117 protein-coding genes, 3 tRNA genes and 3 pseudogenes (1 of these 123 running past the window's edge) are annotated in these 112067 nt (G+C 74.5%); 91 read left to right on the top strand and 32 right to left on the bottom strand.

What is annotated here, in order from left to right; translation table 11 throughout:
- The 7 genes from ACI8AG_RS10410 to ACI8AG_RS10380 form a co-directional block, all read left to right on the top strand.
- Nucleotides 1-550: the 3' portion of a putative bifunctional diguanylate cyclase/phosphodiesterase gene (locus tag ACI8AG_RS10410; protein ID WP_456596972.1), read on the top strand. It extends 1769 nt beyond the left edge of the window; 550 of the gene's 2319 nt are visible here — the last part of the coding sequence; its start codon lies off the left edge, out of view; the stop codon is at nt 548-550.
- 98 nt (nt 551-648) lie between these two features.
- On the top strand, nt 649-1038 hold the full coding sequence (locus tag ACI8AG_RS10405) for an S-adenosylmethionine decarboxylase (protein WP_456588331.1): 390 nt from the start codon (nt 649-651) through the stop codon (nt 1036-1038).
- Between the two features lies 1 nt (nt 1039).
- Entirely contained in the window at nt 1040-1828 is a 789-nt protein-coding gene (locus ACI8AG_RS10400) for a hypothetical protein (RefSeq protein WP_456596971.1), read from the top strand.
- 305 nt (nt 1829-2133) lie between these two features.
- Complete coding sequence (locus tag ACI8AG_RS10395) at nt 2134-3030, top strand: CPBP family intramembrane glutamic endopeptidase (RefSeq protein ID WP_456596970.1); 897 nt, start codon at nt 2134-2136, stop codon at nt 3028-3030.
- A gap of 79 nt (nt 3031-3109) precedes the next feature.
- A tRNA-Gln gene (locus ACI8AG_RS10390) sits at nt 3110-3181 on the top strand.
- 44 nt (nt 3182-3225) lie between these two features.
- Nucleotides 3226-3298 (top strand) — tRNA-Glu (locus ACI8AG_RS10385).
- Between the two features lie 98 nt (nt 3299-3396).
- A tRNA-Glu gene (locus ACI8AG_RS10380) sits at nt 3397-3469 on the top strand.
- A 67-nt stretch (nt 3470-3536) separates the two neighbouring features.
- On the opposite strand, the gene ACI8AG_RS10375 is transcribed toward ACI8AG_RS10380, so the two are convergent.
- The 4 genes from ACI8AG_RS10375 to ACI8AG_RS10360 form a co-directional block, all read right to left on the bottom strand.
- Nucleotides 3537-4328: a M23 family metallopeptidase gene (locus tag ACI8AG_RS10375; protein ID WP_456596969.1), complete on the bottom strand. Its 792-nt coding sequence runs from the start codon at nt 4326-4328 to the stop codon at nt 3537-3539.
- Nucleotides 4325-4849 (bottom strand): ArsR/SmtB family transcription factor, encoded by a 525-nt coding sequence (locus tag ACI8AG_RS10370; protein WP_456596968.1) that lies wholly within the window; start codon nt 4847-4849, stop codon nt 4325-4327. The genes ACI8AG_RS10375 and ACI8AG_RS10370 overlap by 4 nt, the downstream gene beginning before the upstream one ends.
- Entirely contained in the window at nt 4846-5055 is a 210-nt protein-coding gene (locus ACI8AG_RS10365; RefSeq protein WP_456596967.1) for a hypothetical protein, read from the bottom strand. Before ACI8AG_RS10365 ends, ACI8AG_RS10370 begins: the two co-directional genes overlap by 4 nt.
- 88 nt (nt 5056-5143) lie before the next feature.
- On the bottom strand, nt 5144-5806 hold the full coding sequence (locus ACI8AG_RS10360; protein WP_456588841.1) for an IclR family transcriptional regulator: 663 nt from the start codon (nt 5804-5806) through the stop codon (nt 5144-5146).
- A gap of 112 nt (nt 5807-5918) precedes the next feature.
- Here ACI8AG_RS10360 and leuC point away from each other — a divergent pair, with 112 nt between their 5' ends.
- Nucleotides 5919-7325, top strand: coding sequence for a 3-isopropylmalate dehydratase large subunit (gene leuC, locus ACI8AG_RS10355; protein WP_456596966.1), 1407 nt, complete (start codon nt 5919-5921; stop codon nt 7323-7325).
- A gap of 3 nt (nt 7326-7328) precedes the next feature.
- Complete coding sequence (leuD, locus tag ACI8AG_RS10350) at nt 7329-7928, top strand: 3-isopropylmalate dehydratase small subunit (RefSeq protein ID WP_456596965.1); 600 nt, start codon at nt 7329-7331, stop codon at nt 7926-7928.
- Here the strand turns inward: leuD and ACI8AG_RS10345 are convergent.
- The 3 genes from ACI8AG_RS10345 to cofC are packed head-to-tail and all read right to left on the bottom strand — an operon-like array spanning nt 7877 to nt 11556.
- Nucleotides 7877-8848 carry an NUDIX hydrolase gene (locus tag ACI8AG_RS10345; protein ID WP_456596964.1) on the bottom strand — a complete coding sequence of 324 codons (972 nt, stop codon included), beginning with the start codon at nt 8846-8848 and terminating at the stop codon, nt 7877-7879. The genes leuD and ACI8AG_RS10345 overlap by 52 nt on opposite strands.
- Nucleotides 8832-10904: an RNA degradosome polyphosphate kinase gene (locus tag ACI8AG_RS10340; protein ID WP_456596963.1), complete on the bottom strand. Its 2073-nt coding sequence runs from the start codon at nt 10902-10904 to the stop codon at nt 8832-8834. The genes ACI8AG_RS10345 and ACI8AG_RS10340 overlap by 17 nt, the downstream gene beginning before the upstream one ends.
- A 4-nt stretch (nt 10905-10908) precedes the next feature.
- Nucleotides 10909-11556 carry a 2-phospho-L-lactate guanylyltransferase gene (gene cofC, locus ACI8AG_RS10335; RefSeq protein ID WP_456596962.1) on the bottom strand — a complete coding sequence of 216 codons (648 nt, stop codon included), beginning with the start codon at nt 11554-11556 and terminating at the stop codon, nt 10909-10911.
- A gap of 113 nt (nt 11557-11669) precedes the next feature.
- Between cofC and ACI8AG_RS10330 the strand changes: the two genes are divergently transcribed.
- Genes ACI8AG_RS10330 through ACI8AG_RS10320 form a run of 3 tightly spaced genes read left to right on the top strand, consistent with a single transcriptional unit; the run spans nt 11670 to nt 14640 of the window.
- Nucleotides 11670-12500 carry a lysophospholipid acyltransferase family protein gene (locus ACI8AG_RS10330; protein WP_456596961.1) on the top strand — a complete coding sequence of 277 codons (831 nt, stop codon included), beginning with the start codon at nt 11670-11672 and terminating at the stop codon, nt 12498-12500.
- On the top strand, nt 12497-13492 hold the full coding sequence (locus tag ACI8AG_RS10325) for an NAD(P)H-dependent glycerol-3-phosphate dehydrogenase (protein ID WP_456596960.1): 996 nt from the start codon (nt 12497-12499) through the stop codon (nt 13490-13492). Before ACI8AG_RS10330 ends, ACI8AG_RS10325 begins: the two co-directional genes overlap by 4 nt.
- 14 nt (nt 13493-13506) lie before the next feature.
- Complete coding sequence (locus tag ACI8AG_RS10320) at nt 13507-14640, top strand: cystathionine gamma-lyase (RefSeq protein ID WP_456596959.1); 1134 nt, start codon at nt 13507-13509, stop codon at nt 14638-14640.
- On the opposite strand, the gene ACI8AG_RS10315 is transcribed toward ACI8AG_RS10320, so the two are convergent.
- Nucleotides 14611-15411: a CDP-alcohol phosphatidyltransferase family protein gene (locus ACI8AG_RS10315; protein ID WP_456596958.1), complete on the bottom strand. Its 801-nt coding sequence runs from the start codon at nt 15409-15411 to the stop codon at nt 14611-14613. The two genes, ACI8AG_RS10320 and ACI8AG_RS10315, sit on opposite strands and share 30 nt — an antisense overlap.
- 98 nt (nt 15412-15509) lie before the next feature.
- On the opposite strand from ACI8AG_RS10315, the gene ACI8AG_RS10310 reads away from it, so the two are divergent.
- Together ACI8AG_RS10310 and ACI8AG_RS10305 are read left to right on the top strand one after the other, a co-directional pair.
- Nucleotides 15510-16646, top strand: coding sequence for a D-alanine--D-alanine ligase family protein (locus ACI8AG_RS10310; RefSeq protein ID WP_456596957.1), 1137 nt, complete (start codon nt 15510-15512; stop codon nt 16644-16646).
- A 56-nt stretch (nt 16647-16702) separates the two neighbouring features.
- Nucleotides 16703-17320, top strand: a complete 618-nt coding sequence (locus tag ACI8AG_RS10305) for a hypothetical protein (protein WP_456596956.1) — start codon at nt 16703-16705, stop codon at nt 17318-17320.
- Between the two features lie 14 nt (nt 17321-17334).
- On the opposite strand, the gene ACI8AG_RS10300 is transcribed toward ACI8AG_RS10305, so the two are convergent.
- Both ACI8AG_RS10300 and ACI8AG_RS10295 read right to left on the bottom strand, forming a co-directional pair.
- The gene (locus tag ACI8AG_RS10300; protein ID WP_456596955.1) at nt 17335-17895 is read right to left on the bottom strand and encodes a DUF3515 domain-containing protein; all 561 of its coding nucleotides are present in this window, start codon (nt 17893-17895) and stop codon (nt 17335-17337) included.
- 11 nt (nt 17896-17906) lie between these two features.
- Nucleotides 17907-18140, bottom strand: coding sequence for an Lrp/AsnC ligand binding domain-containing protein (locus ACI8AG_RS10295; RefSeq protein WP_456596954.1), 234 nt, complete (start codon nt 18138-18140; stop codon nt 17907-17909).
- A 92-nt stretch (nt 18141-18232) separates the two neighbouring features.
- Between ACI8AG_RS10295 and ACI8AG_RS10290 the strand changes: the two genes are divergently transcribed.
- From ACI8AG_RS10290 to ACI8AG_RS10280, 3 genes are read left to right on the top strand one after another with little or no spacing between them, the layout of a single operon-like run.
- On the top strand, nt 18233-19273 hold the full coding sequence (locus ACI8AG_RS10290; protein ID WP_456588828.1) for a thiamine-phosphate kinase: 1041 nt from the start codon (nt 18233-18235) through the stop codon (nt 19271-19273).
- Nucleotides 19257-19787 (top strand): GNAT family N-acetyltransferase, encoded by a 531-nt coding sequence (locus ACI8AG_RS10285; RefSeq protein ID WP_456596953.1) that lies wholly within the window; start codon nt 19257-19259, stop codon nt 19785-19787. Before ACI8AG_RS10290 ends, ACI8AG_RS10285 begins: the two co-directional genes overlap by 17 nt.
- Nucleotides 19775-20401, top strand: coding sequence for a cytidylate kinase-like family protein (locus ACI8AG_RS10280; protein WP_456596952.1), 627 nt, complete (start codon nt 19775-19777; stop codon nt 20399-20401). Before ACI8AG_RS10285 ends, ACI8AG_RS10280 begins: the two co-directional genes overlap by 13 nt.
- A gap of 81 nt (nt 20402-20482) precedes the next feature.
- On the opposite strand, the gene rpmB is transcribed toward ACI8AG_RS10280, so the two are convergent.
- On the bottom strand, nt 20483-20665 hold the full coding sequence (gene rpmB / locus ACI8AG_RS10275; protein ID WP_454970731.1) for a 50S ribosomal protein L28: 183 nt from the start codon (nt 20663-20665) through the stop codon (nt 20483-20485).
- Nucleotides 20666-20860: 195 nt separating this feature from the next.
- Here rpmB and ACI8AG_RS10270 point away from each other — a divergent pair, with 195 nt between their 5' ends.
- The 11 genes from ACI8AG_RS10270 to ACI8AG_RS10220 all read left to right on the top strand — a co-directional run bounded on the left by ACI8AG_RS10270 (nt 20861) and on the right by ACI8AG_RS10220 (nt 29665).
- The gene (locus ACI8AG_RS10270) at nt 20861-22468 is read left to right on the top strand and encodes a DAK2 domain-containing protein (protein ID WP_456596951.1); all 1608 of its coding nucleotides are present in this window, start codon (nt 20861-20863) and stop codon (nt 22466-22468) included.
- Nucleotide 22469: 1 nt separating this feature from the next.
- On the top strand, nt 22470-24662 hold the full coding sequence (gene recG, locus ACI8AG_RS10265; RefSeq protein WP_456596950.1) for an ATP-dependent DNA helicase RecG: 2193 nt from the start codon (nt 22470-22472) through the stop codon (nt 24660-24662).
- A 7-nt stretch (nt 24663-24669) separates the two neighbouring features.
- Complete coding sequence (gene rsmD, locus ACI8AG_RS10260; protein ID WP_456596949.1) at nt 24670-25224, top strand: 16S rRNA (guanine(966)-N(2))-methyltransferase RsmD; 555 nt, start codon at nt 24670-24672, stop codon at nt 25222-25224.
- A complete protein-coding gene (gene coaD / locus ACI8AG_RS10255; RefSeq protein ID WP_456596948.1) occupies nt 25221-25706 on the top strand; it encodes a pantetheine-phosphate adenylyltransferase in 486 nt (161 codons plus the stop codon). The genes rsmD and coaD overlap by 4 nt, the downstream gene beginning before the upstream one ends.
- Nucleotides 25703-26380 carry a hypothetical protein gene (locus tag ACI8AG_RS10250; RefSeq protein ID WP_456596947.1) on the top strand — a complete coding sequence of 226 codons (678 nt, stop codon included), beginning with the start codon at nt 25703-25705 and terminating at the stop codon, nt 26378-26380. The genes coaD and ACI8AG_RS10250 overlap by 4 nt, the downstream gene beginning before the upstream one ends.
- 177 nt (nt 26381-26557) lie before the next feature.
- Nucleotides 26558-27193: a YceD family protein gene (locus ACI8AG_RS10245; protein ID WP_456588820.1), complete on the top strand. Its 636-nt coding sequence runs from the start codon at nt 26558-26560 to the stop codon at nt 27191-27193.
- Between the two features lie 2 nt (nt 27194-27195).
- A complete protein-coding gene (gene rpmF / locus ACI8AG_RS10240) occupies nt 27196-27375 on the top strand; it encodes a 50S ribosomal protein L32 (RefSeq protein WP_456561099.1) in 180 nt (59 codons plus the stop codon).
- 20 nt (nt 27376-27395) lie between these two features.
- A complete protein-coding gene (gene rnc / locus ACI8AG_RS10235; RefSeq protein WP_456596946.1) occupies nt 27396-28175 on the top strand; it encodes a ribonuclease III in 780 nt (259 codons plus the stop codon).
- Between the two features lie 4 nt (nt 28176-28179).
- Nucleotides 28180-29058, top strand: coding sequence for a bifunctional DNA-formamidopyrimidine glycosylase/DNA-(apurinic or apyrimidinic site) lyase (mutM, locus tag ACI8AG_RS10230; protein ID WP_456596945.1), 879 nt, complete (start codon nt 28180-28182; stop codon nt 29056-29058).
- Nucleotides 29055-29324: an acylphosphatase gene (locus ACI8AG_RS10225; RefSeq protein WP_456596944.1), complete on the top strand. Its 270-nt coding sequence runs from the start codon at nt 29055-29057 to the stop codon at nt 29322-29324. Before mutM ends, ACI8AG_RS10225 begins: the two co-directional genes overlap by 4 nt.
- 149 nt (nt 29325-29473) lie before the next feature.
- Complete coding sequence (locus tag ACI8AG_RS10220) at nt 29474-29665, top strand: hypothetical protein (RefSeq protein WP_456588816.1); 192 nt, start codon at nt 29474-29476, stop codon at nt 29663-29665.
- Between the two features lie 180 nt (nt 29666-29845).
- On the opposite strand, the gene ACI8AG_RS10215 is transcribed toward ACI8AG_RS10220, so the two are convergent.
- The 3 genes from ACI8AG_RS10215 to ACI8AG_RS10205 form a co-directional block, all read right to left on the bottom strand.
- Nucleotides 29846-32197 carry a hypothetical protein gene (locus ACI8AG_RS10215; protein ID WP_456596943.1) on the bottom strand — a complete coding sequence of 784 codons (2352 nt, stop codon included), beginning with the start codon at nt 32195-32197 and terminating at the stop codon, nt 29846-29848.
- Nucleotides 32194-32790, bottom strand: a complete 597-nt coding sequence (locus ACI8AG_RS10210; protein WP_456596942.1) for an ABC transporter ATP-binding protein — start codon at nt 32788-32790, stop codon at nt 32194-32196. The genes ACI8AG_RS10215 and ACI8AG_RS10210 overlap by 4 nt, the downstream gene beginning before the upstream one ends.
- A 185-nt stretch (nt 32791-32975) precedes the next feature.
- Nucleotides 32976-33293, bottom strand: coding sequence for a hypothetical protein (locus tag ACI8AG_RS10205; protein ID WP_456596941.1), 318 nt, complete (start codon nt 33291-33293; stop codon nt 32976-32978).
- A 328-nt stretch (nt 33294-33621) separates the two neighbouring features.
- Between ACI8AG_RS10205 and smc the strand changes: the two genes are divergently transcribed.
- Nucleotides 33622-37188, top strand: coding sequence for a chromosome segregation protein SMC (smc, locus tag ACI8AG_RS10200; RefSeq protein WP_456596940.1), 3567 nt, complete (start codon nt 33622-33624; stop codon nt 37186-37188).
- Here smc and ACI8AG_RS10195 read toward each other — a convergent pair.
- The 3 genes from ACI8AG_RS10195 to ACI8AG_RS10185 all read right to left on the bottom strand — a co-directional run bounded on the left by ACI8AG_RS10195 (nt 37185) and on the right by ACI8AG_RS10185 (nt 40832).
- Nucleotides 37185-38246, bottom strand: a complete 1062-nt coding sequence (locus tag ACI8AG_RS10195; protein WP_456596939.1) for a DUF2332 domain-containing protein — start codon at nt 38244-38246, stop codon at nt 37185-37187. The two genes, smc and ACI8AG_RS10195, sit on opposite strands and share 4 nt — an antisense overlap.
- Nucleotides 38247-38337: 91 nt before the next feature.
- Nucleotides 38338-39141: an endonuclease/exonuclease/phosphatase family protein gene (locus tag ACI8AG_RS10190; protein ID WP_456588813.1), complete on the bottom strand. Its 804-nt coding sequence runs from the start codon at nt 39139-39141 to the stop codon at nt 38338-38340.
- The gene (locus ACI8AG_RS10185; RefSeq protein ID WP_456596938.1) at nt 39138-40832 is read right to left on the bottom strand and encodes an alkaline phosphatase D family protein; all 1695 of its coding nucleotides are present in this window, start codon (nt 40830-40832) and stop codon (nt 39138-39140) included. Before ACI8AG_RS10185 ends, ACI8AG_RS10190 begins: the two co-directional genes overlap by 4 nt.
- Before the next feature lie 84 nt (nt 40833-40916).
- On the opposite strand from ACI8AG_RS10185, the gene ftsY reads away from it, so the two are divergent.
- The 7 genes from ftsY (at nt 40917) to ACI8AG_RS10150 (ending at nt 49691) form a co-directional block, all read left to right on the top strand.
- On the top strand, nt 40917-42137 hold the full coding sequence (gene ftsY / locus ACI8AG_RS10180; protein ID WP_456596937.1) for a signal recognition particle-docking protein FtsY: 1221 nt from the start codon (nt 40917-40919) through the stop codon (nt 42135-42137).
- A gap of 257 nt (nt 42138-42394) precedes the next feature.
- Nucleotides 42395-43729, top strand: coding sequence for an ammonium transporter (locus ACI8AG_RS10175; RefSeq protein ID WP_456596936.1), 1335 nt, complete (start codon nt 42395-42397; stop codon nt 43727-43729).
- A complete protein-coding gene (locus tag ACI8AG_RS10170) occupies nt 43726-44064 on the top strand; it encodes a P-II family nitrogen regulator (RefSeq protein WP_135146504.1) in 339 nt (112 codons plus the stop codon). Before ACI8AG_RS10175 ends, ACI8AG_RS10170 begins: the two co-directional genes overlap by 4 nt.
- A 137-nt stretch (nt 44065-44201) precedes the next feature.
- Nucleotides 44202-46574, top strand: a complete 2373-nt coding sequence (locus ACI8AG_RS10165) for a [protein-PII] uridylyltransferase (RefSeq protein ID WP_456596935.1) — start codon at nt 44202-44204, stop codon at nt 46572-46574.
- Nucleotides 46575-46657: 83 nt separating this feature from the next.
- The gene (locus ACI8AG_RS10160; protein ID WP_456596934.1) at nt 46658-46849 is read left to right on the top strand and encodes a hypothetical protein; all 192 of its coding nucleotides are present in this window, start codon (nt 46658-46660) and stop codon (nt 46847-46849) included.
- Nucleotides 46850-47034: 185 nt separating this feature from the next.
- Nucleotides 47035-48609 (top strand): signal recognition particle protein, encoded by a 1575-nt coding sequence (ffh, locus tag ACI8AG_RS10155; protein WP_456588807.1) that lies wholly within the window; start codon nt 47035-47037, stop codon nt 48607-48609.
- Entirely contained in the window at nt 48606-49691 is a 1086-nt protein-coding gene (locus ACI8AG_RS10150) for an amidohydrolase family protein (protein WP_456596933.1), read from the top strand. The genes ffh and ACI8AG_RS10150 overlap by 4 nt, the downstream gene beginning before the upstream one ends.
- A 31-nt stretch (nt 49692-49722) precedes the next feature.
- On the opposite strand, the gene ACI8AG_RS10145 is transcribed toward ACI8AG_RS10150, so the two are convergent.
- Complete coding sequence (locus ACI8AG_RS10145; protein ID WP_456596932.1) at nt 49723-51249, bottom strand: LCP family protein; 1527 nt, start codon at nt 51247-51249, stop codon at nt 49723-49725.
- Between the two features lie 184 nt (nt 51250-51433).
- Here ACI8AG_RS10145 and ACI8AG_RS10140 point away from each other — a divergent pair, with 184 nt between their 5' ends.
- The 20 genes and pseudogenes from ACI8AG_RS10140 to ACI8AG_RS10045 all read left to right on the top strand — a co-directional run bounded on the left by ACI8AG_RS10140 (nt 51434) and on the right by ACI8AG_RS10045 (nt 65556).
- Nucleotides 51434-51604, top strand: a complete 171-nt coding sequence (locus tag ACI8AG_RS10140) for a hypothetical protein (protein ID WP_456596931.1) — start codon at nt 51434-51436, stop codon at nt 51602-51604.
- 77 nt (nt 51605-51681) lie between these two features.
- Nucleotides 51682-53430, top strand: a complete 1749-nt coding sequence (locus ACI8AG_RS10135) for a proline--tRNA ligase (RefSeq protein WP_456596930.1) — start codon at nt 51682-51684, stop codon at nt 53428-53430.
- 10 nt (nt 53431-53440) lie between these two features.
- The gene (locus tag ACI8AG_RS10130) at nt 53441-53782 is read left to right on the top strand and encodes a ribonuclease E inhibitor RraB (protein ID WP_456596929.1); all 342 of its coding nucleotides are present in this window, start codon (nt 53441-53443) and stop codon (nt 53780-53782) included.
- A gap of 204 nt (nt 53783-53986) precedes the next feature.
- Nucleotides 53987-54451, top strand: a complete 465-nt coding sequence (gene rpsP / locus ACI8AG_RS10125) for a 30S ribosomal protein S16 (RefSeq protein WP_456596928.1) — start codon at nt 53987-53989, stop codon at nt 54449-54451.
- Between the two features lie 3 nt (nt 54452-54454).
- Entirely contained in the window at nt 54455-54691 is a 237-nt protein-coding gene (locus ACI8AG_RS10120; protein WP_113799223.1) for an RNA-binding protein, read from the top strand.
- A 25-nt stretch (nt 54692-54716) separates the two neighbouring features.
- The gene (rimM, locus tag ACI8AG_RS10115) at nt 54717-55259 is read left to right on the top strand and encodes a ribosome maturation factor RimM (protein ID WP_456588800.1); all 543 of its coding nucleotides are present in this window, start codon (nt 54717-54719) and stop codon (nt 55257-55259) included.
- A complete protein-coding gene (gene trmD, locus ACI8AG_RS10110) occupies nt 55256-56077 on the top strand; it encodes a tRNA (guanosine(37)-N1)-methyltransferase TrmD (RefSeq protein WP_456596927.1) in 822 nt (273 codons plus the stop codon). Before rimM ends, trmD begins: the two co-directional genes overlap by 4 nt.
- Complete coding sequence (locus tag ACI8AG_RS10105) at nt 56070-56567, top strand: NUDIX hydrolase (protein ID WP_456588798.1); 498 nt, start codon at nt 56070-56072, stop codon at nt 56565-56567. Before trmD ends, ACI8AG_RS10105 begins: the two co-directional genes overlap by 8 nt.
- Nucleotides 56568-56713: 146 nt before the next feature.
- The gene (gene rplS / locus ACI8AG_RS10100) at nt 56714-57070 is read left to right on the top strand and encodes a 50S ribosomal protein L19 (protein WP_091933693.1); all 357 of its coding nucleotides are present in this window, start codon (nt 56714-56716) and stop codon (nt 57068-57070) included.
- A gap of 79 nt (nt 57071-57149) precedes the next feature.
- Complete coding sequence (lepB, locus tag ACI8AG_RS10095) at nt 57150-58106, top strand: signal peptidase I (protein WP_456596926.1); 957 nt, start codon at nt 57150-57152, stop codon at nt 58104-58106.
- A gap of 148 nt (nt 58107-58254) precedes the next feature.
- Complete coding sequence (locus ACI8AG_RS10090; protein WP_456596925.1) at nt 58255-58977, top strand: LuxR C-terminal-related transcriptional regulator; 723 nt, start codon at nt 58255-58257, stop codon at nt 58975-58977.
- 111 nt (nt 58978-59088) lie between these two features.
- A complete protein-coding gene (locus ACI8AG_RS10085; RefSeq protein ID WP_456588795.1) occupies nt 59089-59877 on the top strand; it encodes a ribonuclease HII in 789 nt (262 codons plus the stop codon).
- Nucleotides 59874-60194, top strand: a complete 321-nt coding sequence (locus tag ACI8AG_RS10080) for a DUF2469 domain-containing protein (protein WP_347057571.1) — start codon at nt 59874-59876, stop codon at nt 60192-60194. Before ACI8AG_RS10085 ends, ACI8AG_RS10080 begins: the two co-directional genes overlap by 4 nt.
- Before the next feature lie 78 nt (nt 60195-60272).
- Entirely contained in the window at nt 60273-60632 is a 360-nt protein-coding gene (locus ACI8AG_RS10075; protein ID WP_456596924.1) for a YraN family protein, read from the top strand.
- Nucleotides 60629-62161, top strand: a complete 1533-nt coding sequence (locus tag ACI8AG_RS10070) for a YifB family Mg chelatase-like AAA ATPase (protein ID WP_456596923.1) — start codon at nt 60629-60631, stop codon at nt 62159-62161. The genes ACI8AG_RS10075 and ACI8AG_RS10070 overlap by 4 nt, the downstream gene beginning before the upstream one ends.
- A pseudogene (locus ACI8AG_RS10065) lies at nt 62158-62661 on the top strand (DNA-processing protein DprA); the annotation flags it as partial. The gene ACI8AG_RS10070 and the pseudogene ACI8AG_RS10065, both read left to right, overlap by 4 nt.
- Before the next feature lie 70 nt (nt 62662-62731).
- Nucleotides 62732-63409 carry a DNA-processing protein DprA gene (locus ACI8AG_RS10060; protein ID WP_456597039.1) on the top strand — a complete coding sequence of 226 codons (678 nt, stop codon included), beginning with the start codon at nt 62732-62734 and terminating at the stop codon, nt 63407-63409.
- A gap of 31 nt (nt 63410-63440) precedes the next feature.
- Nucleotides 63441-64379 carry a tyrosine recombinase XerC gene (locus ACI8AG_RS10055; RefSeq protein WP_456596922.1) on the top strand — a complete coding sequence of 313 codons (939 nt, stop codon included), beginning with the start codon at nt 63441-63443 and terminating at the stop codon, nt 64377-64379.
- Between the two features lie 92 nt (nt 64380-64471).
- Nucleotides 64472-65272 (top strand): RNA polymerase sigma factor WhiG, encoded by an 801-nt coding sequence (whiG, locus tag ACI8AG_RS10050; RefSeq protein WP_456588790.1) that lies wholly within the window; start codon nt 64472-64474, stop codon nt 65270-65272.
- A gap of 77 nt (nt 65273-65349) precedes the next feature.
- Entirely contained in the window at nt 65350-65556 is a 207-nt protein-coding gene (locus ACI8AG_RS10045; protein WP_456596921.1) for a hypothetical protein, read from the top strand.
- Between the two features lie 283 nt (nt 65557-65839).
- Here ACI8AG_RS10045 and ACI8AG_RS10040 read toward each other — a convergent pair whose 3' ends face one another.
- On the bottom strand, nt 65840-66463 hold the full coding sequence (locus ACI8AG_RS10040) for a DUF4262 domain-containing protein (RefSeq protein ID WP_456596920.1): 624 nt from the start codon (nt 66461-66463) through the stop codon (nt 65840-65842).
- Between the two features lie 81 nt (nt 66464-66544).
- Between ACI8AG_RS10040 and ACI8AG_RS10035 the strand changes: the two genes are divergently transcribed.
- Complete coding sequence (locus tag ACI8AG_RS10035; RefSeq protein ID WP_456596919.1) at nt 66545-67321, top strand: class I SAM-dependent methyltransferase; 777 nt, start codon at nt 66545-66547, stop codon at nt 67319-67321.
- Nucleotides 67322-67385: 64 nt separating this feature from the next.
- Here ACI8AG_RS10035 and ACI8AG_RS10030 read toward each other — a convergent pair.
- Nucleotides 67386-67646, bottom strand: a pseudogene (locus tag ACI8AG_RS10030) (peptidoglycan DD-metalloendopeptidase family protein); the annotation flags it as partial.
- A gap of 302 nt (nt 67647-67948) precedes the next feature.
- A complete protein-coding gene (locus ACI8AG_RS10025) occupies nt 67949-68539 on the bottom strand; it encodes a hypothetical protein (protein WP_456596918.1) in 591 nt (196 codons plus the stop codon).
- Between the two features lie 302 nt (nt 68540-68841).
- Here ACI8AG_RS10025 and rpsB point away from each other — a divergent pair, with 302 nt between their 5' ends.
- The 5 genes from rpsB to ACI8AG_RS10000 all read left to right on the top strand — a co-directional run bounded on the left by rpsB (nt 68842) and on the right by ACI8AG_RS10000 (nt 73347).
- Entirely contained in the window at nt 68842-69780 is a 939-nt protein-coding gene (rpsB, locus tag ACI8AG_RS10020) for a 30S ribosomal protein S2 (RefSeq protein WP_456588785.1), read from the top strand.
- Between the two features lie 93 nt (nt 69781-69873).
- Nucleotides 69874-70689, top strand: coding sequence for a translation elongation factor Ts (tsf, locus tag ACI8AG_RS10015; RefSeq protein WP_456588784.1), 816 nt, complete (start codon nt 69874-69876; stop codon nt 70687-70689).
- Between the two features lie 155 nt (nt 70690-70844).
- Nucleotides 70845-71615: a UMP kinase gene (gene pyrH / locus ACI8AG_RS10010; RefSeq protein ID WP_456588783.1), complete on the top strand. Its 771-nt coding sequence runs from the start codon at nt 70845-70847 to the stop codon at nt 71613-71615.
- A gap of 70 nt (nt 71616-71685) precedes the next feature.
- The gene (gene frr / locus ACI8AG_RS10005) at nt 71686-72243 is read left to right on the top strand and encodes a ribosome recycling factor (protein WP_456588782.1); all 558 of its coding nucleotides are present in this window, start codon (nt 71686-71688) and stop codon (nt 72241-72243) included.
- A gap of 21 nt (nt 72244-72264) precedes the next feature.
- Nucleotides 72265-73347 (top strand): phosphatidate cytidylyltransferase, encoded by a 1083-nt coding sequence (locus tag ACI8AG_RS10000; RefSeq protein ID WP_456596917.1) that lies wholly within the window; start codon nt 72265-72267, stop codon nt 73345-73347.
- On the opposite strand, the gene ACI8AG_RS09995 is transcribed toward ACI8AG_RS10000, so the two are convergent.
- The gene (locus tag ACI8AG_RS09995; RefSeq protein ID WP_456596916.1) at nt 73271-74398 is read right to left on the bottom strand and encodes a GNAT family N-acetyltransferase; all 1128 of its coding nucleotides are present in this window, start codon (nt 74396-74398) and stop codon (nt 73271-73273) included. The genes ACI8AG_RS10000 and ACI8AG_RS09995 overlap by 77 nt on opposite strands.
- 59 nt (nt 74399-74457) lie before the next feature.
- Between ACI8AG_RS09995 and ACI8AG_RS09990 the strand changes: the two genes are divergently transcribed.
- Nucleotides 74458-75099, top strand: a complete 642-nt coding sequence (locus ACI8AG_RS09990; protein ID WP_456596915.1) for a TrmH family RNA methyltransferase — start codon at nt 74458-74460, stop codon at nt 75097-75099.
- Here ACI8AG_RS09990 and ACI8AG_RS09985 read toward each other — a convergent pair.
- Both ACI8AG_RS09985 and ACI8AG_RS09980 read right to left on the bottom strand, forming a co-directional pair.
- Nucleotides 75096-75953: an alpha/beta fold hydrolase gene (locus ACI8AG_RS09985; protein WP_456588778.1), complete on the bottom strand. Its 858-nt coding sequence runs from the start codon at nt 75951-75953 to the stop codon at nt 75096-75098. The two genes, ACI8AG_RS09990 and ACI8AG_RS09985, sit on opposite strands and share 4 nt — an antisense overlap.
- Nucleotides 75954-75982: 29 nt before the next feature.
- Complete coding sequence (locus tag ACI8AG_RS09980) at nt 75983-76750, bottom strand: polyphosphate kinase 2 family protein (RefSeq protein ID WP_456596914.1); 768 nt, start codon at nt 76748-76750, stop codon at nt 75983-75985.
- Nucleotides 76751-76844: 94 nt separating this feature from the next.
- Between ACI8AG_RS09980 and rlmN the strand changes: the two genes are divergently transcribed.
- The gene (gene rlmN / locus ACI8AG_RS09975) at nt 76845-78023 is read left to right on the top strand and encodes a 23S rRNA (adenine(2503)-C(2))-methyltransferase RlmN (RefSeq protein ID WP_456596913.1); all 1179 of its coding nucleotides are present in this window, start codon (nt 76845-76847) and stop codon (nt 78021-78023) included.
- Complete coding sequence (locus ACI8AG_RS09970) at nt 78020-78736, top strand: VIT1/CCC1 transporter family protein (protein WP_456596912.1); 717 nt, start codon at nt 78020-78022, stop codon at nt 78734-78736. The genes rlmN and ACI8AG_RS09970 overlap by 4 nt, the downstream gene beginning before the upstream one ends.
- A gap of 52 nt (nt 78737-78788) precedes the next feature.
- Here the strand turns inward: ACI8AG_RS09970 and ACI8AG_RS09965 are convergent, their stop codons facing one another.
- From ACI8AG_RS09965 to ACI8AG_RS09955, 3 genes are all read right to left on the bottom strand, one after another.
- Complete coding sequence (locus ACI8AG_RS09965; protein ID WP_456588774.1) at nt 78789-79091, bottom strand: DUF2631 domain-containing protein; 303 nt, start codon at nt 79089-79091, stop codon at nt 78789-78791.
- Between the two features lie 60 nt (nt 79092-79151).
- Nucleotides 79152-80051: an LCP family protein gene (locus tag ACI8AG_RS09960; protein WP_456596911.1), complete on the bottom strand. Its 900-nt coding sequence runs from the start codon at nt 80049-80051 to the stop codon at nt 79152-79154.
- Between the two features lie 89 nt (nt 80052-80140).
- Complete coding sequence (locus tag ACI8AG_RS09955; RefSeq protein WP_456596910.1) at nt 80141-81049, bottom strand: hypothetical protein; 909 nt, start codon at nt 81047-81049, stop codon at nt 80141-80143.
- A gap of 282 nt (nt 81050-81331) precedes the next feature.
- Here ACI8AG_RS09955 and dxr point away from each other — a divergent pair, with 282 nt between their 5' ends.
- The gene (gene dxr, locus ACI8AG_RS09950; protein ID WP_456596909.1) at nt 81332-82528 is read left to right on the top strand and encodes a 1-deoxy-D-xylulose-5-phosphate reductoisomerase; all 1197 of its coding nucleotides are present in this window, start codon (nt 81332-81334) and stop codon (nt 82526-82528) included.
- Nucleotides 82529-82553: 25 nt separating this feature from the next.
- Nucleotides 82554-83900, top strand: coding sequence for a M50 family metallopeptidase (locus tag ACI8AG_RS09945; RefSeq protein ID WP_456596908.1), 1347 nt, complete (start codon nt 82554-82556; stop codon nt 83898-83900).
- Here ACI8AG_RS09945 and ACI8AG_RS09940 read toward each other — a convergent pair.
- Nucleotides 83884-84789: an EamA family transporter gene (locus tag ACI8AG_RS09940; RefSeq protein WP_456596907.1), complete on the bottom strand. Its 906-nt coding sequence runs from the start codon at nt 84787-84789 to the stop codon at nt 83884-83886. The genes ACI8AG_RS09945 and ACI8AG_RS09940 overlap by 17 nt on opposite strands.
- A gap of 73 nt (nt 84790-84862) precedes the next feature.
- Here ACI8AG_RS09940 and ACI8AG_RS09935 point away from each other — a divergent pair, with 73 nt between their 5' ends.
- From ACI8AG_RS09935 to ACI8AG_RS09920, 4 genes are all read left to right on the top strand, one after another.
- Complete coding sequence (locus ACI8AG_RS09935; RefSeq protein ID WP_456596906.1) at nt 84863-85816, top strand: LysR family transcriptional regulator; 954 nt, start codon at nt 84863-84865, stop codon at nt 85814-85816.
- Nucleotides 85817-85917: 101 nt separating this feature from the next.
- Nucleotides 85918-87078 (top strand): flavodoxin-dependent (E)-4-hydroxy-3-methylbut-2-enyl-diphosphate synthase, encoded by a 1161-nt coding sequence (gene ispG, locus ACI8AG_RS09930; protein ID WP_456596905.1) that lies wholly within the window; start codon nt 85918-85920, stop codon nt 87076-87078.
- A gap of 3 nt (nt 87079-87081) precedes the next feature.
- On the top strand, nt 87082-87933 hold the full coding sequence (locus ACI8AG_RS09925) for a GNAT family N-acetyltransferase (protein WP_456588766.1): 852 nt from the start codon (nt 87082-87084) through the stop codon (nt 87931-87933).
- Nucleotides 87934-87963: 30 nt separating this feature from the next.
- Complete coding sequence (locus tag ACI8AG_RS09920) at nt 87964-89856, top strand: penicillin-binding transpeptidase domain-containing protein (RefSeq protein ID WP_456596904.1); 1893 nt, start codon at nt 87964-87966, stop codon at nt 89854-89856.
- Nucleotides 89857-89910: 54 nt separating this feature from the next.
- On the opposite strand, the gene ACI8AG_RS09915 is transcribed toward ACI8AG_RS09920, so the two are convergent.
- Both ACI8AG_RS09915 and ACI8AG_RS09910 read right to left on the bottom strand, forming a co-directional pair.
- A complete protein-coding gene (locus ACI8AG_RS09915; RefSeq protein ID WP_456596903.1) occupies nt 89911-90372 on the bottom strand; it encodes a ferritin-like domain-containing protein in 462 nt (153 codons plus the stop codon).
- Nucleotides 90373-90384: 12 nt separating this feature from the next.
- Nucleotides 90385-90873 carry a hypothetical protein gene (locus tag ACI8AG_RS09910; RefSeq protein WP_456596902.1) on the bottom strand — a complete coding sequence of 163 codons (489 nt, stop codon included), beginning with the start codon at nt 90871-90873 and terminating at the stop codon, nt 90385-90387.
- Nucleotides 90874-91163: 290 nt separating this feature from the next.
- Here ACI8AG_RS09910 and rimP point away from each other — a divergent pair, with 290 nt between their 5' ends.
- From rimP to larE, 12 genes and pseudogenes are all read left to right on the top strand, one after another.
- Nucleotides 91164-91817, top strand: a complete 654-nt coding sequence (rimP, locus tag ACI8AG_RS09905; protein WP_456596901.1) for a ribosome maturation factor RimP — start codon at nt 91164-91166, stop codon at nt 91815-91817.
- A complete protein-coding gene (nusA, locus tag ACI8AG_RS09900) occupies nt 91814-92965 on the top strand; it encodes a transcription termination factor NusA (RefSeq protein WP_456596900.1) in 1152 nt (383 codons plus the stop codon). The genes rimP and nusA overlap by 4 nt, the downstream gene beginning before the upstream one ends.
- Nucleotides 92966-92973: 8 nt before the next feature.
- Nucleotides 92974-93354 (top strand): YlxR family protein, encoded by a 381-nt coding sequence (locus tag ACI8AG_RS09895; protein WP_456596899.1) that lies wholly within the window; start codon nt 92974-92976, stop codon nt 93352-93354.
- Between the two features lie 61 nt (nt 93355-93415).
- A pseudogene (locus ACI8AG_RS09890) lies at nt 93416-93559 on the top strand (translation initiation factor IF-2 N-terminal domain-containing protein); the annotation flags it as partial.
- A gap of 969 nt (nt 93560-94528) precedes the next feature.
- Entirely contained in the window at nt 94529-96364 is a 1836-nt protein-coding gene (gene infB / locus ACI8AG_RS09885; protein WP_456597038.1) for a translation initiation factor IF-2, read from the top strand.
- A gap of 99 nt (nt 96365-96463) precedes the next feature.
- The gene (locus tag ACI8AG_RS09880; RefSeq protein ID WP_456596898.1) at nt 96464-96757 is read left to right on the top strand and encodes a DUF503 domain-containing protein; all 294 of its coding nucleotides are present in this window, start codon (nt 96464-96466) and stop codon (nt 96755-96757) included.
- A gap of 85 nt (nt 96758-96842) precedes the next feature.
- Complete coding sequence (gene rbfA, locus ACI8AG_RS09875) at nt 96843-97352, top strand: 30S ribosome-binding factor RbfA (protein ID WP_456596897.1); 510 nt, start codon at nt 96843-96845, stop codon at nt 97350-97352.
- The gene (locus ACI8AG_RS09870) at nt 97349-97591 is read left to right on the top strand and encodes a hypothetical protein (RefSeq protein ID WP_456596896.1); all 243 of its coding nucleotides are present in this window, start codon (nt 97349-97351) and stop codon (nt 97589-97591) included. The genes rbfA and ACI8AG_RS09870 overlap by 4 nt, the downstream gene beginning before the upstream one ends.
- Nucleotides 97588-98640, top strand: coding sequence for a DHH family phosphoesterase (locus ACI8AG_RS09865; protein ID WP_456596895.1), 1053 nt, complete (start codon nt 97588-97590; stop codon nt 98638-98640). Before ACI8AG_RS09870 ends, ACI8AG_RS09865 begins: the two co-directional genes overlap by 4 nt.
- A gap of 130 nt (nt 98641-98770) precedes the next feature.
- Complete coding sequence (locus tag ACI8AG_RS09860) at nt 98771-100030, top strand: MATE family efflux transporter (RefSeq protein WP_456596894.1); 1260 nt, start codon at nt 98771-98773, stop codon at nt 100028-100030.
- On the top strand, nt 100027-100944 hold the full coding sequence (truB, locus tag ACI8AG_RS09855; protein WP_456596893.1) for a tRNA pseudouridine(55) synthase TruB: 918 nt from the start codon (nt 100027-100029) through the stop codon (nt 100942-100944). The genes ACI8AG_RS09860 and truB overlap by 4 nt, the downstream gene beginning before the upstream one ends.
- Nucleotides 100945-100965: 21 nt before the next feature.
- Nucleotides 100966-101802: an ATP-dependent sacrificial sulfur transferase LarE gene (gene larE, locus ACI8AG_RS09850; RefSeq protein WP_456596892.1), complete on the top strand. Its 837-nt coding sequence runs from the start codon at nt 100966-100968 to the stop codon at nt 101800-101802.
- Here larE and larB read toward each other — a convergent pair.
- Complete coding sequence (gene larB / locus ACI8AG_RS09845) at nt 101793-102560, bottom strand: nickel pincer cofactor biosynthesis protein LarB (RefSeq protein WP_456596891.1); 768 nt, start codon at nt 102558-102560, stop codon at nt 101793-101795. The genes larE and larB overlap by 10 nt on opposite strands.
- Here larB and ACI8AG_RS09840 point away from each other — a divergent pair.
- Nucleotides 102541-102879, top strand: a complete 339-nt coding sequence (locus ACI8AG_RS09840; RefSeq protein ID WP_456596890.1) for an antibiotic biosynthesis monooxygenase family protein — start codon at nt 102541-102543, stop codon at nt 102877-102879. The two genes, larB and ACI8AG_RS09840, sit on opposite strands and share 20 nt — an antisense overlap.
- Here the strand turns inward: ACI8AG_RS09840 and ACI8AG_RS09835 are convergent.
- Complete coding sequence (locus tag ACI8AG_RS09835; protein ID WP_456596889.1) at nt 102857-103642, bottom strand: CPBP family intramembrane glutamic endopeptidase; 786 nt, start codon at nt 103640-103642, stop codon at nt 102857-102859. The two genes, ACI8AG_RS09840 and ACI8AG_RS09835, sit on opposite strands and share 23 nt — an antisense overlap.
- Nucleotides 103643-103845: 203 nt before the next feature.
- On the opposite strand from ACI8AG_RS09835, the gene ACI8AG_RS09830 reads away from it, so the two are divergent.
- From ACI8AG_RS09830 to dapB, 7 genes are all read left to right on the top strand, one after another.
- Nucleotides 103846-104985: a branched-chain amino acid aminotransferase gene (locus ACI8AG_RS09830; RefSeq protein WP_456588749.1), complete on the top strand. Its 1140-nt coding sequence runs from the start codon at nt 103846-103848 to the stop codon at nt 104983-104985.
- Nucleotides 104986-105005: 20 nt separating this feature from the next.
- A complete protein-coding gene (locus ACI8AG_RS09825) occupies nt 105006-105968 on the top strand; it encodes a bifunctional riboflavin kinase/FAD synthetase (RefSeq protein WP_456588748.1) in 963 nt (320 codons plus the stop codon).
- 127 nt (nt 105969-106095) lie between these two features.
- Nucleotides 106096-106365, top strand: a complete 270-nt coding sequence (gene rpsO, locus ACI8AG_RS09820) for a 30S ribosomal protein S15 (RefSeq protein ID WP_113812701.1) — start codon at nt 106096-106098, stop codon at nt 106363-106365.
- Nucleotides 106366-106638: 273 nt separating this feature from the next.
- Complete coding sequence (locus ACI8AG_RS09815) at nt 106639-108903, top strand: polyribonucleotide nucleotidyltransferase (RefSeq protein ID WP_456588747.1); 2265 nt, start codon at nt 106639-106641, stop codon at nt 108901-108903.
- A gap of 270 nt (nt 108904-109173) precedes the next feature.
- A complete protein-coding gene (locus tag ACI8AG_RS09810) occupies nt 109174-110430 on the top strand; it encodes a M16 family metallopeptidase (protein ID WP_456596888.1) in 1257 nt (418 codons plus the stop codon).
- A 1-nt stretch (nt 110431) separates the two neighbouring features.
- Nucleotides 110432-110779, top strand: a complete 348-nt coding sequence (locus ACI8AG_RS09805; RefSeq protein ID WP_456596887.1) for a VanZ family protein — start codon at nt 110432-110434, stop codon at nt 110777-110779.
- A gap of 49 nt (nt 110780-110828) precedes the next feature.
- A complete protein-coding gene (gene dapB / locus ACI8AG_RS09800) occupies nt 110829-111626 on the top strand; it encodes a 4-hydroxy-tetrahydrodipicolinate reductase (RefSeq protein ID WP_456596886.1) in 798 nt (265 codons plus the stop codon).
- The last annotated feature ends 441 nt before the right edge of the window (nt 111627-112067 follow it).

The following is a 112067-nucleotide window of genomic DNA, read 5'->3' as shown; positions in this document are numbered from 1 at the left end:
GTCGGTGAACCTGTCGGCGGCGAACGTCACCGACCTCGACCTGGCCGGCAAGGTCGCCGCCGCGCTGCACCGGCACGGCCTGCCCGCGCGGGCGCTCACGCTGGAGCTCGTCGAGGACACCCTCATGGCCGATCCCGAGCGCGGCCGCACGGTGCTCGCCGACCTGCGCGCCTCGGGCGTGCGCACCTCCATCGACGACTACGGCACGGGGTACAGCTCGCTGGCCTACCTGCGGCACCTCCCGGCCGACGAGCTCAAGCTCGATCGCAGCCTGACCGCCGACGTCGACCGCGACCCGCGGGCGGCGGCCATCGTGCAGAGCACCGTCGCGCTGGCCCACGCCCTCGGCCTGAGCCTGGTGGCCGAGGGGGTCGAGACGCTGGCGACGAGTGCCACGCTCGCCCGCCTCGGGTGCGACGTCGCGCAGGGGTACGCCCTCGCGCGCCCCATGCCGGTCGAGGACTTCCTGGACTGGCTGGCCGCCTCCGACTCCGGGCTCGTCGACGCGGCCCTGATCCCGCAGCTGAGCCGGGGGTGGACCGCCGACTGACCCCGCCGGGTGAGGAGGACACCAGGGGGTGACGCGCGACCGGGCGACACGCCGACCACGATCGCCACGCAGCGTTGCCGTTTGTGGACTATGAGCGGGTGACGCCGCCTTCCCCTGCCCCTGACCTGCTCGCTTCCCCTGTCGCCTGGCGCGACCTCGCTCCGGAGATCCTCCGGCAGCGACTCGTGATCGAGGGCTACCCGGCCGCGCCCGTGGACGACGCCCAGATCCGCACGTACCTCTCGGCCCTCTCCCGGGAGGTGGACATGGTCCAGCTCCTCGAGCCGGTGACGCACCGCTCCGACCTCTACGGCTGGGCCGGCTGGATCCACTGGGAGACCTCGGGCGCGCACTTCTACGCCTGGGAGCAGCCGCGGCTGTTCTTCTCCGTCGACATCTACACGTGCAAGGCGTTCGACCCCGACGTCGCCGTGGCGTTCACCGCCGACTTCTTCGCCGCCCGCACCGTCGTCGCGAAGTCCTTCTGACATGGCCCTCCGTCTGCTGGTAGCGCACTCCCCCGCCGAACGGGACGCCGCACGCCAGGTCGAGGCCGACGTCTTCCTGCAGGCCTTCGGCAACACGCCCGAGCTCTTGGAGCAGGAGTACGGCGACTACGAGGCGCGGTCGCGGTTCGTCGCGGTGATCGACGAGGAGAGCGGCGCCGCCCTCGGCACCGCTCGGCTGATCACCGCCGGCGACAGCCCGGTGAAGACCCTGGTCGACGTGGCGGGTGGCCCCTGGCGGCTGCCCGTGGCCGACAGCCTGGGCACGGTCGGCCTCGAGCCCGGCACCGTGTGGGACGTGGCGAGCCTCGCCGTGGACCCCCGGTACCGCGCCGGCGCCGCGGGCGCCGAGGTCAGCGTCGCCCTGTGCCACGGCATCTGGCGGTACGCCCGCAACTGCGGGATCCCCGGCATGGTCACCATCCTCGACGACCGGGTGCACCGGCTGGTGCGCGCGATGGGCCTGCCCTGGCACACGATGGCGGGCGCGACCTCCCAGCCCTACCTCGGCTCCCCCGCCAGCACCCCGTGCGTCTTCGTCGTGCGGACGGCGGAAGCGGAGGTGTACGCGGCCCGCCCGGACCTCGCGCCGGCCCTGGACCACGGCGTGTTCCGCTCGATCACCGTCGACCCGGCCGACCTGGCAGCGACCCGCGGCGTCCTCGTCGAGCCGGCCGAGCCGGCGCTCGCGGAGCCGTTCCGCCGGGACACCACCGGATGGCGGCCGCCGACGGCCCGCCGTCCCGAGCTCTCCGCGAACCCGCCCGCGTAGGCCCCCGACGGCTCACCGGGTGCGGGGGGGGGGGGGGGGGGGGCCCCCCCCCCCCCCCCCCCCCCCCCCCCCCCCCCCCCCCGACCCTGCGGCCGGAACCGGGGCGGTTCCCGGTCCCGCCCTGGCCGCAGCCGCCCGCGCCGTTCCCGCCGGGTGCGTATGCCCCGGGTCCGTTCCCGCCGGGTGCGTATGGCTCGGGTCCGTTCCCGCCGCCTCCTTTCCCCCCGGCGCCCTTTCCCCCGGCCGGCTGGGCCCTCCCGCCGGGCACACCGCCGCACGACGTCCCGCAGCCGTACCTGCGCATCATGCGGACCCGCGACTGGGCCTGGTGGCGGCCGCTGCTGGGGCTGCTCCTGCTGGGGGTGGTCTTCCTGGTGGCCGGCGCGCTGCTCGGGGTGATCGGCATCCTCACCGGCCTCAGCCCCGACCTGGCCCTGATCGAGCTCACCGACCCGGGCACGCTGCTGGTCACCAACGCGACCCTGGCCGTGGGCATCCCGGTGGTGTGGCTGGCCTGGGCCGTGGCGCACGGCATGCGCCCCGGCTGGTCGTCGTCGGTGCTCGCCCGGTTCCGGTGGCGGCTGCTGCCCCGGCTGACGCTGCTGGCGCTGGCCTCGATCGGGGTCGTGATCGGCCTCTCCGTGCTCCTGGGGATCACCGCGGAGGAGGTCGAGGTGACGGGGCCGGTCCCCTCGTGGGGCTGGTTGCTGGCTGTCGTCCTGCTCACCACACCGCTGCAGTCCGCGGCCGAGGAGTACCTGTTCCGCGGCTACCTGAGCCAGGCGATCGCCGGCTGGATCCGCAGCCCGCGCGTCGGTGCCGTGGTGGCCGCGGTGGTCACCGGCGCGCTCTTCTCCCTCGCGCACCTCCCGCCGGACCTCGCCACGTTCCTCGACCGCTTCGCCTTCGCCCTGGCCGCCTCCGCCGTCGTCTGGCTGACCGGCGGCCTCGAGGCCGCGGTCGTCCTGCACGCGGTCAACAACGTGGTGCTGTTCCTGCTGGTGGCGCTGCTGGGTGATGCCGTGGCCACGGACGTGGTGCCGGCGGGGCTGGTTCCGGTGTCGCTCACGCTCACCGCGGTCGGCTTCGGCGGCTACGTCCTGCTCGTCGCCCGGTGGCGGCGGCGGGCGCGGCCGGAGCTGCACACGCCCGCGCTGGACCTGCGCCTCCCGCGGGGCTCGGCGCCCGCCCCGGCCGGCTGACCCGCCGACCGGGGGGGTGGTGCCACCCGCCCGCGCAGCGTCGGGTACAGTTCTCTCCGGCGCCGCGAGGTGCTACCCATGGGGTATGGGGTAATTGGCAGCCCGACGGTTTCTGGTTCCGTTAGTCTAGGTTCGAGTCCTGGTACCCCAGCGAGGAAGCCTGGTTCCTCTTGCAGTACAGCAGTGACACAGCACGGCCCCGTCGTCTAGCGGCCCAGGACGCCGCCCTCTCACGGCGGTAGCGAGGGTTCGAATCCCTTCGGGGCTACGCGATCGAGAGCCCCCGACCACCCGGTCGGGGGCTCTCGCCGTTCCCGGCCCCCGCTGCGGGGGCCGGGAACGGGCATGGCAAGATGTTCTCCGCACGGCCCCGTCGTCTAGCGGCCTAGGACGCCGCCCTCTCACGGCGGTAGCGAGGGTTCGAATCCCTTCGGGGCTACGCGATCGAGAGCCCCCGACCACCCGGTCGGGGGCTCTCGCCGTTCCCGGGCCACTGAGCGGCGGGCTCAGACCTGGAGCAGCTCGTCGTTGCCCGGGAGCCCGTCGGAGCCGTCCGGCGCCGCCGCGCGGAAGGCCATCGGGCGTCCGCAGGATGCGGCCACCCGGGCGGAGTCGGTGAGCTGGACGTGCAGGTGCGGTTCGCTGCTGTTGCCGGAGTTGCCGCACTCCGCGACCTGCTGCCCGGCCGCGACGCGGTCGCCGACGGCCACCCGCACCGAGCCGCGGCGCAGGTGGGCCAGGACAGCATGGGTGCCGTCGTCCCGGCGGACGACGACGTGGTTGCCCAGCATCCACCGCGTGCCGGCCACCTGGCGTACGAAGCCCTCGACGACCAGCAGGAAGATCAGGGACACCCACCCGCTGCGCGCCCGGTGGTCGCGACGGCGGTCGTGGACCCGCACGACCAGGCCGTCGACGGGGGAGCGCACCGGCCGGCCGAACGCCGGGTAGTCGGTCGGCCGCCGCCACTGACCGCCGGAGCCGAACGCGGGACGCGCTCCGTCGCCGGGCTCGGCCGCCAGGTCGATGGCCCATGTCTGGCCCAGCCCGTTGGTGCCGTGCGAGGGCACGCTGGAGGCGGGGGAGTTGACGGCCCGCCACCGGCCCGCGACCGGCGGCTCGACCACCGTCACCGGGTGCTCGGGCGGCCGCACCCGGTCGAGCACCAGGAAGCCGACGATGAGCAGGAACCCGGCGAGGGCGGCCGCGGGCACGCCGCTCCCGCCGACGGCGATGAGCAGGACGCCGGCCGGTGCCAGCGGGGCGCGGCACCGGGCCGCGAGGACGCGCGGGTTCACGACGACACCGCCGCGAGGACGACGTGCAGCGGGACCACCCGCTCGGCGGGCACGGCCCAGCTCCCGCGGGCGGTGGCGCGGAGCCACCCCGCTGCGGTGAGCTGGCGGAGGTGGTGGTGCAGCTGCCCGGTCGTGCCCAGTCCCGGGAGCGCGGCGAGCCCGGCGGTCGTGCGGGTCCCGGCCAGCACCTCCCGCAGCAGCCGGAGCCGGACCGCGTGGGCCAGCGCGGACAGCTCGGCGGCGAGTTCCGCGTCGGCCGAGCCGTCGCCGAGCGCATCCTCCGCGCCGTGCGTGCGCTGCCAGGCGTACTGCTCCCCGCTGGGCAGGCGGACCGAGCCCGCGTAGACGACGGCGCCACCGGGTAGGGCGGCCGCGTCCTCGGCGAGGCCGTCCAGCGCCCAGAACCGTTCCCGCGACCCGGTCTCCGCCGGTGCCGCGGGTGGCCGGCCGGCCCGCTCCGCGGCTGACTCGAGTGCGGCGAGGCGCTGCTCGATCCGGGTGAAGCGGTCCTCGTCGGTCATGGTGCGTCGACCGGCCGGTCGTTCTCCTGCCGCGGCCGGTCGCCGGCGAGCCCGGCGCCCACCGCGATGCCGATCGACCCGAAGAAGAACGGGTTGACCGCGGCGTCGTCCACGACGTGGACCAGCAGGCCCACGACGAAGCCGACGACGAAGCCGGCGAGGGCACCTCGGAGCGTGCGTACGAGAGTGGACCCGGTGCGGTGCATACGACGAATATACGTACCTACGTACTAATAGGCCACGGTGTCGAGCGCCCGGCCGTCGGCGCTGATCGGGCGGCGGTTCCCGGCGAGCTCAGCGCGCGGCGCGGGCGATGGCCGCCGAGGCGTCCAGCACGGCGCCGATGACCTCCGGGCTGGGGCGCCGGCCCAGGCGCTCCACCGGCCCCGAGATCGAGACGGCACCCAGCACGGACCCGTTGCCGTCCCGGACGGGGGCCGACAGCGACGCCACGCCGGCCTCCCGCTCGGCCACGCTGTGCGCCCAGCCGCGGCGGCGCACGTCGAGCAGGGTGCGGGCGGTGAAGCTGGCCGACGGCAGCAGGCGGGTCACCTCGTCGGCGGGCATGAACGCCAGCAGGGCGTGCGCCGCCGAGCCCGCGGTCATGGGCAGCCGGGCGCCGACCGGGACGGTGTCGCGCAGGCCGCTGGTCCGCTCGGCGGCGGCGACGCACACGCGCGTCGCGCCGTCGCGGACGTAGAACTGGGCGCTCTCGCCGGTGGCGTCCCGCAGCGTGACCAGGTGGCGCGAGGCGATCTCGCCGATGTCGGCGGTCGTCCGCCCGAGCTCCGCCAGCGCCGGACCCGGTGCCCAGCTGCCGCTGTCGGTGCGCCGGACGAGGCGGTGCCCCTCCAGGGCGACGGCGAGCCGGTGGGCGGTGGCCCGGGGCAGGCCGGTGCGCGTGACGAGCTCGGCGAGGGTGGCCGGTTCCTGTGCGACGGCATGCAGGATCGACACCGCTTTGTCCAGAACCGCGACCGGGTTAGGCTGTCCCACACAGCAATACTCGCATCCCGAGCAGTGAGACAGTCAACTCGGGATCGACCAGTCACCCGAAGGGGACGCGCCCGTGCCGAAGACCCTGGCCGAGAAGGTCTACGACGCCCACGTCGTGCGCAGCACGTCGGGGGAGCCCGACCTGCTCTACATCGACCTGCACCTGGTGCACGAGGTCACCAGCCCGCAGGCCTTCGACGGCCTGCGCGCCGCCGGGCGCACCGTGCGTCGCCCCGACCTGACGATGGCCACGGAGGACCACAACGTCCCGACCCTGGACATCCTCAAGCCGATCGCCGACCCGATCAGCCGTGCGCAGGTCGACGCGCTGCGCCGGAACGCCGCCGAGTTCGGTATCCGGCTGGCCCCGATGGGTGACCGCGACCAGGGCATCGTGCACGTCATCGGCCCGCAGCTGGGGCTCACCCAGCCCGGCATGACCATCGTCTGCGGCGACAGCCACACCTCCACGCACGGAGCGTTCGGCGCCCTGGCCTTCGGCATCGGCACCAGCGAGGTCGAGCACGTGCTGGCCACGCAGACCCTGCCGCAGTACCGGCCAAAGCAGATGTCGGTCACCGTCGACGGCGAGCTCGCTCCGGGGGTGTCGGCGAAGGACATCATCCTGGCCGTCATCGCCCAGATCGGCACCAACGGTGCGGCGGGACACGTCATCGAGTACCGCGGCGGCGCCATCGAGGCGCTCTCGATGGAGGCCCGGATGACCATCTGCAACATGTCGATCGAGGCCGGCGCGAAGGCGGGGCTCATCGCGCCCGACCAGACCACCTTCGACTTCCTGCGCGGCCGCCCGCACGCCCCGCAGGGCGACCACTGGGACGCCGCCGTCGAGCACTGGCGCACGCTGCGCACCGACGACGGGGCGGTGTTCGACCGCGAGGTGACGCTGGACGCCTCGACGCTCACGCCGTTCGTCACCTGGGGCACCAACCCCGGCCAGGGTCTGCCGATCGACGGCGTGGTGCCCGACCCGGCCCAGTTCGACGACGACGGCGAACGGCGGGCCGCCGAGCAGGCGCTGGCCTACATGGGGCTGACCCCCGGCACCCCGCTGCGCGAGATCAAGGTCGACACCGTGTTCCTCGGGTCCTGCACCAACGGCCGGATCGAGGACCTGCGCACCGCCGCGGCCTTCCTGCAGGGCAAGAAGATCGATCCGGAGACCCGCATGCTCGTCGTCCCCGGCTCGGTCGGCGTGAAGCTGCAGGCCGAGGCCGAGGGCCTGGACAAGGTCTTCGTCGAGGCCGGCGCCGAGTGGCGGGGGGCGGGCTGCTCGATGTGCCTGGGCATGAACCCCGACCAGCTCAAGCCCGGCGAGCGGTCGGCCTCGACCAGCAACCGCAACTTCCAGGGCCGCCAGGGCAAGGGCGGGCGCACCCACCTGGTCTCGCCGTCGGTCGCTGCCGCCACGGCGCTCACCGGCCGCCTCACCGCCCCCGCCGACCTGATCGGAGCCTGAGCCATGGACGCCTTCACCACGCACACCGGCACCGCCGCGCCGCTGCGCCGCAGCGCCGTCGACACCGACCAGATCATCCCGGCCGAGTACCTCAAGCGGATCACCCGCACCGGCTTCGAGGACGGGCTGTTCATCGCCTGGCGGACCAACGAGCCGGACTTCGTGCTCAACAAGCCCGAGTACGCCGACGCCTCGATCCTGGTGGCCGGCCCCGACTTCGGCACCGGCTCCTCCCGCGAGCACGCCAACTGGGCGCTGCTCGACGGTGGGTTCCGCGTCGTCATCAGCTCCCGGTTCGCCGACATCTTCCGCAACAACTCGACCAAGTCGGGGCTGCTCACCGTCGTGCTGCCGCAGGCCGAGGTCGAGGCGCTGTGGACCGCGATCGAGGCCGACCCGGCGACACCGGTGACGGTCGACCTGCGCGCGAAGCAGGTGACCTACGGCGACGTGGCGGTGCCCTTCGAGATCGACGACTACACCCGGTGGCGGCTGCTGGAGGGGCTCGACGACGTCGGCCTCACTGAGCGGCACCTCGACGACATCGAGGCCTACGAGGCGGCGCGCCCGGCCTGGCTCCCGGCGGCGCTGCCCGCGCGCTGAGGCAGCGGCGCGTCCGGGTCGGGCTCGAAGTCGCGGTAGTAGTCCGCGACCAGCGCGCCCGGCCGGCCGCCGAGGGCCCAGACGCTGCCCTTGGCGGCCGGCGGGAGCAGGCCGCGGACGCCGTGGCCGTGCACCCCGAGCGTCTGCAGCACCGAGGGGATCACCCCGCCCTGGCTGCACAGCACCGTCGCCCCGGGGCGCTCCAGCAGCTCCGCCACGAGCGCCATCCCCGCCTGCGGGTCGTCGGCGAAGGACTCCTCGCTCATCCGGGGTGACGGCCGCACGTCCACGGCCAGCCGCTCGGCCAGCGGCTCCACCGTCTGCGTGCAGCGCACCTTCGGAGTGCTGAACACCTCGTCCGGGGCGAACCACGTCAGGGCGTCGGCCAGCTGCTCGGCCTGCCGCCGGCCCTTGTCATCCAGCGGCCGCAGCTCGTCCGGGCCGCCGAACTCCTGCTTGCTGCCGGCGCGGCCGTGCCGCACCAGCAGCAGGCCCACCTCGCGCGGCACGTCGGTGCGGGCGGCGTCGGCGATCACCAGCCGGTCGTGCTCATGGGTGACGAGCGCGGCGGCGTCGTCGGGGGCGAGCCAGCGCAGCTCGTCCACCTCGTCGTTGGCGCCGAAGGAGCCCCCCACGCACCGCATCAGCCAGTAGTCGACGTGCTTGGGCACGCCGTCGACCGCGTACTGGGTCGTCGGGCCCCGGCGTCCGGCGACGATGCGCAGCCCGGTCTCCTCGACCACCTCGCGGCACGCGGCGGCCAGGGCGTGCTCACCGGCGTCGAGCTTTCCCTTCGGCAGCGACCAGTCGTCGTAGCGGGGCCGGTGGACCACGGCGATCTCGATGCCGTCGTCCCCGGCCGGGCGCCACACGACGCCGCCGGCGGCCGCGATCGGTCGCCGCTCAGCCGGCGAGCTCATGGATCCGGTGCATCAGCTCTGCCTGGTAGTCCCGCCCGTCCAGCCGGTCCCACTGCCCGTCGCTGCGCAGCTCCCAGCACCGCACCCCCGGCTCCATGGCCGGGCGCAGGGTCTCCTCCAGCTGCCTGCGGGCCGCCTCGTCGCAGACCCGCAGCAGCACCTCGACCCTGCGGTCGAGGTTGCGGTGCATGAGGTCTGCGCTGCCGATCCACCACTCCGGGTCCCCGCCGTTGAGGAAGGAGATCACCCGGGAGTGCTCGAGGAACCGGCCGACGATCGAGCGCACCCGGATCGTCTCCGACATCCCGGCCACGCCCGGTCGCAGCGCGCAGATCCCGCGGACGAACAGCTCCACCGGCACACCGGCCTGCGAGGCCTCGTAGAGGGCGTCGATGAGGCGCTCGTCGACGATGGAGTTCGCCTTGATGCGGATGCCCGAGGGGCGTCCCTCGCGCGCGTTCCGCGCCTCGCGGCGGATCTTCTCGATGAGCCCGTTGCGGATGCTGTGCGGCGCCACCATGAGCGTGCGGTAGTTCGTCTGCCGCGAGTAGCCGGTGAGCACGTTGAACAGGTCGGTCAGGTCGGCACCCACCCGGGGGTCGGCCGTGAGGATGCCCAGGTCCTCGTAGATCCGGGCGGTCTTCGGGTTGTAGTTCCCCGTGCCGATGTGGCAGTACCGCCGGATGACGCCGTGCTCGCGGCGGACCACCAGCGCCGTCTTGCAGTGCGTCTTGAGCCCCACCAGCCCGTAGACGACGTGGCACCCGGCCCGCTCCAGCGAGCGGGCCCAGCTGATGTTGGCCTCCTCGTCGAACCGGGCCTTGATCTCCACGAGCACCACGACCTGCTTGCCGGCCTCGGCGGCCTCGATCAGCGCGTTGACGATCGGGGAGTCCCCGGAGGTGCGGTACAGCGTCTGCTTGATCGCCAGCACGTTGGGATCGGCGGCGGCCTGCTCGATGAACCGCTGCACGCTCGTGGCGAACGAGTGGTACGGGTGGTGGACCAGCACGTCGCCCTCGCGGAGCGTGGCGAAGACGCTCTTGGGGGTCTCGCCCTCGGAGAGGCGCGGGTGCGTGGCGGGCACGAACGGCTCGTCCTTGAGCTCGGGCCGGTCGAGGTCGTAGAGCGCCATGAGCGAGGCGAGATCGAGCAGCCCGGGCACGTGGACGACGTCCGTGGGGGAGACCTCGAGCTCGGAGACGAGCACGTCGAGGATCCGCGGGTCCATCGGCTCGGCGACCTCGAGGCGGACCGCGGGCCCGAACCGGCGCCGGGCGAGCTCCCGCTCCAGCGCCTGCAGCAGGTCCTCGTCGCGGTCCTCCTCGACCTCCACGTCGGCGTTGCGGGTGACACGGAAGAAGTGGTGGTCGAGCACGTCGAGCCCCGGGAAGAGCTGGGGGAGGTGGGCGGCGATCAGGTCCTCGAGGGGCAGGAAGATGACGGTGTCGTCCCGCGAGGTGACCGACACGAAGCGCGGCACGTTGTTGGGCACCTTGAGCCGCGCGAAGCGGGGGGCGTTGGTGTCCGGGTCGTGCACCGACACCGCGAGGTTCAGCGACAGGCCGCTGATGTACGGGAACGGGTGCGCGGGGTCGACGGCCAGCGGGGTCAGCACCGGGAACACCTGGTCGCGGAAGTAGTCCCGGAGCCGGCGCATCGCGTCCTCGTCCAGGTCGTCCCAGTGGACGATCCGGATGCCGGCCTCCTCGAGGCGGGGCAGCACGTCCTTGTTGAAGACGTCGGAGTGCCGCTGCACCAGCTCCTGCGTGCGGGCGGTCACCCGCTCCAGCTGCTCGCGGATGGTCAGCCCGTCGGGCGAGCGGACGGTGAGACCGGTGCTCTGCCGGCGCTTCAGACCGGCGATGCGCACCATGTAGAACTCGTCGAGGTTGCTGGCGAAGATGGCGAGGAACTTGACCCGCTCCAGCAGCGGGAGCGAGTCGTCCTCGGCGAGCTCCAGCACGCGGGCGTTGAAGTCCAGCCAGGACAGTTCTCGGTTCAGGTAGCGGTCGACGGGGAGGGCATCGGTCCGGGGAGCGCTCTCTGTTGCCACTCCCTCATCGTGCCGTACGGACCCCGATCGCGAGCGAGGACGAGCCCCGCACCAGCGCGGACGTGCGTGGTCCGGCCCCCAGCGCCAGCGCTGCCCGGAGGTCCGCGGGGACGTCGACGTCGCGGCGCAGGCCGGGCCAGGCGCCGGTGAGCCGAACCGCGCCGCCGGCCTGGTGGGCTGCGGCGGAGCCGCGGCCGAACCGCGGGCGCAACGGCGTGCCGACGGCGGTCAGCAGGGTGGTGCCCGTTCCCTGGGCATCGGCCACGAAGCAGCGGGGCGCCGCCTCCGCCTCCGCCAGCGCCGCCGCCAGCTCCACCGGGCGGAGGGCGGGCAGGTCGGAGGAGAGCGCGGCGACGGCGTCCCCGGGAGCGCTCCCGGCGCCGTGCTCGAGCGCGGGGTTCAGGCCGCCGTCCGGTTCGTCGGGCACCGCGCGGGCGCCCAGCCCGCGCACCAGGTCGGCGGCCACCGGCTCGTCGGTGACGACCACCACCGACCCGACCCGCTCGCAGGCCAGCGCCGCGGCCACGGTGTCGGCCAGCAGGGCGAGGACCAGGGCGCCGTGGTCGCCGCCGGGGACGCCGGTGAGCGGCCGCAGCCGGGTCTTGGCGGCGGCGAGGCGCTTCGCCGGGACCACGACCGACCACCTGGACACGACGACAATGTCAGCACACGGTGCCCCGGGACCCCGTCGGCCGGGACCCGGTGCTCCCCCGGCGGCCGCACGGGTCGATCATGGGCTGGCTCACAGGACAGGGAGGGGAGCCGGTGTCGGACGAGACGTCCCCGCGCGGGACGAGCGCGGGCGGACCGGTGCGCGCACCCGGTGCCCGCCGCGCTGCCAAGTGGCGCACCCGGGGGCGCATCTCCTTCCCGCTGTGGCTGTGCATCGTGGTGATCTACCCGGTGTCCGCCCTCATCTTCCGGCTGCGCTACCACCACGCCGAGCGCATCCCGGTCACCGGGCCGGTGCTCCTGGTGGTCAACCACGTGTCGGTGCTGGACCCGCTGGCCTGCGCCCGCCTGGTGTTCGACCGCGGTCGGATCCCGCACTTCCTGGCCAAGGAGGCGGTTTTCAGGGGGCTGGCCGGCACGATCCTGCGGGCGGCCGGGCAGATCCCCGTCGCCCGGTTCTCCAGCGCCGCCCGCGGCGCGCTCGCGGCGGCGGAGGCCGATCTGCGGGCGGGCAACATCGTGGTGGTGTACCCGGAGGGCTCGGTGACCCGGGACCCCGACTGGTGGCCCATGCAGGCGCGCACGGGGGCGGCCCATCTGGCGCTCACCACCGACGCCGTGGTCGTCCCGGTCGCCCAGTGGGGGCCGCAGCGGGTGCACGACTACCACACCAAGAAGCTGCACCTGCGGCTCCGCACGCCCACCCACTACCTCGTGGGCGAGCCGATCGACCTCTCCGCGGCGCGGGCCGAGGTGCGCGCCGGCCGCCCCCTGGAGCCCGCGTTGCTGCGGGAGACGACGGAGCAGATGATGTCCCGGGTCCGCGACCAGCTGGCCGAGCTGCGCGGGGAGCCCGCGCCGCGCGCGGTCCACCCCGCTCCCCGCCGGGAGCGGCACGGCGACCTGCCCGGGAGCGCCGCGTGACCCGGGCGGCGGTCCTGGGCGCCGGTTCCTGGGGCACGACGTTCGCCAAGGTGCTCGCCGACGCCGGCTGCGACGTCCGGCTCCACGCGCGGCGGCCGGAGCTCGTCGATGCCATCACCGACACGCGGGAGAACCCCGACTACCTGCCGGGTGTGCGCCTGCCCGACCGGCTGCGGGCGACCGTCGACCCGGCCGAGGCACTGGACGACGCCGACGTCGTCGTGCTCGCGGTCCCCTCGCAGTCGCTGCGCGGCAACCTCACGGCCTGGCGGGAGCTGCTGCCGCCGGACGCCACGCTGCTCTCGCTCATGAAGGGCATCGAGCTGGGCACGACCATGCGGATGAGCGAGGTGATCTGCGAGATCACCGGCTCCCCGGCTGCGCACGTCGCGGCGTTGTCGGGCCCGAACCTGGCCCGGGAGATCGCCGAGGAGCAGCCGGCCGCCACGGTGATCGCGTGCTCGGACCCCGACCGCGCCGCGGTGCTCCAGGCGGCGTGCCACACCCGGTACTTCCGCCCGTACACCAACCCCGACGTCGTCGGCTGCGAGCTGGGCGGAGCGGTGAAGAACGTCATCGCCCTGGCCTGCGGTATCGCCGAGGGGCTCGGCTTCGGGGACAACACCCGCGCCTCGCTCATCACCCGCGGGCTGGCCGAGACCGCCCGGCTGGGCATCGCGCTGGGCGCCGAGCTGACCACCTTCGCGGGGCTGGCGGGGCTGGGGGACCTGGTGGCCACCTGCAGCTCGCCGCTGTCGCGCAACCGCACCTTCGGCGAGAAGCTCGGCCGCGGCATGACCGTGGAGGAGGTCCAGCAGAGCACCCGGCAGACGGCGGAGGGCGTGAAGAGCTGCCGGTCGGTGTTCGACCTCGCGCGGGCGCACGGCATCGACGTGCCGATCACCGAGGCGGTCCTCCGCGTGTGCCACGAGGGCGAGGCGCCCGGCCGGATGGTGCGCGAGATCATGTCGCGCGAGGCGAAGCCGGAGTGATGGAGTCTGCGGACGTGGACAGCGGATGGGGCGACGGGACCAGGTCGGTACGCGCGGGGGAGGGGCCCGCGGTGCCGGGCGAGCCGATGCGGCCCTCGCCGGTGTTCGCCGCCCCCTTCCACCTCGGTGACCAGCCCCCGCGTGCGGGCGGGGCCGACGCCTACGCGCGGACCGAGCACCCGACGCTCCGGCACTTCGAGTCCGCCGTCGGGGAGCTCGACGGCGGGCGCTGCCTGTCCTTCGCCACCGGGATGGCGGCGCTGACCGCCGCCGTGCTGGCCCCCACCCGCAGCGGTGACCGCGTCGTGCTGCCGTCGGACGGGTACTACACGACCCGCCTGCTGGCCGCCGAGGAGCTCGCCCGCTTCGGCATCGAGGTGCAGTACGTGCCCACGCCGGAGATCGGCCGCGTCGCCGCCGACGGGGGGCTCGCGGGCGCCCGGATGGTGCTGCTGGAGACGCCGAGCAACCCGCAGCTGGACGTCTGCGACATCGCCGCCGTGGCCGCGGCCGCCCACGCCGCGGGCGCGCTGGTCGCCGTCGACAACACCACCGCCACCCCGTTGGGTCAGCGTCCCCTGGCGCTGGGGGCCGACCTCACCGTGGGCAGCGACACCAAGGCGCTCACCGGCCACAGCGACGTGCTGCTCGGGCACGTGACCGTGACCGACGAGGAGCTGTACGCGGCCGTGAAGGGCTTCCGCGACCGCACCGGCAGCACGCCGGGGCCGTTCGAGGCCTGGCTCGGGCACCGGTCGATGAGCACCCTGGACCTCCGGCTGGCCCGTCAGGCGGCGAACGCAGCGGCGGTCGCCGAGCTGCTGGCGGGGCACCCGGCCGTCACGAACCTGCGCTGGCCGTGGCGCGAGGGTGACCCGTCGTTCGCGCTGGCCGCGCGCCAGATGCTGCGCCCGAACGGCGTGGTGTCCGCGGAGCTGGCCGACGAGACCGCGGTCGCCCGGCTGCTGGCGGAGAGCCGGCTGTGGGCCGCGGCGACGAGCTTCGGCGGCGTCCACAGCACGATCGACCGGCGCGCGCAGTGGGGCGGGGACGCGGTGCCCGCGGGCTTCGTGCGGCTGTCCTGCGGGATCGAGGACCCCGCCGACCTGGTCGCCGACCTATCCCACGCGCTCGACGCCCTCGGCTGACGACGACCGGCGGCGGTTGCCCGCGACGGTGAGCCAGATGCTGACGCCGAAGTAGTAGGCGAGGTAGGCCATGCTCAGCGCGACCACCAGCGGGTGCGGGTCGGGGTACTGGACGACCAGCACCGCGGAGGCGACCAGCCAGACCGTCGCCAGCCCCAGGTTCAGCCCCCGGAGCAGCTTGGTGCGGGACGGGTAGACGTACTTGACCGGCACGAAGACCAGCACCGTCAGGACCGCGAGCGCGATGCCGACACCGGTGGTGCCGACGTCCAGGATGATCGCGTAGAACGCGACCACGTTCCAGTAGCTGGGGAAGCCGAGGAAGTAGTGGTCCTCGGTCTTCGCGTCGGTCCGGCAGAACTGGTAGCAGGAGGCGAGCAGCGGTAGCGCGGCCAGGACCCAGCCGAGGGCGCCGCCGGGCAGCCGGTCGGTCGTCCAGAGCAGCACGACGGGTGCGAAGACGTACGTCAGGTAGTCGACGATGTCGTCCATCCGGGCGCCGTCGAACCAGGGGATCGTCTGCTTGACCCGGGTGCGCCGGGCCAGCATCCCGTCCGTGCCGTCGATGAACAGCGTCGCGAGGATCAGCCACAGGGCGGTCTCCACGGCGCCGTCGAAGGCGGCCAGGACGATGAGCAGCCCGAGCACCGAGCCGCTGGCGGTGTACAGGTGCACCGCCGCGCCGGCCAGGCGCAGGCGCCGGGAGTGCCCGGTCCCGTCGCTGGTGCGCACCGCCCCGGGTGCGGTCTGGTGGGCTGGGTCGTCGTGCACGGCGACGAGGCTGCCACACCACGCTCGACCCGGCGGGCCGAGCCGTGCACCGACGACGCGGCGGGGCCCGGAACGCGGCCTCGGTTAGGGTCGCGGCAATGAGCGGACAGCAGGGCAAGGTGCGGGTGGCCGTCGTCTTCGGGGGGCGCAGCGAGGAGCACGCCATCTCCTGCATCTCCGCCGGCAGCGTGATGGCCGCGCTCGACCCGGACCGCTACGAGGTCGTCCCCGTCGGCATCGCCAAGGACGGGCGCTGGGTGATCCCCGACGCCGGCCAGCAGCTCGCCCTCACCGACGGCGCGCTGCCCGAGGTCACCGGCGGCACGGCGGTCTCGCTGGTCGGTGACCCGGAGGCGCGCGGGCTGGCAGTCCTGGAGCCCGGTGCGGCGGTCGGCCGGGCGCTCACCGAGGTCGACGTCGTCTTCCCGGTCCTGCACGGCGCCTTCGGCGAGGACGGCACGGTCCAGGGGCTGCTGGAGATGACCGGGCTGCCCTACGTGGGCTCGGGGGTGTTCGCCAGCGCCGCCTCCATGGACAAGGAGTTCACCAAGAAGCTCCTGGCCGCGGCCGGCCTGCCGCAGGGCGAACACGTCGTCCTGCGCGACGAGCACGGCGCGGTCTGCGCCGACCCGGCGGTGCTCGACGAGGCCGGGCGGGAGCGCCTCGGCCTGCCGGTCTTCGTAAAGCCGGCCCGTGCCGGGTCCAGCATCGGCATCAGCAAGGTCACCGACTGGGCACAGTTCCCGGCGGCCGTCGCGGCGGCCGCCGCGGTGGACCCGAAGGTGATCGTGGAGGCGGCCGTCCCCGGTCGGGAGATCGAGTGCGGCGTCCTCGCCGCCCGCGGATCGGGGCTGCCCGAGGCGAGCCTGCCCGCCGAGATCCGGCTGCGGCCGGGCGTCGACTGGTACGACTTCGCGGCCAAGTACCTCGACGACGCCGCGGAGTTCGACATCCCGGCCGACCTCACCCCGGAGCAGCTCGCCGCGGTACAGGCCGCCGCGCGCCGCGCCTACCTCGCCCTGGACTGCCGCGGGCTGGCCCGGGTCGACTTCTTCCTCGGCACCGGCCCCGACGGCGCGGACCGCCTGGTGATCAACGAGGTCAACACGATGCCGGGGTTCACCCCGATCTCGATGTTCGCCCGCATGTGGGCGGCCACCGGCGTGGACTTCGCCGACCTGGTGGACCGCCTGGTGAGCGGGGCGCTCGCCGGCGGTGCGCGGCCGGGCCGGTGACCGCGGGGCGGCCGGCTCCGCGGAACGCGGCCGCCACCCGGTCCGGGGTCGTCCCCGTGGTCGTGGTCGCCGCCGCGCTGCTGAGCGGGTGCGGGCGCACGGTCGACGGCGTCGCCACCGCCGCGCCGCCGTCGGACCGGCCGTCCTCCCCGGCGGAGCTCGAGGAGCTCATCGTCCGGGAGGTGCCCTCGGGGCTGCCGCGCCTGCGCGACGAGGAGCTGGAGCCACCGGCCGGACCCAAGCGGCTGGAGGACGTCGCCGGTTACGCGCCCGACCCGGAGCGCGAGCTCGCGGTGCTGGAGAGCTACGGCTACCGGTACGGGTGGGAGCGCTTCTGGGGCCGGGAGTCCGGCCCGATGACCGGCGTGTTCGTCGACCAGTTCGAGCAGCGGGCCGGTGCCCGGGCCTACGCCGAGAACCTGGCGCGCAACGACGCCGAGCTGTACGGGGGCGTCCTCAGCGTCGACCCACCCGAGCTGCCCGCCAACTGCCGGCTGCTCACCGTGGACGCGCCCGTGCCGGCGGCGGGGTTGGTCGACCCGGCGGCCTTCGCGTGGTGCTGGCACGGCGTCTTCAGCGTGTCGGTGACCGCCGTGGCCGGATCGGTCCCCGATGCGGTGCGGGAGGTCGGCGCCGTGCTGGAGGCGCAGCTGGACCTGCTGCCGCCCGGGTGAGCGCTCCTGCGGGCTCAGGGGCCGGGTGTCGGCTCCCGGTAGGGGAGCGCCTCGGCCAGCGGCACGGTCAGCGCCGTGACCGGTGCGCTGTCGACGCCGGCGGGCAGCCGCATCTTGACGTAGACGGGGCGGTCCACCGCCGTCCAGACCGTGGCGTCGGGGTCGCTGGTGTCGACGTGCCACTGGACACCGTTGATCTGGATGGCCGACGCGCCGACGGTCCACCCCTCCGGCCGCTGGACGCCGCAGGTGAGCACCGCAGCCGGTTCGCCCCAGGCGTAGACGAAGGGGCTCTCGGACCGCACCCGGCGCGACGGCTCCCCGGCCAGCTCCAGCGGGAGGTTCTCCATCAGCGCGGGGCAGTACTCCTCGGCCTCGGGCGTGATCTCCGGCGTGTCCACCTCGAGCACCGGGAGGTCCTCGGGGCGGACGGGGGCGGCGCCCTCGATCTCGGCCGGGCCCTCCGGTGCGGAGGCGGTCTCCTCGCCGCGCACGTTGACCAGCACGACGAGCGCGATCACCACCGGGAGCGTGATCGCCGTGATCAGGATGGCGGCCCGGCGCAGCGGGTCCACGGGGCGAGCGCTCAGATGTTGACGACCGGGCAGGTCAGCGTCCGGGTGATCCCGTCGACCGACTGCACCCGGGCGACCACCAGCCGACCGAGCTCGTCGACGGTGTCCGCCTCGGCGCGCACGATGACGTCGTACGGGCCGGTGACGTCCTCGGCCTTCGTGACGCCGCTGATCCCGCTGATCGTCGAGGCGACCTGGGCGGCCTTGCCGACTTCGGTCTGGATGAGGATGTAGGCGTGGACCACGGGAGATCCTTCCTCCGGCAACAGTGCCGAGACGTCGTCCCCGCCGGCTGGCGGACTCGTCGGCAACCTACCGCAGTGACTGGAGAGCATCGATGAGCCGACCCCGTCCCCTGGTCCCGCGCGGTGATCCGGCCGACACCGTGCGGGTCGTCGGGGAGTTCGGCGTGATCTCCCGCGTGCTGGCCCGGTCCGGCACCGCCCCGGCGGCCGACGTCGGCCCCGGCGACGACGCCGCGGTGCTGCGGACGCCCGACCAGCGCGTCGTGGTGACCACCGACGTCCTCGTGGAGGGCCGGCACTTCCGGCGGGACTGGTCCTCGGCGGAGGACGTCGGGCACAAGGCGGCCGCGGCCAACCTGGCCGACGTCGCCGCGATGGGCGCCCGGACGACGGCGCTGGTGGTCGGGCTGGCCTGCCCGCCGGACACCCCCACCAGCTGGCTGGAGGGGCTCGCCACCGGCCTGGCGGAGGAGTGCGCGGGCTCGGGGGCCGCCGTCGTCGGCGGGGACACGGTGGCGTCCGCCCCCGACAGCGCCGGCATCGTCGTGTCGGTGACCGCGCTGGGCGACCTCGGGGGACGGGCGCCGGTGCTGCGCTCGGGCGCCCGTCCCGGCGACGTGGTCGCGCTGGCCGGGCGGCTGGGGTGGTCGGCGGCCGGCCTCGCGGTGCTGCGCCGGGGGTTCACCAGCCCGCTGGCCGTCGTGCACGCGCACCGCCGCCCGACCCCGCCGTACGTGTCGGGTCCGGTGGCGGCCGACGCCGGGGCCACCGCGATGTGCGACGTGAGCGACGGGCTGCTGGCCGACGCCGGGCACCTGGCCGAGGCGAGCGGCGTCGTCATGGACCTGGACCGCGGCGCCCTCGCGGAGGCGTGCCTGGAGCCCGTGGGGCCGCTGCAGCAGGTGGGGTCGGCGCTGGGCGTGGACCCGCTGGTGTGGGTGCTCACCGGCGGGGAGGACCACGCGCTGGTGGCCACGTTCCCGCGGAAGGTGGCGCTCCCGCCGGGGTGGACGGCGATCGGCGTCGTGCGCCCGGGCAAGCCACGGCCGGGGGTGCGGGTGGACGGGGTGGCCGCCGCGGACGTGCTGGCGGCCCTGGGAGCGGAGCGGGCGGGGCATGTCCACTTCGGCTGAGCGGGTGCTGCGGGACGGATCGGTGGCCCGGCTGCGGCCGGTGCCCTACGACGACCCCGTGGCGCAGGAGCTGGTCGAGGCCGTCCAGCAGGAGTACGTGCGCCGGTACGGCGGCCGGGACGAGGCCGTCGTCGACCCCGCCGAGTTCCTGCCGCCGGCCGGGCTCTTCCTCGTGGCCGAGGTGGGCGGCGCGGCGGCGGGGTGCGGAGCGTGGCGCGTCTACCCGCCGGGCGGTGTGGAGATCAAGCGGGTCTACGTGGCGCCCGCGTTCCGCCGCCGCGGGCTCGCGCAGGTGCTCATGGCGGAGCTGGAGGCCACCGCCGCGCGGGCCGGCCACCGGTCGGTGGTGCTCAACACGGGCCAGCAGCAGCCGGAGGCGGTCGCGCTGTACCGGGAGCTGGGCTACGACCCCGTCCAGGGGTACGGGGTCTACGCCTGCTCGCCGGAGGCCGTGTTCCTCGGCAAGGACCTGCCGCTCCCCGGGAGCGGGGAGGAGGCGACGTGGGCATCGTGACCATCTCGGCGCCCTACGGCGCCGCGGGAGCGGAGGTCGGGCCTGCCGTGGCCGCGCAGCTGGGCCTGCCGTTCCACGACCGGGCGATCCCCGCCCAGGTGGCCGGACGGCTAGGGGTGCCGGTGGAGGAGGCCGAGGCCAACGACGAGACGGTCGTGCGCGGGCTCTGGCGGTTGGTCGCCTCGCTGGGGACGATGCCCGACCCGGTGGGCGGGGTCGTGCCCGGGGCGCCGCTGCCCGACGCGCGGGCCTACCGGGAGCAGACCGAGCGGGTGCTCGCCGAGATCGCGGCGGGTGGCGGCGGGGTGGTGCTCGGCCGCGCCGCGGCGATGGTGCTGCGGGACCGGACCGACGCGCTGCACGTCCGGCTCGACGGGCCGCGGGACCGGCGGCTGGCCGCGGCGGTCGCGCGGTCGGGGCGGCCCCGCGAGGAGGTGGCGCGCGAGATGGCCGCCAACGACCGGGCGCGGGAGGCGTACGTGCGGCACTTCTACCGCTGCGATCCGGCCGCGGCCGGCCACTACCACCTGGTCGTGGACAGCACCGAGCTCCCGCTTGGCACCGTCGTGGATCTGGTGGCGACCGCGGCGCGGGGACGCGGCATCGGGCGCTGAGGCGCACGCGAGGAGCCCCGGAGGTCGACGACCTCCGGGGCTCCTCGGTGGTGGTTCACGAGCCCCCGCGGGGGCCCGGCGTCAGGCGCGGGCGACCTTGCCGGCGCGGATGCACGAGGTGCACGCGTTGATCCGGCGACGGTTGCCGGGGGCGATCAGCGCCCGCACGGACTGGATGTTCGGGTTCCAACGGCGCGGCGTGCGGCGGTGCGAGTGCGACACCGACATACCGAAACCGGGGCCCTTGCCACACACATCGCACACGGCAGCCACGGTGGATCACTCCCAGAAAGAATCGTTCACAGACGGCGGGGCAAGGCAGCACCCGCATCAAGACCGTCCAGCAGTCTAACCGCTTCCCGGGCGCCATGTCGCGGCCCCCTCCGGAGCCGCCTGCCACCGGGGCTGCCGCACCTCGCGGTGCCCGGCGCTGTCGGACCGGGTGGGTAACCTCCTCGCGTGCTGCCGGCGCTGGACGACGCCGCGGTCGGTCAGTGGTGCCGGGCCGCGGTCGAGGCGCTGTCCGACTCCCGGGGGCGGCTCGACGACCTCAACGTCTTCCCCGTGCCCGACGGGGACACCGGCACGAACCTCCTGCACACCGCCGAGGGTGCCCGCGCGGCGCTGGACGCGGCGGCCCCGGGGGAGTCCAGCTGGGCGGTCGTGGCCCGTGGCGCGGTCCTGTCCGCCCGCGGCAACTCCGGCACCATCCTCGCCCAGCTGCTGCGCGGGCTGGCCGACCAGCTCGCCGGCGAGCCACCGGCCGACGCTCCGGCCTTCGCCGCCGCGCTGCACAAGGCCGCCGAGAGCGCCTATACCGCCGTCGCCGACCCTGAGGAGGGCACCTTCCTCACCGTCGCCCGGGCCGCCGGGGAGGCGGCCGTGGCGGCCGTCGACGAGGGGCGCGCGGCGCTGGCCGACGTCGTCGTGGCCGCGGCCGACGGTGCCCGGCGCGCCCTGGAGGGCACCCCCGGCCAGCTCGCCGCGCTGCGCGAGGCCGGGGTCGTCGACGCCGGGGGAGCCGGGCTGTCGATCGTCCTGGACGCCCTCGTGCGCACCGTCACCGGCGTGCAGCCGGTCCGCCCGGCGCTGGCCCGCCGCGACGGGCGCCGGCCCCACCAGCACGGCGTCGAGCACGCCCCGCACCAGCCGCCGCCCGGCCCGGGCAGCGAGGTGCAGTACCTCCTCGCCGACGCCGACGAGACGGCGGTCGCCCGGCTGCACGAGCGCCTCGCCGAGCTCGGCGACAGCCTCGTCGTCGTCGGCGTGGACACGCCGACCGGCCGCGAGTGGAACGTCCACGTGCACGTCTCCGACGTCGGTGCCGCCATCGAGGCGGGCATCGAGGCCGGCCGGCCGCACCGCATCACGGTCACCCCGCTGGCGCCGGTGCCCCCGGCCGCGCCGGTGCCCGGCCTGCGCGCGGCCGTCGCGGCGGTGCACAGCGACGGCCTGGCCGAGCTCTTCCGCGCCGAGGGCGTCCGCGTCGTCGTCTGCGACGCCGGTGGGGTCACCGAGGACGACCTGTACGAGGAGATCGTCGCCGCCGCCGCCCAGGAGGTGGTGGTGCTCCCGAACGACGCCGGCCTGCACGCGCTCGCCGCCCGGGCGGCCACCCGGGCGCGGGAGGCCGGGCGGGAGGTCGGCGTGGTGCCCACGCGCTCCCCGGTGCAGGGCCTGGCCGCGGTGGCGGTCGCCGATCCGCAGCAGCGGTTCGGTGACGACGTCATCACCATGGCCGAGGCCGCGGCGGCCACCCGCTGGGCCGAGCTCACCGTCGCCGACCAGGAGGCGCTCACCTCCGCCGGCCGCTGCCGGCCGGGGGACGTGCTCGGCTCCGCCGAGGGGGACGTCGTCGTGATCGGCGCGGAGCTCGCCGCCGTCGCCTGCGACCTGCTCGACCGGCTGCTCTCGGCGGGCGGCGAGATGGCCACCCTGGTCGTCGGCCCCGACGAGGCGCTCGGCGACGCGGTCTGCCACCACCTCGCGAGGGTGCACCCCACCGTCGAGGTGGTCCGCTACGGCGGGGGCCCGAGCTCGATCCCGCTGCAGATCGGGGTCGAGTGACGTGGCGGTGACCCTGGAGACCCCGCTGGCGCGGGTGCTGGGCCCCAAGACCGCCACCGGCATGGCCGAGCAGCTGGGCCTGCACACGGTCCGCCACCTGCTGCGGCACTACCCCCGCCGCTACGCGCGGCGCGGGGAGATGGCCCGGCTGGACGACCTGCAGCCGGGCGACCGGGTGACGGTGCTCGCCCAGGTGAAGACCGTGAGCACCCGGCCCATGCGGCAGCGCCGCGGCACGATCACCGACGTCACCGTCGGTGACGGCGCCAGCACCATGAAGCTGGTCTTCTTCAGCCACAAGCACGCCCGCCTGGCGCCCGGCGTCTGGGGCATGTTCGCCGGCACGGTCGGCAGCTACCAGGGCAAGCTGCAGTTCACGCACCCCGACATGCACCTGCTCAGCGGCGACGATGACGACGACGACTGGGCGCGCGAGCTCGTGCCGATCTACCCGGCGAGCAAGGACGTCTCCAGCTGGGTCATCCAGAAGTCGGTGAAGTTGCTGCTCGGCGGCGCGGCCAACCTCGCCGACCTGGTCACCGACCCGCTCCCCGAGGAGATCCGCACCCGGCACGGGTTGCTGTCCCTGCCCGCGGCCCTGCTCGACATCCACCGCCCCACCACCAGCCGGGACGTCGAGCGCGCCGAGCGCCGGCTGAAGTGGGACGAGGCGCTCACCCTCCAGCTCACGCTGGCCGCCCGCCGCCGGGCCGCCGCCCTGGAGCCGGGCACCGCGCGGCCCCGCCGGCCCGGCGGCCTGCTCGACGCCGTCGACGCGGCGCTCCCGTTCGCGCTGACCGAGGGGCAGCGGGAGGTGGGGGAGGAGCTGGCTGCCGAGCTGGACCGCGACCAGCCCATGCACCGGCTGCTGCAGGGGGAGGTCGGGTCGGGCAAGACCGTGGTCGCCCTCCGGGCCATGGCCCAGGTCGTCGACGCCGGCGGCCAGGCCGCGCTGCTCGCACCGACGGAGGTGCTCGCCGCCCAGCACGCCCGCGGCATCCGCGCCCTGCTCGGGCCGCTGGGCCGCGCCGGTGAGCTCGACGGCGACCCCGCCGGCACCCGCGTCACCCTGCTCACCGGCTCGCTCAAGGCCGCCGCCCGCCGCGAGGCCCGCGCCGAGGTCGCCGAAGGGCGGGCCGGCATCGTCGTCGGCACCCACGCCCTGCTGCAGGAGGGCGTCGAGTTCGCCGACCTCGGGCTGGTCGTCGTCGACGAGCAGCACCGCTTCGGCGTGGAGCAGCGCGACGCCCTCCGGGCCAAGGGGAGCCGGCCCCCGCACGTGCTCGTCATGACCGCCACGCCGATCCCGCGGACCGTGGCGATGACCGTCTACGGGGACCTGGAGACCTCCACCCTCCGGCAGCTGCCCAGCGGTCGCGGGGGCGTCGCCAGCTCCGTCGTCCCGGTCGTGGAGAAGCCCGGCTGGCTCGACCGGGCGTGGGAGCGGCTCCGCGAGGAGGTCACCGCGGGCCGGCAGGCCTACGTGGTGTGCCCCCGTATCGGGGATGTCGCCGGCGCGGACGAGGAGCCCGAGGACGCCGACGGCGCACCGCCCGACGAGGACGGCCGCAGCGACCGCCGGCCCCCGCTGGCCGTCCTCGACGTCGCCGACGCCCTGCGCGCCGGCCCGCTGGCCGGGCTGCGCCTCGCCGTCCTGCACGGGCGGATGACCCCCGAGGAGAAGGACGGCGTCATGCGCGACTTCGCCGCGGGGGAGATCGACGTGCTCGTGGCCACCACCGTCGTCGAGGTCGGCGTTGACGTGCCGAACGCCACCGTCATGGTGGTGATGGACGCCGACCGGTTCGGCGTCAGCCAGCTGCACCAGCTGCGCGGCCGGGTGGCCCGGGGACAGCACGCCGGGTTGTGCCTGCTGGTGACCGAGGCGCCGTCGGCGTCGCCGACCGGGCAGCGGCTGGCGGCGGTCGCGTCGACCTCCGACGGCTTCGAGCTGGCCCGGCTGGACCTCGAGACCCGGCGGGAGGGCGACGTCCTCGGCGCCGCCCAGTCCGGCCGCCGGTCGGGCATCAAGCTGCTCTCGCTCCTGGAGGACGAGGAGCTCATCGCCGAGGCGCGGGCCGAGGCGACCGCCCTGCTGTCCACGGAGCGGGGGCTGGCCGACCACCCCGGTCTCGCCGCCGAGGTCGCGGCGCTGGCCAGCGACGAGCGCGCCGAGTGGCTGGAGAAGGCGTGAGGCGGGAGTGACGAGGCTGATCGCCGGGCTCGCCGGGGGCCGGCGCCTCCAGGTGCCGCCGGCGGGGGTCCGCCCGACCGGGGACAAGGCCCGCGGCGCCCTGTTCAACTCCCTCGGCACGCTGGTCGACCTCGACGGGGCCGCGGTGCTGGACCTGTACGCCGGCTCCGGCGCGCTGGGCCTGGAGGCGCTCTCCCGCGGCGCGGCCGCCGTGGTGTTCGTCGAGTCGGGCCCGAAGGTGCTCCCCGTGCTGCGGGCCAACCTCGCCGCCGTCGGCCTGCCCGGCGGGCGGGTGGTGGCGGGCTCGGTCCCCGCCGTCGTCACCGGCCCGGCCCCGCAGGCCTTCGACGTCGTGCTCGCCGACCCGCCCTACGCCACGCCGGCCGAGGAGGTCCGCGAGGTGCTCAGCGCCCTGGTCGCCGGGGAGTGGCTGGCCCCCGGAGGCGTGGTCGTGGTCGAGCGGTCCAGCCGGGAACGGGAGTGGGAGTGGCCGACACCCCTGGAAGGTCTGCGCGAGCGACGCTACGGCGAGGCCGTGCTCCGGTACGGTCGGCGTCCGTGAGGCGTGCCGTCTGCCCAGGTTCCTTCGACCCGGTCACCAACGGGCACGTCGACGTCATCAACCGGGCCGCCGGGCTCTACGACGAACTGGTCGTGGCCGTGCTGGTCAACCCCGGCAAGGCGGGGCTGTTCTCGGTCGAGGAGCGCATGGAGCTGCTCCGGGAGGCCGTCGCCGACCTGCCCAACGTGCGGGTGGACAGCTTCCAGGGCCTGCTGGTCGACTACTGCCGCAGCCACGACATCCCGGTCATCGTCAAGGGTCTGCGCGCGGTGAGCGACTTCGAGTACGAGTTGCAGATGGCGCAGATGAACCGGGAGCTCGCTGCCGTCGAGACGCTGTTCGTGCCGACGGCCCCGCAGGTCGGTCACCTCTCCTCCAGCCTGGTCAAGCAGATCGCGACCTTCGGCGGCGACGTCTCCCGGCTGGTGCCCAAGGCCGTCGACGACCGGCTGCGCGAGCGGGCCCGGGAGGGGCGCTCGTGACCCGGCCCGGGCGCGGCCACACCACCGAGGTCGTCTACCGCCTCTACGAGACCGTGGACGAGCTGACCACGGTCATCGAGAACGCCCGCAGCGTGCCCATGTCGAGCTCCTGCATGGTGCCGCGCGACCACGTGCTCGACCTGCTCGACGACCTGCGTGAGTCGCTCCCCGAGGACGTGCAGGCCGCCGGTGCGATCGTCGAGCAGCGCACCGAGATCCTGCAGCAGGCGCAGGCCGAGGCCGAGCGGCTCACCGGCCGGACCCGCGCGGACAGCGAGCAGCTCCTCGCCCAGGCCAAGCGGCAGCGCGACGAGATCGTCGGTACGGCCCGGCGGCAGCGCGACGAGCTGCTGGCCCAGGCCCAGACCGAGGCCGAGCAGATCCTGCTGGAGGCCGAGGCGGAGGCCGAGGCGCTGGTCGCCGAGGGCCAGCAGCACCGGGCCGCCCTCATCGCCGAGGCGCACGCCGAGCACGAGCGGCTCATCACCGAGACCGAGGTCTACCGTTCCGCGGTCACCCGCGCCGACGAGCTCGGCGAGCAGTCGCACGCCGAGGCCGCGCGGATGCGGGCGGAGGTCGACGAGTACGTCGACAGCAGGCTGGCCGAGTTCGGGGTGACGCTGGAGCGGATGCTGCGCTCGGTGGACAAGGCCCGCAGCACCCTCCGGGAGTAGGTGAAGGACCACCGTCCTCCCCACCCCTCGCACGCTCGGGGCGGGTCCCTGGACGGCGGCCGTTCCGGTCCCTGGCCCCGGTCGGTGGCGGGGATCGGGTAGTCTCGATCCCTGGTCCGGCCGTCGGCTTCACGCCCGGCCGCCCACCCCCTCCCGCTCCCGACCGCGAGTACCGACATGCCTGCTGCTTCGCCGAACCGCTCCGGCGCCGTGCCTCACGAGGACCGGCGTCCCGCCGCCAACCCCTGGAAGGTCGACCTCCGGGAGCTGGGCCGGCGGGCGGGGTCGATGCAGGAGCTGGATCGGACCGCGCCGGCCCCCGGTGACTGGCGGGTCGAGCTGCTCGGCGTGCCCGAGGCCGCCGACGTCCACCTGCACCTGCGGCTGGAGTCGGTCATGGAGGGCGTGCTGGTCACCGGCGAGTTCTCGGTCCCGGTCGCGGGCTCCTGCGCGCGCTGTCTGGAGCCGATCGAGGACGTCCTCCGCCTCGACGTCCAGGAGCTGTACGCCTACGCGGGCAGCACCACGGAGGCGACGAGCGAGGAGGACGAGGTGCGCCGGATCGAGGGCGACTTCCTCGACCTGGAGCCGCTCGCCCGCGACGTCGTCGTCCTGAGCCTCCCGCTGGCCCCGGTCTGCACCGAGGACTGCTCCGGCTTGTGCGTCGACTGCGGCCAGCGCCTGGACGATCTCCCCGCCGATCACGCCCACGAGGTCGTCGACGCCCGCTGGGCGGGCCTCGCGGCGAAGTTCGGCACCACTGCTTCCTCGCCGGGCACCCCCGGCGAATCCACCACCCCAGAGGAGAACTGATCGTGGCCGTTCCGAAGCGGAAGATGTCGCGTGCCAACACCCGCATGCGCCGGTCGCAGTGGAAGGCCAGCGCGCCGACCCTGTCGCCGTGCCCGAATCGCGCCTGCGGCGAGCTCAAGCCCCCGCACCAGGCCTGCCCGACCTGTGGGCAGTACGACGGCCGCCAGGTCCTGTCGGTCTGATCTCGCACACCCGCACCGCCATGGGGACGACGGCCGCCGCTCGGCATCCTGACGGGGATGCCGTCGACGGTCGCGTCCCCGCGGCGCCTCCGGGCGGTGCGGAGCACGCCGAGCGCGCCGCCACCTGGCTGTTCGACGCGCTCGGCGTCGCGCTGCCGGGTGGCCTCCTGCCGCTCGCGCTGACCCACCGGTCGTTCGCCTACGAGAACGGTGGCCTGCCGACCAACGAGCGCCTTGAGTTCCTGGGCGACTCGGTGCTCGGGCTCGTCGTCACCGATGAGCTGTACCGCAGCCAGCCAGACCTCCCCGAAGGGCAGCTGGCCAAGCTGCGTGCCTCGGTGGTCAACATGACGTCGCTGGCCCGGGTCGCCCGGCGCCTGGGCGACGGCGGGCTCGGCCCGCACCTGCTGCTCGGCCGGGGTGAGGAGACCACCGGCGGCCGCGAGAAGGACTCGATCCTCGCCGACGCGATGGAGGCCCTCATCGGCGCGGTGCACCTGGGCTGCGGGCTGGACACCGCCTCCGCCGTCGTGCACCGGCTGTTCGACCCGTTGCTGGTCGAGGCGGCCACCCGCGGCGCCGGCCTCGACTGGAAGACCAGCCTGCAGGAGCTCGGGGCGGCGCAGGGGCTCGGGGCGCCCGTCTACAAGGTGGACGACGACGGTCCCGACCACGCCAAGACGTTCCGGGCCGAGGTGCTGCTCGCCGGCATCGTGCGGGGGACCGGCGCGGGCCGCACCAAGAAGGCCGCCGAGCAGGAGGCCGCCGAGGCCGCCTGGCGCTCGCTCTCGGAGGAGTAGCCCCGTGCCCGAGCTGCCCGAGGTGGAGGTCGTGCGCCGGGGGCTGGAGCAGTGGGTGGCCGGGCGCACCGTGGCCACCGTCGAGGTGCACCACCCGCGGGCCGTCCGCCGTCACCTGGAGGGCGCCGACCACTTCGTGGCGGCGATCGCCGGGCGCACCCTCACCGCCGCCCACCGCCGGGGGAAGTACCTGTGGCTGCCGCTGGCCGAGGCCGACGGGACGCCGACCGGGCAGGCGCTCGTCGGGCATCTCGGCATGAGCGGCCAGCTGCTCGTCGAGAAGCCGTCTGCCCCCGACGAGACCCACCTGCGGGCCCGTTTCACCTTCACCGACCGGGGGCGCGAGCTGCGCTTCGTCGACCAGCGCACCTTCGGGGGGCTGGCGGTGGAGGACGTGCCCGAGCAGGGCGGGGTGCCGTCGCGGCTGGCGCACATCGCGATCGACCCGCTCGACCCCTCCTTCGACGTCGACGCGTTCACCGCCGCGCTGCGCCGGCGCCGCACGGAGGTCAAGCGCGCCCTGCTCGACCAGACGCTCATCGGCGGGGTGGGCAACATCTACGCCGACGAGGCGCTGTGGCGGGCCCGCCTGCACGGCGCCCGGCCCACCGACCGGCTCACCCGGGCGCAGGTCGCCGACCTCCTCGACGGGGTGCGGGACGTGCTCGGGGAGGCCCTCGCCCAGGGCGGCACCTCGTTCGACTCCCTGTACGTCGACGTCAACGGGCAGAGCGGCTACTTCTCCCGGTTCCTGGCCGTCTACGGGCAGGAGGACCGGCCGTGCCCCCGCTGCGGCACCTCGATCCGCCGGGAGTCCTTCATGAACCGCTCGAGCTACAGCTGCCCCACCTGCCAGCCCCGACCGAGAGCGCGGCGAGCATGACCGTCCGGGTCGAGGTGCTGGTCTCCGGCCACGTCCAGGGCGTCGGCTACCGCGCCTTCGTGCGGGGCCTGGCGCGCGACGCAGGCCTCGCCGGGGTCGCCCGCAACCGAGCCGATCGCCGGGTCGAGGTCATCGCCGAGGGGCCGGAGCAGGCCGTGCGCGACCTGGTCGCTGCCCTCGACGGCCCGGACGCCCCGGGACGGGTGACCGACGTCGACGTCCGCTTCGCGACGCCGGAAGGGCTGTCGGGCTTCACCACGGCGTGACGAAGTCGACATCACCCCGATACGGGGACCCCGCCCCGTCGCCGTTGACCAGCGCCGATGGTGGTGTCACCCTGGGAACATCCAGCCCGCGCCGACCGTCTACCGGGGCGCCGGTCACTCCCTCTCGCTCTCGAAAGGCCGTCACAGCCATGGCCAAGGCCCTGTTCGGTTCGGTCGTCACCCCTGCGGAGCTCCGGGTGGTCGAGGAGAACGCAGCCCTGCGGGCCCGGGTGCAGCGGCTGGAGCAGGAGCTCGCCGAGCTGCGCGCCCAGCGGGACGCCGCCATCGCGCACGAGCTGCTCTCGATGACCGGCGACACCGCCGAGCCCGCGCTCGCCTGACAGCTACCGCAGGAAGGCCTGCCCGCGGCTCTTGAGCGGTCGCCCGGGGCACCGGCGGGGCTGCCCCTGCTCGCGCGGCGAAGGGGACGAAGACTGGGGTGCGGTGCGGAGCCACTGGTCACCCCGCGCAGTCCGGTCCCCGGATCGCCCGGCAATGACCCCGCTGCTGTGCGGGACCCCTCAGGCGGCCGTGCGCGGCGGGACGCGGTAGAAGGCCAGTGCGAGGGCGGCACACGTGATCGCTGCCGCGCAGCCGGGCAGCACCCACACCCAGCCGAAGCCGAGCCCGTTGTGCACTCCCTGCAGCCAGGCGGAGAACCGGCCGAGCGCAGCGGCGAGCAGGACCGCCAGCACCGGGGTGGCGAACACCCTGGCCGCCAGGGCGCGCCTCCGTCGTCGCAGCGAGCCGGTGTCCACCAGGGTGCGCCGGAGGTGTGCCTGCCCGGCGACGACGGTGGCGCCCCCGAAGCCGAGCAGGAGCACCAGGAGCGTCGCGCCGGCGATGGCTGACGCTCTGGAGAGCGAGAACTGGATCGCGACGTCCCCGTACTGGTGCCGCTCCTCGGCCACCTGCGCCCCGCCGGCGAGCCGGGACACATGGGAGCGGAACCGCGCCTGGGCGTCGGTGGGCAGCGCCGCGAAGTCGAGGAACGCGACCAGTTCCCCGTCGGTCGCCCGGAGGTCCAGGGAGCGGGCGAGTTCACCGTCGGCCGGGACGACAGCGCCGGGCATGTTCCCGCCGAGCAGGGGGTCGGCCGTGGCCGGGGACTCCGTCACCTGGTCGGCGCGTCCCTGCCCTTGCGGCGTGAAGACCAGCAGCCCGAGGCGGCCCTGCTCCATCAGACTGGGGTCGGCGGTGAGCGTTGCCTGCTGCGTCCCGGCGGGGGACAGGGCGACGATGTTCATCGGGGACGCCGAGTCGTCGGGGACGCACGCGGGATCCACCAGCATCGGGTCGGTGATCGAGTCGCGCCGCATGCACTCGGCGATGCCCGCGCTGGTCGCTCGTACCTGGGCCGCCGACTCGTCCGGCAACAGGTACGTCATGACGCGCTCGCCGCCCAGGTCCCGGTAGACGTTCCGCAACTCCGCTCCGGCGACCGAGGGGACCTCGTACACCAGCAGCGAACCCGGCGGCTGCACGGCCGCGGACGTCTCCCGCATGGAGATGCCGTTGTGCATCGCCTCGGCTGCGTACGAGGTCGCTGTCCAGGTCAGCAGGGCAGCCACCATGACGACGGGCATGAGCGCCTGGGTCACGTGCCGCACCACCCGGCTCTCACCACGTCCCGCGCCGCGAACGGCGAGCGCGACGATCAGCACCGGTGCCGCGAACGCGGCGGCGGCCCCCCAGAGACCCCCGACGCCGACCGGCAGGACCCGGGCGATCGTCAGGGCCACCAGCACGACCCACAGGAGGACGACGGCGGTCGCCCAGCGTGGCGAGAGGCGGATCTCGGGGAGACGCCGGTGGTGCCCACGCCCCACGACGACGGGCAGTGCGCGGGCGACGGCGAGCACCAGGGCGGGCAGCCCGACGGTGAAGGCGGCCAGCATGCTCCAGGGCACCGAGAGCGACTGCCAGTCCTGACCGAGCCATGCGGAAACCGGCGTTCGGCCCAGCGAGCCGGCCGCCAGTGCCAGGCACGTGCCGGCCACGGCGCCGGCACCCACCGCCAGCGCTGCCGCGTGGCCGACGAGGCGCCAGGAATCGACGACGGTCATACCGGCCGCCTGGAGTGCGTCCACGTCGCGACGCAGCCGACGGGACAGGACGGCGAGCATCGACAGGATCAGGCATCCGGACAGCGCAGCGGTCGTCGGCGCGGCGTAGCCCAGGGCGGACAGGAGGGACTGCCTGGCGGCCACACCTTCGTCCTGGGCCAGGATCGCGACCGTCCGGCCGGTGAGTGCCCGCTGTTCGATCAGCGGCCGCAGTTGGTCGTCGGCGAACGGATCGGTGTCGGTCAGCCAGACAGTCGCGGCGCTCGCGTCCACCTCCTCCTGCATCAGCACGACCGTCAGGTCTCCGGCATGCGCGGGGGAGGACGTGGTGCCGGTGACGAGCAGCCGCTGCTGGTCCGCGTCGTCGCGGGTGAGCACGGCCTCGTCCCCGATCGCCAGGTCGAGGGCCGCCGCGAGCGACGACGAGACGGTCGCCTGGCCGGGACGGTCGGGGTGGCGGCCGTCGACCAGTAGGCCGAGGCCGGCGGCCGGATCGGCGACCGCGCGCACGTCCGCGGGTGAACTGGCTCCCGTGGCGGAGACGACCGCCGTGTCGTCGACCACGGGGAGGAGGTCCGTCCGTGAGGAGAGGACGGGGAGGGCGCGCTCCTGGTCGAGCACCTGGACCGCGAACTGCCGCCCGCCGGCCCCGACCTCCACCGACTGCTCGACCGCGGCCGAGACGGACGCCTGGAGCACCGTGGTCAGCGCGAATGCCGCTGCCAAGACCAATGACGTACCTGCCAGGCCCATGGCCATGGCCAGGCGGTGCCGGAGCAGTCGGTGCAGCAGGTGTCGCATCGTCACGCCGACGCCACCTCCGCGTCCTGCAGCCGGCCGTCGTGGAGCACCAGGCTGCGTGACATGGTCCGTGCCACGCTCCGGTCGTGCGTGGCGACCACGACCGACATCCCGTGCTCCCGGCTGAGATCCCGCAACAGGCGGGCCACGACCCCGGTGTTCTCCTCGTCGAGTGCGCCGGTGGGCTCGTCGGCCAGCAGGACTCGGCACCGGCTCACGAGCGCCCGGGCGATGGCCACCCGTTGCTGCTCCCCGCCGGACAAGGTGGCCAGGGACCGGTCGCCGAACCCGTGGAGACCCACCCGGGCCAGCGCCTCCTCCAGGTCGTCGGCCGGGGCGCTGACGGAGCGCAGCTCCGCGGCCAGCTGCAGGTTCTCCGCCACCGTGAGGAAGTCGACCAGCCGGTAGTCCTGGTGGACCACTGCGACACGCGTGTCACCGGATCCGCCCCTCCGACCGGTGGCCAGCGGTACCCCGTCGACGCTGACCGTGCCGCGGTCGGGTGACTGGAGCCCGGCGAGCACCCGCAGCAGGGTCGACTTCCCACTGCCGCTCGGTCCCATGACGACGACCGACTCCGTGCCCACCTCGAGCCGCACGGATCGGAGGGGTCGGATGCGCGTCGCGCCCTGCTGGTACGAGACGCTGACGTCGTGGCATGAGAGCACGGGGACACTCCAGTCATCGGGTGCGGCGCGAGTGCATCCACATCTGTCGTCCCCGGCCTTCCGGAGCCCCGTGCCGGACCGCGGGCCCCGGAAGGCGGCGACGTCGATGCGTCGAGCTAGATGTGCGTCATCTCCACGCGGGTCCGGTCGATGCCGCCCTTCCCCCAGGAGCTGGCCCGGGTGGTGTTGATCGCCGTGAACCATGCGGTGTGGTGGTCGGGGCCGTCGACGTCGCCCACCCCGCGCGCCTTCGTGTCAGCCTGGAGGTAGCTGCACCGTGCGAGCACCCGCCAGTCGTCGGGTGCCCAGTCGACGACCCGCTTCTCCGCCCATGCGGAACAGTTGCCACCGATCGCCCCCGCCTGCGGGGCCATGATGACCAGGCCGCCCAGCAGGGACGTCGTCATCGCCAGGACGGCTGCGCTCTTCTTCATGGCAGATCCTCTGAACGGGTCGTTCTTCGAACCTCTCGGACGAGAGTTGCGAGAGCGTCCCGCCGGCCGGTCGCCAAGGCAAGACCGTAGCGTTCCGAGACAGTGTCATTTCGGTTCTACTCCGGTGTTGCTCTCATTGCTCGGTGTGTCGGGTGATGTCGCTGCGTTGTCGTCGTGAGCGCTGCACCGACCGCCATCGGTGCCGGATCCCTCACCTGACCGAGAGGACGGAGTCCGGGTCGGCGGGATCGCGGGACTTCCTCACACCGGTCCCAAGCGCATCGCGAGCCACCTGGCCCCGTCCGATGCGCGCTAGAGTCCACGTCCCGTGCACCTCTCCAGCCTGACGCTCAAGGGCTTCAAGTCCTTCGCGTCCGCCACCACGCTGCGGCTGGAGCCCGGCATCACCGCTGTCGTCGGCCCCAACGGGTCGGGCAAGTCCAACGTCGTGGACGCCATCTCCTGGGTCCTCGGCGAGCAGGGGGCCAAGAGCCTGCGCGGCGGCAAGATGGAGGACGTCATCTTCGCCGGCACCGCGGGGCGGCCGGCGCTGGGCCGCGCCGAGGTGACGCTCACGATCGACAACTCCGACGGCGCTCTCCCGATCGAGTACACCGAGGTGTCGATCACCCGCCGCATGTACCGCTCCGGTGAGAGCGAGTACGAGATCAACGGCGACAAGGTGCGGCTGCTCGACGTCCAGGAGCTGCTCAGCGACTCCGGCATCGGGCGCGAGATGCACGTCATCGTCGGCCAGGGGCAGCTCGACGCCGTCCTCTCCGGCCGACCGGAGGACCGCCGCGCCTTCATCGAGGAGGCCGCCGGCGTCCTGAAGCACCGCAAGCGCAAGGAGAAGGCGCTCCGCAAGCTCGACGGCATGCAGGCCAACCTCGACCGGCTGGCCGACCTGACCGCCGAGCTGCGCCGCCAGCTCAAGCCCCTGGGCCGCCAGGCCGAGGTGGCCCGGCGCGCCGCCGGCGTCCAGGCCGACCTCCGCGACGCGCGCCTCCGGCTGCTCGCCGACGACCTGGTGCAGCTGCGCGACGCCCTCGACCGCGACGTGGCCGACGAGACCGCGGCCCGCGAGCGGCGGGCCGTCGTCGAGCGCGAGCTCTCCGTCGTCTCCCGGCGCGAGGCCGAGCTGGAGAGCGGCCTGGCGGCGAGCGCGCCCCGCCTGCAGGCGGCCTCCGACACCTGGTACCGGCTCTCGGCCCTGGGGGAGCGGTTCCGCAGCGTCGCCCAGCTGGCTGCCGAGCGGCACCGGCACCTCGCGGCCGCCGCCCCCTCTGCCGCGACCGGGCGCGACCCGGACCAGCTGGACGCCGAGGCCGACCGGGTCGCGGCCACCGAGACGGAGCTGGCGGCCGGCCTGGCCGCCGAGCGCGAGCGCCTCTCGGCCGTGGTGGCGGGCCGGGCCGAGCTGGAGGCGGCCCTGGCCGCCGCCGAGAAGGCCTGGGTCGCCGCCGCCCGCGCGCTCGCCGACCGCCGCGAGGGCCTGGCCCGGCTCTCCGGTCAGGTCGCCGCGGCGCGCTCCCGCGTGCACGCCGGTGAGGCGGAGATCGAGCGGCTCACCGTCGCCGCCCGCGAGGCCACCGACCGCGCCGAGGCCGCCGCCGACCGGCTGGCCGACCGGCGGGGTCAGGTCGCCGAGCAGGAGGACACCGACCTCGCCCTGGTCGCCGCGCACGAGGACGCCGTCGCCGCGCACGCCGCCGCGGCGCGCCGGGTGACCGAGCTGGCCGAGGCCGAGCGCGCCGCCGAGCGGGACCGGGCGTCCTGGCAGGCGCGCCGCGACGCGCTCGCCCTCGGGCTCACCCCCGCCGACGGCGCCGCCGCGGTGCTCGGCGCCGGCCTGCCCGGTGTCGTCGGCCCGGTCACCGAGCAGCTCACCGTCGCCCCCGGCGACGAGGTGGCCGTGGCGGCCGCCCTGGGCGGCATGGCCGAGGCCGTCGTCGTCGCCGGGGTGGCGGAGGCCGCCGCGGCGCTGGACCACCTCACCCGCACCGACGGCGGCCGCGCCGGGCTGCTCGTGACCGGCGGCCTGCCACCGGTCCCGCGGGACGGCTGGCCGGAGCTGCCGACCGGGGCCCGGTGGGCGCTGGACGCCGTGCAGGCCCCCGAGTCGCTGCGCCCGGCGCTGGCCCGGGCACTGGAGCGGGTGGCGCTGGTCGCCGACCTGGGCGCCGCCGTCGCGCTGGTCCGCACCCACCCCCGGGTGCGCGCGGTCACCGCGACCGGGAACCTCCTCGGCGCCGACTGGGCGCTGGGCGGGCAGGCCGATGCGCCGTCGAACCTGGAGCTGCGGGCCCGCGTCGACGAGGCGGGCGACGAGCTGACCGCCGCGTCGGCCCGGGCCGCCGAGCTCGCCGAGCAGCTGGCCGCCGCGAGGCAGGAGGCGCAGGCGCGGTCCGCCGCCGTCGAGGAGGCGCTCGCCGCCCGCCAGACCGCCGACCGCACCCGCTCCGCGGAGGCGGCGGCGCTGGCCGAGCTGGGTGCCGCGGCGCGGTCGGCGGCATCGGAGGCCGAGCGCTCGCTGGCCGCCCGCGTGCGCGCGGAGCAGGCGCTGGAGCAGGCCCAGGAGACGCTGACCCGGCTGGCGGAGCAGCTGGCCGCGGCCGAGGCGGCGCCCGTCGAGGAGGAGCCGCCCACCGAGGACCGGGACCGGCTGCGGGCCGAGGTGGCCGGTGCCCGGCAGGCCGAGACGGAGGCGCGGCTCGCCGTCCGCACCGCCGAGGAGCGGGCGCGGGCCCTGCAGGGCCGGGCCGAGTCGCTGCGCCGGCAGGCCCGGCAGGAGCGGGCCGCCCGCGAGCGGGCCGCGGCCGAACGGGCGGCACGGCAGCGCGGCGCGGCGGTCGCAGCGGCCGTGCGCACCGACGCCGAGGCCGCCCTCACGGCGCTGGAGCGGTCCCTGACCCGCGCCGCGGCCGAGCGCGACGCGCTGGCGTCCTCGCGCAGCGGCGCCGAGGCGGAGCTGCTGGAGGTCCGCAGCCGGGTGCGCGCGGCCACCGCGGAGCTCGACCGGCTCACCGACGAGGTGCACCGCGACGAGGTGGCGCGGACCGAGCAGCGCTACCGCATCGAGACGCTGGAGACCCGGGCGGCCGAGGAGTTCGGCGTCGACCTGCCCACCCTGCTCGGCGAGTACGGGCCGGCCGCGCCGGTGCCGCCGTCGCCGCAGCAGGTGGCCGAGGCGGAGGCGGCGGGGGAGCCGGCACCCGAACCGGTGCCCTACGAGCGCGCCGTCCAGGAGCGGCGGGTGGCCCGGGCCGAGCGCGACCTCGCCACGCTCGGCAAGGTCAACCCGCTGGCGCTGGAGGAGTTCGCGGCGCTGGAGGAGCGGCACACCTTCCTCGCCACGCAGCTGGAGGACCTGAAGACCACCCGCCGGGACCTGCTCACCGTCGTCCGGGAGGTCGACGGGCGCATCCACGACGTCTTCGCCGCCGCCTTCGCCGACGTGGCGCGGGAGTTCGAGCAGGTGTTCGCCACCCTGTTCCCGGGGGGCTCGGGCCGGCTGGTGCTCACCGACCCGGAGAACATGCTGACCACCGGCGTCGAGGTGGAGGCCCGGCCACCGGGCAAGAAGGTCAAGCGGCTGTCGCTGCTGTCGGGTGGCGAGCGGTCGCTGACGGCGGTCGCGCTGCTCGTGGCGATCTTCCGCGCGCGGCCGTCGCCGTTCTACGTGCTCGACGAGGTCGAGGCGGCGCTGGACGACGTCAACCTGGGCCGGCTGCTCGTGCTCGTGGAGCAGCTGCGGTCGACCTCGCAGCTGATCATCATCACGCACCAGAAGCGGACGATGGAGATCGCCGACGCGCTCTACGGCGTGAGCATGCGCGGCGACGGGATCACCGGCGTCATCAGCCAGCGGCTGCGGGAGCTCGAGACGGCCTAGCGGCTCCCGAGTGCCCGGGACCCGGCCAGCCAGGCCAGCAGGCGTCCCCTCGACCAGCAGCGGCCGACGGCCTCCACCCGCAGCGACGGTCCGTCGAGCAGCGCCAGACCGAGGATGCTGTGGCCGGAGGCGCGCCGGTCGCCGAGCGTCGGCACCCCCGGTGCGACGCCGACGCCCTCCGCCGACACCCACGCGACCGGCCGGCGCGCGGCCACCTCGCCGAGGCGGTGCAGGAAGCGCAGGCGGCTCTCGGGCGGGTGGCGCGACAGCGCCCACGCCGTGACGACGACGGGGAGGGCGTCGGCGGGCACCCGGGCGACGGCCTCGGGCAGCAGCTCGACGGCGTCGCCCCGCAGCAGCTCCGGTGGGGCCGCCGCCGCCAGCGCCAGCTCCGCGTCGAGCCGGGCGCGCCGCTCCGCGTCGTCCGGCCGCAGGCACGCGCGCAGCCACCGGGTGTCGTCCGCGTCGGTCACGTCGAGCGGATCGGGGTCGATGCCGATCCGGGCGACGACCTCGGGCAGGGGCCGGGCCGGGAGGGATCGGTCGCCGACGACCGAGCAGGACAGCTGCACGGGGGACGCCGGGTCGCCCAGCGGCGGGCCGCCGCCGTAGGTGATGCCGACGCGGTCGACGGCGAGCCGGAGCCCCGCCGCGCAGTCGACGTCGACCAGCCCGACCGCCTCGGTGCCCGCACGGTGCGCCGCCTCGGCGACGGCCGGGTGGAGGACGGTGCAGGCGCCGGTGCCGTCGGTGCGCGGCCGCCGGCGCCCGGCCAGGGCCACGAGCTCCTCGGTCCTCCGCAGCAGCGTGTCGATCGCCGCCGCGGCAGCCGCGTCGCCGTCCCCGGTGGCGTAGGCGGCGGCGAGCGCGGGGGCGCGTCCGGCGAGGGCGAGGTCGTGCAGCGCGGCGAGGACCAGGGCCGGGTGCCGCCTGCGCGCCGGCAGCGCCCCGAGGGCCCGCAGCGCAGCGTCGGAGCCGGCGAGGGCCCGGGCGACGCGTGCGTGCAGGGGCGAGATCGCGGCCTCGGTCTCGGCGAAGCGCCGGTACACCTCGAGCACCCCGACGAGGCTAGCGCCGGTGCGCGTGCCGAAGGCATAGGAAGCTCTACCTGCGGATCCGCGCCCGAATCGTAGGTAAAGCTTCCTATGCCTAGACCCCGGAGCGGACCTCCAGGTCGACGACGACCGGCAGGTGGTCCGAGGCGCCCTCGGCATCGAGCACGTGGGCCCCGGCGACGGCGATCCCGGCCGACACCCAGACCTGGTCGATGCGGCGGTGCGGCGACCGCGCCGGATGGGTGTGACCGGCGTCGGCCTGCCAGAACCGCCACCCGGCGCCCTGGTCGTCGCGGGCGCGGGCCAGTCGCCAGGCGTCGGTGAACCGCTGCCGCAGCGCGTCCAGCTCCGGGGCGTCGGGTGCGGTGTTGAAGTCACCGACCAGGACGCCGGTCTCCATCGCGTCGGTGTGCAGCCCGGCCAGCGCGGCCACCTGCGCCGCCCGCTCCTCGGCCGACCGCGTGGTGAGGTGCGTCGCGGTGATCCACAGCGCTCCGCCATCGAGCTCCACCATGGTCCGCAGCGCGCTGCGCGGCTCGCCGCTGCCGGGCAGGGGGTGGACGTCGCTGATCAGGATCGGCAACCGCGACAGCAGGGCGTTGCCGTACTGGCGGGGCGGCTGGTCGCCCGGTCGCTGCTCGTCGATCGCCGGCCCCCACGCGAGCTGCATGTCCAGCGCCCGGGACAGCAGCAGCGCCTGGTCGACGTCCTCGCTGCGCGGCCCGAAGTGGCGGTCGACCTCCTGCAGGCAGATGACGTCGGCGTCGAGCGAGGCCAGCAGCGTGGCCAGCCGCGGCAGGTCGTGGCGGGCGTCGGCGCCCACGCCGTGGTGGGTGTTGAACGTGACCAGGCGGACCGGGATCGGTGGCTGGTCGGGACCGGGGGCCGGCTTCGTCACCGCGCCACCCTCTCAGGCTCGGAGAGCTGCATGTCGGCGACCTCGCTCAGGGCAGCGGAACCCCGCTCGCTCACGGAGAGCACGAAGCGGGCCTCCGGGCCGTCGAGGAACAGCTCACCGATCTGGTTGCCGAAGTACGGGCCGGCCTGCTTCTCCCACTCCAGGCCCGCGGGCTCGGCGCCGACCCAGCGGGCCAGCCGCTCGGTGAGCCGCCGGGCGCGCCGGCTCCAGCCGATCCGGAAGGCGACCTTGATGGGGTGCGGTGCCTGGTTGTGCAGCGGCGAGACGGTGAGCTGGTGCACGCGCGAGGTGAGCCCCACCGGCGCCACGACCTCCGCCGAGTAGGCGTGGTGCACGTCGCCGGAGAGCACCAGGGTGGTCGCCGGCGCCGGCCCGTGCTCGCCCCGGGCCACCGAGAGCACCGCGCGGCCGAGCCGGTCGAAGGAGTGCCCGAACGCCGCCCAGTGCTCGAGATCGGCCAGCTGGCGCACCAGCTCGGCGAGCCGGCCCCGCAGCCGGCCGTGGTGGCGCACGTTCAGGGTGGCGTTCCACCGCTCGAGCGAGTCGACGGCGTGGGGGAGCAGCCACGGCAGCGACGTCCCGATCACCAGGTGCTGCACCTCGTCGGCGGCGGCCTGCCGCATCGCCGCCTCCACCCAGTCGAACTCGTCGTCGTCGAGCATGCGCCGGCCGTCCTCCTGCAGCACCCGCCCGGCGCGGCTGTCGACCATGACCAGCCGGGCGTCGCCCCAGTGCCGCACGAAGCTCCAGCGCGTGCTCGTGGGGTCCTCGTCGGCGCGGACGGCCATCTCCCGCAGGACCGGCTCGGCGTCGACGGTCGCGTCCCCGGCGGCGTCGGTGAGGTCCTGGACCGCGCGCCACACCTTGTTCTCGGCCAGCTCCCGCGGGCTGAGGTTGCCCAGGTGCTGGTAGACCCAGTAGCTGATCAGGCCGCCGGTGATCCGGCCGCGCCACCAGTCCTTCGCGCGCGTCGTCCGCCGCCAGGCGGCCGAGGTGTTCCAGTCGTCGATCATCTCGTGGTCGTCGAAGATCATCGAGGACGGGATCGTGGAGAGCAGCCAGCGCACCTCCGGGTCCCGCCACGACTCCACGTAGAGCTGCGTGTACTCCTCGAAGTCCGCGACCTGCGTGCGGGGCGCCGGCGCCCGCTGGGCCCGCTCCCGGCGGCCGGCGATCCAGCCCCGGGTCCGCTTGGTCAGCTCGTCGGCGTAGACCTGGTCGCCGAGCAGGACGAGCGCGTCGGGCCACTCGTCCTCCGGCCGGGCGGCGAGCTGCCGGGCGTAGAGGTCGAGGGCGTCGGGCGGGATGCCCTCGGAGTCCTCCACCGTGCGGGGGCTGGCGTACCGGCAGGACCCGAACGCGAGCCGGAAGGGCCCCGGCCGGCCGGGGGTGCGGATGCGGCTGGGCGGGAAGCCGGTCCCCGCCGTCGGCCAGACGACGACGCCGTCGAGCCGCACCTCGTAGGGCGTGGTGCTGCCGGGCGCAAGCCCCTCCACCAGCACCAGCGCGTAGTGGTGGCCGCTCACCGCGAAGGTGCGGGCGCGCCGCCCCAGCACGTCGACCTCGCACGGCCGGTCCGTCTCGACCCAGACGGTGGCGGAGACGGGGTCGACGTGCCGCAGGAGGGGGCCCAGCACGAGGGCGGGGGCGCTGCGAACGGAGGGCGGCATGGGCACAGCCTGGCCTACGTCCCCGGGTGCGGGCACCCGGTGTCCCGGAGGTGCCGGCCGGGCGGCGGCTGGAAGACTCGGGGCATGGAATTCGTGCTGATCGCGATCGCGATCCTGCTGGTCGCCCTCATCGCCGGTGTCAGCCTGCTCGTCGGCCGTGGACGGCGGACGACGCGGCTCGACGACGACGCCGCCAGCGGCACGACGCTGACCCGCCCCCGGCCCCCCGCTCCGCCGGTCGAGCAGCCGCGGCCGACCGGTGCCACCGCGTCGGGACTGGGTCTCCAGGACCAGCCCGACGCGGTGGTCCCCGAGGCTCCGCCGGCCGTGGAGCTGCCCCCGGCAGAGCCCGAGCCGGGGCTGGTGTTCGAGACCCCGGCGCCCTCGGCGGGACGGCTGGTGCGGCTGCGCTCACGGCTGGCCCGGTCGCAGTCCTCGCTGGGCCGGGGCCTGCTCACAGTGCTGGCCCGCGAGAAGCTGACCGAGGACGACTGGGAGGAGATCGAGGAGACCCTGCTCGCCGCCGACGTCGGCGTCGCGGCCACGACCCAGATCGTCGAGCGGCTGCGCACCCAGTCGATGGTGCTGGCCACCGCCTCCGGCGCCGAGCTGCGCGAGCTCCTCGTCGACAACCTCGCCGCGGTCCTGGGCCCCGACCTCGACCGGACGCTCGGCACGGCCCGGCACGAGGGCCGGCCCGGCGTGGTGCTGGTCGTGGGGGTCAACGGCGCCGGGAAGACGACCACGGTCGGCAAGCTCGCGCGCGTGCTCGTCGGCGACGGCAAGAGCGTGATCCTCGGTGCGGCCGACACCTTCCGGGCCGCGGCCGCCGACCAGCTGGAGACGTGGGGCGAGCGGGTGGGGGTGCTCACCGTCCGCGGGCGCGAGGGCGGCGACCCCGCCGCCGTCGCCTTCGAGGCGGTGCGCACCGGCATGGAGGCGGAAGTGGACACCGTCGTCGTCGACACCGCCGGGCGGCTGCACACGAAGTCGGGCCTGATGGACGAGCTCGGCAAGGTCAAGCGGGTCGTGGAGAAGCAGGCACCGGTCACCGAGGTGCTGCTGGTGCTCGACGCCACGACGGGGCAGAACGGCGTCGTGCAGGCCCGGGTGTTCACCGAGGCGGTCGAGGTCACCGGCGTCGTGCTCACCAAGCTCGACGGCACCGCGAAGGGCGGCATCGTCGTCCGGGTGCAGCAGGAGCTGGGCATCCCGGTGAAGCTGATCGGCCTCGGCGAGGGCCCCGACGACCTCGCGCCGTTCGAGCCGAGGGCGTTCGCCGAGGGGCTCGTCGGCGAGGGGTGACCCCTCGGCCGGTGGGGTGAGGGCCGGAGCGGTGCGCGCGGCCCGAGGGTGCGAGGCGTCACACGGTCGGGTCGGCGCAACACGGTCGCAACGCGGGGCCGGGACACGCGCTGCGGAGTTCACGACCCCGAAACGTGGCACCGACGTCGCCGGAAACACGGGCCCGGCACGGTGAACGCCGCGTCGCCCTCCTTGCGCGGAGGGCGCGAGCTCACCGATACGGCCGCCCGGCCGACGACCCGACACAGGAGGTTGCCGTGGTCAACACCGGCGACACCGCCTGGATCCTCACCAGCGCCGCGCTCGTGCTGCTGATGACCCCTGGCCTCGCGCTCTTCTACGGCGGCATGGTCCGCGCCAAGAGCGTGCTGAACATGATGATGATGAGCTTCGGCGCACTGGCCCTGGTCAGCGTGCTCTGGGTGCTCTTCGGCTACTCGATCGCCTTCGGCGACAGCGTCGGGGGCAGCGGGCTGATCGGCGACCCGGCCGAGTTCCTCGGCCTCGCAGGCCTGATGGAGGACACGACCGGCGAGGCCGGTGGCCTGCCCGCCATGGCCTTCGTCGGCTTCCAGGCCGCCTTCGCCATCCTGACGGTGGCACTGATCTCCGGTGCCATCGCCGACCGCGCCAGGTTCGGCGCCTGGATGGTCTTCGTGGGCATCTGGGCCACGATCGTCTACTTCCCGGTGGCGCACTGGGTGTTCGCCTTCGACGGCGACGACGTGATCGGTGGCTGGATCGCCAACGACATCGCCGCCATCGACTTCGCCGGCGGCACCGCCGTCCACATCAACGCCGGTGCGGCGGGTCTGGCCCTCGCCCTGGTCCTCGGCAAGCGCCGTGGCTTCGGCCGCGACGCGATGCGCCCGCACAACCTGCCGCTGGTCATGATCGGCGCCGGGCTGCTGTGGTTCGGCTGGTTCGGCTTCAACGCCGGCTCCGCGCTCGCGGCCGACAACGCCGCCTCGGTGGTCTGGGTCAACACCCTCGTCGCCACCGGCGCGGCGATCCTCGGCTGGCTGCTGGTGGAGAAGATGCGGGACGGGCACTCCACGTCCCTGGGCGCCGCCTCCGGTGTCGTCGCCGGGCTCGTGGCGATCACGCCGGCCTGTTCCGCGGTCTCGCCGATCGGCGCCATCATCATCGGCGCGATCGCCGGTGCGCTCTGCGCCCTGGCGGTGGGGCTGAAGTACAAGCTCGGCTACGACGACTCGCTCGACGTCGTCGGCGTCCACCTCGTCGGCGGGCTCTGGGGCACCATCGCCATCGGGTTCCTGGCCGACCCCGACGCCCCGGCCGGCGTGGAGAGCCTCTTCTTCGGCGGCAGCGTCGACCAGCTGTGGCGGCAGGTCGTCGGAGCGGTGGCCGTCCTCGTCTTCTCCTTCGTCCTTACGCTGGTCATCGGGATCGCGATCCAGAAGACCATGGGCTTCCGGATCCGCGAGGAGGACGAGATCGCCGGCATCGACACCGTCGTGCACGCCGAGTCCGGCTACGACTTCGCCTCGCTGGGCAGCAGCGGTTCCACCGCCCCACTGAGCGGCCAGGCGCGCGCCGAGGCCCGTAACACGGAAGGGATCCGGGCATGAAGCTGGTCACCGCGATCGTCAAGCCGTTCAAGCTCGACGACGTCAAGAACGCCCTCGAGCTGATCGGCATCGCCGGGCTCACCGTCAGCGAGGTCCAGGGCTTCGGCCGGCAGCGGGGTCACACCGAGGTCTACCGCGGCGCGGAGTACCAGGTGGACTTCGTGCCGAAGGTCCGCATCGAGGTGGTCGTCAGCGAGCTGGACGCCGCCCGGGTCGTGGACGCCGTCGTCGAGGCCGCCTCCACCGGTCAGATCGGCGACGGGAAGGTGTGGGTGACGACGATCGACGAGGTCGTCCGGGTCCGCACCGGCGAGCGCGGGGACGACGCGCTCTAGTCGAAGGACCCCGTCCTCCTGATCCCTCGCCCGCTCGGGCGAGTCTCTGGACGGGGCCCGCGTCGGCCGGGGTGGTGGGTTCCTCCACCGCCCCGGCCGACGCATCTTCCGACCGTTGCTCCACCGGAGGGGGATGTGTGCTGGACACCCAGGCGCTGCCGGGCCTGAGCCGCGCGGGACGCGTGGCGGCCCTGGACGGATGGCTCGCCGGGCTGCTGGACGACGCCGTGGCCGGCACCCCGCCGTCGCACACCCGCCGCGGGGGGACGCCGCCCCGGACCGGCACCGACGGGGTGGCGCTGGTCGCCGTCGGCAGCCTGGGCCGCCGGGAGCCCCCGCCGCACGGCGACCTGGACCTGGTCCTCGTGCACGAGGACCGGCCGGAGATCGCCGCCCTCGCCGATGCCCTCTGGTACCCGGTCTGGGACGCCGGCCTGCGGCTGGACCACTCGGTGCGCTCGGTCTCGGAGGCGGTCGCCGTCGCTTCGACCGACGTCAAGGCCGGGCTCGGGCTGCTCGACGCCCGGCTGGTGGCCGGCGACGCCGGGCTGGCCGCCCGGCTGCGCACGGCGACCCTGGCCAGCTGGCGGCAGCACGCCTCCCGGCTCCTGCCGCAGCTCCGCGACCTGCGGCGCGAGCGCGGTCGCCGCCTGGGCGAGCTCGCCTTCCTGCTGGAACCGGACCTGAAGGAGGCCTACGGCGGCCTGCGCGAGGGGCAGGTGCTGCGTGCGGCGGCCGCCGCCCAGCTCGCCGACGAGCCCGCCGCGGAGGTCGAGCAGGCCTATGCCTTCCTGCTCGACGTGCGCGACGAGCTGCGCCGGCGGTCCGGGCGGGCCTCCGACGTCCTGGTGCGCCAGGAGCAGCGGGCGGTGGCCGTCGCGCTCGGCCTGGCCGACGAGGACGTGCTGCTGCGCGAGGTGAGCCTGGCCGGGCGGCGGCTGGCGTTCGTCGCCGACGAGACGTGGCGCCGGGTGGAGGCCGGGCTGGTCCGCCGTCCCCGGGGCCGCTACCGCCGGGTGCGGCGCGAGCCGCTGGCCGACGGCGTCGTCCGGCAGGGCGACGAGGTGGTGCTCGCGCGGGACGCCCGCCCCGCCGCCGACCCCGGGCTGCTCCTGCGGGCCGCAGCGGCCGCCGCCCGGGCCGACCTGCTCCTGTCGCCGTACACGCTCAAGGTGCTCGCCGTGCACAGCCCGCCGGTGCCGGAGCCCTGGCCGTCGGAGGTCCGGTGGTCCTTCCTCCGGCTGCTGGCCAGCGGCCGGTCCGCCGTGCCGGTGCTGGAGCAGCTGGACCAGGAGGGCCTGCTCGCCCGCCTGCTGCCCGAGTGGGACCGCATCCGGTCGCTGCCGCAGCGGCACCCCTGGCACCGCTTCACCGTCGACCGGCACCTGATCGAGGCCGCGGCCGCGGCCGCGGAGCTCACCCGCGACGTCGACCGGCCCGACCTGCTGCTGGTCGCCTCGCTGCTGCACGACATCGGCAAGGGCTGGCCGGGTGACCACAGCGAGGTGGGCGAGCCGATCGCCGCCGCCATCGGCGCGCGGATGGGCTTCGCCGAGGCCGACGTCGCCACGCTCGGCACGCTGGTGCGCCACCACCTGCTGCTGCCGGCGACGGCGACCCGGCGCGACATAGACGACCCGGCGACGATCGATCGGGTGGCCGCCACCATCGGCCGCGACGCCTCCGTGCTGCACCTGCTGCACGCGCTGGCGCAGGCCGACGGCGCGGCCACGAGCGCGTCGGCGTGGTCACCGTGGAAGGCGCACCTGGTCGCGGCGCTGGTGGCCCGGGTGCAGGCGCAGCTCGGCGGCGCGCCGCTGAGCGAGCCGGAGCCGGTGCTGCACCCGGCCACGCGGGCGCAGGCGACAGTGCTCGCGCCGGGCATCCCGGGCGCGACCCGGGGCGTGACGGTCGGTATCGAGGAGGTGGCCGACGGCCAGCAGGTGACGATCGGGGCCCCCGACCGGCCGGGGCTGCTCAGCACCTGCGCCGGTGTGCTCGCGCTGAACCAGCTCGACGTGCGGGCCGCGAAGATGACCGTGGCCGACGGCTACGGCACCGGCGTGTTCGCGGTGCGGCCCCGGTTCGGGCGGGCGCCGGTGCCGGAGATCCTCGCCGACGGCGTGCGCGCCGCCCTGGAGGGGACGCTCTCGCTGCCCGAGCGGCTGCGGCAGCGGGAGGCCGACTACCGCCAGGAGACCCGCTCCGCGCCACCGCGGATCTCCTGGCACAACCACGAGGTCAGCGGGCGGGCGACCGGGATCGTGGAGGTGCGCGCGGGGGACCGGACCGGGTTGCTCTACCGGCTGACCGCGGCGATCGCGGCGGAGGGGCTGGACGTCACGTCGGCCCGGATCGAGACGCTCGGCGGGGACGCGGTCGACTGCTTCTACGTGGCCGACCCCTCGGGCTCCCCGGTGGACCCGGAGCAGCGGCAACGGGTCGACGCGGCCCTCGTCGCGGCCACCCGGGGCCCGGCCGTGGCGGCGGGATACGACACGCCGTCCTGAGCTACCTCGTTCTGTCGTACCCGCGTGCGACGGTCGTGGGCAGAGGGGACGGACCGGTCCCACCTGCCGAGAGGAGCCGACTCGTGGAGAGCCGCCACTGGCCCTGCCCGTCCTGCGGGGACGACCGGGACTTCGTGCAGCCGCCGTGCGTCGACGGCCACACCGAGGACGGCGGCGAGTGCCCCGAGTGGGCGTGCGCCGACTGCGGCACCGCGATCGTCACCGGTCAGACGGCCCTGCTGCGAACCGAGGTCCGCTCCGCCCGCGCGGCCTGAGAAAACTCCCCGTCCCCCTCACGCCTCGCACGCTCGGCGTGAGCCTCTGGGCGGGGCTCCCGCCCCCACCGCCCGCCGGCTCGCGGCGGGACCCTGCGGGAGGGCCGCCCCGTCACCTCCTCACTCGATACGCTGGGAGACAGGTGGCGCGGCGAGCCCGCGCCCGTGACTGCTGAGGACGTGCTGTGTTCGAGACCCTCTCCGACCGCCTGGACAAGGTGTTCACCGGCCTGCGCGGGAAGGGCCGGCTGTCCGACGCGGACATCGACTCGACCGCGCGGGAGATCCGCATCGCGCTGCTGGAGGCCGACGTCGCGCTGCCCGCGGTGCGGGCATTCATCAGTGCGGTCAAGGAGCGCGCCCGGGGGGCGGAGGTCTCGCAGGCGCTGAACCCGGCGCAGCAGGTCGTCAAGATCGTCAACGAGGAGCTCATCCAGATCCTCGGCGGCGAGACCCGCCGCATCCGGCTGGCCAAGCAGTCGCCGACGGTGATCATGCTGGCCGGTCTGCAGGGTGCCGGTAAGACCACCCTCGCCGGCAAGCTGGGCCGCTGGCTGAAGTCGCAGGGGCACACGCCGCTGCTGGTCGCCGCCGACCTCCAGCGCCCCAACGCGGTGAACCAGCTGTCGATCGTCGCCGGTCAGGCGGGGGTCGACGTCTTCGCGCCGGAGCCGGGCAACGGGGTCGGCGACCCGGTGCAGGTGGCCCGCGACTCGATCGAGCACGCCCGCCGGACCATGCACGACGTCGTCGTCGTCGACACCGCCGGCCGGCTGGGCATCGACGCCGAGCTGATGCAGCAGGCGGCCGACATCCGCGACGCGGTCCGCCCGGACGAGACGCTGTTCGTGGTCGACGCGATGATCGGCCAGGACGCCGTCACGACGGCCCAGGCGTTCCAGGAGGGCGTCGGGTTCAGCGGCGTCGTCCTCACCAAGCTCGACGGCGACGCCCGCGGTGGTGCCGCGCTGTCGGTGCGGTACGTGACCGGCCAGCCGATCATGTTCGCCTCCACCGGCGAGAAGCTCAGCGACTTCGACGTCTTCCACCCCGAGCGGATGGCCTCGCGCATCCTCGGCATGGGCGACATGCTCACGCTGATCGAGCAGGCCGAGCGGACGTTCGACGCCGAGCAGGCCGAGCGGATGGCGGGCAAGCTCGCCTCCCGCGAGGGCTTCACCCTCGAGGACTTCCTCGAGCAGATGATGGCGATCCGCAAGATGGGGCCGATCGCCAACCTGCTCGGCATGCTCCCGGGCGCGGGCCAGATGAAGGAGCAGCTCAAGCAGGTCGACGACCGCGACCTCGACCGCACGGCGGCGATCATCCAGTCGATGACGCCCGAGGAGCGGGTCAACTCGAAGATCATCAACTCGTCGCGCCGGGTGCGCATCGCCAACGGCTCGGGCGTGACGGTCACCGAGGTCAACGGCCTGCTGGAGCGGTTCGCGCAGGCCCAGAAGATGATGGGCCAGATGGCCGGCAGCATGGGTCTGCCCGGCATGGGCCCCATGTCGAAGAAGGCTCGCGGTCGGCAGATGCAGGCGCAGTCGAAGAAGGGCAAGGGGAAGAAGGGCAAGGGCAAGGGTGGCCCGGCGCGCCGTCCCGTGGGCGCCCCCGGGCTGCCGCCCGGCGCGGGCAACACCTTCGGGGCGAACCCCTTCGGCGGCGGCGGGATGCCGGGGCTGCCCCCGGGTCAGGCCATGCCCGACCTCACCAAGCTGAACTTCGACCAGTTCAAGGACGGCAACGGGCGGTGACCGCCCCCGCCCTCCACCTGTCCGGTGTGGTGCTGCCCGAGGGCGAGCACCGCGACGTCTGGGTGCGCGACGGGCGGTTCACCTTCGAGCCGGTCCCGGGAGCGGAGACGGTGAGCCGGGGTGGCTGGCTGCTGCCCGGCCTGGTCGACGCGCACTGCCACGTGGGCATCGCCCGCGGCGGCGGGCACGTCGAGGACATCGCCCACGCGCGCACCCAGGCGCTGGTGGAGCGGGACGCCGGGGTGCTGGCGCTGCGCGACTGCGGCTCGCCGGTGGACACCCGGGAGCTGGACGGCGACCCGGAGCTGCCGACGATCATCCGGGCCGGGCGGCACATCGCCCGCACCCGCCGGTACATCCCGGGGCTGGCCGTCGAGCTGGAGCCCGAGGACCTCGTCGAGCAGACGCGCATCCAGGCCGGCCGGGGTGACGGCTGGGTGAAGCTGGTCGGCGACTGGATCGACCGGTCGGTCGGCGACCTGGCCCCCGAGTGGCCGGCCGACGTCGTCGCCGCGGCGATCGCGGCGGCGCACGAGGAGGGCGCCCGGGTCACCGCGCACACCTTCGGCACCGACGCGCTGCCGGCGCTGATCGAGGCCGGGATCGACTGCATCGAGCACGGCACCGGGCTGACCGAGGAGCTCATCGGCGAGATGGCCCGCCGCGGCACCGCCGTCGTCCCGACGCTGGTGAACGTGGAGAACTTCCCGGGGTTCGCGGCGGCGGGGGAGCAGAAGTTCCCCAGCTACGCCAGCACGATGCGGCGGCTGTACGCGAACTCCGGTGCGGTGGTGCGGGCCGCCTACGAGGCGGGCGTCCCGGTGTTCGCCGGCACCGACGCCGGCGGCGGCATCGACCACGGCGTCATCGCCGACGAGATCCGGGCGCTGTGCCAGGCGGGCATCCCGGCCGAGGCGGCCCTGGCCGCCGGGTCGTGGGGAGCGCGGGAGTGGCTCGGGCTGCGGGGGATCGAGGAGGGGGCGACGGCCGACGTCGTCGTGTACGACACCGACCCGCGCGCCGACCTCGACTCGTTGCAGCGACCGCGACGAACCATCCTGCGCGGCCGCGTCGTCGCCTGATCAGCGAGCGTTTCCCGCAGCTGCGTGGGCGTCAGTTGATGCAGCCGGTGTCGGCGGCGGTGCGGGCCTCCTCCTCGGCCTCGGCCACCAGCGGCTGGACGTCCGTCTCCTGCCCGATGCCGTTGAAGTCCGAGCCGAGGACGAGCTGGACGGTGCCCGGGGTGGCGTCGTCGACCGCCCGGGTGACGGCGCCCGGGATCTCGGCGGAGAGGGTGGCGGCGAGGGCCTCGTCGCCGGCGGCGTACCGGACCTCGGTCTGCGCGTAGTCGGCGGAGTCCGCGTTGCCCGTGGAGACCACCGAGAAGCCCTCGGCCTCCAGCTGGGTCTCCGCCTGCGCGGCCAGGCCACTGGTGCCGGAGCCGTTGAAGACGGCGACCGCCACCTCGGCGGGGTCGACCGGCTCCGGCGGGGCGGCCTCCGGCGCGGCCTCCTCGGGTTCGGCCGACAGCTGGGCGAAGAACTGGCGCAGGGTGGTCTCGTCGGCGAGCCGGACGATCGACGCGTTGCCCTCCCGGTCGATCCCGAGGTTGGGCACGGTTTGGAACTCGATGCTGCCGGTGGTGACCGACTGCATCTGCTCGGCGAGCTGCAGCAGGTTGAGGTCCTCGTCCACCGTCAGGGACTCGGCGGCGGCCTGGACGAGCTCGCGCTGCTTGCCGAGGTCGAGCAGCACGTCGTCGGAGAGCATCTTGCGCAGCACCCCGGCGATGAAGACCTGCTGGCGGACGATGCGGTCGAAGTCGCCCCCCGGCAGCCCGTGGCGCTGGCGGACGAACTTGAGCGCGTCCGCGCCGCTGATCGTCTGCTTGCCGGCGGGGAAGACCGCGCCGGACCACTCGCGGTCGTCCACGGGCTCGCAGAGGTTGACCTCGACGCCGCCCACGACGGTGCTCAGTTCGAAGAAGCCGAGCAGGTCCACCTCGGCGTAGTGGTCGATCTGCAGCCCTGTCAGCCGGCTGATGGTGCGCACCAGCAGCTGGGCGCCGGCGGCCTGGCGGGCGCTCTCGCTGGCGGCGTCGTCGGCGGCGGCGTAGCCGTAGGCGTAGGCGGCGTTGAGCTTGTCCATGCCGTGCCCGGGGATCTCCACCCAGGAGTCGCGGGGGAAGGAGACGAACGAGGCGCGCGACCCGTCGGCGGGGACGTGCACGAGGATCATCGTGTCGGTGTTGATGCCGGAGTCGGTGCCGGCCTGCAGCTCGGCCAGCTGCTCCTCGGTGAGCGTGCTGCGGCTGTCGTTGCCGACCAGCAGCAGGTTCATCGCCTCGCCGACGTCCCCGCTGTCGTCGTTGCCGTCGGTGGGGATGGCGTCGGTCCGGTTGACCGTCGCGTCGGCGACCTGGCCGAGGTACCAGCCCCACCCGGAGCCGGCGAGCAGCAGGACCGAGAGCAGCCCGGCGACGATCCGGCTGCTGACCACGAGACGGCGGCGACCGCCCCGCTCGCGGAAGCCGGCAGGGCTGGCACCGGCGCGGGAGCGCGGCGGGAGGCCGGCGCGCGGGTCGAGCCGTGGGGGCAGCGGCCGACCGCCGTGATCGTCCTGCCGGCGGTCTCGGCCCACGAACTTCCTCGCTCCCGGGATCGGCCCCGCGCGGGGGGATGTCGACGAGCCTCTGACCTGCTCGATCGTAGCCACGCTGCGCCGGGCGGCGGCGCCTGCGACTCAGGCCACGGCAGTCCGGCAGACCGGGACGGCGCTCCGTCACGACGTGCCGACCGCGCGGCGACGCTGGTTGACTCGTCGCATGGTCACGCCACTCCCGGAACCGGACCCCCCGATCGACCCGACCGAGCCGGCGCCCGACGACCCGGGCGAGCTGCTGCCCGACACACCCGACACGCTGCCGCCCGCGCCGGTCGAGCCCTCGCCCGACGACCCCGGCGGCGACCCGGGCGGGGTGCCCGAGCCGGCCTGACGGGTCGCCCCCGGCCGTCGGCCGCGCCAAGCCGGTCCCGTGGACGTCGGCCTGCGGCCGCCTGGGAGACTCGCTCCGTGCTGTTGCGGATGTCCTCCCTGTTCCTGCGGACCCTTCGGGACGACCCGGCCGACGCCGAGGTCCCGAGCCACCGCCTGCTGGTGCGCGCCGGCTACATCCGGCGTGCCGCCCCCGGCGGGTTCAGCTGGCTGCCGCTGGGCTTCCGGGTCTTCCGCAACGTCGAGCGGATCGTCCGCGAGGAGATGGACCGGATGGGCGCCCAGGAGGTGCACTTCCCCTCGCTGCTGCCCAAGGAGCCCTACGAGGCCACCGGCCGCTGGACCGAGTACGGCGACAACCTGTTCCGTCTGCAGGACCGCCGAGGTGTCGACCACCTGCTCGGCCCCACGCACGAGGAGATGTTCACGCTCCTGGTGAAGGACCTGTACTCGTCGTACAAGGACCTGCCGCTGTCGCTGTACCAGATCCAGACCAAGTTCCGGGACGAGGCGCGTCCCCGCGCCGGCCTGCTGCGCGGCCGCGAGTTCACGATGAAGGACAGCTACTCCTTCGACGTCGACGACGCCGGCCTGGACAAGTCCTACGCCGCGCACCGGGACGCCTACATCCGCATCTTCGACCGCCTCGGCCTCGAGTACGCCATCGTCTCGGCGATGTCCGGGGCCATGGGCGGCTCCAAGAGCGAGGAGTTCCTGCACCCGACGGCGATCGGTGAGGACACCTTCGTCCGCTCGCCCGGCGGCTACGCGGCCAACGTCGAGGCGGTCACCACGGTCGTCCCCGACGAGATCCCGCTCGACGGCCTGCCGGAGGCGCACGTCGAGGACACCCCCGACACCCCGACCATCGAGACGCTCGTCGCCGTCGCGCAGGAGATGTTCCCCGAGGAGCGCTACACCGCCGCCTCGACGTTGAAGAACGTCGTCGTCCTGCTGGTGCACCCCGACGGCACCCGCGAGCCGCTGGTCATCGGCATCCCCGGCGACCGCGAGGTCGACCTCAAGCGGCTGGAGGCGCAGGTCGCCCCCGCCGAGGTCGAGCCGTTCGCCGACTTCGACAAGCACCCCGCGCTGGTCAAGGGCTACATCGGCCCCCAGGCGCTCGGCAGCGAGAGCGAGTCGGGGATCCGCTACCTGGTGGACCCGCGGGTCGTCACGGGCACCCGCTGGATCACCGGCGCTAACCAGCCCGGCAAGCACGTGTTCGACCTGGTCGCGGGGCGCGACTTCACCTGGGACGGCGTCATCGAGGCCGCCGAGGTGCTCGCCGGCGACCCCGCGCCCGACGGCTCCGGCCCGCTGGAGCTCGCCCGCGGCGTGGAGATCGGCCACATCTTCCAGCTCGGCCGCAAGTACGCCGAGGCGCTCGACCTCAAGGTGCTCGACGAGAACGGCAAGCTCGTCACCGTCACCATGGGCTCCTACGGCATCGGCGTCTCCCGCGCCGTCGCCGCGATCGCCGAGTCCACCCACGACGAGCTCGGCCTGGTCTGGCCGCGCGAGGTCGCCCCGGCCGACGTGCACATCGTGGCCACCGGCAAGGACGCCGCCGTCTTCGAGGCCGCCGAGGCGCTCGCCCAGGAGCTGGTGGGGCAGGGACTCACCGTGCTCTACGACGACCGGCCCAAGGTCTCGCCCGGCGTGAAGTTCAAGGACGCCGAGCTGCTCGGCATGCCGACGATCGTCACCGTCGGCCGCGGCCTGGCCGAGGGCGTGTTCGAGCTGCGCGACCGGAAGTCCGGCGAGCGCGAGGAGATCCCCGTCGACGGCGCCGCCGCCCGGGTCGTCGCCGCCGTCCGCGGCTGAGCTCCGCACCGTGGCGCGAGACGTCGAGGAGCAGGTCGCGCTGAGCGACCAGCTGGTGGACCAGCGCCTGGGCATGGGCGACCAGGTGCACCAGCCCCGGCCGATCGACCACCTGGCTGGCTTCCGGTCGCGGAGGGCGGCCGAGGCGGCGGGGGAGGAGCTGGTCGCCGCCGGCTACCGGATCGACGGGCTGCGGCGCCGGTTCCTCACCGTCTGGCTGGAGTTCAGCGCGATGACCGCCGTCGACTCCGCCACCGCGGCCGCCTTCACCCGTGAAGTCGTGGGCATCGTCGACCGGCACGGCGGGAGCTACGACGGCTGGGGCGGCTTCCTGGTCGCCGCGGAGGACTAGCTCCTCGGCCCCGTCCAGAGGCCCGCGCCCGGGCCTGCGAGGGCGGGAGGAGGGAGGGCTCCTCTTTCTGGCACAATGAACGGTCGAACACGGCGGCAGCGGCCCTCTCACCGTTGACGCCCGTGTCCCTGGCTCCGCCCCGGCGTACCCCCACACGTCGTTCCGGCGAGCACCGAAACGCGTTCGAGGAGAACACCACACACCGTGGCAACCAAGATCAAGCTCATGCGCCTCGGCAAGATGCGCGCGCCGTACTACCGCATCGTCGTCGCCGACGCCCGCACCAAGCGCGACGGGCGCTCGATCGAGACGATCGGCAAGTACCACCCGAAGGAGGACCCCTCCTTCATCGAGGTCGACTCCGAGCGGGCGCAGTACTGGCTGGGTGTCGGCGCGCAGCCGACCGAGGCCGTCGCCGCCATCTTCCGGGTCACCGGTGACTGGCAGAAGTTCAAGGGCGAGGCCGCGCCGCCGCCCATGAAGGTCGCCGAGCCGAAGCCGGACAAGAAGGCCCTCTACGAGGCCGCCGTCCGCTCCGGCATGGACGAGCCGGCCGCCGGTGCCACCACCCCGAAGAAGAAGGCCGCCCCCAAGGCCGACGCTCCCAAGGCCGACGCCGCCGAGGCCCCCGCGGCCGACGCTGCTCCGGCCGAGACGCCGGCCGAGTAAGACGTGCTCGAAGAAGCGCTCGAGCACCTGGTCAAGGGCATCGTCGACAACCCCGACGACGTCACCGTCGACCTGCTCACCAACCGCCGCGGCAAGACCCTCGAGATCCGGGTGCACCCCGACGACCTCGGCAAGGTCATCGGCCGCGGCGGGCGCACCGCCAAGGCGCTGCGCCAGGTGATGACCGGAGTCGGCGGACGGGGCCTGCGGGTCGACGTCGTCGACACCGACGGGCGCTGAGCACGAGCTCTTCGAGCGCGAGCACGTGACACAGGACGAACCCACCGACACCGTGGTGGTCGGCCGCATCGGCCGGCCCCACGGTGTCCGTGGTCTCGCCACCGTCGAGGTCCGCACCGATGACCCCGACCTCCGCTTCGCCCCCGGCGCGGTGCTGCTCACCGATCCGGCCGACCGGGGCCCGCTCACCGTCGTCGACAAGCGCTGGCACAGCGGCACCCTGCTGCTGCAGCTGGCCGGTCCGGCCGGTGAGGTCTACGACGTCCGCGAGGCCGTGGACGAGCTGCGCAACACCCTCCTGCTGGTCCGCGTCGCCGACCTGCCGGAGATCGAGGAGCCCGACTCCTACTACGACCACCAGCTGGTCGGCCTGACCGCGCGGCTGACCGACGACTCGGTGCTCGGCGAGGTCACCGCCGTCCGGCACGAGGCGCAGGACCTGTTGGTCGTGCGCCGCGCCGAGGGGCGCGAGGCGCTGATCCCCTTCGTCTCGGCGATCGTGCCCACCGTCGACGTCGACGGAGGGTTCCTGGTCGTCGATCCGCCGGAGGGGCTGCTCGACCTGTGAGCGGACAGGGGCGTGAGCATCGCAGCGAGGAACGAGCGAGGAGCGGAGCGGCCCGCGGGAGCGAACCGGGTGCACTGAGCGACGCCTTCCGCATCGACGTCGTCACGATCTTCCCCGAGTACCTGGCGCCGCTGCGTCAGTCGCTGCTGGGCAAGGCCATCGAGCGCGGCCTGGTCGAGGTCGGCGTGCACGACCTGCGGCAGTGGACCGACGACGTCCACCGCACCGTCGACGACGCCCCCTACGGCGGCGGCCCCGGCATGGTGATGAAGGCCGAGCCGTGGGGCCGCGCGCTGGACGCCGTCCGCCCGCCGGGCACCCGGCTGGTCGTCCCGACCCCCGCCGGCCGGCCGTTCACCCAGCGCATGGCCGCGGAGTGGGCCACCGAGCCGGGGCTGGTCTTCGCCTGCGGCCGCTACGAGGGCATCGACCAGCGGGTCGCCGACTGGGCCGCCGACGCCGGACCCGTCTCCGAGGTGTCGATCGGCGACTACGTGCTGGCCGGCGGGGAGTCCGCGGTCCTGGTGATGACCGAGGCCGTGACCCGGCTGCTCCCCGGCGTCGTCGGCAACCGCGAGTCCGTGGAGTTCGACTCGCACGCCGACGGCCTGCTCGAGGGCCCGTCCTACACCCGGCCGGTGACCTGGCGCGGTCACGAGGTGCCCCCGGTGCTGCTGTCGGGCAACCACGCCGAGATCGACCGCTGGCGCCGGGCCGAGTCGCTGCGCCGCACCGCGGCCCGCCGCCCCGATCTGCTCGCCGCCCTGCCGGGCGACGCGCTCACCGACGCCGAGCGGGCGGCGCTGGCCGGTGAGTGACCGGCCGGTCCTGCGCAGGACGGCGCGGGTGGTCGTCCTCGACCCGGCCGGCCGGGTGCTGCTGCTCGGCGCGCGCCTGCCCGACCCGTCCGTCCCGCCCGGCGAGGTGCTGTTCTGGTACACGCCCGGCGGGGGAGTGGAGGACGGCGAGACGCTCCGCACGGCCGCCGTTCGCGAGCTGGCCGAGGAGATCGGGCTGCACGTCGAGCCCGGCGCGCTGGAGGGGCCGGTGTGGCTCCGGCGGCACGTCGGCCCGTTCGGCGACCAGGTCTACGACACCCGCGAGACCTTCTTCGTGCTGCGCGACGTCGTCCACGAGGTCGTTCCCGGGGCGCTGACCGAGCTGGAGGTGCTGGCCGACGAGCCGCACCGGTGGTGGGCGGCGGAAGAACTGGCGGCGCGCGTGGACCTCGTGCCGGCCGAGCTCCCCGCGCTGCTGGCCGAGTTGCAGGCGGGGCCGTGGACGGGGCCGCCGCGCATCGTCGGCTGACGATGTGGCACAGTAGAGAGTCGCTGCTGACCGACGGCCGGGCTGTCGGGAGCTCCGCACCGGAGCCGCAGCACCCCGGAACGGACAGCCGGGGCGTTCCGCTGTCCGAACCGAGAACGAGCCATCTGAGACTGAGGACTGCCGAGATGAACACCCTGGACGCACTCGACGCCGACTCGCTGCGCGACGACATCCCCTCGTTCCGCCCGGGTGACACCGTCAAGGTGCACGTCCGCGTCATCGAGGGCAACCGCTCCCGCATCCAGGTCTTCCAGGGCGTCGTCATCCGCCGCCAGGGCGGGGGCATCCGCGAGACCTTCACCGTGCGCAAGGTGAGCTTCGGCGTCGGCGTGGAGCGCACCTTCCCGGTGCACACCCCGGTCGTCGAGAAGATCGAGGTGCTCACCCGCGGTGACGTGCGCCGCGCCAAGCTCTACTACCTCCGCGAGCTGCGCGGCAAGGCCGCCAAGATCAAGGAGAAGCGCGAGACCGTCGCGCGCTGACCTCCTCGCGAGGACACGCCTGCAGCCGGCCCGACCGGCTGGATCTCGGCGGGTCCCCTGCGCCGTACGCTTGCTCCTGATGAGCAGCGACCGGCCCGGGGGGCCCGCCGACGTCGTTCCGGGCGAACCCGACGAGCCCGACGAGACGCACGACGGTGCGCCGGCCGCCGAGAAGCCCGGCCGGCGCCGTCGCCGGGACGAGGACGCGAAGAAGGGCTCGCTGCTGCGGGAGCTGCCCGTCCTGCTGCTGATCGCCTTCGTGCTGGCCCTGGTGGTCAAGACCTTCTTCGTGCAGGCGTTCTTCATCCCCTCCGGGTCGATGGAGCAGACCCTGCACGGCTGCACCGGCTGCACCGGCGACCGGGTGCTGGTCAACAAGGTGCCGTACTGGTTCGGCGAGCCCGAGCCCGGCGACATCGTCGTCTTCCGCGGCCCCGACACCTGGACGCCGGAGATCTCGGTGGACGAGCCGGACAACTGGTTCACCGGCGCGCTGCTGTGGGTGGGGCGCACCATCGGCGTCGCGCCGCCCAGCGAGGACGACTTCGTCAAGCGGGTGATCGCCACCGAGGGCCAGACGGTGCAGTGCTGCGACCTCGAGGGCCGGGTCACCGTGGACGGCGAGCCGCTCGAGGAGCCCTACATCTTCGAGGACACGCCCATCGAGCGACGCGCGTTCGGCCCGGTGACCGTGCCCGAGGGGCGGCTCTGGGTCATGGGCGACCACCGCTCGTCGTCCGCGGACTCGCGCTCCCACATGGGCGACGAGTACGCCGGCACCATCGCCGTCGACGACGTCATCGGCAAGGCGGCGGTCATCGTGTGGCCGCTGGACCGGTTCGGCCTGCTGGACTCGCCGGACATCCAGGGCGTCGAGGCGGCGGCAGGTGCGCCCGCCGGTGAGCCGGCCCCGGCCCCGGTCCCGGCCGGGGCGGCGGTGGCGGTGCTGCCGTGGGCGGCCGGGCTGGCCGGCGCCGTGCCGATCAGCGCCTGGCGGCGGCGCCGGTGGCCCAGGAGCGTGCCGCCGTCCCGCTAATGGTCGCGCCGTTACGGCTGTGACTCACGCATTGCACCGTTCCGGATGCCGATAACGGCTGAAGGAAAGGTTGGAAAAGCATTCAAGCAACCGTTTCACCCTTCCGATGCAGAGATTGAACTTACTCGGAAGTGAAACGGAGTCAGTCGTGTCCGCACCCATGGCGAGCACCGCACGCGGTGTCACCCGCGTGCTCCTCCTCGCCGACGCGCCCGTCCTGCGTCGCGGGTTGGTCAGCATGGTCAACGAGACCGCCGGCATGCAGGCGGTGGGCACGCCCGGCGAGCTGCGGCGGGCCCTCACCCTCGTCGAGACGGCCCGCCCCGATGCGGTCGTGGTGGAGCTGGGCTCCGGCCGGCCGGCCACGCTGAACGCCTGCCGCGACCTGCGTCGCCGCTTCCCCCGGGTCGCGATCGTCGCCCTGGCGACCTCGGAGGACCCGGCCGTCGTCAACGAGGCGCTGGCCGCCGGCATCCGCGGCTACCTGATGATCAACACGTCCCCGACGCTGCTCGGCTGGGCGGTCCTGGCCGCCCGCGCCGGCCGGGTCGTCGTCGACCCGCAGATCCGCCGGGTGGAGCCCTCGGCCGTGCCCGCGGCGAAGCCGTTCTCACCCGAGGTGCCGCTGACCCGCCGGGAGCAGGACGTCCTGGACGAGCTGCTCCAGGGGCTGTCCAACCGGCAGATCGGCCGCAACCTCTTCATCAGCGAGGACACCGTCAAGTCCCACGTCAAGGCGATCCTGCGCAAGCTGGGCGCCCGCGACCGGGCCCACGCGGTGTCGCTGGTGCTCTCCAACCGCACGCCGGGCTGCACCTGTGGAGCCCACTCCCTGCCGGCGCCCGCCCCCGAGGCCACCGCCGACCTCTGACCGATCCTCCGACGGCTCCGTGGGCCGGCTCCCGAACTCCTGGGAGCCGGCCCGCGGGGCGTCCGGGGGTGGGGGTCGCCCCCGCGCCCGTCGTCGTACTGTCGTGCCGCGATGGCTGCTCGTCCCACCCACCCTCGATCCGCGCCGGTGGTGCGTGCCCGGAGGACGGTCGCCGACGACCGGCCCGACGCGTTGTGGGACATGGAGCGCGCGCTGCGACGCCGCGGCTTCGAGACCGTCGCCGGAGCCGACGAAGCCGGCCGCGGGGCCTGCGCCGGTCCGCTGGTCGCCGCGGCCTGCGTGCTGCCCGCGGGGCGCCGCGGCCGGGTGCCGGGGCTGGCCGACTCCAAGCTGCTCACCGCAGCCACCCGCGAGCGCGTCTACGAGGAGATCGTGCAGCGCGCCGTCTCCTGGTCGGTCGTCGTCCTGCCGGTCGAGGACCTCGACGCCAGGGGCATGCACGTCACCAACATCGAGGCGCTGCGCCGCGCGGTCAGCACGCTGGACCCCGGCCCGGACTACGTGCTGACCGACGGCTTCCCCGTGCCCGGGCTCGCGCGCCCGGGGCTGGCGGTCTGGAAGGGCGACCGGGTGGCCGCCTGCGTCGCCGCCGCCTCGGTGCTGGCCAAGGTCACCCGCGACCGGATCATGGCCGAGCTGCACGAGCGCTGGCCCGAGTACGACTTCGCCGGTCACAAGGGCTACATCACCGACGTGCACACCGCCGCGCTGGAGCGGCACGGCCCCTGCCCGGAGCACCGGATGCGGTACGTCAACGTCGCCCGGGCCCGCGACCTGCACGCCGCGCGGACCACCCACCTGACCGGTCGCACCGCCATGGTCGATGATGGGGCCATGCGCCCTGTGTCCCGAGCCCTGACGAGCACCGAGGACCGATGAGCACCGAGGACCTCGAGAAGTACGAGACCGAGATGGAGCTGCAGCTCTATCGCGAGTACCGGGACATCGTCCGGCAGTTCACCTACGTGGTGGAGACCGAGCGCCGGTTCTACCTGGCCAACTCCGTGGACCTGCAGGTGCGGGAGGCCGGGGGGGAGATCTACTTCGAGCTCAAGCTCTCCGACGCCTGGGTGTGGGACATGTACCGGCCCGCCCGGTTCGTGCGGAACGTGCGGGTGCTGACGTTCAAGGACGTCAACGTCGAGGAGCTCGACAAACCCGACCTCGAGCTGCCGGACGGCCCGCGCCTGCCCTAGCCGTCCACACCCGGCGGCGTCGTCCACAGACCGCCGCCGCCCCTTCGCCCGCCGCCCCCGGAGCGGCACGGTCGAGGGGTGCCTCCCACCACCGAACTCGGCGCCCACGGCGAGCGGATCGCCGTCGCCTACCTGACCGACCGCGGACTGCAGGTCCTCGATCGCAACTGGCGCTGCCGCGAGGGTGAGCTCGACGTCGTCGCCCGGGAGGGCGACGCCCTGGTCTTCTGCGAGGTGAAGACCAGGCGGGGCACCGGGTACGGCTCTCCCGTCGAGGCGGTCACGCCGGCCAAGCAGCGGCGGCTGCGGGTGCTGGCGCAGCGCTGGCTGGCGGCGCACGACGAGCACGCACCGGAGGTGCGGTTCGACGTCGTGGGCGTGCTGGCGCGCCCCGAGCGCCCGGCGGTCGTCACCCACCTGCGCGGGGCGTTCTCGTGACCCTCGCCCGCACCTGGTCGGTCGGTCTCGCCGGGGTCCGCGGCGCGATGGTCGAGGTCGAGGTGGACATCGCCGCCGGGCTGCCCGGCGTCGTCCTCGTCGGGCTGCCCGACGCCGTGGTCCGCCAGTCGGTCGACCGGGTGCGCGCGGCGATCGCCAACGCCGGGGGCGAGTTCCCCGCCCGCCGGGTCACCATCGGCCTGTCGCCGGCCTCGATGCCCAAGCAGGGGAGCGGGTTCGACCTGGCGCTGGCCGCCGCGGTCCTGGCAGCTGCCGGCGCCGTGCGGCGGCGGGCCGTGGACCGGCTGGTGCTCCTCGGGGAGCTGGGGCTGGACGGGTCGGTGCGTGCCATCCGCGGAGTCCTGCCCGCCGTTCTGGCCGCCGCGCGGGCCGGGCACGCGCAGGTCGTCGTCCCCGTCGCGAACGCCGCCGAGGCCGCCCTGGTGGACCGGGTCGAGGTGCTGGCCGTCGGCACGCTCACCCAGCTCGTCGCCCACCTGACGGGTGCCGAGCGGCTGGTGCCGCACGTCCGGGGCGCGGTGCCGCCGCAGCCGCCGGTCCCCGACCTCGGGGACGTCGTCGGGCAGGCCGCGGGCCGCCGGGCGGTGGAGGTCGCCGCCGCGGGTGGGCACCACCTCTACTTGGCCGGACCACCCGGCGCCGGCAAGACCATGCTCGCCGAGCGCCTGCCCGGGCTGCTCCCGCCGCTGGACGAGGAGGCGGCGCTCGAGGTCACCGCCATCCACTCCGTCGCCGGCACCCTGCCGCCGGAGGCGCCGCTGGTCACCCGGCCGACGTTCGAGGCGCCGCACCACTCCGCGACGATGGCGGCGCTCATCGGCGGCGGCTCCGGCCAGATCCGGCCGGGCGCGCTCTGCCGGGCCCATCGCGGCGTGCTGTTCCTGGACGAGGCGCCGGAGTTCCCCCGCGCGGTGCTCGACACCCTGCGCCAGCCGCTGGAGCGCGGGCAGGTGACCATCCAGCGGGCCGCCGGCGCCGCCACGTTCCCGTGCCGTGCGCAGCTCGTGCTGGCCGCGAACCCGTGCCCGTGCGCCACCGCCGCCGGTGACACCGCCTGCACCTGCAGCCCGCTGGAACGGCGGCGCTACCAGTCGCGGCTCTCCGGCCCGCTGCTCGACCGGGTCGACCTGCGGGTCGAGCTGCGGGTCGAGCTGCCCCCGGTCACCCGGGCGGCCTGGCTGGACGGGCTGCCCGCCCCCGAGCCCACCGCCGTCGTCGCCCAGCGGGTGGCCCGGGCGCGCGCCGCGGCGCGGGAGCGGCTGGCCGGCACCGGCCACGCCCTCAACAGCGAGGTGCCAGGCCGCCTGCTGCGCGAGCGGTTCGCGATCCCGCGCCCGGCGCTGCGGCTGGCCGAGCGGGCGCTGGAGCGCGGCGCCATCTCGGTGCGGGGCTTCGACCGGGTGGTGAGGGTCGCCTGGACGGTGGCCGACCTCGCCGGCCGGACCGTGCCCCACGCCGACGACGTCGCCGAGGCCCTCGGCATGCGGCTGCAGCGGGCGGCGGCGTGACCACCCTCGAAGAGGACCTGGAGGACGCGGCCGCCGCGCCGGCGGTAAGCGGGGTGGTGCACCCGGGGGTCCGCCGCGCGCGGGCGTGGCTGACCCGGGCGGTCGAACCGGGCACCGTCGACCTCTGGCGCTACGTCGAGGACGTCGGCCCGGTCGAGGCGGTGCGGCGGCTGCGGACCGGTGCCGCACCGGCCGGTATCCGCTCGCTGGTCGGCGCCCGCGCGGAAGAGGAAGCAAGCCTGGCCGACCTGCGCCGCGCCGAGCGGTGCGACGCCCGGGTGGTCGTGCCCGAGGACGACGAGTGGCCGGCGTTCCAGCTCCACGCGCTCACGGTCGCGGTCGCGGAGGAACCGCTCGACCGTCGGGAGCAGACCGACCGCACGCTGGCGCTCGTTCCGCCCCTCGCGCTGTGGGTGCGCGGACCGGCCCGGCTCGACGAGGTGACCGCCCGCTCGGTCGGCGTGGTGGGCGCCCGCGCCGCCAGCGCCTACGGCGAGCACGTGGCCGCCGAGCTGGGCCACCAGCTCGGCGAGCGGGGCTGGACCGTCGTCTCGGGGGGGTGCCTACGGGATCGACGGCGCCGCGCACCGGGGAGCGCTGGCCGCGGGGGCGCCCACGGTCGCGGTCCTCTCCTGCGGGGTGGACCGCCCCTACCCGGCGGGCCACGGGGCGCTGTTCCACCGGATCGCCGAGACGGGCCTGCTGGTGAGCGAGTGGCCACCCGGCTGCGCCCCGCTGCGGCACCGCTTCCTCGTCCGCAACCGGCTCATCGCGGCGCTGACCTGCGGAACGGTCGTCGTCGAGGCGGCCGCCCGATCCGGGGCCCTGGCCACGGCCGCGCGCGCCCGGAAGCTGGGCCGCCCGGTGCTCGTGGTGCCCGGACCGGTGACCAGTGCCCTGTCCGTCGGCTGCCACGAGCTGCTCCGCGACGCGCAGTCCGAGGCGGCCCTGGTGACGTCGGCCGCGCAGGTCATCGAGGCGGTCGGCCGCATCGGCGACGACCTGGCGCCCCCGGTCGAGCGCCCGGCGTCCCCGCGGGACGGGCTCTCCGACCTCGCCGCCCGGGTGCTCGACGCCTGCCCGGTGCGCATCGGCGTGAGCCCGGAACGGCTGGCCCGGACGGCGGGGTGCGACGTCCTGGAGGTGCTGCGGGTGCTGCCCGCCCTGGAGCTCGCCGACCTCGTGGAGTGGACCGGCACCGGCTGGCGGCTGGCCCCGCGGGCGAAGCCGCCCGGCGCGGCGGCTTGACCGGGGCCGGGCACCGACGGACGGTGCAGTCGTGGCCACCCCCAGCACCGACGAGGTCCGCGCCGGGCTCCCGCCCGCGCTGGCCGAGGCGCTGGCCGGCTACGAGGAGCACCTGACCGGGCAGCGCGACCTGTCGGCGAACACCGTGCGCAGCTACGTCGGCGACGTCGCCCGGCTGCTGGACCACCTGGCCCGGCGCAGCGGCACCCAGCCGCACGACCTCGACCTCGCCACCCTGCGCAGCTGGCTCGCCCAGGGGCGCACCCGCGGGCACAGCCGGTCGACCACCGCCCGGCACGCCTCGGCGGCGCGCTCGTTCACCGCCTGGCTGCGCCGGGCCGGCCTGACCCCCGAGGACGTCGGACAGCGCCTGGTGAGCCCGAAGGCGCTCCGCACCCTTCCCGACGTGCTCGCCCCCGATCAGGCGCGGGCGCTCGTGGAGACCGCGGCGGGGGCCGACGACCCGGCGCGGCTGCGCGACGCCGTCGTCCTCGAACTGCTCTACGCCAGCGGCATCCGGGTCAGCGAGCTCGTGGGGCTCGACGTCGATGACGTCGACCGGGGCCGCCGGCTGCTGCGGGTGCTGGGCAAGGGGCGCAAGGAGCGCAGCGTGCCCTACGGCGTCCCCGCGGAGCGGGCGCTGGACGCCTGGCTCACCTGCGGGCGGCCGGCGCTGGCCCGGCCGGACTCCGGGCCGGCGCTGCTGCTCGGTCTGCGCGGGGGCAGGCTCGACGCACGCGAGGCCCGCCGCACCGTGCACGCCGCGACGGCCGACGTCCCGGGTGCGCCGGACATCGGCCCGCACGGGCTGCGGCACTCCGCCGCCACGCACGTGCTCGAGGGCGGCGCGGACCTGCGTTCCGTACAGGAGCTGCTCGGCCACGCTAGCCTCGCGACGACACAGATCTACACGCACGTGACGGTCGAACGGCTCCGTGCGGTCCACGCCCAGGCGCATCCCCGTGCCTGAGGCGGGCGGCCGGAGGGCGGGACCTGCGGCGGCAGTCATGACCACGCGGGACCACGGACGGTGCCCGCGCAGCACGACCGAGGAGCGCGACCGTGTCTGAGGCAACCATCCATCGCATCGACGGGTCCGATGACGACCGCGATGCCCTGCTGGCCGACCTGTGGGCGCGGTACGTCGAGGGCCGGGACTCCGGGCTGCGCGACCGGCTGATCCTGCACTACGCGCCGCTGGTGAAGTACGTCGCCGGCCGGGTGGGCAGCGGTCTGCCCGCACACGTGGAGCAGGCCGACCTCATCTCCTACGGCACGTTCGGGCTGATCGACGCCATCACCCGCTACGAGCCGACCCGCGAGGTGAAGTTCGAGAGCTACGCGATGGCGCGCATCCGCGGCGCGATCATCGACGAGCTCCGCAACACCGACTGGATCCCGCGGTCGGTCCGCGTCAAGGCGCGCGCCTTCGAGCGCACCGTCGCCGAGCTCGAGAGCAAGTTGCACCGGACGCCGAGCGACGAAGAGGTCGCCGACGCCATGGACATGGACGTCGAGGACATCCGGAAGTTCCTCGGCCAGCTCTCCCTGGTCAACGTCGTCGCGCTCGACGAGCTGCTCACCGACGACGACGGCGGCTCCCCGCGCCTCGGTGACACGCTCCGGGACCCCAGCGCGCTGGACCCGCAGGCGATGGCGGAGCACGGCGAGGCCCGGCAGCTGCTGGCTCGCGCCGTCGAGCAGCTGCCCGAGCGGGAGAAGGTCGTCGTCTCCCTCTACTACTTCGAGGGCCTGACGCTCGCCGACATCGGCCGGGTGCTCGGCGTGACCGAGAGCCGGATCTGCCAGCTGCACACCAAGGCGGTCCTGCACCTGCGCACCAAGCTCGCCGACATCGCCTGAGGCCGACCCCTGACGACAGCTGGGCAGTCGTCTTGACTCGGCAGCACGGCAGCGGTTCGTCATCTCGTGCGTCCGCGATGCGCGGCCGCGCGCTGCGGTCCCGGCGATCGCTGCGGGTGTGGTCCGCCGTGCTCGCGGTGGCCACCGCTCTGGTCCTCGCCGCGCCCACGTTGTGGCTGGCGTTCGACGAGGGCGCCGTTCCGCCGTCCTCGGACACCCCCGCGCTCCCCACCGGTGTCACGGTGGCGCGGGAGGAGGTGGCGTGCGGGTCCGGTGGCTGCTGACGCGAGCTGACATTGCGCGGGCCCCGCGGTCAGTCAGCCGCGGACCTGGCGGCGAGCGTCGGCCTGCCGCAGGAGGTGTGCAGCGCGCGCAGCCTGCTCGATCGGCGCCGCGTCTGCACTGGGATCCACGTCATCGGAGAGCGGGTCCTCCTGTACGTGCAGTTCGACCGGTCGTGGTCTCTCTGGTGACTCAGCACGGCCTCCCCGAGCCCTCGCCCGCGGCCAGGCGCGGCTCGACGACGAGCTCCCGTCCGTCGCTGTGTCCGTGCGTGCGCCCTGGCCCTCAGTCCCCGGCGGGCTCGTCCCCCGTCCGGGGGCCCAGCAGCGGCTGGGTCTCCGGCGGATTGCGGTGCCCCTCCTGCCAGGGGAGCCGGCCGGTGGAGTCCGGCCACACCAGCTGCAGCGCGTCCACCGAGCCGTGGAGCTGCTCGACCACGGTGAGCCGCTCGGTCTCCTCGACGCGGAGGAACACCACCGGGGAGTCGGCGTCGGTGAGTGCGGTCATCGCCGCTCCGGGGGTGAAACGCGCCCCGGCGCGGACGGCCTCGCCGACCAGGTTCAGGTACTTCTCTGCGGCGGGGAAGGGCAGCCCGACCACGATGACCTCGGGGTGCTGCCAGGCAGCGAGCCCCACGGTGTAGGAGTACCGCGGTTCGCCTGGGTTGCCGCCGCCGTGCAGCACCGCCCAGCCGAACGTGTCGATCACCCGGCGCAGGTCGCGGAGCACCTGGTCGGGATCCTGGCCGCCCTCGACAGGCCCACCCTCGACCGGCTCGTTCGTGGCAGCCGGAGCGCCGGTCGGTTCGCCCGCGCGGGACTTCGCGGCCCGCTTGCGTCCAAATCGCACTCCCCGACGGTAGCGCCGGGTCACCGGCTCGTCGGGGATCTGCGCCTGCTCGCGGTGCACGGTCCGTCACCGGCTGTCGGTCGGCGGGATGCGGAACGTCCCATGCTCGGAGCAGCGGCCGCGCGAACCTAGAGGCGACGCGTGCCCATCGACTTCCACGACGCCAGGAACCGGCGGACGTACTCGGGCCGGGAAGTGGACGCCTCCTGGCGCGACGCCGTCAGTCGGCTGGTCGAGCCGGCGGGCGCCGTGGTCGTGGACGTCGGCTGCGGCGGGGGCCTCTACATCCGCGCATGGCACGAGCTCGGCGCCGTTCGCGTCATCGGCGTCGACTCCAGCCGGCCGATCCTCGTCTCCGCGCGCGCTGATCACGGCGGTCTCCCCGGCGTCGAGTTCACCGTCGGGGAGGCGACCGCCAGCGGACTGCCGGACGCTTGCGCCGACGTCGTCTTCGAACGGGCGCTGGTGCACCACACGCCCGATCCGTCGGCTGTTGCCGCCGAGGCGTTCCGGCTGCTCCGGCCCGGTGGTACCTACCTCGTGCAGGACCGCACCGCCGACGACGTCGCCCAGCCGGGCTCGCCCGGCCACCCGCGAGGCTGGCTGTTCGAGGTCTTCCCGCGGTTGCTGGACGTCGAGACCCGTCGTCGACCTGACCCCGTGGAGTTCCTGGCGACCCTCACCGCGGCCGGCTTCGGCGACGTCGGCACCACGTCGCTGTGGGAGGTCCGTCGCCGGTATCCAGGCCCGAGGCCCTACCTGGCGGAGATCACCGCCCGCACCGGCCGCTCGATCCTCCACGAGCTGACCGACGGCGAGCTCGCCGAGCTGGTCCAGGCCCTGCGAACCAGGCTGCCCGACGGGCCGCTGGAGGAGGCCGACCGCTGGACGGTCTGGAGCGCCCGGCGTCCGGGCTGACGCCTGTGCCGAGGGGCAGCAGCCGGATCTGCGGGGGCCGGAGGAGTGACATCGGGTCCAGGTAGTCCGCACCGCGGCGCAGACCCCAGTGGAGGCAGGCGGGCGCCTGGCAGCCGGGGTGCCCGGCCGCCAGCACGCCCAGCGCGGCGCCGCGGGTGACCGCCTGGCCGGCGCCCACCGACGGCGTCACCGGTTCGTAGGTCGTCCGCAGCCCGCCGGGGTGGTCGACGCTGACCACCGGCCGCCCGGCGACCATCCCCGCGAAGACGACCACCCCGTCCCCCGCGGCCAGGACGGGGGAGCCGGGTGTCCCCGCGAGATCCACTCCACGGTGCCCCGGCCCGTACCGGTGCGGCGGCGGCTCGAACGGCCGGCCGACCACGGGCTCGCCGGGCAGGGGAGGGCTCCAGCTCGATTTCAGCCGGGTCTCGACGACCGGCTCCGGCGCGGCCGCTGCGGGGACGACCCCGGCCAGCGTCACCAGACATAGGAGCAGGACGGCGCACGGCGCGGCGCGGAGGGGCACCCCGCGATGCTGGCCGTCCCGCGGTCCGGTGGACGGCGCCCGGCGTCGCCTGTGGACGCGTGTCGGCGCTGTGGACGGCGGGTGGGGCAGCCACCACCGCGCTATCCGACGGCGAGGACCGCCACCAGCACGCCGACGGGCACCGCGTACGCCACGGCGAGGCCGAGCAGGATCGCGTCCCGGCCGTAGGGCGGGGCGGGCGGGAGCGCGAGGTCGAGCCGGCCCCGCCGGAAGTCCCGTTCCTCGCGTGCGCTGCGCAGCTGCATGGTCGCCAACCAGCCGGCGGCCAGCGCCGCGTAGCCCACCCACGTGCCCGTGACGAAGACCGGCACGGTGTTGTGCACGACCGAACTCCCCGTGCCACCGCGTCCCGGCGGCGGCGCCAGCACCAGCATGGCGAGGACGAAGCCGCAGATCAGGCCGGTCAGCCACGGGGGATAGGGGGCGCCCCGCGCCCGCCGCTGCTCCCCGGCCACGGTGGCGAGGGCGACGAGCAGCGGGAGCACCGCGGCACCCAGCGCCTCGCTGGAGTCCGAGGGCATGAGGTGGGCGAGCGGGCGGGCCAGTCGGTCGTCCAGCATCGAGGCGGCCACGACGGTGGGCAGCACCCCGAGGATCACGAGCCGGACGGCTCGCTGCAGCCGCGTCTGGGACCGGGGGCTGCGCTCCGTGCTGTCCGGCGCAACGCTCATGGGCGAACCTCCTCGTCGACCGGCGGGACGGGCCGGTTCCGGAGGGGCAGCGTGGCATGCCGGCGGCGATCCGACCGGCGGACGAGCACCGCCTGTGGACGGGTATGCTGACCGGTGCGGCCCGTGCGAGCGGGTCGACTTCGCGCGTCCTCTTCCCGCCGATCGGCGGGGCAGTCGCCACCTCGGTCCCGGCCCAGCCGGGTGAGTGGTGCCGCAGGGCGCCAGGGCGGTGCACCACCCGGTGCCCGCGACAACCGGAATGCGTGCGGCCTCGGTCGCGCGCGGAGCAGAAGGGCTGCGATATGGCAGTCGTCAGCATGAAGCAGCTGCTCGACAGCGGCGTGCACTTCGGGCACCAGACCCGTCGCTGGAACCCGAAGATGAAGCGCTTCATCTTCACCGAGCGCAACGGCATCTACATCATCGACCTGCAGCAGACGCTCGGGTACATCGACAACGCCTACGAGTTCGTCAAGCAGACGGTCGCGCACGGTGGCTCGATCCTCTTCGTCGGCACCAAGCGCCAGGCGCAGGAAGTCGTCGCCGAGCAGGCCACGCGCGTCGGCATGCCCTACGTGAACCAGCGCTGGCTGGGCGGCATGCTCACCAACTTCCAGACCGTGCACAAGCGCCTCCAGCGCCTCAAGGAGCTCGAGGACCAGGAGCAGACCGGCGTGCTGGTCAGCCTCTCCAAGAAGGAGCAGCTGGTCCTCAGCCGCGAGAAGGCCAAGCTCGAGCGCAGCCTCGGCGGTATCCGCGACATGCAGAAGGTGCCCAGCGCCATCTGGATCGTGGACACCAAGAAGGAGCACATCGCCGTCGGCGAGGCGCGCAAGCTGAACATCCCGGTCGTCGCGATCCTGGACACCAACTGCGACCCCGACGAGGTCGACTACAAGATCCCGGGCAACGACGACGCGATCCGCAGCATCACGGTGCTGACCCGGGTCATCGCCGACGCCGTCGCCGAGGGGCTCATGGCCCGGTCGGCCGCGCAGGCCAACGCCGGTCGTGAGGACGGCGGCGAGCCGGCCGTCGGCGCCGGCGAGCCGCTGGCCGACTGGGAGCGCGAGCTGCTCACCGGCGGTGGCGACGCCGCTGCCGCGCCGGCCGACGCCGACGCCACCGCCACCCCGCTGCCGGAGACCCCGGCGCAGCCGGCCGACGTCACCGTCGGCGAGGTCGCCCCGGTCGAGGACGTCCCCGCCACCACCGGTGGCAAGGAGACCAACGCCGTCTGACGGTCCGGCGCCGTCCTCCCGCTGATCGGCGGGAGGGCGGCGCCGCCGCACGGCCGTTCCACAGCACGCACCACCCGACCAGAGGGAAGAGACATGCCTGCCTTCACCGCTGCCGACGTCAAGCGTCTCCGCGACGCCACCGGCGCCGGCATGATGGACGCCAAGAAGGCCCTGACCGAGGCCGACGGCGAGTACGACAAGGCCGTCGAGCTGCTCCGGGTCAAGGGTGCCAAGGACGTCGGCAAGCGCCTGGAGCGCTCGACCACCAACGGCATCGTCGTCAGCAAGGACGGCGCCCTACTCGAGCTCGACTGCGAGACCGACTTCGTCGCGAAGAACGCCGACTTCGTCGCCCTCGCCGAGCGGCTGCTCGCGATCGGCCTCGAGAACAAGGCGGCCGACGCCGCGGCGCTGCTGAGCACCGAGGCCGACGGGCAGACCGTCGAGAAGCTCGTCGAGGGCGAGTCCGCCCGCATCGGCGAGAAGCTGGTCCTCTCGCGCTTCGTCGCCTTCGACGGCACCACCGCCGTCTACCTGCACAAGCGGGCCACCGACCTGCCCCCGGCCATCGGTGTCGCCGTGCAGTACTCCGGTGGCAGCGAGGACGCCGCACGCAGCCTGGCGATGCACATCGCCGCCGCGCGGCCGCGCTACCTCAGCCGCGACGAGGTCCCGGCCGAGGCGGTCGAGACCGAGCGCCGCGTGGCCGAGCAGACCGCCAAGGAGGAGGGCAAGCCCGAGCAGGCGATCTCCAAGATCGTCGAGGGTCGGGTCAACGCCTACTACAAGGACTTCGTCCTCCTCGAGCAGCCGTCGATCACCGAGCCCAAGCGCACGGTCAAGCAGATCGTCGACGAGGCCGGCCTGACCGTCGAGCGCTTCGCGCGCTTCGAGGTCGGCCAAGCCTGAGCCGCACCCGGTACCGATGACCGGCCCCGTTCCCCCTCGTGGGACGGGGCCGGTCGTCTGTGCGGACGCCCCCCGCTCGGCAGGAGCCGGGCAGCGGGATGCGGCAGGATCACACACCACCGACAGCACCCATCGACCACTCCAGGGATGATTCGTTGACCGACACCACCGCGCCGCTCTCCGCCCCCACCGCCTTCCAGCCGGCCGACGGCAGCGGCTACCAGCGGGTGCTGCTGAAGCTCTCCGGTGAGTCCTTCGGCGGCGGCAAGGTCGGCGTCGACGCCGACATCGTGCGGGGCATCGCGGAGCAGCTCGCCGAGGTCGTCTCGCGGGGCACGCAGGTCGCCGTCGTGATGGGTGGCGGCAACTTCTTCCGTGGCGCGGAGCTGTCCCAGGCCGGCATGGACCGCACCAAGGCCGACTACATGGGCATGCTCGGCACGGTCATGAACTGCCTCGCGCTGCAGGACTTCTGCGAGAAGGCGGGCCTGGAGACCCGGGTGCAGTCCGCGATCACCATGGGCCAGGTCGCCGAGCCCTACATTCCGCGCAAGGCCATCCGGCACCTGGAGAAGGGGCGGCTGGTCATCTTCGGCGCCGGCGCCGGGATGCCCTACTTCTCCACCGACACCGTCGCCGCGCAGCGGGCGCTGGAGATCGAGTGCCAGGTCCTGCTCATGGGCAAGAACGGCGTCGACGGCGTCTACGACGACGACCCGCGCACCAACCCGGACGCCGTCATGTACCAGGACCTGGACTACGCGACGGTGCTGGCCAAGCAGCTGAAGGTGGCGGACGCGACGGCGATCAGCCTCTGCATGGACAACAAGATGCCGATCGTGGTGTTCGACCTGCTGCGCGACGGCAACATCGCCCGCGCCACCGCAGGTGAGAGGATCGGCACGCTGATCAGCCAGCCGGCCTGACGCCGGCCGCACCGATCGCGCACAGACGAGGACGCCGGCGGGACGACAACCGCCGCAGGAGGGACACCCCGTGATCGACGACACCCTGCTCGACGCCGAGGAGCGGATGGACAAGGCCCTCTCGGTGGCACGGGAGGACCTGGGGTCGGTGCGCACCGGCCGGGCCGCCCCCTCGATGTTCAACAAGATCATGGTCGACTACTACGGCGCGTACACGCCGGTGCCGCAGATGGCGTCGATCACCGTGCCCGAGGCGCGCATGGCGGTCATCAAGCCCTACGACATGAGCCAGCTGACGGCCATCGAGAAGGCCATCCGCGACAGCGACCTGGGCGTCAACCCGACCAACGACGGCCAGATCCTGCGGGTGGTGTTCCCGCAGCTGACCGAGGAGCGGCGCCGCGACCTGGTGAAGCAGGCCCGCGCCAAGGGCGAGGACGCCAAGGTGGCGATCCGGAACATCCGGCGCCGGGCCAAGGACGAGCTCGACCGCATCGCCAAGGACGGCGAGGCCGGTGAGGACGAGGTGCGCCGCGCCGAGAAGGAGCTCGACCACCTCACCGAGCAGCACGTGGCGCAGGTCGACGAGGCGATGAAGAACAAGGAGAGCGAGCTGCTCGAGGTCTGACCTCGCCGCCGCCGCACGACCATGTCGTCTCCCTCCGCCGACCGCCCGGGTGCCCTGCGCCCGGGGGGTCAGCCGTTCCCGCGGCGCGGCGGCCCGATGCCGGGCGAGCGCCGGCGGGACGGCGACACCGGGCCGGTGCCGATCGCGGCCTCGCGTCCGCTGCCGCCGCTCCCGCCGCGCCAGCCGGTCCCGGTCCCGGACGACAGCGAGGTGGCCGAGCCCGATGACGTCCCCACCTCCACGGCTCTGCCCCTGCCCGAGGAGGTCGCGCAGCTCCCCACCACGGAGCAGCCGGTGAGCCGGGCCGGGCGGAACCTGCGCGCGGCCATCGGCGTCGGGGTGAGTCTGGTCGCGCTCGTCCTGCTGTCGCTGCTCCTCTGGCGGCCGGCGTTCCTGGGCGTGCTCGTCGCGGCGATCCTCGTCGCCGTCGTCGAGATCACCCGGGCCCTGGGCAAGGGCGGGTTCTCCGCCCCGCTGGTCCCGCTGCTCGTGGGGGCCTTCGCCATGGAGGCCCTCGCCTGGACGCGCGGCCCGACCGGCCTGCTGGCCGGCTTCTTCCTCACCGCGCTGGCGGTCCTGCTGTGGCGGCTGGCAGGCGGGCCGGTCGGCTACCGGAGGGACGCGGCCGCCGGGGTGCTGGTCGCGCTCTACGTGCCACTGCTGGCCGGCTTCGCCGTGCTGCTCCTGGTGCCCGTCGACGGGGCCCTGCGGGTGATCGCCTTCATCGCCACGGTGGTGGCCAGCGACGTCGGTGGCTACGCCGCCGGGGTGATGCTCGGCAAGCACCCGATGGCGCCGTCGATCAGCCCCAAGAAGTCGTGGGAGGGCATGGCGGGCTCGGTGCTCACCTGCATGCTCGTGGCGACGCCGATCCTGGTCCTCGGCCTGGGCGCCCCCTGGTGGGGCGGGCTGGTCTTCGGCGCCGCGATCGCCGTCTCCGCGACCGTGGGTGACCTCGCCGAGTCGCTCATCAAGCGCGATCTCGGCATCAAGGACATGGGCGACCTGCTGCCCGGCCACGGCGGGATCATGGACCGGTTGGACTCGCTGCTGCCGTCCGCAGCCGTCGCCTACGTGCTGCTGACGGTGCTCGCGCCGGTCTGAGACGGACCGCCACCCACATCGAGCCGACCACCTCGAAGCCGCGGCGGGCGTACCAGTGCCGCGGCCAGTCGTCCGCCGCCGCCTCGAGCACCACCAGGTCGCAGCCGGCATCGACGGCGACGCCTAGGGCTCGGGCGAGCACCGCGTCCGCATGTCCCCGTCCGCGCGCGGCGGTGTCGGTCAGCACCGACTCGACGGCCGCGGTGGCGCCGTCGACGTAGAGCTGACCGGCCGCGACCACGGCGTCGCTCTCGCGGACGACGACGTCGTGCACGCGGACGACCTCGTCGTTGAGGTGCTCGCGACCGACCAGCTGGCTCACGACCTCGTCGAGGAGCTGCGGTGGGGCCGCCTCGCCCTCCCGCCACGAGCGACGCCACAGGTCGTGGACCTCCTCCTGGGCGACCACCTCGGCCCGCTCGCCGCCGGGGAGCCGACCGGCCGGCCGGGCCATCAGCAGCAGCTCCTCGACGTCCCACCCCCGGGCGGCCAGGTCGCCGGCCACGTCGCCGGCGCCCGCCCACCGCAGCGTCGCCGCCAGGTGCGGCCAGCCGGCGTCGGCGGCCACGGCGGCCGAGAGCCCGATGACGGTGCCGGCGTCGGTCGCCTCGGAGAGGAGGAGCCTGTTGTGCGCCCGGGAGTGCGGGAACCGGCGATCGGTGACGGCCACCCCGCCCGGTACGTCGCGCACCTCCACGGCCCGCCGCACCGTCATGGACAGGTAGAGGGCCAGCGCTCTTCCGAGCGCGTCGTCCGGCCGAGGCAGCACCGGCACGGCGGGCGGCCGGTACGGGACGACGGCGACGACAGCCGACGTCGGCAGGGCGCCGAAGAGGTGCGGGAAGAGCATGTCGGCCGGATCCGCGGGTCGACCCGGCTCGAACCGCACGGGGACGGTCAGCCGAGCCGGGTCGACGACCAGCAGGACGAGGTCGCGTCGCCCGGGGAACAACCGCTGCGCGGGCAGGTGCACCTGGTCGGGCGTCGACAGGTGGACGAATCCGCCCGGGCCGGGCTGGATCGACCCCTGCCGCAGGGCGGGGCGCGCCACCGCGCCGGCTCCAGGAGGTGCAGGAGGACGTCGGTGCTCACCCCTGCGATCCTCCCTGGGTGCACGACGACGAACTGCCCGGACCCACCGACTGGGGGACGACCGTCGGCGTCGGCCCGTGGGCGGGGCCGTGGCCGGACGATTCCCGCTACGACCCGCAGCTGCTCGCCGAGGGCGACCGGCGCAACGTCGTGGACCGCTACCGCTACTGGACGGTCGAGGCGATCGTGGCCGACCTCGACCGGCGCCGGCACCCCTTCCACGTCGCCATCGAGAACTTCGGCCACGACCTGAACATCGGAACGGTGGTGCGCACCGCCAACGCCTTCCTCGCGGCCGAGGTGCACGTGGTGGGCCGACGGCGGTGGAACCGACGCGGAGCGATGGTCACCGACCGCTACCAGCGCCTCCGCCACCACGCCGACGTCGGCGGGCTGCTGGAGTTCGCCGCCGAGCGGGGACTCACCGTCGTCGCCGTCGACAACGGGCCCGGCGCGGTCCCGCTCGAGACCACCGAGCTGCCCGAGGGCTGCGTGCTGCTGTTCGGCCAGGAGGGGCCGGGGCTCACCGAGGAGGCGCGCGGCGGCGCGGCGCTCACCGTCTCGATCGCCCAGTTCGGCTCGACCCGCTCGATCAACGCGGGCGTCGCCGCCGGGATCGCCATGCACGCGTGGATCCGGCAGCACGCCGGTCCCGCTTAGCCCGCGAGGACCTCCCGCAGCCGCGCCGCGAACTCCTCTGGCTGGCCGGGCTGGCCGAACTCGCCGCCCATGAACCCGCCGTGGTGGCTCGGGAAGACGGCCAGCTCGGAGCCGAGGAGCCGCGCGGTCGCCTCGGCGGTACGCCAGGTGACCGTTCCCTGGGACTCGGTCCCGGCGGCGATCACCACCCGGCTGGCCGCGGACCGGAGCGCCTCGGCGTCCGGCCGGAAGGCCGTGACCGCGTTGGAGGCGCCCGAGAGCAGGGGGTCGGTACGCGATCCGTCGTCCTCGGCAGGCAGCCCGAAGACGGCCGGGTCGGGGGCGGCGATTTCGTCGGTGAACTCGCCCTGCCACGAGGTGAGCGCGATGAACGCGGCCATGCCCGCACCCCAGCCGCTCTTGTCGTAGGTGAGCTGCACCTGTCGTTCGGCGGCGAAGGCCTGCTCGGCGTCGGGCAGGACCGACAGGATCGGGGGTTCGTGCGCGACCAGGGTGCGCACGTCGCCGGGGTGCTCGGCCACCCAGGCGAGCGCGGTCACCGCGCCGCCGCTGCTGGCGAAGACGTCGACCGGACCGGCGCCGAGGGCCTCGACGAGCAGGTGGAGATCCTCGGCCTGACGGGCGGGATCGTGATCGGTGCGCCCGTCGGTGCGCGTGCTGCGGCCCAGGCCCCGCGGGTCCACGGTGACCACGGTCCGTTCGGGGAAGAGGCCGGCGAGCGTGCCGAACCCGCTCGCGTCCATCGGCTGGCCGATCATCAGCAGCGGCGGCTGTCCGTCCTCGGCCGGGAGGGGGCCGCGGACGTCGTAGACGAGGGTGGCGCCCGGTACGGGCAGCGACAGCGTGGTGGTCATGCCCTTCCAACCGGCGCGCCGACCGGAACTCATCGGTGCAGCGGGGGATCGGGGTCGATGCCGCGGGCGTGCAGCGCCGACTCGACGGCCTCGCACACGGTGCGAACGACGGCCACGCGCGCCCACCGCTTGTCGTCGGCCGGGATGACGTGCCACGGGGCCACCGGGGTGTCGGTGCGGTCGAGCATCTCCTCGACCGCCGCCTCGTACTCGCCGCGCTTCTCCCGGTTGCGCCAGTCCTCGTCGGTGAGCTTCCACGCCTTGTAGGGGTTCGTGCGACGGGACTCGAAGCGGTGGAGCTGCTCCTCGGGGGAGACGTGCATCCAGAACTTGACCAGCACGGTGCCCTCGGCGGCCAGCGAGGTCTCCAGGTCGACGATCTCCTGGTAGGCCCGGCGCCACGCCTCCTCCGTGGTGAAGCCCTCCACCCGCTCGACCAGCACCCGGCCGTACCAGGAGCGGTCGAGCACGGCCATGCCGCCCCAGCCGGGCAGGACCGGCCAGAACCGCCACAGGAAGTGGTGCCGCTTCTCGTCGTTCGTGGGAGCGGCGAACTGCGCCACCCGGACGTGCCGGGGGTCGAGCTCGCCGACCAGCCGCTGGATCGCGCCGCCCTTGCCCGAGGCGTCCCAGCCCTCGAACAGCACCAGCAGCGGCGGGCCGAGCTCACCCGGCCCGATCTGCCCGCCCAGCAGCAGGCGCAGATGGACCAGGCGCTCCTGCGCCGCGGCCAGCTGTTTCTTCCCCTCCTTCTTGTCCAGGGAGAGGCTCAGGTCGACGTCGTCCAGCCGGCTCATGGCCCCAGACCCTGCCAGGAATTCACCCTGCTCGCGTGAGTTCGGTCTCCGGACCGGCCCCGGTGGCCCGGGGGAGTGGGACCATGGAGTGGTTATGACTGCCCTGCCCCTGGTCTTCGATGCCCCCCGCCGCGGCAAGCCGCCGCGCCACCTCGCCGATCTCACCCGCGAGGAGGCCCGCGCGGCGGTGGCCGAGCTCGGCCAGCCGGCGTTCCGGGCCGACCAGCTCGCCCGGCACTTCTACCGCGGGGTCACCGACACCGCACTGATGACCGACATCCCGGCCGCCGCCCGCGAGTCGCTGCGCGAGGCCCTGCTGCCCGGGCTGCTGACCGTCGTCCGCCACCAGACCGCGGACAACGGTCGCACCCGCAAGACGCTCTGGCGGCTGCACGACGGGGCGCTCGTGGAGAGCGTCCTCATGCGGTATCCCGACCGCGCCACCGTCTGCATCTCCAGCCAGGCCGGCTGCGGCATGGCCTGCCCGTTCTGCGCCACCGGCCAGGCCGGGCTCACCCGCAACCTCTCCGCGGCCGAGATCATCGGCCAGGCGGTTGCGGCCGCCGGGGACATGGCCAACGGGGAGGTCGCCGGTGGGCCCGGGCGGCTGTCCAACGTGGTGTTCATGGGCATGGGGGAGCCGCTGGCCAACTACGCCCGGGTGCGCAAGACCCTCGACGCGCTGCTCGGCACCGCCCCCTACGGACTGGGCCTCTCGCAGCGGTCGGTCACCGTCTCGACCGTCGGCCTGGTGCCGGCGATCCGCCGGCTCACCGAGGAGGGGCGCAACGTCACCCTCGCGGTCAGCCTGCACGCCCCCGACGACGAGCTGCGCGACACCCTGGTGCCGATCAACACCCGCTGGAAGGTCGGCGAGGTCATCGACGCCGCCGACGCCTACGCGCGGAAGACCGGCCGGCGCTACTCGGTGGAGTACGCGCTCATCCGCGACGTCAACGACCAGCCGTTCCGCGCCGACCTCCTCGGGAAGCTGCTGGCCGGGAAGCTCGCGCACGTCAACCTCATCCCGCTGAACCCGACGCCGGGCAGCCCCTGGGACGCCAGCCCGCTGCCCGCGCAGCGGGAGTTCGTCGCCCGGCTTCGGGCGGCCGGTGTCGCGACCACGGTGCGCGACACCCGGGGCCAGGACATCGACGGCGCCTGCGGGCAGCTCGCCGCCGCCGACCGGGTGGAGGGCGTGCCGGCCGTCGCGATACCCGTCCCGGCCGTCGAGGAGCCGGTGCCGCTGGGCGCCGAGGCCGACCAGGGGTGAGCACGGCGCTGCCCGACGCCGAGGTCCACGAGCACACCCACGGCGACGTCTCGGGCGGCTGGCTCCGGGCCGCGGTGTTCGGCGCCATGGACGGCCTGGTCACCAACACGGCCCTGGTCGCCGGGGTCGGTGGGGGCGGCGCCGCACCGCGCGCGATCGTCCTGGCCGGCGTGGCGAGCCTGGTCGCCGGCGCGGTCTCGATGGCGCTGGGCGAGTACACCTCGGTCAAGACGCAGAACGAGCAGCTGGACCTCGAGATCGAGAAGGAGCGGCGGGAGCTCACCCGCAACCCCGCCGGCGAGCTCGCGGAGCTGACCGCGATGCTGCAGGACCGCGGGGTGGACGCGCGGCTGGCCCGGCAGGTCGCCGCGCAGCTGTCGGCCGATCCGGAGATCGCCCTGCGGCTGCACGTGCTGGCCGAGCTGGGCGTCAACCCGGAGGAGCGCCCCTCCCCACGGGTGGCGGCGGTCTCGTCGTTCCTGACCTTCGCGACGGGCGCCGTGCTGCCGCTGCTGCCGTACTTCCTGGGGGCCCCGGTCCTGTGGGTGGCTCTGCTCAGCGGGGGTCTGGGTCTGCTGCTGGCCGGTGCGCTGTCCTCGCGCTTCACGCCACGGCCCTGGTGGTATGCGGGCCTGCGCCAACTGCTGTTCGGCGCCGCCGCGGCGGGCGTCACCTACCTGATCGGTGCGGCGATCGGCGTCGCGGTCACTTGATCCGGCGCCGTTCGCCGTCCGGGACGCCGTGGCGGCGTCCCGGACGAAGGAACTAGCGGCGCCAGGCGGTCTTCTTGCGGCGGATGTCCCAGATGAGGACCGTCGCCATGACCGCGGCGAGGCCGATCAGCCAGAGGTCCTCCACCCGGCCCTCGTGGTTGCCCACCAGGTAGAGCAGGATCACCGCGGTCGCGATCCAGCCGCCGATCTGGCCCCACTTCCCGGTCTCGCCGTGCCAGCCCCAGTCCTCGGGCTGCTCGTGCTCCACGGGGTGCTCGCCGGCGCGGACGACGGCCTCTTCACGGCCGGGCTGGTTGACCCGCTGGGTCGACGGGGAGTGCAATGCCTCGGTCACCCCGCCATTCTGGCAGGAGCCGGTCCCGCGCACGCCCCGAGGTGGCTCCTCGGCGGGTCGTCAGCCGTCGCAGGTGAGCCCGGTCCCGGCCAGCGCGGCGGCGGTGCCGGCCGTCGGGAGGCGGGCCAGGCCGGAGCCCACCGGGTCGCCGACGGGCAGCACGCGCACGTCGCGGACGTCGGCGAGGGCCAGGTCGAGCAGGTCGACCACGGAGGTCTCGCCGTCCACGGCCAGGGCGCCGGAGACGGCCCACGCCACCGACTGCAGCCGCCAGGGCTGCACACCCGACGCCTGCACCTGGGTGGCCAGCGCGGCGAGGATGTCGCCGGCCGCGCTCGCCCGTCCGTCCGGGTCGACGGGTGCGGGGACCCAGGCGCCATCGACCAGGTGCTCCGGATGGCGCGAGCGCACGAGCGCGAGCGCGGTCGCCCCGTCGACGTGCGTGCGACCCGCCGTCTCGAGCAGCAACCCCGCGGCGGGGTCGCGCACCGGCTCGGGAACCTCCACGTGCAGCCCCCCGGCGGCGTCGACCACCTCGGCGAAGCCGGCGAGGTCGACGGTCAGCAGGTGGTCAGTGGGGATGCCGAGGCCGCACAGCGCGTCGACGGTGGCCTGCGGCCCGTCCAGCCAGCTCAGGGCGAGCCGGTTGGCGGTGCGGCCGTGACGGACGAGCAGGTCGCGCGGCACCGACCACGCAGTGGTCCCGGTGTTGGTCTGGTGCACGACCAGGACGACGTCCGCCCGGCTGCCCGGCACCGCCTCCACGGTGCCGAAGTCGCGCGGGTCGGCACCCGCGGGGAGCCGCTCGCGGGAGTCCAGGCCGACGATGACCCACGTCCGCCCGTCGGCGTCACCGGAACCGCCCGCGAGGTCGACCGCCACGGAGTCGATCCGCGTCGACACGAGAACGACGTCGGCGGCCACCAGCCCGAGGAGGACGAGCAGCGCCACCAGCACCACCGGCAGTCGGTACCTGGGCGGTCCGGAACGCGCCGGACGCCGGCCAGGGGTTTCCTGGCCGGCGTCCGGGTCGTGCGATGAAGTCATGCTCAGGCCTGCGAGGCCCCCGCGCGGCGACGGGAGACGACCAACGCACCGCCACCGGCGACGAGCAGGCCGGCGCCGAGGGCCAGCGGCAGGCCGACGCTGGCGCCGGTGTAGGCCAGGCTGTCGGTGCTGGTGGTGGCGGCCGCCACCTCCAGGGTCTCCTGGAAGTAGGTGCCCTGGTCACCCTCGTACACGAGGGTGTGGGTGCCCTCGGCGGTGCCCTCGGCGAGGGTGAACTCCGCGGTGACGACGCCGTCGCCGTCGGCGGTGAAGGTGCCGATCGTGGTCGGGGTCGAGTGCATGGTCAGCGTGACCTTCTCGCCGGGCTTGAAGCCCTTGATGACCTTGACGATCTTCTGGCCGGGCGCGGCGCTCTTCGCCGCAGTGCTGGTCGCGGGGCCGACACCGGCGGTGTTGGCCGACTCGCCGCGGATGGCGCCGGTCGGCGTGGGGGCGGAGTTTTTCTCCGGGGCCGGGGCCTCCTTCTCCGGGGCGGGGGTCTTCGAGCCGGGCGGGACGACCGTGACCGTGACCGGGGGGTACTGGCCGTCTGCTGTGTAGTAGTCGCAGTTGACCTCGAGCTGGTACGTGCCGGGCTCAATGTCGACGTACATGGCGAGTTCGAGCGTCCAGCTGCCGTCCTCCTCGGCCTGGGTCCAGCCGTCGAACAAGGAGCTGTCGGGGCCGACGAAGTAGACGTCGGTGGGGTGGGTGGCCCCCTCGGGAGCCAGGCATCCGGTACCGGAGAGGACGATGGGGCTGCCCACTTCCACCGTCGCGTCGGCGATCGTGGGGGTGGGCAGAGTGGGCGCGGCGAAGGCGGTCGGGGCGAAGAGCAGGCCGGCCGAGACGCTGGCGACAGCGGTCAGGCCGGTCGCCGCGGCGACGCGGTTGCGGGTGTGGCGGGTCATGGAGAGCTCCGGAGTGTCAGGGGCCCGGACTCCCGAGCCGTCGAGATGAGTATCGGCACGCAGAGGAATCAGATGTAGCCAATCGCCCACGACACGCCGCGAGAATTCACATCGCTCGGCCAGATCGCACCATGGGCGCGGAGCGGACGGTTCCCGCTATGGCATGTCCTGCCAAGCGATCGGGGCTTGTTGGTGAGGTGTCACCGTGCGCAGCAGTGGCGCCCCCCGCCCGATCCCCCCGTCGCCGGCGCCATCGGCGCCCGTGGTTGGCAGGATGCCCGCATGAGCCAGCCGCGCGAGGTCACAGTCCTCGGCTCCACGGGATCCATCGGCCGGCAGGCGCTGGCCGTCGCCGCGCAGAACCCCGACCGGCTCCGCATCACCGGCCTGGCGGCAGGAGGAGGAGACGTCGGGCGGCTCGCCGAGCAGGCGCTGGCGCTGGGCGTGCGTACCGTCGCCGTCGCGCGGGCCACCGCCGCCCAGGACCTCCAGCTGGCCTTCTACGCCGCGGCGCAGCAGCGCGGCTGGGCCAAGGGGGAGTTCGCGCTGCCCGAGATCCTCGCCGGCCCGCGCGCCGCCGAGCAGCTGGCGACCCGCCCGGCCGACGTCGTCCTCAACGGGATCACCGGCTCGATCGGGCTGGGGCCGACGCTGTCGGCGTTGCGGGCCGGGCGCACCGTCGCCCTGGCCAACAAGGAGTCCCTCGTCGCCGGTGGTGACCTGGTCCTCGCGGCGGCCGCCCCCGGTCAGCTGGTGCCGGTCGACTCCGAGCACTCCGCCCTCGCCCAGTGCCTGCGCGGCGGCTCGCGCGTGGAGGTCGCCCGGCTGGTGCTCACCGCCAGCGGGGGACCGTTCCGGGGCCGCACTGCCGCCGAGCTCGCCGAGGTCACGGTGGCGGATGCGCTGGCCCACCCGACGTGGGCGATGGGCCCCGTCGTGACGATCAACTCGGCGACCCTGGTCAACAAGGGGCTGGAGCTGATCGAGGCGCACCTGCTCTTCGGCGTCCCCTACGCCGACATCGACGTCGTCGTGCACCCGCAGTCGATCGTCCACTCGATGGTCACGTTCGCCGACGGCGCCACGATCGCGCAGGCCAGCCCGCCGGACATGCGGTTGCCGATCGCCCTGGGGCTGGCCTGGCCCGACCGCCTGCCCGACGTGCAGCCGCCGCTGGACTGGTCGACCGCGAGCACCTGGGAGTTCTTCCCACTGGACGAGCAGGCGTTCCCCGCCGTGCGGCTGGCCCGCGCGGCGGGAGAGGCCGGCGGAGTGGTGCCCGCCATGTACAACGCCGCGAACGAGGAGGCCGTCGCCGCCTTCACGGCGGGTCGCCTCTCGTTCCCAGGAATCGTCCAGCTCGTCGCGCGTACCCTCGACGCCGCGCCGGACCTCGGCGCCCCCACCTGCGTCGAGGACGTGCTGGCGGCGGAGAAGTGGGCCCGGGAGCACGCCCGGGGCGTCATCGCCGGAGGCTGAGCTGAGCGGGATCCTGCTGACGGTCGTGGGGATCGTCCTGTTCGCCCTCGGCCTGATGTTCTCCATCGCCTTCCACGAGGCGGGCCACTTCTGGTGGGCGCGGAAGTTCGGCATGCGGGTGCCGCAGTTCATGGTGGGCTTCGGTCCCACCGTGTTCTCCCGGCGCCGCGGCGAGACCGAGTACGGCGTCAAGGCCATCCCGCTGGGCGGCTACATTCGCATCGTCGGCATGATCCCGCCGGCCGAGGAGGGCGAGAGCAAGCGGGCCACCCGCATGCGCAGCTTCATCGCCGAGGTGCGGGGGCAGGCGCTCAACGACGTGCGGCCCACGGACGGCGACCGCGTCTTCTGGAAGAAGCCGTGGTGGCAGCGGGTCATCGTCATGTTCGCCGGCCCCTTCCACAACCTGGTGCTCGCCGTCGTCCTCTTCACGGTCGTGCTGGTCGGCTTCGGCATCCCGGAGATCACCACGACGATCCGTCAGGTGCCCGAGTGCGTCCTGCCGGCGGGCGCCGCCACCGCCACGGCCGAGGACCCCTGCTCGATCCCGATCACGCCGGCGGGGGAGCGCTGCGAGGCCGGGGCGGCCGACTGCTCCCTGCCGCCGCGCAGCCCCGCAGTCCGGGCCGGGCTCCAGCCCGGTGACACGGTGGTCGCCCTGGACGGCGAGCCGGTTCCCCGGGAGACCGACGTCGGCTGGGAGCAGGTGCAGGAGACGATCCGGGCCAACGCGGGTGAGCCGGTCGTCTTCACCGTCGAGCGCGACGGGGAACGCGTGGACCTCACCGTCACCCCGATCCAGAACCTCGTCTACGCCGACGAGGACGGCGAGACGACCCAGACCGTCGGGTTCGTCGGGATCAGCCCCCTCCAGCGAGAGGTGCGCCAGTCCTTCGCCGAGGTGCCCGGCCACTTCGGCGACATCCTGGTCCGGTCGGTCGACCGGCTGGTCGAGATCCCCGAACGGGTGCCGCAGCTGTTCCGCGCCGCCTTCCTGGGTGAGGAGCGCGACCCGCTGGGGCCGATCGGGGTCGTGGGCGTCAGCCGCATCTCCGGCGAGGTCTTCGCGCTGGAGCAGTTGTCCCCGGTGCAGAAGATCGGGTACTTCATCCAGCTGCTGGCCGGGTTGAACCTGGTGCTGTTCCTGTTCAACCTGCTGCCGATCTACCCGCTCGACGGCGGGCACGTCGCCGGGGCGCTGTACGAGAAGGCGCGATCGGTCGTCGCACGGCTGCGTGGCAAGCCCGACCCGGGTCCCTTCGACATCGCCCGGCTGATGCCGGTCGCCTACGCCGTCGCCGGGCTCTTCCTGGGGCTGTCCCTGCTGCTGCTCATCGCCGACGTGGTCAACCCGGTCAGGCTGGCTGGGTGACCGGCGCGGCCGGTGCCGCGGTGCGGCGGACCGGCCGGGAGGCGATCAGGACGCCGCCCACCACGAACCCGCCGGCGACGAGCTCCACCGGGTCGAGGATCTCGCCGAAGGCCAGCCACGACGCGAGGACGCCGACCACCGGCACGAGCATGGAGAACGGTGCCACCACGTTCGACGGGTGGCGCGACAGCAACGTGTTCCAGATGCCGTAGCCGATGAGCGTCGCCACCACGACGACGTAGAGCAGGCCGAGCACCGACGGCAGCGCCTCGGCCGTGACCGCGGTCGACAGCGAACGCAGGATGCGGTCCGGTCCCTCGACGAGCAGCGCCAGGGCCAGCATCGGCAGGGGTGGGATCGCCGCCGTCCAGAGCGTGAGGTGCAGGGCGTTCGGGGCCTGGGCCCGCCGACTGCAGACGTTGCCGATCGCCCAGCCCAGCGCGCCGCAGAGGGTGAGGGCCACGGGCAGCCAGGCGGCCGTCTGCGCCCGGTGGACCGCGATCGCGGCGAGGCCGAGGACGGCGATACCGACCCCGGCGAGCTGCCGCGCGGACAGTCGCTCGTGCAGCCAGAAGCCGGCGATGAGCACGGTGAAGGGTGCCGACGCCTGCAGCACCAGGGAGGCCAGCCCGCTCGGCATGCCGGCGGCCATCCCGGCGTAGAGGAAGGCGAACTGCAGGATCCCGATGCCCACCGCCACCCCGATCAGCCAGCGGAGGGGAACGGGAGGGCGGGGGATGAGCAGGACCGCGGGCAGGCCCACGAGGGCGAAGCGCAGGGCGACCATGAACAGCGGCGGGAACTGCTCGAGCGCCAGGGCGGTGGCCGGGAAGTTCAACCCCCAGCACACCGCGACGAGGCAGGCGAGGAGGCGGTCGCGGAGAGGCACGCCAGAAAGCGTGCGTCTCCGCTTCGATGAAGGACAAGCACGAAGTCGTGAACGGTCCCTGTAGGTTCACTACATGAACGACGCCCCGGCCCTGTGGGACCGGGTCGACCCCGCGCAGCTCCTCCTCCTGCGCGAGCTGGCCGAGCACGGGTCGGTGACCGCCGCCGCTCGCTCCACCGGGCGGACGCCGTCGGCGGTGTCCCAGCAGCTGAAGGTGCTGCAGCGACGGGTGGGCGTGCCGCTGGTCGAGCGGCTCGGCCGGGGCGTCCGCCTGACCGACGCCGGCAGGGCGCTGGCCGGCATCGCCACCGGCGTCGCCACCGCGCTGGCCGTCGCCGAGGCGGACTGGGCCGGTTACCGCGGCGGCGCCGGCGGGACGGTCCGCCTCGCGGTCTTCCACTCCGCCGGCGAGCTGCTGGTCCCCGGGCTGCTCGACCGGCTGGCCGCGGTTCCGCAGATCGCCCTCGAGACGTATGACGAGGACGTGTCGCAGGACGGCTTCGCGGCGCTCACCGCGGGCTACGACATCGTGGTCGCGCACCGGTCCGACGACGTGGTGCCCCCGGACCGGGCGGGTGCCGAGGTCCGGCTGCTCCTGCGGGAGCCGCTGGACGTCGCCCTGCCCCTGGACCACCCGCTGGCCCGGCGGGCCCGCGTGAGCCCGCTCGACGTGATCGGCGAGCAGTGGATCGCGCCCCCGGCCGAGTTCCCGATCGACCGGGTGCTGACGGCGATCGCCGCGCGGGCGGGGCGACCGGTCCGCGTCGTGCGCCGGACCACGCACCTGCCCCTGATGGAGAAGCTCGTCGCCCGGGGGCACGGCATCGCACTGCTGCCGCGGCACACGACCCGGGAGCGGGCCGAGGGGCGGCTGGCGCTGGTGCCCCTGGCCGACCTCCGCGCCGGGCGGATCGTCGAGGCGCTGGCACGCCCGGACAAGGCCGCCCGGCGCGCGGTGCAGACGGTGCTCGGCGAGCTCGTGGCGGAGGCGGAGCCCTACCGGGACCGCGACGCCGGCCGCGCCTGACCGGTCGGCCGGCGCGGCGCCGCGCGGTCGTCGTCGTCCAGCCCGACCGACGTCACAGCAGCGCCACCAGCATCGATCGCGCCGCGGGGGATACTGGCCCCATGGCGATCCCCGTGGGCCTCGGCATGCCCGCTGCTCCTCCGCCCGTCCTGGCCCCGCGCCGGAAGACCCGCCAGTTGATGGTCGGTGGCGTGGGCGTGGGCAGCGACCACCCGGTCAGCGTGCAGTCGATGTGCACGACCAAGACCGCCGACATCAACGCGACCCTCCAGCAGATCGCCGAGCTCACCGCGTCGGGGTGCCAGATCGTGCGGGTCGCCGTGCCCGACACCGACGACGTCGAGGCGCTGCCGATCATCGCGAAGAAGTCGCAGATCCCGGTGATCGCCGACATCCACTTCCAGCCGCGCTACGTGTTCGCCGCGATCGACGCCGGCTGCGCCGCCGTCCGCGTCAACCCGGGCAACATCAAGAAGTTCGACGACAAGGTCGGCGAGATCGCGAAGGCCGCGAAGGACGCCGGCGTCCCGATCCGGATCGGCGTGAACGCCGGGTCACTGGACAAGCGGCTGCTCGCCAAGCACGGCAAGGCCACGCCCGAGGCGCTGGTCGAGTCGGCGCTGTGGGAGTGCTCGCTGTTCGAGGAGCACGACTTCCGCGACATCAAGATCTCGGTCAAGCACAACGACCCGGTGGTCATGGTCCGCGCCTACGAGCTGCTGGCCGCCCAGTGCGACTACCCGCTGCACCTGGGCGTCACCGAGGCCGGCCCCGCCTTCCAGGGGACCATCAAGTCCGCCGTCGCCTTCGGGGCGCTGCTGAGCCAGGGCATCGGCGACACCATCCGCGTCTCGCTCTCCGCGCCGCCGGCCGAGGAGGTCAAGGTCGGCAACCAGATCCTGGAGTCGCTGAACCTCAAGCAGCGCGGGCTGGAGATCGTCAGCTGCCCGTCCTGCGGCCGGGCCCAGGTCGACGTCTACAAGCTCGCGAACGAGGTCACCGCCGGCCTGGAGGGCATGGAGGTGCCGTTGCGCGTCGCCGTCATGGGGTGCGTCGTCAACGGTCCGGGTGAGGCGCGCGAGGCCGACCTGGGCGTGGCGTCGGGCAACGGCAAGGGCCAGATCTTCGTCAAGGGGGAGGTCGTCAAGACCGTGCCGGAGTCACAGATCGTCGAGACCCTCATCGAGGAGGCCATGCGGATCGCCGGGGAGCACGTCGACGCCGGCGAGCCCTCCGGGCCGCCGGTCGTCACCGTCAGCTGACCCGTGCTCCGAACGCCCAGCGCCCGCGTCCTCGACGAGGCCGACGAGCCGGCGGTGCACCGGCTGCTGGCCACCGACCCGGTCGCTGCCTGCGTGCTCGCGGGACGGGTCGAGGTCGCGGGGACGGCGGCGCCCGCCCTCGGAGCCCCGCTCTGGGGCATCGGCAGTGGCCGCGAGCTGGACGCGGTGTGCCTGGCCGGCGCCAACCTCGTCCCGTTCGCCCGGCCCGGGGCCGAGCGGCCCGCCGCCGTCGCCTTCGCCGAGCGGGCCCGCCGGGCCGGGCGCCGCTGCTCCACGATCGTGGGCCCGTCGGCCGCCGTGGCGCCGCTGTGGGAGCTGCTCGAGCCCTCCTGGGGCCCGGCCCGCGACCACCGGCCCCGGCAGCCGCTGCTGGCGATCGACGGCCCGCCCGCCGTCGCGCCCGAGCCCCGGGTGCGGCCGGTGCGCCCGGACGAGCTCGAGGTCCTGCTGCCGGCGGCCGTCGCGATGTTCACCGAGGAGGTCGGGGTCAGCCCGCTCCGGGTCGACGGGGGCGCCGGGTACCGGGCGCGGGTCGACGAGCTGGTCCGGGCCGGCCAGTCGCTGGCGTGGATCGAGGACGGGCGCGTGCTGTTCAAGGCGGAGATCGGCGCGGTCTGCCGGGCCGCCTGCCAGGTGCAGGGCGTGTGGGTCGCGCCGACCCTGCGCGGCCGGGGGATCGGCACGGCCTGCACCGCAGCGGTGGTCGAGTACGCCCGCGCCGCCATCGCGCCGGTCGTCAGCCTGTACGTCAACGACTACAACACCCGGGCCCGCGCGTCCTATCGTCGGGTGGGGTTCCGCGAGGTCGGCGAGTACGCGAGCGTCCTCTTCTGAGCCATCGGATCCGTCTGACAACCTGTGACCGTGTCGACACGACGACGTCTCGCTCTCCCGGCCGCCCTCCTCGTGCTGACCGGCCCGGTGCTGGCCGGCTGCTCGGGCAACAGCGAGGACGACGTGCGGGCCGCGGCCCAGGCGTTCCTCGACGACTGGGCGGCGGGCGACGTCCCTGCGGCGGCCGGCGCGACCACCGATCCCGACGCCGCGGCGGCGCTGCTCGCGCAGACGGCCGATGACCTGCCCGGCGCCGAGCTGGCCACCGAGGTCGGCGAGGTGACCGTCGACGACGGCGCGGCCACCGTCGGGTGGACCGCGACCTGGGACCTGGCCGCGGCACCGGAGTGGAGCTACGAGGCCACCTTGCGGCTGCGGGAGGGCGACGACGCCTGGGAGGTGGTCGCCGAGCCCGCGATGGTGCACCCCGAGCTGGCGGAGGGTCAGCACTTCGAGCTCGACCGCACCCTGCCCGATCGTGCGCCGATCACCGATGCGACCGGTGCCCCGCTGTTCACCCCCACCGAGGTGGTCAACGTGGGCGTCGACCCGGCCCGCGTCACCGACCTGCCGTCGCTGGCGTCGGCGCTCGGGGCGGCCACCGGCATCGATCCCCAGGAGATCGTCGCGGACGTCCAGGCGGCGCCGGAGGGTCAGTTCGTGCCGGTGATCTCCCTGCGCCGCCCCGACTTCGAGGAGATCCGCGCGCAGGTGTTCGACCTGCCCGGTGCGGTCTTCCCCACCGAGACCCGTCTGCTCGCCCCGACGGCGCGGTTCGCCTCGGCCCTGCTCGGCCGGGTGGGGCCGGCGACCGCGGAGATCATCGAGGAGACCTCGGTGGACGGGCAGCCGCGGTACGCCGCCGGTGACCAGCTCGGCTTGTCCGGGCTGCAGCGGGCGTACCAGGACCAGCTCACCGGCACACCCGGGTTCACCGTGTCGGTGGTCAGCACCGACGAGGCGACCGGTGATGCAGGCCGGGAGATCGCCTCGGTGGCCCCGGTCGCCGGGGAGCCGGTGCAGACCCCCCTGGTGCCGGAGATCCAGAACGCCGCCGACGCCGCCGTGGCGGGGGAGTCCCGCCCCACCCACCTGGTGGCCGTCCGCCCCGGCACGGGCGAGATCCTCGCTGTCTCCTCGAACGAGGCGGCGGACCCGGGCAACGCCCTGCGCGGCCAGTTCCCGCCCGGATCGAGCATGAAGACGATGACGGCCACCGCCCTGCTGACGGCGGGTGGCCTGACGCCGGAGACGCCGGTCGCCTGCCCGGCCACGACCACGGTGGAGGGGCGGGAGTTCGAGAACCAGGACCAGTTCGACCTGGGCACCGTCCCCTTCACCGAGGCCTTCGCCCAGTCGTGCAACACGACCTTCATCCAGCAGGCCCTCGAGCTGCCGTACCCGGCGCTCGCCGAGGCGGCGGCGGCCTACGGCGTGGGCACCGACTGGGAGCTGCCGGTCGACATCTTCGGCGGCAGCGTCCCGCGTGACAGCACGGGCACGGGCAAGGCGGCCGACGCGATCGGCCAGGGCCGGGTGCTGATGAGCCCGGCCCAGATGGCCCTCGTCATGGCCGGTGTCGCCGGGGGCACGCCGGTGGCGCCGGTCGAGGTGGTCGGCGCCGAGGCGGCGGGGCCGGTTCCGGCCGGGCCATCGGCCGCGGTCCTCGACGCGCTGCGGCCGATGATGCGAGCGGTCGTGCTGTCGGGGACCGCTCAGGCCCTGGCCGACCGGGGCGAGGTCCACGGCAAGACCGGCACCGCGGAGTACGGCACGAAGACGCCGCCGGACTCCCACGGCTGGTTCGCCGGGTACCAGGTCGCCGGACCGGCCGGTGACATCGCCTTCGCCGTGCTCGTCGAGGGCGGGCAGTCCAGCAGCGCCGCGGTCGCGGTCACCGACGCGTTCCTCGGCGCACTCTGAGCGTCGCTGCGTCCGGATCCCGCCTCGCGCCGGGGGAGTGAGGGCGGGGGCCTGCTACCGGGGTGGCAGCCCGGGGAGGGCGCGCGTCACGGGCGTCTGGCCCGCAGCCTCCCGCCAGCCGACCGCCCGCACCTCCGCGGCGCTGAGCACCTCCATCGCCAGCGTGCGCGTGGTCCGCTCCTCGGCCCGGTCCAGGACCCGCACCCAGGCGGCGGTGACGCCCTCCTCCAGCACCGCGGCGAGGGCGGCGGCGTCCACCGCCGAGAGCACCGGGAAGGGCAGCGCGTAGCCGGCCTCGGGCAGCACGGGATCCGTGCCGTGCCCATCGAGCAGGGTGATCAGCTGGTCCCGCACGTCGCGGTGCCCGGCCTCGGCGGTCGCGGCGGCCGCCCGGCCGCCCGCACCCAGCGCCGCCCCGACCACGCCGTATCCCCACACGGCGGCGTGCTCGGCGGCCAGCGCGGCGTTCAGGGCGTCGTCCTCGGGGGAGGGGCCGGTGGTCTCGTCGTCAGCCATGGCCGATCTTCCTCATGCCAGTCGTGCCTCGTGACCGCGCAGTCCCGCGGCGATGGAGCCCAGCAGCGCCGCCCGCCCTCCGGTCTGGCCCAGGGCGGCGGCGGCATGGGAGGTGGCGGCGACGGCGACCTGCGCCCGCAGCCAGGCCTGCCCCTCGCCGGCCGGGGGCGTGTCCGGTGGCGGGGTGGCCGACGGGCTGCTGCCCGGGGTGGCCGCGCGGAGGCGGTCGAGCTGCTCGCCGGCCTGGGTCGCCAGGTTCCCGGCGGCAGCGGCGAGTGCGGGGTCGGCGTCGAAGGCCAGCTCGTACGCCCGGACGAGGGTCTCCTGGACGCCGACCTGCGCCGCCAGCTCGTCGGCCTGCGCGCTGGTCACGGCGTCGCGTTCCTCGACCGGCGGCGAGGAGGTGCAGCCGGCGGCCACCACGGCGACGCCGGCGGCGGACGCCACCAGGAGGGTCCGACGGGTGAACGCCCGCCGACCGGGACGAGGGGTGCCAGACATCGCCGTCCATCCTCGCAGCTCGACCGCACCGGCAGCCGGTCGCGCGGTCGGGCTGGCGCGCCGCGTCGTCGGGACGTCCACCGCGTCACCCTGCCCCCGTGCGCCCCAGTGGGCGCAGGGCTCGGCCGGAGCGGCCCGGTCGCCCCGCGCTGGGCCGCCGTCCCGGGGTGGGCGGTAACCTGAGCTCTTCCCCTCGACACCGGGCCCGGCCAGCGACGCAGGTCCGCGGCGCCGGGCCGCAGAACTGCGCGCACGGCACCGTGCCGCCGACCGAGCCTGAGGAGGCCAGCGTGTCCGCCTCTCGCGGAACCCAGCGGAGCGACCCCGCCACCGACCGGCTGACCGCCTGGATCCGCCCGGTCGTCACCGAGGCCGGGTACGACCTGGAGGAACTCGTCGTCACCCCCGCCGGCCGGCGCAGCGTCGTCCGCGTGGTCGTCGACCGCGACGCCGGTGTCACCCTCGACGACATCGCCGAGGTGAGCCGGGCGGTCTCCGACGTGCTCGACCGCAACGACGACGGGATGGGCCGCACGCCCTACGTCCTCGAGGTGACCAGCCCGGGGGTCGACCGGCCGCTCACCGAGCCGCGCCACTGGCGCCGGAACACCGGTCGGCTGGTGGTGGTGGGGGTGGGCCCCGCCGGGGCCATCGAGCAGCTCACCGGACGGATCACCGCGGTGGACGGCGACGGCGTGACCCTGGCGGTCGAGGCCAAGGGGAAGCCGGGGGCGAAGAAGCGGCCCCCGCAGCCGCGCCAGGTGCCGTGGGCGGAGCTCGGGGCGGGGCGGGTGCAGGTCGAGTTCGGCCGCGCCGACTCCCCCGACGACACCCCCGAGGACATCACCGACGACACCGCGGACGACATCGCGGAGCACGACGCCGCCGAGCTCGACGACCTGGACCAGGCCGGGCTCGCGGACGACGACGGAGGAGAGAAGTGAACATCGATGTCACCGCGCTGAAGGCGGTGGAGCGGGAGAAGGGCATCCCGGTCGACACGGTCATCGAGGCGCTCGAGACGGCCCTGGTCACCGCCTACCGGCACGCCGACGGGGCGGCGAAGCACGTGCGCGTGCACGTGGACCGCAAGAGCGGCGAGGTCGCCGTCCTCGCCCAGGAGATCGGAGCCGACGGCGAGGTCGTGCGCGAGTGGGACGACACCCCGTCGGACTTCGGCCGGATCGCGGCCAGCACCGCCAAGCAGGTCATCGTCCAGCGGCTGCGCGACGCCGAGCACGAGCAGACCTTCGGCGAGTACGCCGGCAAGGAAGGCGACATCGTCAGCGGCATCGTCCAGGCCGACCAGCGGCGCAACGCCAGCGGCATCGTGATGATCGACATCGGCAAGGTCGAGGCCGTGCTCCCCTCCGCCGAGCAGGTGCCGGGGGAGTCCTACACCCACGGCAACCGGATCAAGGCCTACGTGGTGGCGGTCTCCCGCACCTTCCGCGGCCCGCAGGTGACGGTGTCGCGGACGCACCCGAACCTGGTCCGCAAGCTGTTCGCCCTCGAGGTCCCGGAGATCGCCGACGGCAGCGTCGAGATCGTCGCCGTCGCGCGCGAGGCGGGGCACCGCTCGAAGATCGCGGTCCGCACCGCGGTGCCCGGGCTGAATGCCAAGGGGGCCTGCATCGGCCCCATGGGGCAGCGGGTGCGCAACGTGATGAGCGAGCTGCACGGCGAGAAGATCGACATCGTCGACTGGTCGGACGACCCGGCGGACTTCGTCGCCTCGGCGCTCAGCCCGGCCCGGGTGAGCAGCGCCCGCCTCGTCGACCCCCAGGCGAAGGCGGTGCGCGTCGTCGTCCCCGACTACCAGCTGTCGCTGGCCATCGGCAAGGAGGGGCAGAACGCCCGCCTGGCCGCCCGGCTGACCGGCTGCCGGATCGACATCCGCAGCGACGCCCAGGCCGACGACGCCGACGCATCCCCCTCTCCGGGGGTGGGCCGCCCGCCGCTGCGGTCCGGGTTGCCACCCCACCCGGGCGGGGGGCGTGGCGGGGCGCCCGGGGCCCGATCGCAGGCTCCCGCGGGGGGTTCCCGCTCGGCTCCCCGCCGCGCGGAACAACGCGGACCGGCCACGCGCTAGAGTTGAGGATGGCCGAAACGTCGACTCCGGTCCGCACCTGCGTGGGGTGCCGGAAGCGGACGTCGGTCACCGACCTGCTGCGCGTCGTCGTCGTGGCCGGGGACCTCGTCCCCGATCCGCGGCGGCGCCTCCCCGGTCGTGGTGCCTCGTTGCACCCGACCGCGGAGTGCCTGCGCGCAGCGGAGCGACGCCGGGCCTTCCAGCGGGCGCTGCGATGCAGCACACCGCCGGGGGTCGGTCCGCTCCGGGCTCACGTCCTGGGTGCCTCCGCGGAGGCCACCGGGGCCGGGTCGGGGGAGGACAGCAGTACCCAGTCGGGTCGGCACCAGGCCGGTCCGCACGTCGACAGGACACCGTCGGATGACTCAGCCGTGAAGTTCTCACGATGACCATGCGCCACTAACGACGAGGTCGAGCGGGCAAGCCGCCGGCCTCACCAAGAGGAGACCCGTGCCAGGCAAAGCCCGCGTACACGAACTCGCCAAGGAGTTCGGTGTCGACAGCAAGACCGTGCTCGCCAAGCTCAAGGAGCAGGGCGAGTTCGTGAAGTCCGCGTCCTCGACCGTCGAGGCCCCCGTGGCCCGACGGCTGCGCGAGGCGCTCGGCGCCGCCCCCGGTGGCGCCAACGGCGGGGCAGCCCCGCGTCCGAGCGCTCCCGCGCCGTCCGCTCCCACGCCCCCGGCCGCGGCGCCTGCTCCGCAGGCTGCCGCCCCGCAGACCCCGGCGGCGTCCGCGCCGGCGCGCCCGGCCGCTCCCGGCCCGCGCCCGGGTCCGCGTCCCGCGGCGCCCGCTCCGCAGCCTCCGGCCCAGGCCCCGGCGCCCCAGGCCCCGGCAGCCCAGGCTCCGGCGGCGCAGGCTCCGGCAGCCCAGGCTCCGGCGGCCCCGCCGCAGCAGCCGTCGGCCCCCCGTCCCGGAGCTCCCCGCCCGGCCCCGGCCGGCGGGTCCGCGCCCGGTGGTCCGCGTCCCGGCCCCCGGCCGGCCCCGCGTCCGGGCAACAACCCCTTCAGCAGCGCTCCCCGTCCGGCGCCCGCGGCCGGCGGCCCGCGTCCCGGCCCCGCGGCCGGCGGCCCGCGTCCCGGCCCCGCAGCCGGCGGTCCCCGTCCTGCGCCCGGCGCCGGCGGTCCCCGCCCCGCGCCCGGCGCCGGCGGTCCCCGTCCGGCCGGGCCCGGCGGTCCGCGTCCCGGCCCCGGTGCCGGTGGCCCGCGTCCCGCGGCCGGTCCGGGCGGTCCGCGCCCGAACCCGGGCATGATGCCGCAGCGTCCGTCGCCCGGCATGATGCCGCCGCGGCCGGCCGGCGGCGGCCGTCCCGGCGGCGGCCCCGGAGGTGCGGGTCGTGGCCGTCCGGGTGGTCCCGGTGGTGGCGGCGGTTTCCGTCCCGGCGGCGGTGGCGGTGCCCCGGGCGCCGGCGCGCCCGCCGGCGGTGGCTTCCGTGGCGGCGGTGGCCGTGGTCGCGGTCGCGGTGGCTCGGGTGCCGGTACGGCCGGAGCCTTCGGGCGTCCCGGTGGCCGGGGTCCGGTCCGCGGGCGCAAGAGCAAGAAGCAGCGGCGTCAGGAGTTCGACTCCATGGCGGCGCCCAGCATGGGCGGCGTCAGCCTGCCGCGCGGCAACGGGCAGACCGTCCGGCTGCCCCGCGGCGCCTCGCTGACCGATCTGGCCGAGCGCATCAACGCCCAGCCGGCCGCGCTGGTGACCGCCCTGTTCCACCTGGGCGAGATGGTCACCGCCACGCAGTCGGTCAACGACGAGACGCTGCAGCTGCTCGGCGCCGAGATCGGCTGGAACATCCAGGTCGTCAGCCCCGAGGACGAGGACCGCGAGCTGCTCGAGACCTTCGACCTCACCTTCGGTGACGAAGAGGGCGACGAGGAGGACTGGGCGCCCCGTCCGCCGGTCGTGACCGTCATGGGTCACGTCGACCACGGGAAGACCAAGCTGCTCGACGCCCTGCGCGACGCCAACGTGGTGGCGCGTGAGGCGGGCGGCATCACCCAGCACATCGGCGCCTACCAGATCGTCACCGAGCTCGACGGCAACGAGCGGCCGGTCACCTTCATCGACACCCCGGGTCACGAGTCGTTCACCGCGATGCGTGCCCGTGGCGCGAAGGTCACCGACATCGTCGTCCTGGTGGTCGCGGCCGACGACGGCGTCATGCCGCAGACGGTCGAGGCGCTCAACCACGCGCAGGCCGCCGAGGTGCCGATCGTGGTCGCGGTGAACAAGGTGGACAAGGAGGGGGCCAACCCCGCCAAGATCCGCCAGCAGCTCACCGAGTACGGCCTGGTCGCCGAGGAGTACGGCGGCGAGACGATGTTCGTCGACGTCTCGGCGATCACCCGGCAGGGTCTCGACGACCTGCTCGCGGCGATCCTGCTGACCGCCGACGCCTCGCTGGACCTGCGCGCGAACACCGAGCAGGACCCGCAGGGTGTGGTCATCGAGGGCAAGCTGGACAAGGGCCGCGGCCCCGTCGCCACGGTGCTCGTCCAGCGCGGCACGCTGCGCCAGGGCGACTCGATCGTGGCCGGCGACGCCTACGGTCGCGTCCGGTCGCTGCTCGACGAGCACGGCAACAAGCTGAAGGAGGCCCTGCCGGCCCGCCCCGTGCAGGTCGTCGGCCTCACCTCGGTGCCCCGCGCCGGTGACACCTTCCTCGTCGTCGACGAGGACCGCGTCGCCCGGCAGATCGCCGACCGCCGCCAGGCCCGCATCCGCAACGCGCAGAACGCCTCCATGCGCAAGCGGATCAGCCTGGAGGACCTGGACGCGGCGCTCAAGGAGAACCGTCAGCTCAACCTGATCATCAAGGGCGACAACTCGGGCACCGTCGAGGCGCTCGAAGAGGCGCTGATGAAGATCGAGGTCGACGACGAGATCTCGCTGCGGGTCATCCACCGCGGCGTCGGCGGGATCACCAAGAGCGACATCGACCTGGCGCTGGCCGACGACGTCATCGTCCTGGGCTTCAACGTCCGGGCCGAGGGCCAGGCCACCGAGCTCGCCAACCGCGAAGGGGTGGACGTCCGGTACTACACGGTCATCTACCAGGCGATCGACGAGATCGAGGCCGCGCTCAAGGGCATGCTCAAGCCGGTCTACGAGGAGGTCCAGCTCGGTACGGCGGAGGTCCGCGAGGTCTTCCGGGTGCCCAAGATCGGCAACGTCGCCGGTTCGCTGGTCCGCAGCGGCACGATCGTGCGCAACGCCAAGGCACGCCTGGTGCGTGACGGTGCCGTGGTCGCCGACAACCTGACGGTGGAGTCCCTCCGCCGGTTCAAGGACGACGCGACCGAGGTCCGCGAGGGCTACGAGTGCGGTATCGGCCTGGGGTCGTTCAACGACATCAAGGTCGACGACGTGATCGAGACCTTCGAGATGCGCGAGAAGCCGCGCGAGTAGAAGGACCCCGCTGCCCCCGTGCCTCGCAAGCTCGGCCCGGGACCCTGCAGCGGAGCCGTTCCAGTACGTCACCAGCAGCGGGTCGGTGGGAGGTGCACGGTGTTCACCGGAGCACTGACCGCCGACCTGCTGCTGGGCGACGTCCACTCGCTCAAGGGGAAGCGATCGGTCGTGCGACCGATCGTGGCCGAGCTGCGCCGCCGCTTCGCCGTCGCCGCCGCCGAGGTGGGCGACCAGGACCTGCACCGTCGGGTGCAGGTCGCGGTCGCCACCGTGGCGGGGGAGGCAGCCCAGGTCACCGACGTCCTGGACGCCTGCGAACGGTTGCTGGCCGAGCGGCCGGAGGTGACGCTGCTGTCCACGCACCGGCAGCTGTTCAGCGACACCGACTAGAAGGACCCCCTCGCCCCCCACCGCTCGCAGGCTCGCGGCGGGGCCCTGCGAGGGGGCCGTTCCATCCACGCACCTGGAGGTCCCGATGGCCGATCCGGCCCGCGCCCGCAAGCTCGCGGTGCGCATCCGACAGATCGTCTCCGCCGCGATCGAGTCCCAGATCAAGGACCCCCGCCTGGGCATGGTGACCGTCACCGACGCCCGGGTGACCAGCGACCTCCGCGAGGCCACGGTCTTCTACACCGTGTACGGCGACGAGACCCAGGTCGCCGACTCGGCCAAGGCGCTGAGCAGTGCGACCGGTGTGCTGCGCTCCACCGTGGGACGGCAGACCGGGATCAAGTTCGTCCCCTCGCTGACCTTCGTCGCCGACATCGTGCCCGACACCGCACGTGAGCTCGAGGAAGCGCTCGAGCGGGCGCGGCACGCCGATGCGGAGCTGGCCCGCGCCCGTGAGGGCGCCAGCTACGCCGGCGAGCCGGACCCCTACCGGAAGCCGGTGGAGGACGCGGACGACGACGAGGACGACATCGTGGGGTCCGACCCCGTCGACGACGGATCCGAGGACGCCGCCGACACGAGGAGTGCCCAGTGACCGAGAACGACCCCGACCCGTACGAGCCCGACGAGGGCCACGGCACGTCGGTGCTGGGCGGTGCACCCGTGCCGCACACCGGCGACCCGACCGACGGCGGCAAGCGCGGCCAGATCGGCGAGGCGCCCAGCATCGCGGCCGACGAGCCCGACGACGGCGGCCCCGGCTACCCGGTCGGCGGGGGCGACATCACCGAGCACCAGGGCGGCCGCGTGGCCGACCCCGATCCGGGCGCGTGACCCCCGTCCCCGACGAGCGCCCCGCCGCGGATCTGGCGGACGCGACCCGGTCGGCGACCGCGGTACTGGCCGAGGCCGCGCGATCGCGTGCGACCGTCGTGCTGTCCGGCCACGTGCAGCCCGACGCCGATGCGCTGGGCAGTTGCCTCGCGCTCGCCGAGGCGTTGCGCCGGCGCGGCGCCCGGGTGCTCGCCACCTTCCCCGGTCCGTTCACCCTGCCCGCCTCGCTCGGGTGGATCCCCGGCGCCGAGGGGCTGGTGCCGTCCGCCGACGTGCCGTCCTCCCCGGACGTCTTCGTCGCCCTGGACGCGGCCTCCCCGGGACGGCTGGGAGAGCTGGCCCCGCTGCTGGACCGTGCCGGGACCTCCGTGGTCGTCGACCACCACGCGAGCAACCCGGGATTCGGCCGGGTCCGCCTGGTGGACCCGGCCGCACCGGCGACGGTCACGCTGGTGGCCGACCTGCTCGACGGCCTCGGTGTCGCGCTGGACGACCGACTGGCGACCTGCCTGTACGCCGGCCTGGCCGCCGACACCGGCTCCTTCCGGTTCGGCAGCACCCGCCCCGAGACCCACGAGCTCGCCGCGCGCCTGCTCGCCACGGGGATCGACCACGCGGCGATCAGCCGCCGCCTCTTCGACACCGCGCCGTTCAGCTGGCTCGGGCTGCTCTCGGTCGTCGCGGGCCGGGCGGTCCTGGAACCGGGGGTCGGCGCCGGACTGGTCTGGACCTGGTCGAGCACCGCGGAGGCCGGCGAGCACGGCCTGCCCGGCGAGCAGCTCGAGGCGCTGGTCGACGTCGTCCGCGCCACCGAGGAGGCCGACGTGGCCTGCGTGCTCAAGGGGCAGGACGACGGGTCCTGGTCGGTGTCGCTCCGCTCCCGCGGCCGGACCGACGTCGCCCGTGTGGCGATGGCGCTGGGCGGTGGCGGGCACCGGGCCGCCGCGGGGTACACCTCCTCCCTCGATCGCGAGAAGACCATCGAGGCCCTGCGCCGCGAGCTGGACGCGGTGTCGGCCTCCGGCCTCCCCCTGCGACCAGGTGCCTAGAAGGACCGAGCCCCCCACGCCTCGCACGCCCGGCGCGGGCGCCGGCACCGAGGCCGATCGGGGCGCTGAGCGGGACCCGGCGGGGCTCCCGTCGCGCCCGGCGTCCGTCCTCTCCCTCGCCCTGCCGGCGTTGGTCGTCCTCGCCGCCGAGCCGCTGTACCTCCTCGTGGACACCGCCGTGGTCGGCAACCTCGGGACGGTCGCGCTGGGCGGCCTGGCCGTCGGGGGTGGCCTGCTGGCGTGGGCGGCCGCGCTCTTGAACTTCCTGGCCTACGGCACCACCGCGCGGGCCGCCCGCCGGGCCGGGGCCGGCAACCGGGCCGGCGCCGTCGAGGAGGGCGTGCAGGCGACGTGGTTGGCCGTCGGTCTGGGCCTGCTCGTGCTGGCCCTCTTCCAGGCGCTGGCCGGACCGCTGACCCGGGCGCTGGCCGGCGGCGCGGGCCCGGTCGCCGAGGCGGGGGAGCAGTGGCTGCGGGTCGCCTCGCTCGGTGCCCCGCTGCTGCTGGTCTCGCTGGCCGGCAACGGGTGGCTCCGCGGCGTGCAGGAGCTGCGCCGACCGGTGCGCTACGTCGTCGCGGGGAGCCTGCTCAGCCTCGTCCTGTGCCCGCTGCTGGTGCACCCAGCGGGGCTGGGCCTGGTCGGCTCCGCCGTGGCCAACGTGGTCGGGCAGGCGCTCACCGCGGCGCTGTTCGTGCGGGCGCTGCTGCGCGAGGGGGCGGACTGGCGGGCGCGGCCCGCCGCGATCGTGCGCCAGCTGGTCATCGGCCGGGACCTGCTGCTGCGGGCGGCGGTGCTGCAGCTGTCGTTCCTCGTCGCCGCCGGCGTGGCCGCCCGGGCCGGGACCGCCGCCCTGGGCGCCCACCAGATCGCGCTCCAGCTCTTCTTCTTCCTCGCGCTGGTGCTCGACGCCTACGCGATCGCCGCGCAGACCCTGGTCGGGCAGGCGCTCGGCGGCGGGCGTCCCGACGACGCCCGGGCGACCGCGCGCCGGGTCGCCGTCTGGGGGCTGGTCACCGGCTGCCTCGTGGCCGCCGCGCTGGTCGCGCTGCGCGGGGTGCTGCCGCCGCTGTTCACCGACGACCCGGCGGTGCTCGCGCAGGCCGCCGTCGTCTGGTGGTTCCTCGCCGGCTTCCAGCCGCTGGCCGGCGTGGTGTTCGCCCTGGACGGCGTCCTGATGGGCGCCGGGGATGTCGGCTACCTGCGCACCGTCACGATCGCGGCCGCCCTCGTCGGCTTCCTGCCGCTGTCGCTGCTCGCCGCCCCGCTGGGCCTGGGGCTGGCCGGCATCTGGACCGGTCTCACGCTGTTCATCGGGCTGCGGCTGCTCGCCGTGCTGGTGCGGGTGGCGGGTGACCGCTGGCTGCGGGCACCTGAGACGGTTGCCGGGTGAGCCCGAGACGCCCCGACGCCGACGTACCGCCCGGTCTGCTGCTGGTGGACAAGCCCGGCGGCATGACCTCCCACGACGTCGTCGCGCGCGCCCGGCGCGCCTTGTCGGTGCGCAAGGTCGGCCACGCCGGGACCCTGGACCCCATGGCCACCGGCCTGCTGGTGCTGGGTGTCGGCACCGCGACCCGGCTGCTCGGGTACGTCGGCGGCCACGACAAGACCTACGAGGCCACGATCCGCCTGGGGCAGGCCACCGTCACCGACGACCGCGAGGGAGAGCTGCTGAGCTCCGCCTCGACCGCCCACGTGCCGGACGACGCCGTCCGCGCGGCCCTGGCGGCGCAGACCGGGCCGCTGCGGCAGGTGCCGTCGGCGGTGAGCGCGGTCAAGGTCGACGGCCGCCGGTCCTACGACCGGGTGCGCGCGGGGGAGGAGGTCGTCCTCGAGCCCCGCGCGGTCACGGTGCACCGCCTCGAGGTGCACCGGATCGCCCGGCCGGAGCCGGACCTGGTCGACGCCGACGTCACCGTCGAGTGCACCGCCGGCACCTACATCCGGGCCATCGCGCGCGACGCCGGGGCGGCGCTGGGCGTCGGCGGCCACCTGACCGCGCTGCGCCGCACCGCCTCCGGCCCGTTCACCGTCGCGCAGGCGGGCACGGTGGAGGAGTCCGCCGCCTCCCTGGTGGCCGGCGGCGGCCCCGGGTTCCTGGGGCTCACCGAGGCGGCCCGGCTGGTCTTCCCCGAGCGCGCGCTCGCCGCCGAGGAGGCGCGGGCGCTGGGGTACGGGCAGCGCATCCCGGCCACCGGGGCCGCTGGCTTGCACGCCGCCGTGGACCCCGACGGCCGCCTGGCGGCGCTGGTCGAGGACGCCGGCCGCACCGCCCGCGTCGTCGTCGGCTTCCCGCCGGCCTGAGCCGGTGGCAGCCTGGCGGCCGTGACCCTCGACGCCCGGCTGGCCGACCTCGACGCGCAGCTCCGCCCGCTGCCCGGGGTGGTCGTCGCGTTCTCCGGGGGCGTGGACTCGGGGGTGCTCCTCGCCGCCGCGGTGCGTGCGCTGGGCCCGGGGCGGGTGGTGGCGGCCACGGCCGTCTCGCCGAGCCTGCCCGCGGCCGAGCTGGCCGGCGCCGGGGAGTTCGCCTCGTCGCTCGGCGTCCGGCACGAGCGACCGCGCACCGACGAGCTCTCCCGCGCCGGGTACCGCGCCAACGCCGGCGACCGGTGCGCCTTCTGCAAGTCCGAGCTGGTCGACGTCCTGATGCCGCTGGCGGCGCGGCTGGGCATCGGCGACGTCGTCACCGGTACCAACGCCGACGACGTCGTGGCCGGCTTCCGGCCGGGCATCCGGGCCGCCGCCGAACGCGGTGCGTGGGCGCCGCTGGCGCGGGCGGGCCTCACCAAGGACGATGTCCGCGCCGCCGCCCGGCGCTGGGGTCTGCCGCTGGCCGAGAAGCCCGCCGCCGCATGCCTGGCCAGCCGGATCGCCTACGGCGTGCCGGTGAGCGCCGAGGCGCTGGCCCGGGTCGAGCGCGCGGAGGTGGCGCTGCGCTCGGCCCTCACGAGTGCGGGCCTGCCGGTGCGCGACCTGCGCGTGCGCGACCTGGGGGACGACGTCGCCCGGGTCGAGGTGGACGCCGCGCTGGTGGACGAGGTCGCCGCCCGGGTGGACCTGCCCACCGCCGTCCCCGGCTTCGGCCGGGTGGAGCTCGATCCCCGGGGCTTCCGGTCGGGCGCGATGAACGAGCTGCTGCCCGACCCCGTCCGCTACCGCTGAGCCGAGCGCACGATCCGGGCGGCGGCCACCCCGGCGCCGAACCCGTTGTCGATGTTCACGACGAGCACCCCGGGTGCGCAGGCGGTGAGCATGGTGAGCAGCGCGGCCAGCCCCTCGAACGCCGCGCCGTAGCCCACCGAGGTGGGGACGGCGACGACGAGGCGGTCGGTCAGGCCGGCGACCACGCTGGGCAGCGCGCCGTCCATCCCGGCGGCGACGACGACCGCGTCGGCCGCGGCCAGGTCCGGCGCGACCGCCAGCACCCGGTGCACGCCGGCCACCCCGACGTCGTCCACCCGCCGGCAGCCCACTCCGCACGCGCGCAGGGTGGCGGCCACCTCCGCGGCCACCGGGCCGTCGGAGGTGCCGGCCGTGAGGACCAGCACCTCGCCGACCGGGGGCGGCGGAGTCCCCACGAACGCGCACCGCGCCTCCTCGTCGACCACCGCGTCGGGCCAGCGCTCGCGGATCGCCTCGGCCGTGGCGTCGTCGACCCGGCTCGCCCAGGCGAACGCCGCCGGCGACCCCTCGAGCAGGCCGGCGAGGCAGGCGACCGTCTGCGCCGGGGTCTTGCCGGCCGCGTACACCACCTCGGGGGTGCCGGTGCGGGCCTCGCGGTCGAGGTCGAGGCGGGCGAAGCCCAGGTCCGTGGTGCGGGGTGCGCTCACCTGCGCCAGCGTGCCGCACGGGCGGGTGGCCGTGGGGTTGGCGGCCGCGCCGACCGGGAAGGGGACGACCATGAGCGTCGTCAAGATCAACGCGATCACCGTGCCGAAGGACAAGCAGGAGCGCTTCGAGGAGCGGTTCCGCGGGCGTGCCGGAGCCGTGGAGAGCACCCCGGGCTTCGAGTGGTTCGAGCTCCTGCGGCCGGTCGAGGGCACCGACCAGTACCTGGTCTACACGCGGTGGAGCAGCGTCGAGGCGTACGAGGCATGGCAGTCCAGCCAGGAATTCGACCGCGCCCACGACGGCGGCGGCGACACCCTCGCCTCGGCCGCCCCGCACTCGGCGCACGTGTGGACCTACGAGGTGCTGGAGTACGCCGGGCCGAAGGTCAACCAGGACCACCAGGCCTGACCGTCGCGGACCCGGACGCCGGCCGTCCCCGAACCGGGTCGGCCGGCCGGCCGCGCAGCAGGAGGATCCCGTAGGCCAGCAGGCCGGCGTGCGCCGCCACGTACCAGCCGGTGGGCGCCTCCTGCCCGAGCACCGACGTGACATCGGTGGCCGCGTGCACCAGCACCAGCGGCCACAGCCAGGTGAAACGGGCCTGGAAGGCGGCGAGGGCGAAACCGTAGACGCCGGACAGGACGACGTTCACCGCGACGTCGGCGAGGGCGCGGTCGCCGGTGACCAGGTGCGAGAGGTGCTGGGCGCCGAAGAGCGCAGCGGTGACCACGACGGCGACCCCGACCGGGAGGTCGCGCCACAGCCGGGAGAGCACCACGCCCCGGCTGATCAGCTCCTCGTTGACACCGACCAGCAGCAGGGTCAGCAGCCAAAGCGGGAGGCCCGGCGCCCGGACGGTGATGCCTCCGGGCAGCGCCCACAGCGCCGCCTCCGCCACCAGGGGGAGGAGGGACAGCAGCGCCAGGCGGGAGGGCAGCAGGCGGAGCAGGCCCGTCGAGCGCCACAGCCGCATCCGGGTGACCAGCGCGACGGCGTACACGGTGCAGGCGACGTTCGCCGCCAGCCCCAGGTACCAGCCGGAGATCCCGGCCAGCGGCCCGAGCGCGAGGGTGGCCAGGATGACCACCAGGCGGGCCGCGTGCACGGTGATCCCGAACCCGACGGCGCGAAGCGCCCCGGACGCGGGGGTCCGCGCGGGATCCCCGCCCATCCACCGGAGCCCAGGGCGGCCGGGTGGCCCCCGGGCGACGTCCGGGTGACCGGGCGCCGCCCCTGGGGTGGCCGCCGATCGTCGCGCGGCCGCGGGCGCCGGAGGTGCTTCGCCGTCGGCTCCCGCGCGGGCGCGGGCTAGGGTGAGCCCGCGGATCCGGCGCTCGCCGCTCCGTCCGAACACCCGCCCGTCAGGTAGGAGCCATGACCGAGACGCTCGCCGACAGCCGTACCTCGTCCCGGACGTTCGTCGAGGGCGTGCCGGTGGTCGTGGAGGACGTGCAGCGCCGCCCCACGGCCGAGCGCGAGGAGCTGCTGGCGGACCCCGGGTTCGGCCGCTACTTCACCGACCACATGTTCGTGGCCCGCTACCAGGCCGGCCGCGGGTGGTACGACGCCCGGCTCACCCGGTACGGCCCGCTGCCGATGGACCCGGGCACGGCCGCCCTGCACTACGCGCAGTCGATCTTCGAAGGGCTCAAGGCCTACGCCCAGCCCGACGGCAGCGTGGCCACCTTCCGGCCGGAGGCCAACGCCGCGCGCTTCGTCCGCAGCGCCGAGCGGCTGGCGATGCCGCCGGTGCCCGAGGAGGCGTTCCTCGCCGCCGTCGACGCGCTCGTCGACGCCGATCGCGAGTGGGTGCCGACCGGGCCCGACCAGACGCTGTACCTGCGTCCGTACCAGCTGGCCAGCGAGTCCTTCCTCGGTGTCCGCCCGGCGCACGAGTACCTCTTCCTGGTCATCGCCAGCCCGGCAGGCGCGTACTTCCCGCGCGGCGTGCACCCGGTCTCGGTCTTCGTCTCCGAGGACTACGTGCGGGCGGCGCCCGGCGGAACCGGCGACGTCAAGTGCGCCGGCAACTACGCCGCGAGCCTCCGTCCCCAGCAGCAGGCCGGTGAGCTGGGCTGCGACCAGGTCGTCTACCTCGACGCCGTGGAGCGGCGCTACATCGAGGAGCTGGGCGGGATGAACCTCTTCTTCGTCCTCGGCTCCGGCGAGGACGCCGAGCTGGTCACCCCCGAGCTCTCCGGCACGCTCCTGCCGGGCATCACCCGCGACTCGCTGATCACCGTCGCCCGGGAGCTCGGGCACCGGGTGACCGAGCGCAAGGTGACCCTCGACGAGTGGCGCAGCGGTGCGCTCGACGGCTCGATCACCGAGACCTTCGCCTGCGGGACGGCCGCGGTCATCACCCCCGTCGGCGAGGTCAAGGCGCGGACCGGTGACTTCACCGTGGGCGACGGCGAGCCCGGCCCGCTGACCATGCGGCTGCGGGAGACCCTCCTGGACATCCAGCACGGGCGGGTGGCCGACACCCACGGCTGGCTGCACCGGGTCTCCTGATCGCGGCTGGAGGCGGTCGCATGCTGCGCTGGCGGGGGCTGGAGGCCACCCCGGGGGACCTCGGGCGGACCGTGGTCACCGTCGGCATGTACGACGGCGTCCACCGCGGGCACCAGGAGCTGATCGGGGCCGCCGTCGCGCGCGCCCGGGCGATGCGCCGTCCGTGCCTGCTGCTGACCTTCGACCCGCACCCGGCCGAGGTCGTCCGGCCGGGTTCGCACCCCGCGATCCTCACGTCGCTGGACCGGAAGGCGGAGCTGGTCGCGGAGCTCGGGGTGGATGCGATGTGCGTGCTGCCCTTCACCCCGGAGTTCATGAAGCTCCCGCCGGAGACGTTCACCCACACGGTGCTCGTCGAGCGGCTGCACGCGGCCCAGGTCGTCGTGGGGGAGAACTTCACCTACGGCCACCGCGCCGCCGGCACGGTGGCGTCGCTGACCGCGGAGGGACGGCGCTTCGGGTTCGCGGTCGAGGGGATGGCCCTGGCGCAGGACGCGTCGGAGGACGGTGAGGTGACCATCTCCTCGACCTACATCCGCGCCTGCGTCGCCGCCGGGGACATGGTGCCGGCGGCCCGCGCGCTGGGCCGGCCGCACCGGGTGGACGGCGTCGTGGTGCGTGGTGACCGCCGGGGGCGGGACCTCGGTTACCCGACGGCCAACGTGGAGACGCCCCCGTACACGGCGATCCCCGCCGACGGTGTCTACGCCGGCCACCTCGTGACCCGTGACCCGCGCAGCGGTGCCAGCCGCGACCGGTTCCCCGCGGCCATCTCGGTCGGGACCAACCCGACGTTCCAGGGCAGCCGCCGCACCGTCGAGGCCTACGTGCTCGACTACGACGGCGACCTCTACGGCGAGCACGTCGGCGTCGAGTTCGCCCACCGGCTCCGGCCGATGGCCGCCTTCCCCGACGTCGACGGGTTGCTCGCCGCCATGGCGCAGGACGTGGCCGACACCCGGCGTCTGCTCGGGCTCCGCTGACGCGGGACCCGGTCCTCGCCCGGGCGGTGTGTAAGGTTGGCAGCAACGTCGGGTGACCGACGTGTGTGTCTACCTGCCCTCGTGAGTCGGACCGAGGGCCACACGTGACCCGCCCAGGAGGCGAACCATGGCGCTCGACAGCGCGACCAAGCAGCAGATCATGACCGACTACGCGACGGTCGAGAAGGACACCGGTTCGCCCGAGGTGCAGGTCGCGATGCTGACCCGCCGGATCAGCGACCTGACCGAGCACCTGAAGATGCACAAGCACGACCACCACAGCCGGCGGGGCCTGCTCCTGCTGGTCGGCCGCCGCCGTCGGCTGCTGAACTACCTGGCGAAGACCGACATCAACCGCTACCGGTCGCTGATCGAGCGGCTCGGCCTGCGCCGCTAGCACGTCGAGGGGACCGCTCCGGATCACCGGGTCGGTCCCCTCTCTCGTGCGGCACCCGCCGCACGGGCCAGGCGGGACCTCCGTCGGCCGCCCGCACAGGGCCGGTCCTCGGTAGTGGCCCCCGGGAGGAGTGGCCGGACCCCGGACGGGGAACGGCACGGCCCGAGGGCTTCGATCGAGCACCGGTCGCCCCGGGCGCAGACGGCGAACGCTCGCCGTAAGAGGAGTCGCGAACCGGTACGAGGCCGGCGCGACGAGACGAGAGAAGGACAGATGTCCGCACCCACCACCAGCGGCCCCATCGCCGCCGAGTTCGACCCCGAGGACGGGGTCACCACCGCCACCGCGGTGATCGACAACGGCGCATTCGGCAGCCGTTCGATCACCTTCGAGACCGGCCGGCTCGCGCGTCAGGCCGCCGGCTCCGTCGTCGTCACCATGGGCGACACCATGCTGCTGTCGGCCACCACGGCCGGGCGCCAGCCCAAGGAGCAGTTCGACTTCTTCCCGCTGACGGTCGACGTCGAGGAGCGGATGTACGCCGCCGGGCGCATCCCCGGCTCGTTCTTCCGCCGCGAGGGCCGGCCGTCGGAGGACGCGATCCTCACCTGCCGGCTGATCGACCGCCCGCTGCGCCCGACGTTCGCCAAGGGCCTGCGCAACGAGGTCCAGGTCGTCATCACCGTCCTGTCGCTGGACCCGGCGCACCTCTACGACGTGCTGGCGATCAACGGTGCCTCGGCGTCCACCCAGCTCTCCGGGCTGCCGTTCTCCGGCCCGGTCGGCGGCTGCCGCGTCGCGCTGATCAACGGCCAGTGGGTCGGCTTCCCGACGCACGCCGAGCTCGAGGACGCCGTCTTCGACATGGTCGTGGCCGGTCGGGTCCTCCCGGACGGCGACGTCGCGATCATGATGGTCGAGGCCGAGGCCACCGAGAAGACGGTCCAGCTGGTCGCCGGCGGCGCGCCCGCCCCGACCGAGGAGGTCGTGGCGCAGGGCCTCGAGGCGGCCAAGCCGTTCATCAAGGCACTGTGCGACGCGCAGTCCGCGCTCGCCGACAAGGCCGCCAAGCCCGCCGCGGAGTTCCCGCGCTTCCTCGACTACCAGGACGACGTCTACGCCGCCGTCGAGGCGCAGGTCGGCGACAAGCTGGCCCAGGTCCAGCAGATCGCCGGCAAGCAGGAGCGCGAGGACGCGACCGACGCGCTCAAGGACGAGGTCAAGGCCGCGCTGGCCGGTCAGTTCGAGGGCCGGGAGAAGGAGATCTCCGGTGCCTTCCGCGCGCTGACCAAGAAGGTCGTCCGGCAGCGCATCCTGCGCGACAAGGTGCGCATCGACGGTCGTGGACTCACCGACATCCGGCCGCTGTCGGCCGAGGTCGAGGTCGTGCCCCGCGTGCACGGCTCCGCGCTGTTCGAGCGCGGCGAGACCCAGATCCTGGGGATCACCACGCTCAACATGCTGCGCATGGAGCAGCAGCTGGACACCCTCTCGCCGGTGGACCGCAAGCGCTACATGCACAACTACAACTTCCCGCCGTACTCCACGGGTGAGACCGGCCGCGTGGGTTCGCCCAAGCGCCGCGAGATCGGCCACGGCGCACTCGCCGAGCGCGCGCTGCTGCCGGTGCTGCCCGACCGCGAGGAGTTCCCCTACGCGATCCGTCAGGTGTCGGAGGCGCTGGGCTCCAACGGCTCCACCTCGATGGGCTCGGTCTGCGCCTCGACGCTGGCCCTGCTCAACGCCGGTGTGCCGCTGAAGGCTCCGGTCGCCGGCATCGCGATGGGCCTGGTCTCCGACGAGGTCGACGGGAAGACCGAGTACGTCGCGCTCACCGACATCCTCGGTGCGGAGGACGCCTTCGGTGACATGGACTTCAAGGTCGCCGGCACCCGCGACTTCGTGACCGCGCTGCAGCTGGACACCAAGCTCGACGGCATCCCCTCCGACGTCCTCGCCGGCGCGCTCACCCAGGCGCGTGCGGCCCGGCTGCACATCCTCGACGTGATGAACGAGGCCATCGACGCGCCGGACGAGATGAGCCCGTACGCGCCGCGGGTCACCACGGTGCGCATCCCGGTCGACAAGATCGGTGCGGTCATCGGCCCCAAGGGGCAGATGATCAACGCCATCCAGGACGAGACCGGCGCCGACATCACCATCGAGGACGACGGCACGATCTACGTCGGGGCCTCCGACGGCCCCTCGGCGCAGGCCGCGGTGGACCGGATCAACGCCATCGCCAACCCCCAGATGCCGAAGGTCGGCGAGCGCTTCCTCGGCACGGTCGTCAAGACCACGCCGTTCGGTGCCTTCGTCTCGCTGCTCCCGGGCAAGGACGGGCTGGTCCACATCAGCAAGCTCGGTGGCGGCAAGCGCATCGGCAAGGTCGAGGACGTCGCCAACGTCGGCGACAAGCTGCAGGTCGAGATCACCGACATCGACGCCCGCGGCAAGATCAGCCTCGCGCCGGTCGCCGCCGACGGTGCCGACACGCCCGCCGAGGCTCCGGCCGACGCCGCCCCTGCGGGTGAGTGACCACGACTGATCTGATCCGGGCCGGGGGGGGGGGGGGGGGGGGGGGGGGGGGGGGGGGGGGGGGGGGGGGGGGGGGGGGGGGGGGGGGGGGGGGGGGGGGGGGGGGGGGGGGGGGGGGCCCCCCGCCCCGGGGGGGGCCCCGCCCCCCCCCGCGGGGGGGGTTTGGGGCCCCTTTTTTTTGTGGGGGGGGGGGGGGGGGGGGGGCCCCCCCCCCCCCCGGTTCCCGTAGGGACGACCGCGCTGCTCGACCTCGACGAGGTGGGTGGCCGGGTGGAACGCACCGAGCTCCCCGGGGGCCTGCGGGTCCTCACCGAGAGCATGCCGGGCGTGCTGTCGGCGACGCTCGGCATCTGGGTGGGCGTCGGGTCGCGGGACGAGACGCCGGCCGTCGCCGGCTCGTCGCACTTCCTCGAGCACCTGCTGTTCAAGGGGACGACGTCGCGCGGCGCGCTGGAGATCGCGACGGCCATGGACGCGGTCGGCGGTGAGATGAACGCGTTCACCGCGAAGGAGCACACCTGCTACTACGCGAACGTGCTCGCCAGCGACCTGCCGCTCGCGGTGACGCTGCTGGCCGACCTGGTCACCGACGCCACCAACACCGCCGCGGACCTGGAGTCGGAGCGGACGGTGGTGCTCGAGGAGATCGCCATGCGCGACGACGAGCCCTCCGACGCGGTGCACGACCTGTTCGCCGAGGTCCTGTACGGCGACACCTCCCTGGGCCGCTCGGTGCTCGGCACCGTCGAGTCGATCGAGGGGCTCACCCGGGACGACGTCGACGGCTGGTACCGGTCCCGCTACGCCGTGCCCTCGATCGTCGTGACCGCGGCCGGGCGGGTGCAGCACCAGCAGGTGCTCGACCTCGTGGCGAAGGCCTTCGGCGACCGGCTCTCCGGCGCCGGCCGCCCGGCGCCCCTGCGCACCGGGGACCTCGTCCTCGAGCGGCCGGCGCGGCCCACCGGCCTGATCTCCCGCCGGACCGAGCAGACGCACCTGTTGCTCGGCACGCCCGCCATGGGCCGGCAGGACGAGCGCCGTTACGTGGCCGCAGTCCTCGACGCCGCCGTCGGGGGCGGCATGAGCTCGCGGTTGTTCCAGGAGATCCGCGAGAAGCGGGGCCTGGTGTACAGCGTCGGTTCGGCGCTCACCCACTACGCCGGTGCGGGAGCGTTCTCCGTCTACGCCGGCTGTTCGAAGAAGCGGGTGCCCGAGGTGCTGCGGCTGATCCGCGAGGAGCTCGGCCGGGTGGCGGTCGACGGGCTCACCGCCGACGAGGTCGCCCGGGCCCGGGGTCAGCTCAAGGGTGGGTTGGTGCTCGGGCTCGAGGACACCGGCTCCCGGATGAGCCGGCTCGGCAAGAGCGAGCTCTCCTACGGCGAGTACGTCCCGGTCCGGGACGTGCTGGCCCGCATCGAGGCCGTCGACGAGGGGCAGGTCCGCTCGGTGGCGGCCGAGCTGTTCGGCCGGGAGACCTGCCTGGCCGTGGTCGGCCCCTACCGTGAGTCCGACCTCGACCGGCTCTGACGTGCGCGACGGAGGGCAGGCACTGCCCCGGGTGGCGTTCGGCCTGGTGCTGGCGGCGTCCCTGGTGATCCTCTTCCTGCCCTCCTCGGGCGTGCCCACCGCACCGCCCGGGACGGACAAGGCGGTGCACCTGGCGCTCTTCGCCGTGCTCGCGGCCACGGGCCGGTGGGCCGGGGTGGGGACGCCGCGGCTGGCCGCGGGGCTCGTCGCCTACGCCGTCCTCAGCGAGCTGGTCCAGGGGCTCGTCCCGCTGGGCCGTTCCGCCTCGGTGGCGGACGGCGCCGCCGATGTCGCCGGCGTCGCCGTCGGGCTCCTCGTCTGGCACTGGCGGGAACGCCGGGCACGCTGATCCGGACCCCTGTCTTGCATCGGGACGCCGGGCCGGGAAACCTGGCCGCGTGACGACGAGCCCGACCGGCCAGCAGCCCACCTCGACCGATGCGGGGTCCCCGCTCATCCCGGTGGGGGTGCTCGGCGCCCGCGGCCGGATGGGCACCGAGGTGGTCAAGGCGGTGAACCAGGCCGACGACCTCGAGCTGGTGGCGATGGTCGACGACGGCGACTGGCTGTTCAACGTGGCCGACGCCGGAGCGCAGGTCGTCGTCGACTTCACCCGCCCCGACGTGGTCATGGACAACATCCGGTTCTGCATCGACAACAACATCCACTGCGTCGTGGGGACGACCGGCTTCGACGAGGCCCGTCTGGCCACCGTGGCCGAGTGGCTGGAGCCGAAGCCGGAGGTGGGCGTCGTCATCGCGCCCAACTTCGGCATCGGGGCGGTCCTGCTCATGCGCTTCGCCCAGGAGGCGGCCCGCTTCTTCCCGTCCGTGGAGGTCGTCGAGCTGCACCACCCCAACAAGGTGGACGCCCCCTCGGGGACGGCGCTGCGCACCGCCCGTCTGGTGGCGTCGGCCCGCCGGGCGGCCGGGATGGCCCCCGTCCCCGACGCGACGACCGACGAGCTCCCGGGTGCGCGCGGCACCAATGTCGAGGGGGTGCACGTGCACGCGGTCCGGCTCGCCGGGCTGGTGGCGCACCAGGAGGTGCTGTTCGGGGCGGCGGGGGAGTCCCTGACCCTGCGGCACGACTCCTACGACCGCGCCTCGTTCATGCCGGGTGTGCTGCTCGCCGTCCGGGAGATCGGCCGGCGCCCCGGCCTGACGGTGGGCATCGAGAGCTTCCTGGGGCTCTAGAAGGACCCCGTCCTCCTCACGCCTCGCAGGCTCGGCGCGAGCCGCTGGACGGGGCCGGTCCAGCACGTCACCGAGGGGTGGCGCGCGTCACGGGACCCGGGCTTGCGCACCGGCCGGAGAAGTCGTGTATGGTTCTCCATGCGCCGCGCGGCCCGGAAGGGCCGCCGGACCGGGGCCCGGGTAGCGGGTCACTGGAAACCGGCGTAGAGTGGGACATCCAGCCAGGGACGAAGCCCGCGAGGGTCTAGTTCTTGCGCGTCCGCTCCTTGAGAACTCAACAGCGTGCCGAAAGTCAGTGCCAAGTAATACCCCGTGCCCTGGCCACTGTGTGGTTGGGGCTGGGATTCCTTTGGTTGATTGATATCGCGAGTGTCAGCTCGCGGTTCTCAGCTGCGATCAAATCATCTACGGAGAGTTTGATCCTGGCTCAGGACGAACGCT

Source organism: Blastococcus sp. SYSU DS0552 (assembly GCF_054050815.1).
Note: the sequence above shows the minus strand (reverse complement) of the source record. Positions and strands in the feature narration are given on the sequence as shown.

Coding starts and splice junctions, on each gene's coding strand:
- ACI8AG_RS10400 (WP_456596971.1), top strand. CDS start 1,040: ATGGCCCTCCGTCTGCTGGTAGCGCACTCCCCCGCCGAACGGGACGCC.
- ACI8AG_RS10395 (WP_456596970.1), top strand. CDS start 2,134: ATGCGGACCCGCGACTGGGCCTGGTGGCGGCCGCTGCTGGGGCTGCTC.
- ACI8AG_RS10370 (WP_456596968.1), bottom strand. CDS start 4,849: ATGACCGACGAGGACCGCTTCACCCGGATCGAGCAGCGCCTCGCCGCA.
- ACI8AG_RS10365 (WP_456596967.1), bottom strand. CDS start 5,055: ATGCACCGCACCGGGTCCACTCTCGTACGCACGCTCCGAGGTGCCCTC.
- leuD (WP_456596965.1), top strand. CDS start 7,329: ATGGACGCCTTCACCACGCACACCGGCACCGCCGCGCCGCTGCGCCGC.
- ACI8AG_RS10345 (WP_456596964.1), bottom strand. CDS start 8,848: ATGAGCTCGCCGGCTGAGCGGCGACCGATCGCGGCCGCCGGCGGCGTC.
- ACI8AG_RS10310 (WP_456596957.1), top strand. CDS start 15,510: ATGAGCGGACAGCAGGGCAAGGTGCGGGTGGCCGTCGTCTTCGGGGGG.
- ACI8AG_RS10290 (WP_456588828.1), top strand. CDS start 18,233: ATGAGCCGACCCCGTCCCCTGGTCCCGCGCGGTGATCCGGCCGACACC.
- ACI8AG_RS10285 (WP_456596953.1), top strand. CDS start 19,257: ATGTCCACTTCGGCTGAGCGGGTGCTGCGGGACGGATCGGTGGCCCGG.
- ACI8AG_RS10245 (WP_456588820.1), top strand. CDS start 26,558: ATGCCTGCTGCTTCGCCGAACCGCTCCGGCGCCGTGCCTCACGAGGAC.
- rnc (WP_456596946.1), top strand. CDS start 27,396: ATGGGGACGACGGCCGCCGCTCGGCATCCTGACGGGGATGCCGTCGAC.
- ACI8AG_RS10225 (WP_456596944.1), top strand. CDS start 29,055: ATGACCGTCCGGGTCGAGGTGCTGGTCTCCGGCCACGTCCAGGGCGTC.
- ACI8AG_RS10220 (WP_456588816.1), top strand. CDS start 29,474: ATGGCCAAGGCCCTGTTCGGTTCGGTCGTCACCCCTGCGGAGCTCCGG.
- ACI8AG_RS10205 (WP_456596941.1), bottom strand. CDS start 33,293: ATGAAGAAGAGCGCAGCCGTCCTGGCGATGACGACGTCCCTGCTGGGC.
- ACI8AG_RS10185 (WP_456596938.1), bottom strand. CDS start 40,832: ATGCCGCCCTCCGTTCGCAGCGCCCCCGCCCTCGTGCTGGGCCCCCTC.
- ftsY (WP_456596937.1), top strand. CDS start 40,917: ATGGAATTCGTGCTGATCGCGATCGCGATCCTGCTGGTCGCCCTCATC.
- ACI8AG_RS10170 (WP_135146504.1), top strand. CDS start 43,726: ATGAAGCTGGTCACCGCGATCGTCAAGCCGTTCAAGCTCGACGACGTC.
- ACI8AG_RS10140 (WP_456596931.1), top strand. CDS start 51,434: ATGGTCACGCCACTCCCGGAACCGGACCCCCCGATCGACCCGACCGAG.
- rplS (WP_091933693.1), top strand. CDS start 56,714: ATGAACACCCTGGACGCACTCGACGCCGACTCGCTGCGCGACGACATC.
- lepB (WP_456596926.1), top strand. CDS start 57,150: ATGAGCAGCGACCGGCCCGGGGGGCCCGCCGACGTCGTTCCGGGCGAA.
- ACI8AG_RS10085 (WP_456588795.1), top strand. CDS start 59,089: ATGGCTGCTCGTCCCACCCACCCTCGATCCGCGCCGGTGGTGCGTGCC.
- ACI8AG_RS10080 (WP_347057571.1), top strand. CDS start 59,874: ATGAGCACCGAGGACCTCGAGAAGTACGAGACCGAGATGGAGCTGCAG.
- ACI8AG_RS10045 (WP_456596921.1), top strand. CDS start 65,350: ATGCGCGGCCGCGCGCTGCGGTCCCGGCGATCGCTGCGGGTGTGGTCC.
- ACI8AG_RS10025 (WP_456596918.1), bottom strand. CDS start 68,539: ATGAGCGTTGCGCCGGACAGCACGGAGCGCAGCCCCCGGTCCCAGACG.
- rpsB (WP_456588785.1), top strand. CDS start 68,842: ATGGCAGTCGTCAGCATGAAGCAGCTGCTCGACAGCGGCGTGCACTTC.
- tsf (WP_456588784.1), top strand. CDS start 69,874: ATGCCTGCCTTCACCGCTGCCGACGTCAAGCGTCTCCGCGACGCCACC.
- ACI8AG_RS10000 (WP_456596917.1), top strand. CDS start 72,265: ATGTCGTCTCCCTCCGCCGACCGCCCGGGTGCCCTGCGCCCGGGGGGT.
- ACI8AG_RS09985 (WP_456588778.1), bottom strand. CDS start 75,953: ATGACCACCACGCTGTCGCTGCCCGTACCGGGCGCCACCCTCGTCTAC.
- ACI8AG_RS09980 (WP_456596914.1), bottom strand. CDS start 76,750: ATGAGCCGGCTGGACGACGTCGACCTGAGCCTCTCCCTGGACAAGAAG.
- rlmN (WP_456596913.1), top strand. CDS start 76,845: ATGACTGCCCTGCCCCTGGTCTTCGATGCCCCCCGCCGCGGCAAGCCG.
- ACI8AG_RS09955 (WP_456596910.1), bottom strand. CDS start 81,049: ATGACCCGCCACACCCGCAACCGCGTCGCCGCGGCGACCGGCCTGACC.
- dxr (WP_456596909.1), top strand. CDS start 81,332: ATGAGCCAGCCGCGCGAGGTCACAGTCCTCGGCTCCACGGGATCCATC.
- ACI8AG_RS09935 (WP_456596906.1), top strand. CDS start 84,863: ATGAACGACGCCCCGGCCCTGTGGGACCGGGTCGACCCCGCGCAGCTC.
- ispG (WP_456596905.1), top strand. CDS start 85,918: ATGGCGATCCCCGTGGGCCTCGGCATGCCCGCTGCTCCTCCGCCCGTC.
- ACI8AG_RS09915 (WP_456596903.1), bottom strand. CDS start 90,372: ATGGCTGACGACGAGACCACCGGCCCCTCCCCCGAGGACGACGCCCTG.
- ACI8AG_RS09910 (WP_456596902.1), bottom strand. CDS start 90,873: ATGTCTGGCACCCCTCGTCCCGGTCGGCGGGCGTTCACCCGTCGGACC.
- ACI8AG_RS09895 (WP_456596899.1), top strand. CDS start 92,974: ATGGCCGAAACGTCGACTCCGGTCCGCACCTGCGTGGGGTGCCGGAAG.
- infB (WP_456597038.1), top strand. CDS start 94,529: ATGGCGGCGCCCAGCATGGGCGGCGTCAGCCTGCCGCGCGGCAACGGG.
- rbfA (WP_456596897.1), top strand. CDS start 96,843: ATGGCCGATCCGGCCCGCGCCCGCAAGCTCGCGGTGCGCATCCGACAG.
- ACI8AG_RS09840 (WP_456596890.1), top strand. CDS start 102,541: ATGAGCGTCGTCAAGATCAACGCGATCACCGTGCCGAAGGACAAGCAG.
- ACI8AG_RS09835 (WP_456596889.1), bottom strand. CDS start 103,642: ATGGGCGGGGATCCCGCGCGGACCCCCGCGTCCGGGGCGCTTCGCGCC.
- ACI8AG_RS09830 (WP_456588749.1), top strand. CDS start 103,846: ATGACCGAGACGCTCGCCGACAGCCGTACCTCGTCCCGGACGTTCGTC.
- ACI8AG_RS09825 (WP_456588748.1), top strand. CDS start 105,006: ATGCTGCGCTGGCGGGGGCTGGAGGCCACCCCGGGGGACCTCGGGCGG.
- rpsO (WP_113812701.1), top strand. CDS start 106,096: ATGGCGCTCGACAGCGCGACCAAGCAGCAGATCATGACCGACTACGCG.
- ACI8AG_RS09815 (WP_456588747.1), top strand. CDS start 106,639: ATGTCCGCACCCACCACCAGCGGCCCCATCGCCGCCGAGTTCGACCCC.